Origin of the sequence: Bacteroides sp. OM08-11 (assembly GCF_003438665.1) — a bacterium.
In the GTDB taxonomy this organism is placed as follows: domain Bacteria; phylum Bacteroidota; class Bacteroidia; order Bacteroidales; family Bacteroidaceae; genus Bacteroides; species Bacteroides cutis.
The window spans coordinates 750,159-865,501 of the sequence record NZ_QSTJ01000001.1 but is presented as its reverse complement, the minus strand read 5'-3'; the positions used below and the strand labels follow the sequence as shown (position 1 = coordinate 865,501).

The following is a 115,343-nucleotide window of genomic DNA, read 5'->3' as shown; positions in this document are numbered from 1 at the left end:
GCCTCAGCAGCTTTTTCCCATTTGGTTAAATCATTATTCGAATTATGTAACGGACTGGCAGCATAAAGTAGTGCCCTTGACTTTAATGCCAATGCAGCTCCACGAGTAGCACGTCCGGTGTCACCCCAGAAATCAGCCTGGTTTATCGGAAGCTCCGGAGCTATTTCCGAACACTCTTGTGCTATGAAATCAATGACCTCGGAAAAAGGAGTCTTTTCTACGGAATTTATTTCATCTTCATTGTAAGTGCGGGTTATCAACGGAATATCCCCATAACGCTTAGCTAATTCAAATAAATAAAAAGCTCTCAAGAAACGTATCTCATAGGGAAACTTTTCAGCCTTTCCAATAATTTCATCATAATTGTCATTATACTCGAAACGCTTCAACGCTTCAATATCAAAATTCTCAAGGAAAGAGTTGGCACTACGGATAGCAGTCCAGAAATTCCATCCGTCATCCACTCTTTTCAAGGGACTCCAAACGCCATTAGTAAAATAATAGATATCATTATTCTCCCAGGTATATACTGAATTATCCGTACCCGACTCTATCATGGCATCATCAATCTGTCCCAAGTCCATCGGTAAAAAAGTATATACGTAAGAAACCATCTGGTTCATATTATCATAATAGCTATAAGCTTCTTCTTTTGTCTTACCTGTGGTTTCATCAAATCCCAGGTAATCACACCCGCTGACAGAAAGCAAGGTACAAGCCACTATCATATATTTCTTTATATTCCACATAATTTTTCCTTTTTAGAAATTAATATTCAAACCGACATATACCGTAAACAGATCGGGATATCCCAAAGCGATATCCTCACAATTGAAATAGTCAATCTTGTCAATAGAGAATACATTTTCGGCTCTTGCATAAACTTGGAATTTATCCATCTTCATCTTTTGCGACCACTTCTGAGGCAATGTGTAGTGTACATTCAGCGTACGGAGCTTAAAGAACGAACCGTCGGCTATCCATTGAGTACTTGCCTGATAGTTGTTTTCATTGGATAATGTGGAGAGGCGTGGAAGATTGGCAATATCCTTAGTCTGTTCTGTCCAGCGTACTTTATCCTTCAGATACCAGGTAGCAATGTTCGTATTACCATTACGAAGCGGCCGGTGTACATTGGCAACATTCAACTGTTTGGTAAGTCCACTGATACCATTGAATACCATATCAATTCCGATACCTCTGTACTCGAAGCCCAAGTTCAAACCGTAAACCATTTCGGGAACAGCTGTTGATTTACCAATGGCTACCCGGTCTTCACTATCGATTCTATTGTCACCGTTTTGATCTTTATATTTGATATCACCCGGACGTACTGTAGAGAAAGTCTGCTCCGGACTATCGGTAATATCTTTCTCATCACGGAAATACCCGATAGCTTCCAAACCGAACAATTGTCCTACTTTATGTCCTTTGGTATACAAATAATCGTATGGTTGGTAAGCTTGTCCATTTTCAATGACTTCACTACCATTCCAAGCCCAATTGGCATTTGCGTAATATTTAAAGTCTTTAATCTGATCGTTCCACCCCAGACTCAATTCAATACCCTGACTCTTTACCTCACCTATATTCTGTTGAGGAGCCGTGATACCCAGTATGGAAGAAACCTTATTATTAGAACATAAGATATCCGTACGATGGTCGTAATAATATTCTGCGGTGGCAGTCAAATTGTTCCAGAGACGTACATCTACACCTATATTGTATTTGGTAGCTGTTTCCAGATTTAATTGGCGTATCGGTAACTTCTGTTCTCTTAAACCATTAACATCAGTCATACCATCCCCAAAAGGATACTTTCCACTTCCGGTCCAGAAATGATTACCAAGTCCGTAACTTAAATTATCAATAGCCGATTTACCCCACGAAGCACGCAACTTCAACAAATCTAAATAAGATACATCCTGTAAGAATGCTTCATTAGCCAGGTTCCATCCCGCAGACACAGCCGGATAAAAACGGAACTTATCGCCTTTCAACAGAATACTCGTCCCATAATAATTACCTACAAAATCCACCATGTAACGATTGTTATAATTATAACCTAAAACACCCATTACATTCTGGCGATAATAAGAAGCGTTCCTTTCCAGGCCATCTTCTCCATCCTGACGATATACGACAGCCGCAGCTACCTGATGACTACCAAATGCACGATCATAGTTCAATTTAGCCTCCACGCTATGACGAAGTATCTGGCTACTCAGTTTGGAAGAAGATATTTGCATGGTAGTATTCGTTCCATACGTTTGACTCACCGGTAACCCGTTGTCTGCTAAGTAACTTACCTCATACATATAACTCTTACTACCTATCTCCTCAAATACAGCCGAATTATCATAACCCACAGCCAGTTCTGCACTCAAGCCTTTAAGGAACATGGAAAAATCCTGTGTCAACCGCATATCACCATACAGCAAACGACGGTTTTGTTGAACGTAGCCAACATCGGCAATAGCTGCAATCGGATTCATCTTAAAGATGGTATTACTTCCCCAATTATTATTGATGGTCTTTATTGGGAAAGCAGTGGCCGGGACCTTATATAGATTTTGGAAAATAGCATCTATTCCCGTATTGGGGCGCTTATCTTCAGTAATCACACCGAATAAATCGAACTTTACTTTTGTACTTTCCGTAATGTCCACATCTAAATTCATACGTAAAGACAAATCATATTCACGGATCTGTGAGTTATAACGTTCAGAATAATGCGTATAATTTTCATTCAGCAATCCGAACTCGTTTTTGTAATCAAGCATAGCCAGATAACGCGCACGTTTTCCTCCACCACGTACCACCAGATTAAACTGATTATTTTCGCTCATGTCACGCATACCTTCTTTCACCCAATCCACATTGGGATAGTAAAGAGGATTAGACCCATTTTTGAACATCTCCAGTTGTGTAGATGTGTATTGTAAAGGAAGTCCGTCATAATATAACGCTTCATTCTGCGCCATAGCATACGTATAGGCATCTGCCATCTCCGGTTGATTAATCGGTAAGTTGAAACCGTGACGATAATTCACATCTATATCGAATGAATTATAGGCACCTCGTTTCGTGTTTACCAAAATCACACCATTGGCAGCCCTAGCTCCGTAAAGTGCAGTAGCTGCACCATCTTTCAAAACCTGTACCGATTCTATTTCTTCAAGAATAGAATGATCGAGTGCACGGCGGAAACCATCCACTAAAATAAGTGGAGCAGCACCGTTCAGTCCTCCTTGTCCACGAACACGCATATCAGCATTGGCATGCCATCCTACATTCTGTGACAAATGCAATCCGGAAAGCAAACCGAACAATGAGTTATTCACTTTATACATGGAAGTTGAAGACTTTTCCAGCTGATCAGCATAAATGGTAGATACCGATTGGGTTTGTGTCTCTTCAGTACGTCTCACAAATCCTAAATCTACTACAGCATCTTTCTTTGAGTCCAGAACTATGGTGAGTGACTCTCCGTCTACCCTTACCCGTTTCATTACTACATCGGCATAGTTCAGTTCTATATAGTCTCCCTTTTCCAGATCCAGTGCAAACACACCGTTATTATCAGTCACGCTATTGTTCCTCATTTCACCTACCCGAGATACTTTTACTCCGGGAAGCGGTTTCCCATGGATATCTTTCACTACTCCATTCACCGTTTGTGCCATCATACCCAATGAACAAGTAAGTGCTAATCCTATTGTATATAGAAATTTCTTCATAATCTTTCGTTTATTCATTAATTTTTATTCCCAACCGGGATTCTGAATTAGACCATATTTCTTATTGATTTCTGTTACTGGAAATGGTAACAAATACCAATGATCATACCAGAGATATTTGATATCATTACGGATGCTGATGGCATATTCAAAATTATTTCCAACCTTTCTCGTTTCCAGTATCTCCAAAGGACGTGTTGCCCACTCGGCTCCTTTCCGATAACGTCTCATATCATGATGACGTATATCCTCCTGACCAAATTCACGGGCACGTTCATCCAACAAATAGTTTAACAAAGGCTCTCCCATCGGAACCTCACTCGCCAAGACCTCAGGCAATCCGGCACGTGTATGTACCAAATTCAGATAATCATACGCATCCATACCGAATTCATCATCTGTAGAAGCTTGTCCTAACTGATTCATAACTTCGGCCATACTTAAATAAATTTCAGGCATGCGTACAAGAGGACAAGAATAGGGTTTCTTATCCATTTCATTTTTTTTATCACGAATGAATTTTCGAAATCCATAACCAAACTGGGTCTTACTTCCCACATTGGATCCGGTTCCATATCCTTCACGCCCTCCGATATAGACCTCCGCTTTTCTTCCCTGCCATTTATCTTCATTTACAATCAGGGTCTCATACAAACGAATATCACGAGTCGGTTTACCCGCTTCATCAAAAAATGGATGTGCTCGATGTTCCGGATTATTCCAGTCAAATTTAGAACCATCTTTCCATAAAAACATATCGGCATGACTACTGCGAGGCATCCCATATCCTTGATCATACATACGATAAGCCTTATTACTGGCAGTATAAAATCCCCAACGGAAAGAAGCCATCACTACTTCCCGGTTTCCTTTTGTGAAATAACCGTTCACATAATCTTCGCGCGGATCACCGGTATTCTCTATCCGATAATAATCTCCATTTTGTTTATTCAGCCGTAAAAATTCCCTACCGGCTTCCAATGCAGCCATCCAGCGACTCTCCTGGTAATCTCCATACCAAGCCAAATGATCTGTAGAAGCCTGTCCTTCATAATAAGCTTCTGTATTATTAAACAACGGACTGGCAACAAAAGTCAGTAAACGGAACTTCAACGCTTTAGCAACAGCAGCTGTCATGTGTCCATACTCCGCATCCGTTGTATACCACGGCAAGTCTTTAGCCGCTTCGTCTAACAGTTCCACTGTTCTTGAGACCGTTTCTTCCAGTGTCAAACGAGGGAATAAAAATGTTTCATCAGCTTTATAGGCATGATCAATCCACGGCATACCTCCATAATAACGAATCATATCTGTATAATGATAGGCTATTACTACTTTAGCCTCTGCTTTACGTACCCTCTTTTCTTCATCAGACATATCCGGAACTTTATCTACATTCTCAAGATAGATATAAGCCTTTCTTATTCCAAATGTCGGATCACCTGTCACATTACCGTTAGACAATTGATAGGGGAATTTACTTCCTTTATCCGCAGCTGTAATAGAACCATGATTCCAAGACAAACGTGATGTATATCCTATATCAGAAAAGACATCCAGTATAAGAGCCTCGTAGTGATAACCTTGTGAAGCAGGCAGATAATCGGGCAAAGTCTTATAGAATTGATTCAAAGCCTGATCTGCATATTTCTTTGATGAAAAAACAGTGTCAAGTGATACCTCGTCACTTACTGGTTTCTCCAGAAAATTATTTCCGAATTTCAGGTCCTCACAGCCGACGATCATAGCGGCCAATACTCCCAAAGAGATTATTTTACCTATAGTTTTCATATCTTCAATTTAAATGGTTAAAAGGTTGCATTCACGCCCAAACTGAAAATCTTCATAACGGGATAAGTATTGTTATCACGCGTCAGTTCACCTTCCGGATCGAACACCTTCAGTTTGTCAAAAGTCAAAAGATTATATCCTGTAAACTGTACGGTAAGTTTGGAAGCACCGATAGCTTTCAGAACCTTTTTATTGGCAATATTATACCCAACTGTCAAGTTCTTCAATTTAACATAAGAGGCGTCTTTGATCCATACACGCGATGTGGCTTGGTTATGAGAATTCGTATTATATGTAAAACGTGGATATTCAGCCGTTGCAGCAGTTTCCTCCGTCCAACGTCCATCCACCAGATATTGATAGAACACACCACCTAATGTCTTATTAAACATTGGGTTTCTATAGGTATTAGCCATCATAATGTCACATTCTGCCACTCCCGTCCAGTTCATAGAAAAGAAAACACCTTTATATTCAGCACCAAAATTCAAACCAAATGTATAAGCCGGACGCTTGGGATTTCCGATCTTCTTTTGATCATCATTATCTATCACGTTATCATTGTTCAAATCGGCATATTTCACATCACCGGGATAGACTGTAGCCAACGGTCGTGGCAACCCCTCCTTCAAAGAACCATCTTCATTGAAATCATCTTTATTATAAAAGCCTAATGCTACATATCCGTAACGAGCTCCCACTTCATTTCCCGTACGCCATTGATAAGGTTCATTCGGTTCTACCTCGTCTTGATATACAATCTTATTTTTAGAATAAGAAAGATTAGCATTTATGTAATAAGAGAAATCACGGATCTTATCATTCCATTTCAAATCGATCTCATATCCTTTATTATCCACCTTACCCATATTGACTACTGGCAACAAGCCGCCTCCCATCGCAATCAGGTAAGGAACTGTTTGGCGTTGTATAAGAATATCCTTACGTTTTTCCATGAAATAATCGACAGATAAACGTAAACGGTCTTTGAAGAAGTAAGCATCTATACCATAATTATGTTTTAACGCCGTCTCCCAAGTAACATTTGAATTTCCCAAGCGAATTTCTCTAGCAGCGAGTTCATAGGCTGTATTAGTCAAACCGAATACATAGCCATTTCTATCATAATAATTTGTTTGGCTTTCTACATAAGCGTTATCATTAATAGAATACGCATCCGGTAGATACAAAAAACGGTTACTGGACATATTATCATTTCCAACCAATCCGATAGAAGCACGAATCTTAAGATAAGTCAGATAATCATTTTTAGGGAAGAACTTCTCTTCCGTCAAAATATAACCGATAGAACCTGCCGGAAAAGTTCCGAAACGTTTATCCGGCGCAAAATTCTCGGAACCATTGTGCCCGATATTGAACTCGGCCATATACTTTGACTTATAATCATACGTCAAACGACCAACAAAACCTACATAAGCAGTCGGAACGTCCGAATAGTTCTTCGGATAATATTTCTTACTCTGGTTATACAGGAACAAAGCACCTATACTATGATTGCCAAACTTACGGTTATAGCGGATACTTCCTTCCAGATACCAATCACGCCCACGACTACGGCTACCATCACCGTATGTTTTCATCGAATTCTGCCCGCTTACACGATAAACTACCGTCTTGTCAAAAGCAGGATCATCTTTACTAAGTCCAGAACCGTCAATTTCCGATTTATAGAAAGGAGTATAGGTTTCTACATGGCCATTCACTTGCCTTATATAGGAATAATCAGTATTATAAGATCCCTTGATATCCACAGATAAACCTTTGGTTATAAAATCAAGCTTTTGTACCAAATTCAAGTCAAATGTCATGTTATTGGACAAACGGCGTTGATAACCAGAACCATAATATTTATCAAACACTTGATTAGACATAGCTAAATTAGGATAGCGGGTATCCTGATGTACCACTTTCTTTCCATCTACCAATCCCGGAGAAGAAAAAGGCCATGTAGAAGCAAAATTCTGCCATATATCAGCAACAGGCTGACGGCGGTTCCCCAAAATACCACCCATATTGAATTTCAATGTAGTAGTAGGGGTTAAATTGACATCCAGATTGGCACGATAATTATAACGCGAATAATTATAGTTATTATTATAGTCCAAACCTTTTAGCTGTTTGAACAAACCATTCTGATATAGAAATCCTAAGGATATGAAATAACGGATATCCTTCGTACCTCCCGAAATATTCAAATTATGTTGCGTCTGAACCGCAACTTTGTTAGTCAGCTCCTTATACCAATTAATATTAGGATACATAATCGGATCATCCCCTAAACGAAATCTTTCCAAATCGTATGTATTAAATGCCATTTGGTCTTCCGGCATTCCATCATTACGTTGCCCCTCATTATAACATAAAGCGGTCGTATAGCTGTCTGCAATATCCAGTACACGAGTAGGCACCTGTAAACCTACGGTTGAGTTTATAGATACCTTAGCTTTTCCTTCTTGTCCGCGACGTGTTGTCACCAATACAACACCATTAGCTCCACGCACACCGAATACAGCTGTAGCAGAGGCATCTTTCAGAACATTGATAGACTCTATCTCATTGGGATCCATCTGTGAAAAGCTACGTTCCACCCCATCCACCAAGATAAGTGGAGCTGCGCCTCCTTCTGTCAAAGAGCCCACACCACGCACGAATATCTTCGCATCATCAGCACCCGGTTGTCCACTGACTTGCATGGAAGATACACCCGGTAACTGACCTGCCAATGAGTTGGCAACACTGGCACTCGGTGATTTCAACAAAGCATCCGTACCTACACTTGAAATAGCTCCGGTAAGAGTAGCTTTCTTCTGTACGCCATACGCTACCACCGTCACTTCTTCTAAAGCTTGTACATTTTCCTGCAAACTGACATTAATACTCTTTCGTCCATTGACTTTTATTTCCTGGGTCTGATATCCGATAAATGAAAACTCAAGAACGACGTTTCCATCCGGAATCGCTATCTGATAATGTCCATCTATATCCGTGATGACACCTGTAGTAGTACCTTTTACACGTACCGTAGCTCCAATGACCGATTCTCCATTGGCATCGGTAACCGTTCCTACAACCTGAATACCCTTATTCTGCTGATATTCATAATTGACTAACTCTTTTTCCGACCCGATTCTTGAATTTCCCGGTCGGGCATCTGCATCCAAAGCATAACACATTCCTCCACTCCACAAGAAAGGCTGAATGCACATAGCTGTCAATGCGGCTCTCTGCATGTTCCAATTAAAAAGTTTCTTCATACTAAATCGATTTTGATTAACATCATTTCGTTTCTGAGATCAGCTTCAAGTCTTCATCTTGAAGTTCAACAAAGGTCAGATATTTAAGGCATTTATACATTCTATAACGTCCAGAAATATTTTATTTATATCCAAAAACCCTTGTAATTATGTAGAAAAGGATATCAAATTTGTATTTAGAGGAGTTTTTACCTGCTGATTATCAATGAAAAACAAAAAGTATAACATAACGAAAAAACTGAGCGAAGGAATATGAATGATTGTAAAAAAGAACAAATACCCGGAACCTTTTTGACAGAAATTTGTAGTATTATCATAACCACTTAAACGACATTGTTATGGATGATATGATTTATAGACATGATTCTATTGCCGAAGAAAATATAGACCCCAATGGACGTCCGGCAAAGAATGAATTTGAGGAATGGAGTGAAGATGTTTCCGAACGTACTGACCTTGGGTATAAAGAGAAAAAAGTGAAATCCGTTAAAGAACGGAAGAAACTTATCAAGGAAATGGATGAGATAATCAAGAAAGATTTGGAATAACAAAAATGGAGCGTATCGGAAAATAATCCGATACGCTCCGTTCTTTTATAGAAAAATATCCTTGGAAAATTTTATTTGTAACCAGCCGCTTTCGCAATACGTTTAGGTATTTCCGTATTATCCATCTTACCGACAAATAAGTCAGAACCAGCTCCTACTGCAAATACAGGGACATATCCTGCTGTATGGTTCGGGCTCGTCCAACCCACCATAGCAATCTGGCTCATCACTTTCCTTGCAACGGCAGCCAATGGCTCGGTTTTGGCATAAAGGCTCTCCTCAAATACAACCTTATTCTTTACAAATGAACTTTCGTATTCATCACGAAGCATTTTTTCCTGTTCCCAAGACAATGGCAGAGTTCTCCAGAAACCCATCTTGTCGCCAAGCAATTCTTTCACTTCCTCCCAAGACACTTTATTACCTTTTGCCTTGCGCAAATCTGAAATAGCTTTGGACAACATATCCTGAGACTGTTTCTGATTAGACAAAGCTTTCAAGAACAATTCATATTTGGTAGTACCCAACCCCAAACCACCTGTTTCGTGGTCGGCTGTTACAACAATCAAAGTTTCCTTTGGATGTTTCTTATAGAATTCATAGGCTACCTTCACAGCATTATCCAGATCAATCACTTCTTCAAAAGTCGTGGCAGGATCATTTCCATGACAAGCCCAGTCAATCTTTCCACCTTCTACCATCAAGAAGAAACCTTTCTTGTTTTCTTTCGTCAAGAAAGAAATAGCACTTTCCGTAATCTGAGCCAATGTCAGGTCACCTTCCTTACGGTCGATAGCATATGGCAAACAAGATGGATTGGCACCTTTCTTCTGAATAAGAACCATCTTTTTTGCATCTGCCGCTTTGGCATTGTACTCATCCAGTCCTCTGGCAATAGTATAACCGGCTTCTTCAATAATAGGGAAAATACTCGGAGCCTTCTTTTTATCAGCAGTTGTGGTCGGTTTCAGAAAACCACCGCCTGCATAGAAGTCTAGATTAGCCTTCGGCAAGTCAAGAGCAATCTCATAATACATATTACGACTAGGCTGATGAGCATAGAATGCGGCAGGAGTAGCATGATCTATACTAACACTAGTAGTTACACCTACTTTTTTCCCTGCTTTCTTTGCTTTTTCGGCAACCGTCTGCAAAACATTCTTGTTATCGTCCATACCAATAGCACCATTATACGTCTTCTCACCGGTAGCAAGAGCAGTACCTGCTGCAGAAGAGTCCGTCACTGAATTAGTAGCAGAAAAAGTGGTAGCCATGGTACCTACCGGAAATGCAGTAAACAAGAGTGATTTCACTCCGATACGTCCCTCCTGTTCCGCCAGATACATTTCCGTACCGTTTACCTGATTTACTCCCATTCCATCACCGATGAAATAAAACACGTACTTTGCCTGTTGGGCATAACCCATACCTACAAATAGTACAAAAAACAATGCATAGATTAATCGTCTCATAAGTCTTCTCATTTATTTTAAGTGTAGCAAAGATACATATTTTAGATTACAGAAGTATGAAGATGAACATAAAAAAGGGAATCGCATCACTGCAATTCCCTCTCCTTTCACTAAAATCATTTAAAGATTATTTGTTCAATATAGCCATTGTATCCGATGCAATCATTAACTCTTCATCCGTCGGAATAACGACCACTTTCACTTTAGACTCATCTGCTGAGATAACTGCTTCCTCACCACGAACTTCATTTTTCTTGGCATCAACTTTGACACCCATAAATTCCAACCCTCCACATACTTCAGTACGGCAATTACATTGGTTCTCACCGACACCACCTGTAAATACTATGATATCTACACCACCTAAAGCAGCGGCGTAAGCACCTACATATTTCTTAATACGATAGAAATACATCTTTTCTGCCAAGATAGCCTTTGGATTACCGGCAGCTACAGCTGCCTCCAGTTCGCGCATATCGCTAGATACTCCCGAAACACCGAGTACACCACTCTTCTTGTTCAGAAGATTAGATACACCATTTGCATCCAGGTTTTCCTTTTCCATAATGAACGTCACGGCTCCTGCATCAATATCACCGCTACGAGTACCCATCATCAATCCTTCGAGCGGGGTCAAACCCATACTGGTATCCATACATTTGCCATCCTTGATAGCAGAAACGGAACCACCGTTACCGATGTGGCAAGTAATGATTTTCTTTCCTTCGGGCTGAACACCCAAAAATTCGCATACGCGCTTGGATACATAACGGTGAGAGGTTCCGTGGAAACCGTAACGACGCACTCCATATTTCTCATACAGTTCGTAAGGAACAGCGTACATATATGCATAATCGGGCATAGTCTGATGGAAAGCTGTATCAAAGACACCCACCTGCGGAACATTTGGCAAAATAGCCGCAACAGCATTTACACCCTTTAAATTAGCAGGGTTATGAAGCGGAGCCAAGTCGTTGCAAGCAGTAAATGCATCCAATACTTCTTGAGTCAGTAATACGGATTCGCTGAACTTCTCCCCTCCGTGCACCATACGGTGACCGACGGCGTTGATCTCATCCAAAGACTTGATAGCACCATATTCAGGACTAATCAATGTATTCAGGATAAACTCTACACCTACAGTATGTTCAGGTATATCTTTTTCCAGAATTTTCTTCTCACCGTTAGGTAAAGTCAATTTCAGAAAAGAGCCTTTCAAACCAATTTTTTCAATACCACCCTGAGCGATAACCTCCTTGTGATCCATATCAAACAATTTATACTTGATGGATGAGCTACCGCAGTTCAATACTAAAACTTTCATATTATTCGGATTTAAAGTTATTTGGAGTTTTTAGCTGCAATAGCCTGATTGGCAGTAATTGCAATCATGCGATATACATCTTCGATGGAACAACCGCGAGACAGGTCGTTTACCGGACGGGCAATACCCTGCAAAATCGGACCTACCGCATCTGCATGTCCCAAACGTTGTACCAACTTATAAGAAATATTTCCTACTTCAAGGCTCGGAACAATCAGCACATTGGCATTACCTGCAATGGAGGAACCCGGAGCTTTACTGGCACCTACCTCAGGAACCAAAGCGGCATCAGCCTGCAATTCGCCGTCAATAGCGATATCAGGAGCCATTTCTTTAGCAATCTTCAAAGCTTCTACCACTTTATCAACCACTTCGTGTTTTGCCGAACCTTTGGTAGAGAAGCTGAGCATTGCAACCTTAGGATCCATACCTACAACCGCTTTGGCTGTACGTGCCGTACAAATGGCAATCTGTGCCAACTGACCCGCATCAGGTACCGGAGTTACAGCAACGTCACCCATCACAAGGATACCATTTTTACCATATTCAGGAGCATGAGTCAGCAACAACATCGCACCCGAAACGCAAGTAATGCCCGGAGCAGTCTTGATAATCTGCAAAGCCGGACGAAGCACGTCACCGGTAGTATTACGTGCGCCTGCCAACTGACCGTCAGCATCACCATTCTTGATAATCAAACAACCCAAATAAAGCGGATTAGTCGTTAATTTACGAGCCTCCTCAATAGTCATACCTTTTTTCTTACGCAGTTCGAACAGTAACTGTGCATATTCTTCCTGTTTCGGGTTGTTTTCCGGATCGATAATGGTTGCCTTGGAGATATTACCAAGCCCCCATTCCGTTGCACAAGCGTTGATTTCAGCAGGATTACCTATAAGAATAAGGTCTGCAATACCGTCAGTCAAAATTTGATTGGCTGCTTTCAAAGTACGTTCTTCCGTACCTTCGGGAAGAACAATGCGTTGGCGATTCGCTTTCGCACGCTCAAGAATTTCATTAATTAATCTTTGCATGATATTTTAATTGTGTATAAAAATCGGTAGATCGTGTTATTCACGCGACAAAAGTACACAATTTTGCAATATGTACATTGCAAATTCGATGATATTTATTGGCAAGAACATAGATTATTATAATATTTAACACTGCCGGATAGGGTCAACCAGGATATCCATGAAAGACAAGTATCCTACCCGTAAAGGGCATCTCAATTGCCCCTATTACCGAAATAGCATTAAAAGCCTTCTAATACATCATTAAAAGCCTTTTAATACACCATTGAAAGCCTTTTAATCACATCCCACCATACAGAAGCGCCAACCAGACATTACCCATGAAAGTATCCGGCCATAGTACAGAGTACGTCTGAATATCAGCCTCCGTTACAAAAAGCTATAAGAAATATCCCCATCAACGTAACAAGCAATCTTGAGAATGCCTACCTTTGCGGCGTTTTCAATACATAACATAATTAGGTATTAGTAATATGATTCGCCAATGTGCCATCCTCTTCGGCTGTTTAGCCTTGGGGGAACTGATTGTTTTTCTTACGGGTATCAAGTTCCCTTCGAGTATCATCGGGATGCTGTTACTCACACTTTTTTTGAAATTAGGTTGGATAAAACTGCACTGGGTACAAGGAATGTCCGACTTTCTGGTTGCCAATCTGGGTTTCTTCTTTATCCCACCCGGAGTAGCACTGATGCTTTATTTTGACATTATCGCCGCAGAATTCTGGCCGATCGTCATCGCATCATTAGTCAGTACTGTATTAGTCCTTGTCGTCACCGGCTGGGTTCACCAATTAACACGTAAAATCAAATGAACTTCTTAGAAAACGAATTTTTCCTGCTGGCCATTACATTCGGGATATTCTTTCTGGCAAAGTTATTGCAGAAGAAGACAGGAATTATGTTACTTAATCCCATACTACTCACCATTGCCATACTTATCATTTTCCTGAAAATGGCAAATATCAGTTATGATACTTACAATAAAGGAGGATATCTGATAGAATTTTGGCTGAGACCTGCCGTAGTGGCTCTAGGTGTTCCTCTGTACCTACAATTGGAAACCATCAAAAAACAATTGTTACCCATCTTGTTATCACAATTGGCAGGTTGTATTGTGGGGGTGGTTTCTGTGGTTTTGATAGCCAAGCTGATGGGAGCTTCCGATGAAATTATATATTCACTGGCACCTAAATCCGTAACTACCCCGATAGCCATGGAGGTTACTAAATCTCTGGGAGGTATCCCCTCGTTGACGGCAGCAGTAGTAGTATGTGTCGGACTGCTGGGCGCCATACTCGGAGTAAAAACCTTGAAAATGACCCATATCGGCAGTCCGATGGCACAAGGTCTCTCACTGGGAGCGGCAGCCCATGCGGTAGGTACTTCAACAGCAATGGACATCAGCCGCAAATACGGGGCATTCGCCAGTCTCGGATTGACTCTGAACGGAATTCTTACAGCATTATTAACTCCAACCATTTTAAGATTGTTGGGATTACTCTAACAAAATCGCTCTATTTTTGTTATTTATAAATGTAACAACATAAAAAAGAACCTATGATTCAATTTAAAGATATCGAACTACAAGACAAGGAACTTATTACATCCTATACTTTAAACAGCCCTCGACAAAATTGTGACCTGTCATTCTCCAACTTATGTAGCTGGCGTTTTCTATACAACACGAAGTTTGCCATTCTTGACGGATTTCTGTTACTGAAGTTCTGGGCAAACGAAGAACCGGTGTACATGATGCCTATCGGCAACGGTAATTTAAATAAAGTACTGGAGACATTAATAGAAGATGCACACCGAGAAGAAGAACCTTTCTGCCTGCTTGGAATTTGTGCAGGAATGTGTTCTGAACTGGAGGCCTTCATGCCGGGAAGATTTCAGTTTACAGAAGATCGTGATTATGCGGATTACCTTTATCTGCGCACCGATCTTGCCACGTTGGCCGGCAAGAAGTTTCAGGCTAAACGAAACCACGTCAACAAGTTCAAACGGACTTATAATTATGAGTATACTCCCATTACTCCCGACCGTATTCAGGAGTGTCTGGACCTGGAAGCTGAATGGTGCAAGGCGAATAACTGCGACCAGCACGAGGGTACAGGCAATGAACGTCGTGCACTGATTTATGCCCTCCATCATTTCAATGAACTGGGTCTGACGGGTGGCATTCTCCACGTAGATGGTAAGATTGCAGCATTCACTTTCGGCATGCCTATCAACCAAGACACTTTCGGAGTACATGTGGAAAAAGCGGATACCAATATTGAAGGCGCATATGCAATGATTAACTATGAGTTTGCCAACCATATTCCCGAACAATACGTTTACATTAACCGGGAAGAAGATTTGGGTATCGAGGGATTGCGCAAGGCCAAATTGTCTTACCAGCCTACTATTATTCTTCAAAAATACATGGCCTGTCTGAAAGATGAACCAGTGGAGGCTATTAAATGGTAAAAAAGTCATAGAATAACAAAATGATACGGGAAAAAGTAAAAAATTTGTGGAAGCTATGCTTTAACGATAGTGAGGAATTCATTGACATGTATTTCCGCCTACGTTACAACAATAATGTTAACATCACTATTGAAAGTGGTGATAATGTAATTGCCGCCCTACAAATGTTACCTTATCCCATGACTTTTGGCGGAACGGAAATCCATACGGCTTATGTTTCCGGAGCATGTACACATCCCGATTACCGCAACCGGGGAGTAATGCAGGAATTATTGTCGCAAGCTTTTATCAGAATGTTGCATAATAATGTAGCTATCTCTACATTAATTCCGGCTGAGTCTTGGTTATTCGATTATTATGCCCATAATGGTTATGCAACGGTATTCAATTATAATAAATTCCTTTTCAAAGTACCCCAAATCACTTCTCCTCAAAATACTCCGGTGCTAAAAATAACCGACAAATATAAAAATGAAGTATATGACTATTTTAACCGGAAATTGAGAGAACGTGATTATTGCATCCAGCACACTGAAACAGATTTTCGGGTTATCCTTTCGGATTTACAATTAAGCGGTGGACATGTTTTTACGTTAAACCATGAAGGTTCTATCGTTGCTTTAGCAATCGCCTATCCGGACAATCAAGGAAGGTGGCATATTGGAGAATTACTTTCGGATACTCCTGAAATAAGTTCATGGCTACTACAACGTATCTGTAAGGAAATAAAAATTTCAACACTTGAAGTGCTGACTCCTCCTGTTGCAGAAAAGGAAAATCACCCTTTGGGAATGGCACGTATCATTAATGCCAAAGCTATATTACAACTGTATGCCAGTATACATCCTGAATTAGAGCTCAACATTTTGTTAACAGATGAACAGATAAGCGCCAACAACGGGCATTATTATCTGAGCAATGGCAAATGTATGAATAGTACCAAGCGTCTGCACAGCAGCCACCTGGCACTCACTATCGGTGAACTCACCGAAAAAATATTCATAGCATCACGCCCATATATGAGCCTGATGCTTAACTAATTCTGTTAAAGTCCACTGAAATCGACTCCCTCGAATACCAAAGAAGGTATACGCCATGATGAAGACATACGCGGATCATTACCTACCGCCACTAAAGAAGCCCAAAGGGTAAGCATATTACCGGTAACATTCATTTCATTAACCGGCTGAGTCAATTTTCCGTTTTCAATCAGGAAGCCTTCGATACCGTATGAAAAATCACCGGAGCTACTGTTACAGTTGCCTCCATTGAAACCGGTAACCAAAATACCTTTTTGAACATCCGCCACCAAAGCTTCCAAAGTTTTGCTACCCGGTTTCAATACCAGCAAAGAAGGTGAATTGACAGTAGGTGCTACCCCCATCTTCCTGGAATTATAGGTATCAATGAAATAGGTCTTCAACACACCACTCTCAAATATAGAACGGCGTTCGGTTGCCACACCTTCACTATCAAAATAGCGTGCTCCATTGGCACCAATGGTATGCGGTTCATCCATCAAATTCAAAATATCGGCACCAACTTTTGTGTTCAGTTTATCAAGCAAAAAAGAATTTTTCTGCTGAAGGCTACTCCCATAAAGAGCACTCAACAACGGGCTAAGCATATTTCCCGAATTCATAGGATCAACAACCATGGTATATTTACCGGAAGCAACCTTCTTTTGTCCCAGTTTCTTCAATACACGCTCCAATGCTTTTGTTCCGACACCGGACTTTATCAGTTTATCATAGAACAAAGCCGAATCATACCAATAAGAAGAAGGGCGGGCTTCACCTTCACCTTTCACCGCAATGTCGGCAGAAACCGAAAACCAAGTCGATTTGGACTCACCTTCAAAACCATTACTTGTCAAACGGTAAGCGGCATTCTCACCATCGCTATATGAACTAGCTACCGATATGATACGTTCATCCTTTCCCAAGACTTCCTCGGCAGCCGCACGTGCAATAGCTACTTTATCATCAGGATTTACGGTATAGAATTTATTATCAAACAATTGCAAATCGGGTTTACCTCCTTTATAATATCGGGAGGGATCGGGTAATACTCTGGCATTATCTTCTGCCAGATAACGTGTAGACTCGATACCATTCGCAATGAAAACTTCAAGCTCCTTCTTATCCAGACGATTGGTAGAGTAAGAGCCAAATCTGCCATCTACAAACAGACTTATACTCAATCCGCTTTCGGAGGCTTGCTGTAATTTATCCATCTTAGCGTCGCGCAATTCAAACGAAGCATTTGAATTGGAATACAACACCAACTTTGCAGCCTGGCAACCGTTCTTCAAGGCATAATCCATTGCCCATTGTGCCAGTTTTTTATTATTATCTGTAATCATGTCTTTAATTGAAAATTGAAAATTGATAATTGATAATAAAAAAAGTATTCTCAAGTGTTCATTACCAATTATTCATTAATATTTAACTTTCTCCTCCTACAGTCAACTTGCTGACTAATGCCGACGGCATACCGCAAGTTACCGGACAAGCCTGCCCGTCTTTACCGCAAGTCCATGTACCATTATCAATCTTATCATTGTTCGCCACCATAGTAATATCTGCCAAAGCCTTCGGACCGTTACCAATGATATTGATATCTTTAATAGGCTGTGTCAACTTACCATTTTCAATCAAGTAACCGGATTTTACAAAGAATGTAAAGTCACCGGCTCCAATCTGAACCTGCCCATTGGTGAACTGGTCCACATAAATACCATTCTTCACAGTAGAAATAATATCTTCTTCCTTCATATTTCCAGCTTCCATATAGGTTGCACGCATACGCGGAATAGGCATGTTACGGAATGTATCGCGGCGCCCGTTCCCGGTAGGAGCTACTCCATAGTGTTTTGCACTGATACGATCGTGCAAGTAACTAGTGAGAATACCTTCTTTCACAATATACGTTTTTTGTCCTTCTATCCCTTCATCGTCGAAATTCACTGAACCACGATTGAAAGGAATAGTACCGTCATCCACTACATTGATATGTTCGTTACAGACTTTCTTACCAAGGAGATTACAGAAAATAGAGGTCTTTTTACGGTTGAAGTCAGCCTCAAAAGCGTGACCGATAGCTTCATGCAACAAGATACCCGAACCACCTGCCCCCATTACAACCGGCATTTCACCACCTTTGGGTTTCACGGCCTTAAAAAGGATAGCAGTGTTGTCTACTGCTTCACGGGCTATTACTTCTATAATATCATCCGTCAGGAACTCAAATCCTTTACGATAAGAACGGGAAGCCATACTATTCTCCATCTTGCCATCTTCTTCCATGATACATACCGCTATCAAAGACACCATTGGACGATAGTCATAATAAGTGACACCCTCTGAATTACAAAAAAGAACATGTGAAGTGCTATCCATCAGATAGGCCTGCACTTTTCTTACCCGCTTATCCAAAGCGAATATCTTTTCGTTCATTTTCTCCAGATAAGGGATTTTAGCTTTCACGCTTACGTCCTCCCAAGGTTCAGCAATGGCATAGCGATTTTTCGTGATTTTTTTCTCAGTCAACCCGACAGGTTTGCCTGCCTTGCCGGAGGAAGCGATACGGGCAGCAGTACGCGCCGCGCGCAACATCTCATCCAAGGTAACCCCTTCTACATAAGCATAGCCGCTCTGGTCTCCCGCCAGCACACGTACCCCCATACCAAAATCAATGTTGGCACCGCAATTATTCACTTTGCCATCCATCAGGCTCACATCATTGTTAAAGGTATGTTCAAAATAAAGATCTACATAATCACCCCCTTTTTCCAAAGCAGTAGTCATGACTTTCTTTAAATCAGCTTCCGTAACACCAAAATGATGCATAGCTGCAATGGAAGCAGACTTATTGTCGCTCCCTCCCAAAGTTCCCCGAACTGACGCAGGCATAGCAAACGATGGCATGGCAAGCGTTCCCAATACTGCCAGACCTCCTGCCCGCAAAAAATTCCGTCTATCCATTTTCCTCAAGTATTATAATTTAAATATTCTCAGTTTATACACAGGATAACCTTCGTTTCATCCCCAAAAACAAAGTGTTTAAACTTCTTTCGTTAACAAACTTTCCAGTTCCTCCGCATTCAGCCTCAGATAGAATTGTCCTTTATATGCCACGGAAATAGAGCCTGTTTCTTCAGACACAATAATAGCGTGCGCATCCGACACTTGTGATATCCCCATAGCAGCCCGGTGGCGTAATCCCAGTTCTTTCGGGATATCGAGATTATGAGATACCGGCAAAATACATCCGGCTGCTTTAATCCGTTTCTTGCTGATGACCATTGCTCCATCGTGCAACGGGCTGTTCTTAAAGAAGATATTCTCTATCAACCGTTGGTTTATATCCGCATTAATAACCTCACCCGTACGTACTACATCATCCAAAGGCATATTATGCTCGATAACAATCAATGCGCCTACCTTCTGTTTCCCCATACTGATACATGCCATCACCACTGGCATTATCTCTTCGTGCTCCATTTTCTCTTTCTTGTTTCCCGTAAAGAAACGTACCAAGGCGCTAGCGTGCTGGTGTGAACCCAACGTAAGCAGAAAACGTCGTATCTCGTCCTGAAACAAAATAATCAACGCCAATACTCCCACACTGACTAATTTGTCGAAAATAGATCCCAACAGTTTCATTTCCAAAACCTGGGAAACGACCAGCCAAATCAAAATAAACACAAGGATACCCGTAAATACATTGATGGAACCGGATGCTTTCATCAGCTTATATGTATAATAAAGCAGAAAAGCTACCAACAGAATATCTATAAAGTCTTTTATTCCAAATTCAAAAAACATATATATTAATTTACGATTTGACGATCTATAATTGAGTTCACCTCAGTTTATCACTCTATCACCTTTTCTCTTTCTTTCCTCATCGCCTCTACTATTTTCACTGTTTCCACGGCCTCCTTTACATCATGCACACGGAGAATATCGGCACCTTTCATCAGACAGATAGTATCCAGTACGGTAGTACCGTTCAATGCTTCTTGAGGAGTGGTACCCAACAAACGATAAATCATGGATTTACGGGAGACGCCAACCAATAAAGGCAATTCAAACACACGAAATTCTTCAAGATGGGACAACAATTCATAATTATGCTCTACTGTCTTACCAAAGCCAAAACCGGGATCCAATATGATATCTTTCACTCCTAAATCACGTAATTGCTGCACCTTACGGGCAAAATAAAGAAATACTTCTTTCAACAGATTACCATAATGTGGGTTCTTCTGCATATTTTGTGGCGTACCTTGCATGTGCATCATTATATAAGGCACATTCAACTCTGCAACCGTCCGGAACATGTCTGTATCCATTTCTCCGGCAGCAATATCATTGATGATTGCCACCCCAAACTCTTCGACACACATTCTGGCGACATCAGCTCTGAAAGTATCTACCGAAACAACTGCATCGGGACAAACTCTACGAAGCACAGACAGCCCCATACGTAGCCGCTCCATCTCTTCTTGAGGAGACACATTTTCAGCATTGGGGCGCGAAGAATAAGCACCAACGTCAATAATACCGGCACCTTCTGCAAGTATCTGTTCCGTCCGTCGGGATATTTCGACTTCTGTCTGCATACGACTACTGGCATAAAAAGAATCAGGAGTTATATTAAGAATGCCCATTACACAGGGAACAGACAAGTCCAGTAACAAGCCATTGACATTTATATATTTGGGGTTTAATGTTTCCATGAATAATTCTGGTTTTTCTCATTTGCAAATGTAAACAAAAAAGCTGTCACAGAGATATAAAGTTCCAAAATTAAACTATCTTTGCACGGAATGTACAAAGATAGTTTATGAAAATAAGCAAAAAACATACTCCTACTATTATCCTATATTATATTTTGTGCATTTTATTCACATTATGTAGTATGCAGATCAAAGGACAACAAAAAGATGCAAGTCTAGTCTATAATGTTGACAGTGTACTATATACCTATTATCTTAGCTGTAAAGCTGAAACGACCTCTCCCATTGTACTACAAATGACCGATACCTTGTTTCATATGTCCGGCGAGAAGAAAGACTTACGAATGCAAGCGGTAGCTTTATGTACCAAGTTGGATTACTACTATTTTCAAGGAACTAATAAAGATTCTATATTCCATTACGTAAATATTGTAAAAAAGTTTGCCAGAAAAACAAATCAGCCCAAATATTATTACTTTGCCTGGAGTAAGAGACTTATCAATTATTATATCAAAAACCAACAATATAACATAGCCCTCTATGAAGCCGACCGAATGATGAAAGAGGCAGAACAGGAAAAGTATCCTGCAGGAATAGCTAATGGTTATAACATATTAAGCTCTATCTATCAAGCCAAAGGGTTGTCCAGACTTGCTGCTGAAAATAGAGAAAAAGAAATAGAAATTATCCTGAAATATAATATTGACACCTATAATCTGGGAAACATTTATACAATCTTAGCTTCATATTATTGTGACTTGAGACAATTGGATAAAGCAGAAAACATCTTAAAAAAGGCAGAGAACCATTTATTCAGTAACACACAAGAATTCTCTTTTTATCTGAGATATTTCGATTATTACTTGACGACCCATAATATACCCCAGGCCAAAGAATATCTACAAAAAGCCAAACAGTTAATGAATACTCAAAAAGAAATCTCTAAAATCGGGTATACCTACTATCAAAAAGAGCGGGATTTCTATTTAGAGACACAACAATATACCAAAGCATTGGTTACTCAGGAATATATCATGAAGAAATATCCCACATTAGCAACCAACCCGAAAGAAATTCAAACAATGGCATTCATTCATAACAAAACAGGTAATCTATCACAAGCCATACAATACTATCAAAGGTATATTCAATATATCGATTCACTGAATATAGTCAATGCTGATATCGCAACAGGCGAATTTGCAGCCATGCTAGGAGTAGAGCGCTTGAACGTAGAGAAGAGTGAACTACAACAAGAAATTCAACGACGCGATTTACAGAACAAACAACGTATCATCATTTTCCTGATTATCCTACTTATTCTCAGTAGCATCATTTTCTATCGTGAGCATCTGCTTAATAGTAAATTACGACTCTCGCAAAAGCAACTATCTGCTAAAAACAAAGAATTGCTTGATTCCGAACTTGAATTAATTCATGCTAAAGAACAGGCTGAAAAGGCCAGTATGATGAAAACCGAGTTTATCCAAAATATGAGCCACGAAATACGTACTCCTCTGAATTCTATCGTAGGATTTTCACAAGTACTTAGTGCTATACATAAAACAGATGAAGAAACCCAAGAATATGCCAGTATCATCGAACAGGGAAGTAATAATCTGCTTCAACTGATAGACGATGTACTAGATATCTCAAGCCTTGACAGTGGTACAGAGATTTCCACCACTGAAGTGGTAAACATAGCGGCATTATGCAGGGAATGTATCACTAAAACAACCTCACATATTATTCCGGAAGTCAGTCTATGTTTACAGAATAAACAGGAGGAATTTTATATGCACACCAACACCAAACGCCTGTCTCAAATTCTACTCCACCTGCTGAAAAATGCTGCCAAATTTACTCACAAAGGTAGTATTACTCTTGCTTGGCACACGGATAGTGAACACAAATACATTACTTTTAGTGTTACTGATACAGGCATCGGTATACCTGCTGACAAACAACAGTTTGTGTTTGAGCGTTTCAGTAAAATAGATACCTTTGTACAAGGTACCGGTTTAGGGCTTCCCATCGGTCGAATCTGCGCCGAGAAAATGGGTGGAAGTCTGGTTCTTGATCCGGACTACACCGAAGGTTGCCGTTTCTTGCTTCGTCTACCATTGAAATAATCAATCTTTTTAATTGGAATTAAAAAGATAAATTATCACCGAGAGATACTACCTTATTAATGAATTAAAAACTATATCTTTGTCAAACTTTAAACGAATTGAAAACAATAAAAGATCATGGATATAGCATCTATTTATCAGATATTCCTGAAATGTACCTGTGTCACAACCGATAGCCGTAATTGTCCCGAAGGCTCACTATTTATCGCCCTGAAGGGTGAAACATTCAATGGAAATGTTTTTGCCGCGAAAGCGCTGGAGGCAGGAAGTGTTTATGTTATTGTGGACGAAGCTGAATATGTGCCGACAGGACATACACATTATATATTAGTGGACAATTGCCTACACACCTTGCAACAACTGGCCAATTATCATCGTCGGCAACTTGGGACCCGTATTATAGGTATCACCGGCACCAACGGGAAAACGACTACTAAAGAGTTGATATCCACCGTTCTTTCGCAGACCTACAACGTGCTGTTCACACAAGGGAACCTGAACAATCCAATCGGTGTACCTCTTACTTTACTTCGCCTGAAAGCTGAACATGACCTTGGTGTAGTAGAAATGGGTGCAAGCCATCCCGGAGACATCAAAGAGTTGGTAGAAATAGCCGAACCCGATTATGGTATCATCACCAATGTAGGAAAAGCCCACTTGGAAGGTTTCGGCTCATTCGAAGGTGTCATCAAGACCAAAGGGGAGCTATACGACTTCCTGCGTCAACGGAAGAACTCGATTATATTCATCCACCACGACAATCACTATCTGAGGGAAATGGCACGGGGATTAGACCAGTTACCCTATGGAAACGAAGACGGGCTATACATCAATGGGCACGTCACAGGAAATTCTCCTTATCTGACTTTTGAATGGAAAGCCGGAAAAGAAGGTGAACTTCACGAAATACAGACGCAACTTATCGGTGAATATAACTTTCCCAATGCGCTTGCCGCAGTTACCATCGGACATTTCTTTGAGGTGGAGTCTGCTAAGATTGATAAGGCGCTACGTGAATACACACCGCAAAACAATCGCTCACAATTGAAAAAGACAGCAGACAATACTTTGATCATCGATGCCTACAACGCCAATCCAACCAGCATGATGGCATCCATCATCAACTTCCACAATATGCAGGCCGAACACAAGATGCTGATCTTGGGAGATATGCGCGAACTGGGGAAAGACAGCACAGAAGAACATCAGAAAATAGTAGATTTCTTGACCGAATGTAACTTTGAAGAAGTTATTCTGGTTGGTGAGTTATTTGGAGCTACTCATCATGCTTTTAAAACATACCCCGATGCCCCCGCATTAATAGCAGAGATACAAAGGGAAAAGCCCAACGGGAAGACTATTCTTATCAAAGGATCGAACGGAATAAAGCTCAGTACCGTAGTAGAATATCTATAAGATATCCCGACATATAACTTTTAAGGAAATATCTGTTTGCCATGTTCATAATAAAAAGCTCTTTCTTCCTTGCCCCGGGTATGATTTCTCAACCATAACAAAGCATTATCCGGTACGTTCTCATACATCAGCGAGGAAGAGACAGCTTTTTGCCAGCCAAGTGTCCTCCATCCCCTTTGCCCATCATGATAAAGTAATTCATAAGTATCACCCATACGTACGTAATTATCATCATTTCTCGGAATATATACCAAGCTTGAAATGGTTACCGACTTTCCATAATCAAGTACTACCTCACTACCTTTCCTTATATTCTTATAGAAACTGACCCAATCATCATCATTCACCGCCTTTAGTTTTTCTAACTCTTCACGTAATAATATCGTATCCGTCTCAATCTTTACAGGTTACCATTTATTTTGTACCAAGGTATCTTTATAGGTTCTATTTTTTACCTCCATTATCTTCATACAATCCAAACTTACTTAGATTTGCCTCTTATTCTTATCATAATAGGAGATAGTACTGTATTACAATACACTGTTATTGTTTTTTCAAAATATCCACTTCTTTCCGATTGGTATGAAATGTTTAAAACCAATACTATGAAAACAACAAATTTTATATAAATATTTTTTTGCATTTTATGATATTTTTCAACCTACTTCATCTCCACCTGCAGTACGAACACATTCTAAACATTTTTCTCCTGAAAAAGGATATTTGGGTTTACGTCCTATTACTGCGCCACACTCTAACATACCACCTACGACTGTTGGAGAACCCGAACAAGTTGCATAATAGACATTTGGATCATTTTCATTACTAAACTCTTTATAACATGTTTTAGTAGCCCACTCGACGCAGAGATCCTCATATTCAAGACCAGCCAATGCATCTAAATTCATCAATGACAACTCTGGTAATCTACTAGTTTCACTCATCTTACTATAAGTACTGAACACGATAACTATTACAAAAAACATAATAGTTGCAAAAAATAGTTTTCTTATTTGTAGTATAATTTAATGTTTATATATTTTATAAATATAAAAAATACAATGAAAAATATTTGTATATAAAACGTGAGAAAAACGTGAGAAAATCATGATTATTTTTTTTCATCTTCTATAATAACCAATTGATATCCACCTCTGTTCCTTACAGATATTATTTCCACCGAACAATCCACAAATAATTTCCTCAACTGCGATATGGCTGTCCTGCGACGTTCATTAAGCCCACAAGCCTCCAAAGGCCATGAACAGACCTCCGCTATATCTTTATGGGAAAGAAATCTATCCACAGATTTCATAAAAGCAATTAATAATAAACCATCTTGATGAGTACAGTGTATCTCTTTTCCTTTTAATCCTTTTAATGTTAAGACATGTTTTCGTACTGAGAAATAATAACTTCCGATAGAAAAACCCTCATCAGGCACACCTGCCAACGATGAGAAAATCTTTAAATATACATTTGATAAATTTTCCAATACACCCATAATACAGATTCTTAGGTTTTCAATATCCCAAAGATAGCTGTATTGCTCCCGACAAGGTTGTATTTATATCTCAATATCTATTAGTTTTGTATCAAAGCAGATCCTATGCTTTATTTTTTGCGTTTTTCAGCATCCTTGGCCGCAGGATGCAATAGCCAATCAATGATGCCAGTATAGCCCCCGTACTATTGGCTGCAAAGTCCAGCCAATCACCGCCACGATAGGTGGTACAATATTCTTGCAAAAGTTCAACGATTCCACTGAATATCACCGGACAAAAAAACGCACCGATCCATGCATGCCACAGAGGTACATGATCCCTTTTATGTGCCCGCAAGAATTCCAGCCAAAGCATACCGGAAAGCCCGAAGTACATGCAGATATGCGCCACTTTGTCAAGATTGGGGATCGTATTCAAATCTGTTGTAGGAGGTTTGAAAAATGACAAATAGATCACGGTTAGGATGATGACAAGCGATACGGGATATTTCTTAATATAATATAGCATAACTCAAATTATAATCAAATCGTATACAAATATATAGAGTATTTTCTATATTTGCACGTTTAAGTAAGTATTAATAACGAATTGAAAGAAAAAGCTACGTTTTATGACAAAAAATGACAGAGCCAACTTTGGAAGCAAACTAGGAGTAATTCTTGCATCAGCAGGTTCCGCGGTTGGTTTGGGTAACATCTGGAGATTTCCATTTGAAACAGGTAACCACGGTGGCGCTGCTTTTATCCTGATATACCTTCTCTGCGTACTTATTCTCGGCACTCCCATTATGATAGCCGAGTTTCTCATCGGACGCCGTTCCCGTGCGAACACAGCCGGTGCTTATCAGAAACTTGCCCCCAGTACCCATTGGAAATGGATAGGACGCATGGGTGTACTGGCAGGATTTCTCATATTGGGTTATTACTCCGTAGTGGCAGGTTGGACGCTTGAATTCATAGGAGAAGCTGCCACCAACAGCTTTGCCGGAAAATCGGCAACGGAATTTATCAGTTCCTTCGACAGTTTCGTCAGTAATCCTTGGCGTCCGGTAATCTGGTTGGTTTTATTCTTGCTGGCCACTCATTTTATTATTGTGAAAGGAGTGGAAAAAGGTATTGAGAAATCAGCAAAGATCATGATGCCGGTATTGTTTATCTTGTTGATTGTTCTTGCTATCTGTTCTGTTTCCCTACCAGGGGCAAGTGCAGGTATCGAATTTCTTTTGAAACCGGATTTCAGTAAGGTAGACGGTAATGTATTGTTGGGAGCTATGGGGCAGGCTTTTTTCTCTCTTAGCCTGGGGATGGGGTGTCTTTGCACATACGCGTCTTATTTCAGGACCGATACCAATTTATCCAGAACAGCGTTCAATGTAGCCGGTATTGACACAATGGTAGCTATTTTGGCAGGATTTATCATTTTCCCCGCCGCATTCTCCGTAGGTATCAAGCCCGATGCAGGTCCCAGCCTACTGTTTATTACCTTGCCTAATGTATTTCAACAAGCCTTCGGTGGTTTGCCTTGGCTCGCAATCACTCTTTCGCTGATGTTCTATATTCTATTAGCACTGGCAGCGCTTACCTCAACCATTTCATTACACGAGGTAGTAACAGCTTATCTGCATGAAGAATTCAACTTTACACGAGGAAAGGCAGCTAAATTAGTTACTGCCGGCTGCATATTTTTAGGAGTCTTCTGTTCACTGTCGTTAGGAATAGGAAAAGATTATACGGTTTTCGGAATGAATCTATTCGATCTGTTCGACTTTGTCACGGCCAAAATAATGTTACCGATGGGAGGTTTCTTTATCTGTATTTTCACAGGATGGTATCTGGACAAGAAAATTATCCGGGAAGAGGTGAGCAATAACGGAACACTGAGGGTACCCTTCTATAAACTCCTGATTGTTATATTAAAGTTTGTAGCACCTGTATGTATCGCAATCATCTTTATCAATGAGCTAGGCTTGCTGAAATAAAAAGATAATGAAAAACCCTCTAAAAGATTTCTCATACTTCTCCCGAAGAGAAAAGCAAGGTATTTTAGTACTTATAACAGGTATCATCCTAGTCTTTCTCACCGGATATATTTATACTTTCTTGCGGGAACATACGGCACTTTCCGATGAAGAAACACAGTTACAACTCTCTGCGGTAGAAGAATATGAAAGCTTTATTGCCTCTGTAAAAGAAAAAGATAATAAGCGGGAATATCATCCGTCCCGATATCCTATCAATCCATCCTCAGAAATTGTTTTGAAACCCTTCAACCCCAATACGGCAGACTCTGCCACTTTCCGGAAACTGGGTTTACCCGGATGGATGGTCAGGAACATTTTACGATACCGGAGCAAAGGAGGTAAATTCCGTAAAGCGGAAGATTTCAAAAAGATATATGGTTTAACCAAAGAACAATATGGATATCTCCTACCCTATCTCTATATAGCACCGGAAGATACAACGAGAAAGACGGTACAGTTATATAATGTTTCAATAACAAAAGACAGTACCAAAGTTTTACGCGAAACACCCTACAAATATCCTGCCGGTACTGTTATCAACCTAAATCTCGCTGACACTACCGAGCTGAAAAAGATACCGGGAATAGGTAGTGGTATCGCCCGGTTAATTACTGGTTATCGCCGAAGTTTAGGTGGTTTCTACTGCATTGAACAATTACAAGATATAAATCTAAACTACCATCAATTGGAGAATTGGTTCTATATCCAAGATAAAGACATTCGTCTGATAAATATAAACCATAGTGGGGTGGAACGCTTACGTAATCATCCTTATATCAACTTTTATCAGGCAAAAGCTTTTGTAGAATATCGTAAGAAAAAAGGCACACTCCACAATCTGAAACCGTTTACACTTTACGAGGAGTTTACAAAGGACGATTTAGAAAAAATCAGCCATTACGTCTGCTTTGAGTAGTAGATGACTCATCACACACTGCACCATCCTTCAGATGTATCGTACGATCTGTAATTTGGGCCAAACCTTCATCGTGGGTTACAATAACGAATGTCTGTCCGAAACGGCTACGTAAATCAAAAAAAAGTTGATGAAGTTCTTCTTTATTATGCGAATCCAAACTACCTGAAGGTTCATCAGCCAACACTACCGCAGGATGATTGATAAGTGCACGAGCAACAGCCACACGTTGTTTCTCTCCCCCCGAAAGTTCATTCGGCTTATGTGATGCACGCTCGGCAAGTCCCATAAATTCAAGAATTTCCGTAGCGGCATTTTTTGCCTCTTGTTGACCTTTCCCGGCAATGAAAGCAGGTATCATGATATTCTCCAAAGCTGTAAATTCTGGCAGTAACTGATGGAACTGAAAAACAAAACCGATATGCTGATTACGAAATGCGGAGAGCTCTCTTTCCTTCATCTGGTTAACTGGAGTGCTGTCAATCGTAACCAAACCACTATCCGGCATATCCAAAGTACCCATTATCTGTAATAAAGTAGTCTTACCCGCCCCACTAGGGCCTACAATACTGACAATCTCTCCTTTTTTTACTTCCATATCGATACCTCGCAGTACTTGCAAATTACCGAAACTCTTGGTTATATTCTCTAAGTGTATCACTGGATTATTTACTATTTGATGATTTACAATCTACTATTTAACAGTTTTCCCGAAGTACTATTACTACAATCTTTTAATCACATATTCAGCTAAATAACAACCAAAAACAGCCGGCATATAGCTTACTGTTCCACAAGTGGACTTCTTGTTCAACTCGTCTTCCGTCAGCAAAACTGCATTCGGATCAGCCTGTTCGGTACTGAAAACGACCGGAAGTTTCCGCTTCATCCCCATCTTCTGCAAACGCTTACGGACGGCTTTACTTAGTCCACAATGATAGGTATCCCATATATCAGCAAAACGTACCTGAGTAATATCACTTTTAGCTCCTGCACCCATGCTCGATACTATTTTTAGATGTCGCTTCATAGCTTCAGTTATCAGATAACATTTCGGAGAAAGCGTATCAATCGCATCTACAATAAAATCATACTTCTCGGCATCAAGTAGTTCAGGTATATTTTCATCTTTTAAAAAGATAGATAATACAGTCAGTTCCAATTCCGGATTAATGTCCTTGAAACGCGCTTCCAATATTTCTACTTTCTTCTTACCCACTGTAGAGTGTAGAGCCGGTAACTGACGATTTATATTGGTAGGTTGCACTGTATCGACGTCTACAATAGTCATTCTTCCGACACCTGCACGGCATATCATTTCGGCAGCATAAGCTCCTACTCCTCCCAAACCTACGACCAATACGTGTGCCCGACACAGACGTTCCATCTTTTCACGTCCTAATAGGATCTGTGTCCTTTGTTTCCAATCATCCATTAATTTTTCTTAAACCATTTATAAAACCAATTCCCTACTTTCTCGTAGTGCTGCGATTCGTTACTTCCTCGGGGATTAGAGAAAGAAAGAGTCTCCTGAGGCTCTCCCAATTGGTCGGGATAAAGTACAATCAGACTATTGTTAGAAAAATACTTACTTAACTGAGCTGGCAGTTTTTCAAAAGAACTATCATAAGAAATTGCCCCTCTACGTGCACTGATTACCACTAGCAAATGATCGTAGTTTACCTGACCGGTCAGAATCAGTAAATCACCCCAATCGTCCAGACGAGAAAAGTCAGTCAGAGTCTGTCCATATTTCTTCTTTACTAACGCTTGCAGATAAAAAGTAGTCTCCTCATTCGCAAAAAAATGTACCCGGCAACCCAATATTCCTCCCATCCGGCAGAAATGTTCCACCCATTTCTGGAAACCGGCTTCGTATTCAGCTTTAGGGGGCACAGCAATAATAATACGCCTTAAAGTATTAATCGGGATAAGGAACTTGGCAATCATCACTTCACGGTGTAACCCCTTCAACAGATTTTCGGCGAGCATACCAAAGAATGAATCCACAATATTCACCTTGCGGTGCAAACCGATAATGACATCTGTCACTTCATTTTCTTTTGCGGTATGGATAATACCTGATGCAATATTCAAATCATATCGCGTAATCTGCCGTAAAGAAACATCTGCCGAAGCCGTAATCATGGCAGCTTTTTCCAAATATCTCTTTCCACGTAACTCGGATCCTTCAGAGGTGTTATTATCATTGATTACATTCAGAGCGAGTAAGTTATCTTTCTGTTTAGGATCACGTATCAACAGAGACAAGTTTACCAAATATTCAATAGTCTCCGGATTGGCTACAGGAATTAATATTCTTTCCGCTTCTACCGTACGTTCTTCTTCCAGATGTGCCTCACACATGGCAATTTTACGAGCAGCACGTTCTGTTGTGAACGAACTCACAATACAAGTTACGAGAATAAGTAAGACTGTCCCATTCAATACATCTTCATTCAGCAAGCGTTCTCCACCCGGTAGAATAATATTATAACCCACCAACACAGCCGCCAATGTAGCGGCTGCCTGCGCATTACTCAGACCAAACATCAACTCCCGTTCAATAGCCGCCATCTTATAAATTTTCTGTGTCAACCAAGATGCAATCCATTTTCCAATCAATGCTACCGTTATCATGACAGCCGCCACTTTCAACGCATCACCATGCCCGAATATAACATGAACATCAATCAACATCCCTACGCCAATCAGGAAATAAGGGATAAAAAGCGCATTACCCACAAACTCCAGATGGTTCATCAACGGAGAAACATGAGGAATAAGGCGATTCAATACCAGTCCGGCAAGGAAAGCCCCCAGAATACCTTCCATTCCCACAAACTCCATCAATCCTGCTCCGAGAAAAACCATGGCAAGTACAAAAATGAACTGCATCACATTGTCGTCATATCTTCTGAAAAACCATCGTCCAATACGTGGAAAAGAGTACATGATAAGTGTTCCTAGAAATACCACCTTGATTACCAGCCAAAGCCAGAACAAGCCACCGGATTCGCCCTTGAACAAACCACCAACCACTGCCAATACCAACAAAGTAAGAGTATCAGTAACAGCCGTACCACCCACCGCAATACTTACACTACGATGACGGGACACACCGTAACGGATAACGATTGGATAGGCCACCAATGTATGAGATGCATACATACTTGCTAACAAGATCGACGTAACCAGACTATATTTCAAAATCATCATGTTGGTGACCATCCCTATACCTATCGGAATTATAAAAGCCAGTAAACCTAACATAACAGCTTTTCCCCGATTTTTCTTAAAGTCTCCCATATTCATTTCCAATCCAGCCAGAAACATGATATAATAGAGTCCTACTTTGCCAAACAACTGGAAACTACTATCCCGCACCAATATATTGAAACCATGTTCGCCAATAACTAAACCGGCTAAAATCATTCCGATAATATGCGGAATACGAAGTTTATTCAACAATATGGGAGCAAATAATATGATGAGGAGTACAAGGAGAAATATCCATGTAGGGTCGGTAATAGGAAGTTTTAAACTAAGGTCGAACCAATCCATAATACTGCAAGTTTTAGGTTTTAACTGCAAAATAACGAAAAAGTTTTCACTTTATGCGGTGTCATACAGCTATTTGTTATAAATTTGCAACCAAATCTATCTTTTTAGAGATTAATCTTTTTATAAACTTATTAAAAGCAAAAGAAAAATGAAAGTAGCTATTGTTGGAGCAAGCGGAGCCGTGGGGCAAGAATTCCTGCGAGTGCTCGATGAAAGGAATTTCCCGTTGGATGAATTAGTATTGTTTGGTTCTAAACGCAGTGCCGGAACTAAATATACTTTCCGCGGTAAACAGATCGAGGTAAAACTCTTGCAACACAACGATGACTTTAAAGGGGTTGATATCGCTTTCACTTCCGCAGGCGCAGGTACCTCTAAAGAGTTTGCCGAAACCATTACCAAATACGGAGCTGTAATGATTGACAATTCCAGCGCTTTCCGTATGGATACCGATGTGCCTTTGGTTGTCCCCGAAATGAATGCCGCTGACGCCAAAGATCGTCCGCGTGGCATCGTTGCCAATCCTAACTGTACTACCATCCAAATGGTGGTAGCGCTGAAAGCCATCGAACAGCTTTCGCATATAAAGACTGTACATGTCTCCACCTATCAGGCTGCCAGTGGTGCTGGTGCAGCTGCAATGGACGAATTATACGAACAATATCGTCAAGTATTGGCAGGAGAATCGGTCAAAGTTGAAAAATTTGCTTATCAATTAGCATTCAATCTAATTCCTCAGATTGACGTTTTCACAGAGAATGGATATACCAAAGAAGAAATGAAGATGTTTAACGAAACACGTAAAATTATGCACTCCGACATCAAAGTCAGCGCTACTTGTGTCCGTGTTCCTGCTCTCCGTTCTCACTCCGAAAGTATCTGGGTAGAGACCGAACGTCCTATTTCTTTGGAGGAAGCTCGTGAAGCTTTTGCAAATGGTGAAGGGCTGGTATTAATGGACAATCCTGCTGAAAAAGAATATCCGATGCCTCTATTCCTTGCTGGAAAAGATCCTGTTTATGTGGGCCGTATCCGTAAAGATCTTACCAATGAAAACGGATTGACCTTCTGGATTGTGGGTGACCAAATCAAAAAGGGGGCCGCACTGAACGCCGTACAGATTGCAGAATACCTGATTAAGGAAAATGCACTTGGATAAGTTATGTTAACTAAATAAAAATATGTCCAGACAGAGAATGATAACAAAAATCTGTTTGGACACTTTTTTATTATTTTTTGATCTTCCAACCGCCCAACCCTAATTCCACATTAATTATAAAACATTTGAGGTTCCTCAATATTTCAAAGAGTGAAATTCAATAAGTCCAGGCATCGGAGTTTCTTCTATAATAGTCAATTCTATCCCAAACTCACCGGCAACCTGCCGGAGAATGTTGGCATAACCATATGCCAGCGACCCTACAAACCGGATAGGGTAATTTTTGTAATCATACTGGCAAACATTTCTCGTAAAGAAACTGCGTAAATTACTTGTTATCAAACCATAGACATAATCGTCATCCGTATAATCAGCTAAAAAATAGGAGATAGTAGAAAGGAAACGATTAGGGAAGGGTCTATTATAAACAGATTCCATCACTTCACTAGGGCTGATACGGAATTTCTCAAAGAAATCTGTCATCACATTTTTAGGAGCAAGACCTTTTAAAACATCAGACAAAAATATTTTTCCTAAAACAGAACCACTTCCTTCGTCACCCAAAATATAACCACCGGCTTCAATATTCTTAACAATAAATTCACCATCATAAAAACATGAGCTAGAGCCAGTACCTAAAATACAGGCAATACCAGCCTCGCATTTAAATAAACTACGAGCAGCAGCAAGGAGATCGCTTTCCACCTGGATAGGTGTTTTGAATTGTGCTACTAATGATGCTTCCAATACATTCTTTTTTTCATCAGATGTGCATCCGGTACCATAATAGTAAACTTGTTCTATTTTTTTTCGAAAAAAAATCTCCGGTAAACCTAAACGTACATTTCGACTAATCTCCCTTCGTGTTTGATAAAAAGGATTTATACCTTCAGTGAAAGCGCGCTGAATTAAATGATTGTCTTCAACCAAAGCCCATTCAGTTCTTGTAGAACCACTCTCCGCAATCAATTTCATAGGTGTAGCTAGTTTTAGAATTAGATACAAATATATTGTTTTTTTATTTCCAATCGATCATTCTTTCGAAAGTTTCTCCATTAATAAATATACTTCACCATAATCTCAATATTTTTAAGAATACGATGAATTTTCAGTTTGCCGTAAATTAAAATTGATAATCTCCAAAATGCCTCAATAAGTGTTTCTCTGATATTAAAATAAAATCTATCTTTGTTGCATAGAAATTTCCCTTACATAATACTATCATGAAAAAACTGCTACTATTAATCATCCTGCTATATAGTTCATTACTGTGTCAAGCACAAAAATACCGGGTGATTTTAGGTAATGAACAGACATCTGACTACTTTCCTATCTTGAGAAATAAGAGAATTGCAATCTTCTCCAACCACACAGGAATGATTGGCAATAAGCATCTATTGGACATTCTACTGGAAAATAAATTCAATGTAGTAGCTATTTTTTCACCGGAACACGGATTTCGAGGAAGTGCCGACGCTGGTGAACATGTTTCCAGCTCGGTAGATAAAAGAACTGGAGTACCCATCCTGTCACTCTATGATGGAAAGTTAGGAAAACCAAGTAAAGTCTCTATGCACAAATTTGATATTCTGGTTGTGGATATTCAAGATGTCGGTTTGAGGTTTTATACCTACTATGCATCTATGTGTCGACTGATGGACGCTTGTGCAGAGTACAATCGTAAAATGTTGATACTGGATCGCCCTAACCCAAACGGACATTATGTGGATGGTCCCATATTGGATATGAAGTACAAATCAGGTGTAGGTTGGTTACCTATTCCCATTGTACACGGCATGACATTGGGAGAATTAGCATTGATGGTAAACGGGGAACACTGGTTACCGGGATCACGCGTATGTGACGTAACTGTTATTCCATGTAAAAACTATACGCACCAGACCATGTATAAATTACCCGTCCCACCGTCCCCAAACCTGCCAAACATGAAATCAATCTATTTATATCCGTCAACTTGCTATTTTGAAGCGACTCCAGTAAGTCTGGGTAGAGGTACCCCGCTTCCTTTCCAAATTTACGGACATCCTAATATGACAGGATATAGTTACAGTTTTATCCCTAAAAGTATGCCCGGAGCAAAAAATCCGCCTCTACTCAATAAACTCTGCCACGGTGTAAATCTTAGTAATATGAGTGATGAAGAAATATGGAAACGCGGTGTAGACTTAAGTTACATAATTGATGCTTACCATAATTTGAATATGGGTAACCATTTCTTTAGTTCATTCTTTGAACGACTGATAGGGACTGATTATGTACGTAAGATGATAGAAAATGGGAAAAGCGCCGACGAAATAAAAGCGATGTGGAAAAATGATGTTGAAAAGTTCAAGGTACAACGTAAGCCCTATCTGCTTTACGAAGAATAACCGGAGATACGATTTGAGTATTTACGACTAAAAGATGAATATATGAACCCGTTATCCGTTATCATTACCCTTGTCGCCTACTTCGCAATACTTTTCACTGTATCTTATATTACAGGTCGAAAAGCAGATAATGCAGGTTTCTTTGTTGGTAATCGTAAGTCCTCCTGGTATGTAGTGGCCTTTGCCATGATTGGAGCCAGTATTTCCGGAGTAACCTACGTTTCCGTACCGGGTATGGTGGCGGCAAGTAGTTTCGGTTACCTCCAAATGGTACTTGGATTTGTTGCCGGACAATTGATTATCGCATTTATACTGACACCTTTATTCTACCGGATGAAACTGATATCCATCTACGAATTTCTGGAAAACCGTTTTGGAATGTCTTCATATCGTACGGGAGCTTGGTTCTTTTTTATCTCTAAAATGCTGGGAGCTGCCGTACGCCTGTTTCTTGTCTGCCTGACTTTACAACTATTGGTGTTCCAACCCTTCGGGCTTCCATTCATATTAAACGTAGCTATCACCGTAGTATTGGTATGGCTCTACACTTTCCGTGGTGGAGTTAAATCGCTGATTTGGACAGATTCTTTGAAAACCCTCTGTCTAATAGTGTCCGTAGTACTTTGTATTTATTATATCGCTTCCGGTTTAAATCTTACATTCACTGGCATGGTCAATATAGTTACCGACAGTAAACTATCACGTATCTTTTTCTTCGACGACATCAACAGTAAACAATACTTCTTCAAACAATTCCTGGCAGGTACATTTACCATGATTGCCATGACCGGGCTGGATCAGGATATGATGCAACGTAACTTGAGCTGCAAGAACTTCAGAGATTCACAAAAGAATATGATTACCAGTATCATTTCACAGTTCTTCATAATTCTGTTGTTCTTGATCCTGGGGGCATTACTTTATACATTTGCCAATAGTGAAGGTATTCAGATAGAGAAGAGTGATGAACTTTTTCCCAAAATAGCAACAGGTAACTATTTCCCCACCATCGTCGGAATTCTATTTATCATAGGATTTATATCTTCCGCTTATTCGGCTGCCGGTTCCGCACTGACAGCACTCACTACTTCATTCACAGTAGATATTCTCGGTACAAAAGGAAAAACAGAAGAAATAATCGTAAAGATACGTAAACGGGTACATATAGGTATGGCGATAATAATGGGGATCACTATTTTCATATTCAACTTGTTGAATAATACCAGCGTAATCGATGCCGTATATATTTTGGCAAGTTACACTTATGGCCCTATTCTCGGTTTGTTTGCTTTCGGTATCTTTATGAAGCAACAAGTACGGGATAAGTACATACCATTAGTAGCCATTATCTCCCCCATTCTCTGTTTCATTTTACAAATGAATTCGGAAGTATGGTTCAACGGCTATCAATTTAGTTACGAACTGTTAATATTCAATGCATCGTTTACTTTTATCGGGCTTTGCATATTGATTAAGAAAAATAAAACGAACAATTAGCTTAAAGATATTAATTAGATATGAAAAAAATCAGTTGCTTCATTCCTTATTCAGGAAAAGAACAAGTAGAAAAAACAATAGAAAACTTACAAGTTACGGGACTTGTAAAGGAGATTTATTTAGTAACCACCAACGATAAGCTGGAAACATTACCCGGCTGCCAACGTATCTGGATAGAATATCCTTTTAGCAGTCTTGCAATGGAAGTGATGGCACATGAAACAGAAAGTGAATATACGTTGCTCTATACCAAAGAGACAACACTTGAGATGGGCATGTTTTCCCTAGAACGGATGTTGCATATTGCAGAAGATACAGGCGCAGGAATGATTTATGCTGATCATTACCAAATAACAAACGGTAAACAGGTTCATGCTCCAGTCATTGATTATCAGTTCGGTTCATTGAGAGACGATTTCGACTTTGGCTCCGTACTATTGTTCAACACCGCAAAGCTGAAAGAAGCTGCCGGTCGCATGAAATCAGAGTATGACTTCGCCGGACTCTATGATTTACGGTTAAAACTAAGCCAAAAAGCAGATTTAGTACACATCAACGAATTTCTGTACAGCGAAGTGGAAAACGATACCCGCAAAAGTGGTGAGAAGATATTCGATTACGTCGATCCTAAAAACCGGGATCGTCAAATTGAAATGGAACAGGCCTGCACCGAACACTTAAAAGAGATTAACGGTTACCTGAAACCGGAATTCAAGAAGATAGAGTTCTCTGCTTGTAACTTTGAATACGAGGCATCAGTCATCATCCCTGTCCGTAACCGTATCCGTACTATTCGCGATGCCATCAAATCCGTATTGAGACAAAAAACAGATTTCAAGTTCAATCTGATTATCATAGACAATCACTCAACAGACGGTACCACCGAAGCTATTGACGAATTCGGACATGATGAAAGAGTGATACATATTATTCCCAACCGTAATGATCTCGGTATCGGTGGTTGTTGGAATATGGGAATTGCTCATCCCAAATGCGGGAAATTTGCTATTCAACTGGATAGTGATGATGTTTATGCCAACGAAAATACTTTGTCTATAATGATACATGCTTTCTATGAACAGAATTGTGCTATGGTGATAGGTAGCTATATGATGACCAACTTCCAAATGCAGGAAATTGCTCCAGGTATCATCGATCACAAAGAATGGACTCCTGATAATGGACGCAATAATGCCCTACGTATCAACGGACTGGGTGCACCGCGTGCTTTCTATACCCCAATTCTACGCGAATTGAAAGTACCCAATACCAGTTATGGTGAAGATTATGCCTTGGGACTAAACTTCTCCCGTCAATATCAAATAGGCCGGGTATATGATGTAGTTTATCTTTGCCGCCGTTGGGATGACAATTCGGATGCTTCATTGGATATCACGAAAATGAACGAACACAACTTATACAAAGACCGTATCCGTACCTGGGAACTACAAGCCCGTATTACATTGAACAGGAAGTAGTGACCTCAATTTTATATCGTAAACCGTCAAATTCCAGATAAACACATGAATCAAACGATAGATACTCTCCTGACCAATCAACTCACCGCTTGGGAACTGGCACGTAACAACTACGCTGCCCTTTCGGATATACGGGTGAAAGAATTGAATGTGCACGGTATCCTTTATAAAGTACAGTTCAACCCTGCTCGCATCGTATCTTCAGGAGCTAAAGTAGATACAAAGTCCATCCAAGAACGTAAATGTTTCCTCTGTCCTGCCAACTTGCCACCGATGCAGAAAGGTATTCCGTTCGAGGGACATTATAATATATTGGTAAATCCCTTCCCTATATTCCCCCGTCACCTGACGATACCGGAAATAACACATTTAGATCAGCGCATTGCACCTCGCTTTAGTGATATGCTAGAACTGGCAAAGCAATTGACAGATTATACCATCTTCTACAATGGTCCCCGATGTGGTGCCTCCGCTCCCGACCACGCCCATTTCCAGGCAGGCAATAAAGGATTTATGCCTATTGAACAGGATTGGCGGAAGCAAGTGGCAAGGAAAGTCGTAGATTATGGCAAAGCAACACTTTGGTATTTGAACGATTTCCCCCGCACAACGCTTGTCATTGAATCTCTTGATAAAGAAGACACAATGAAATTATTCAACCTCATCTACCGTTCATTAGATTTAAAAGCCGAAGAAGAACCCATGATGAACATACTTGCCATGTATGAAGTTTTCCGGCAGTCTACGATTCCCGGACAGGAAGGGAAATGGATTGTATTCGTCTTTCCACGTGCTAAACATCGTCCTTCCTGCTATACAGCCAAAGGAGAAGCAAATTTGTTGAGTAGTCCCGCATCTGTAGATCTGGGGGGGGTATTCATCACCCCTATAGAGAAAGATTTTCTAAAAATAACAGCAGAAGATATAGCACAGATATTAAGTGAAGTATGTCTTTCGGCAACAGATTTTCAAAAGGTGAGACAATACATTAAAGAACAAATATAAGTATCTGGCAGCAGATTAGCAACAAACATATATAAAAGATTATGGAAGAGCCTAAAGTACAGGTTGGAATATTATTCGCCTCCCAGATAGAATTCGTTCTACTATCTACATATCACATCAACGGTATAGAAGTCAGTGGCAAACATGTTGTAAAATATGATAAAGGAAGAATTCTTTGGAACGGACACCGATATGATGAACTGTTGTTCGAACCGCAGCACGAATTTACCGATGCTTTCGAATTATGGAATGTCACCATCGGTATCAACTTCCACTGGGAACGTAAAGAGAACCAACGTTTCCAAGGGGCTTTAAAAATTATTGTTGACGATGGCAAACTGACGGGTATCAACATAATTAACATAGAAGACTACTTGATCAGTGTCATTTCCAGTGAAATGAGTGCAACGGCATCATTGGAGTTACTGAAGGCTCATGCCGTGATTTCCCGTAGTTGGTTATTGGCCAATCTGAAGGAACTCACAATGCGTTATCCGCAATTAGCGCCTCACTTCAAAGCCTTCCCACACCATACAATGAAACACAGTGCGACCAACCATCAACTATTAACCGCCAATTGTCAATTAAAATGGTACGACCGTGAGGAGCATACCCGATTTGATGTTTGTGCAGACGACCATTGCCAACGTTATCAAGGTATAACCCGCGCTTCCACCGGAATTGTGAAACAAGCTATTGCCGCCACTCGCGGACAGGTACTGACTTACGAAGGTAAGATTTGTGATGCCCGTTTCTCCAAATGTTGTGGTGGTATTTTTGAGGAATTCCAGTATTGCTGGGAAGACCTGAAATATCCCTATCTTGTGAAGCAAAGAGATTACAGAGTGAAAAATGAAGAATGGAGAATAGGAAATGAAGATTTGAGGATTGACCTGACTCAAGAAACTGAAGCCGAACACTGGATACGTACCTCACCGGAAGCTTTCTGTAACACAACAGACAAAAAAATCTTATCCCAAGTCCTCAATAACTACGACCAAGAAACTACAGATTTCTACCGTTGGAAGGTAGAATATACACAAGATGAACTTTCAACTCTTATTCTGAAACGTTCCGGCATCGATTATGGGCAAATCATTGATCTTATTCCCATAGCTCGTGGTACCTCGGGACGTCTCTGGAAATTGAAGATAGTAGGTACCAAGAAAATTCTTACCATTGGAAAAGAATTGGAAATCCGGCGGACACTCTCCTCATCGCATCTATATAGCTCTGCCTTCGTGATAGACAAAGAAGAAATATCTTCCGAAGGTATCCCCGGACGATTTATCCTTACCGGAGCGGGATGGGGACATGGTGTCGGACTTTGCCAGATAGGTGCAGCAGTAATGGGAGAAAAAGGATTTAAGTACGATACTATTCTTCTACATTATTATACTGGAGCAAGTATTGACAAACTATATGAATAACATAATAGATAGACAACTAATATCATGAACAGTATAAAAGGAAAAAATTACGATATCAAAGGAAAAAGCCCTTGGTGGTGGGTACCTACACTGTACTTTGCAGAAGGAATTCCGTACTTTGTGGTTAACACTATTTCAGTGATGATGTTCACCAGGATGGGAGTAGCCAATGGTGATATGTCATTTTTTACTACATTACTTTACTTTCCATGGTTCTTGAAAGGAATATGGAGTCCCATTGTAGATATAATAAAGACCAAACGTTGGTGGATTCTCACTATGCAAGCTGCAATGACACTCCTCATGATACTACTGACCATCAGCCTGCCCCATCCCACACAAGAGACGATAACCTCAGGTCACACGCCGATAAGTATGTTCACCTTTACACTGATATTATTTATTATCACAGCATTCGCTTCTGCCACACACGACATAGCAGCCGACGGTTTTTACATGTTGGTTCACAGTCCCAGTAGTCAAGCTGCTTTCATAGGCATACGAAGTACATTCTATCGAGTAGCCTCCGTATTCGGGCAAGGTATACTGGTATTCATTGCAGGCATATTGGAAAAAAGTACCGGTGACATTCCTTTCTCCTGGCAAGTGACGTTAGGTTGTGCAGCTGTTGTATTCTGTCTTGTAACCCTCTACCATACTTTTGCCCTGCCACGTTCAAAGGAAGACAAAACACGTACAGCCGATAATGTGCCGGTTGATAATGCCCGTCCAACTCAAGAGTCAAAGATAACAGAACTAGCCAATTCGTTCATTACTTTCGTCAAAAAGCCTGATGTATTGCTTGCCATAACTTTCATGTTGCTATATCGCCTACCCGAAGGTTTCCTTATCAAAATGTGTCAGCCTTTTCTGGTACATTCCATTGAAAGTGGTGGTTTGGGACTGGACACAGATGTAGTTGGTATCGTATATGGTACCATTGGTACCATCGCCTTACTTGCCGGAGGTATTGCAGGAGGAGTTTATGCTTCACGCCGAGGGTTAAAACACTCATTATGGCTCATGGCTACCTGTATGACATTACCCTGTCTCACATTCGTTTATTTAGCCATCGTTCAACCTGAAAATATCACGTTGATAAGTATTGCTGTTTCTATCGAGCAGTTTGGTTATGGTTTCGGGTTTACAGCCTATATGCTTTATATGATGTACTTCTCAGAAGGAGAATTCAAGACCTCGCACTATGCTATCTGTACCGCTTTCATGGCACTGAGCATGATGTTGCCCGGATTTATAGCCGGATATATAGAGGAGGCCATCGGCTATGTCAACTTCTTCTGGATGGTGATGGCTTGCTGCCTGGCAACATTGGCAGTCACTTATCTTATTGATAAAAAGATTGATCCGGAATACGGAAAAGCAACATCTTCACTATCAAAAAACTCATAACCTATAACTCCAATGAATAATTCCAAAATAAACAAACGTATTCTTGCCCTCGACATCCTTCGTGGTATCACCATTGCTGGTATGATCCTGGTGAATAATCCGGGAACATGGTCACACATCTACGCTCCCTTACGCCATGCCGAATGGAACGGTCTGACTCCCACCGACCTGGTTTTTCCTTTTTTTATGTTTATCATGGGAATTTCGACCTATATATCTTTAAAGAAGTATAACTTTGAAATCAGCTACTCCACTATATGGAAAATTCTGAAACGGACTATCCTCATCTTTCTTATAGGTATGGCTATAGGTTGGTTTTCGCAGTTCTGTTATTATTGGGGTTCTGCCCCCGATAATCTCGGTTCCAGTGAAAAACTTTGGAATGCAATCTGGACATTCGACCACATTCGTATCCTTGGTGTCATGCAACGTCTTGGTATCTGCTACGGTGTTACTGCCATCATTGTACTTATCATAAACCATCGATATATCCCTTACCTCATCGCAATCCTGTTGGCAGGTTATTTTATCCTGTTGTTTTGTGGCAACGGCTTCGCCTATAATGAGACTAACATTCTTTTCATAGCGGACCGCGCCATCCTTACTCCCGCACACATGTATAACCCCAATGTTCTTGATCCGGAAGGTGTACTAAGTACAATACCCGCCATTGCCCATGTTCTTTTAGGTTTCTGTGTAGGACGTTTGATGTTGGAAAGCAAGAAAATCAACAAAGATCGTACCGATATGCTCAATTCACATCTGATTAAATTATTCCTGATTGGTACTACCCTTACATTCGCAGGTCTCCTGCTGAGCTATGGTTGCCCAATCAACAAAAAGATATGGTCTCCCACATTTGTACTTACTACTTGTGGACTGGCTTCGAGTTTCCTTGCACTACTTATCTGGATTATCGATGTGAAAGGTTATAAGAAATGGAGTATATTCTTTGAAGCATTCGGCATAAATCCGTTGTTTATGTACGTTTTAGGAAGTATACTCGCCATACTCTTCGGTAGTATCAGTTTCCCGTGGGAAGGTGGTAATATCAGTATACACGGATTTCTATATAAACTAATCCTGATGCCTATATTTGGTGAAACTAGTGGTTCACTGGTATACGCATTACTATTTGTCGGAATTAATTGGTGTATCGGTTACCAACTTTACAAACGGAAGATATATATCAAGTTATAATCATTAAACATTAAACATTAAATATATGATACTCATAGCAGACAGTGGCTCTACAAAAACCGACTGGTGTGTTGTGGAAGATGGACAGCTCCTCCAGCAAATTTTCACGAAAGGTACAAATCCCTTTTTCCAGTCAGAAGAAGAAATCAGCAATGAAATTACAACGGCACTGTTGCCACAGTTACAAAACAATGAACTAGATGCTGTATACTTTTATGGCGCGGGATGCGGTTTCCCAGATAAAATAGACATGATGTACCGCGCCATTACCCGCCACCTCAATGTAAAAGAGGAAGTAGAAGTCAGTACCGACATGTTGGCAGCCGCACGAGGACTCTGCGGACATTCGGCAGGTATTGCCTGCATCATGGGTACAGGATCCAATTCTTGTTACTATAACGGAAAAGAGATTGTAGCCAATGTATCTCCATTAGGATTTATTCTTGGTGACGAGGGTAGTGGTGCCGTATTGGGTAAACTACTGGTAGGCGATATTCTAAAAAACCAGACAAGCCCTGAGATTAAAGAGAAGTTCCTTCAACAGTTCAACTTGACTCCCGCTGATATCATTGATCGCGTGTATCGCAAACCATTTCCTAATCGTTTTCTTGCCAGTCTCTCCCCATTTCTGGCACAAAATCTGCATGAACCATGTATTCACTCGTTGGTGCTGAACAGTTTTAAAGCATTTCTTCAACGTAACGTCATGCAATATGAGAATTACCGGGAATATAAAATACACTTCATCGGTTCCATAGCTTTCTATTATCAAGAGATTTTGGTAGAAGCTACACAGGAAATGAGCATTCGGGTGGGCACTATCCTCAAGAGTCCAATGGAAGGGTTAATTCAGTACCACAGTCATATTTCGCCAGCCATAAACTATTCATCATAAATCTCATCATATCCATGACATTCCTAAAAATCTCAGAGCAACCTTCACTTTACAATGACCTGGAGAAGAAATCAGTCCGTGAAATTCTGGAAGATATCAATACGGAAGATCAGAAAGTAGCACTTGCTGTACAGAAAGCAATTCCTCAAATAGAGAAATTAGTACTTCAAATCATCCCACGCATGAAGCAGGGCGGACGTATCTTCTATATGGGTGCAGGTACCAGTGGACGCCTCGGTGTACTTGACGCTTCTGAAATACCTCCCACGTTCGGAATGCCTTCCACATTAGTTATCGGTCTGATTGCCGGTGGAGACACAGCCCTACGCAACCCGGTAGAAAACGCAGAAGATGACATTCATCGTGGTTGGGAAGAATTAGTGGAACGAAATATCACCAACAAAGATATAGTCATCGGTATTGCTGCTTCCGGTACTACTCCGTATGTTATCGGTGCCATGCGTGAGGCACGTGCACATGGCATCTTGACGGGGTGTATCACCAGTAATCCCGGCTCATCGATGGCTGCAGCGGCTGATATACCTATCGAAATGATTGTAGGTCCGGAATACGTGACTGGAAGCTCCCGCATGAAATCCGGAACTGGTCAGAAGATGATTTTGAATATGATTACAACCTCTGTAATGATACAGCTGGGACGTGTAAAAGGCAACAAAATGGTAAACATGCAACTCAGCAACAAAAAACTGATAGACCGTGGTACCCGTATACTTGTAGAAGAATTAGGTCTTGATTATGAAAAGGCCAAAACGCTACTGACGATGCATGGCTCCGTCAAAAAAGCGGTGGATGCCTACCGGACAAAATAAGGGAAGAAATGCGATTACATTTCTTCCCACAAATTATTTATAACATCAAATATGCAATTATATACCAGCATTCCTTATTGTGCAGGTATTGGAATAACTTTTAAATTCGTTATCCTACTTTTAAATTTCCCGGTCTTCTCCAATGGAAACACCAAAGTGCGGACATACCTCATCGAATCCTTTCCTCCATTAAAAAAAAGTTTCTGAACATTGAGTTCTTCTACTACCTTTCCATTTACCAACAACCGTGTCACACGATTATCTCCACTGATACCAATATTCACCTTCTCGCCCGGTAAGACACGGTAATTAAACGTATTCAGATAACCATCCCTGACAAATCCCAATAATCCTTTCACCGGATCCGAAAGATAAAATACGGCATCAGGCGAACGAAACAATTCAGTTCCTTTAGCTTCATCCGCTCCTTCCACATCAAAAGATACCAGATAATTATAACCAACTTCACGCAAAGGTAATTTGCTATCCGGCAATACAATGCCTTGTTCATAAGTTTGTTTTATACGGCCAGACAGATTGATGCCCGGTGCTTCGCTCAACACATTCCTTTCCTGATTAAATACAGTAAAAGGCAATGTGGTTTTCTTTCCGTCCCACATTTTTACAGCCAATGTCTGTATAGCCGGAAATGCACGATGATGAATATCCTTAACTGATATCCCGTTACCCACATGATCGTTCCATAAAGCAAACATTCCACCAAGGATAGACGGATGGTTCTCCTCAAAAACGACCTTTCCTATATGTGCAGGAGTCCACTCATTATAAAGTTTCTCTATATTCAAATAATCATAATAATAACCTGCTGCAGGTACAATATAAAGCATGCCATCAGGAATACTGATAAGTCTATATCCTTGCTTAATCATTTCTTCCGGATCGGCATAACCGTTATACCATGCATTCATTATCACATTTTCCGACTTTACGGGAGTATCGCCTTTAGCATGTGTCAAAGCTCCCCATACACAAACTTGCTTGCCAAAACTCTCTACATAACGTATATAACGGTCGGTAAAAGCACGAAATTTCTCTACCACATCCTTCTTTGCATTAGAGTACTCATCTGTACCAATGTGTACACGTTTTCCACGGAATACGGGAGAATTACCTTCCAGATATTCACGAAACAGCCCATCCATAAAGGTATAAGTCTCAGGATTCGATAGGTCCAGATGATCCATACCATACTCTTTGCTACCTATCTCCGGACGATAATGGGTAAATGCCAAAGTATGCGCGGGAGCATCTATTTCCGGAATAATCTCCACGAAATTATCTTCGGCCAATATTTGAAGATTGATAAATTCCTTTTTGGTATAATATCCGTCACGAGCAACCAATCCGGGATAAGTATCCGATTCCAATCGAAAAGCGGCATAAGTTTTTGACCAGTCATGTTCAAAGAACTGCTTGAAACCGTTATCATTAAGATGAATTTGGAAAGTATTCATTTTGTAATAAGCCATAATCTTTACATAATCCCGCAAGAAAGCCATAGGGATAAATTTACGCCCGCAATCGAGCATAAAACCACGGACTGCATATTCCGGAAAATCACGGACAGTCCCTTTTGGCAAACAATGTTGGACAGACTGCTCACTTATTTGCAACAAAGTACGGGTAGCCCAGTATACCCCAACGGTTTCGGGAGCAGAGACAGATACACGGTCGGTAACTTTCACCATATAGCCTTCTTTACCTAACTTTTTATCCGCACGAAGGGTAAGTATGAAATCACCGGTTTTTCCTTTTCCGGCAACCACTTCCGGTTTTACTCCAAACATTTCATTATAATCTTCGGCAAAGGCATCAGCTATCCGCTTTAAATCGGGATTTTTAGGTGAATATACAATACGGCTATGAGACGAAGGAGTAAATACCCCCTCCTCTCCTTTCCATTCTTGAAGTTCAGGGATCACAAAAGGTTTCGGATTTACCGCAGCATATGCCTTGGAAATGATACCCAAGAATAGGCATACAATTAATAACAGTCGGTTAATAGATTTCATTGTTAAAAAGGTTTTTTATTTATCAAACGAAGATAATCTTTTTCTAAATATAAAAAGGGCAGCAAATTAAAGAATATTTTCTTTGCCACCCTTTTCTATAAGTACTAAATGACTATTTATTCAACAATACTGTTCAATATAATATCAAATGTCAACGTTGAGTAACCGGGAATTGTTCCGGATGAATTTCCACTGGAGCCATAAGCACTTTGCCATGGAATGTATAACATCCAACGTTCTCCTGTACGCATATACTGCAAAGCCCATGTCCAACCTATAATAACACCGGTTACTGTAAAAGTAGAAGGAGAGTCAAAAACTGTCGGCCATTTCCCCTCTTTCGGCCATTCACCATTTTCCGGCAATGAAAGCACAGGGATATTTCGATCAAAGGAACCATAACCATCAAAATTACCATCAAATTCATCACCCGTTATCAATGTTCCGTAATAATAAGCACTCACAGTAGAGTGATATCCTGAAAAATTAGGACGTTCCCCGTCTTTGTTCTCAACAAGTTTTTTACAATATATGTATTGGGAAGGATAACTACTGCTACTAACCGGAATAGCATACAGCTTACCAATCTTCATGTCATTAGCCGCATCTACCGTAGGCGCTAAAATATTATCACCCGTTTCTGCTTTTATAGAGTCTATAAAAGCCTCGTTACGTGGTTGCCAGTTATCATACTTTCCTGTTTCTTCCACTTCTTCACAGGCAACAAATGCACCTGCAACAAACAGCAGGAACGGCAAAAATAAAAGGAATGGTCTCTTCATCTTCATTAATTACAAATTACAAATTATGAATTACGGAACTACAATTTACGAATTACAAACACTAAGCGGCATTCTTTACACAGCCCCGTAATTTGTAATTCGCAATTCATAATTCTTATTGCAGCGTTTTCAACAAGGAGGTAATGTTGACACGATCTGCAATGATATTATTCAATTCGGAGATAGCCACACGTTCTTGCTTCATGGTATCACGATTGCGCAACGTCACGCAGTTATCTTCCAAAGTTTGATGATCCACAGTCACGCAGTACGGAGTACCGATAGCATCCTGACGACGATAGCGTTTACCAATACTATCTTTCTCATCATACTGACAGTGAAAATGGAATTTCAGATCATCAATGATTTCACGTGCCTTTTCAGGCAGACCGTCTTTCTTTACCAATGGCATAACAGCCAGTTTCACTGGAGCCAAGGCTGCAGGTAATCTCAAGACAACACGCGTTTCACCATTTTCCAGCTGTTCTTCGCAATAAGAAGCAGACATGATACTAAGGAACATACGGTCTACACCGATAGAAGTCTCGATGACATACGGAGTATAACTTTCGTTAGTTTCCGGATCAAAGTACTTAATGTTCTTACCGGAGAACTTCTCATGTTGAGACAAGTCGAAATTCGTACGACTATGGATACCTTCCACTTCCTTAAATCCGAAAGGCATCAGAAACTCAATATCAGTAGCGGCATTTGCATAATGAGCCAACTTGTCATGATCGTGATAACGATAATGATCATCACCGAATCCCAAAGCTTTATGCCACTTCAAGCGGATTTCTTTCCACTTCTTGAACCAATCAAGTTCTGTTCCCGGTTTTACGAAAAACTGCATTTCCATCTGTTCAAACTCACGCATACGGAAAATGAACTGACGAGCCACAATTTCATTACGGAAAGCCTTACCAATTTGCGCAATACCGAAAGGGATTTTCATACGCCCTGTCTTCTGCACATTCAGATAATTCACAAATATGCCCTGGGCTGTCTCCGGACGAAGATAAACCTTCATAGAGCCATCTGATGTAGAACCCATTTCAGTAGAAAACATCAGGTTGAACTGACGAACTTCCGTCCAGTTCTTTGTACCACTGATAGGACAAACAATCTCTTCATCCAGAATAATCTGGCGAAGTTCGTCAAGATCATTATCATTCAACGCTTTTGCAAAACGTTCGTGCAGTGCATCACGCTTGGCCTGATGTTCTAATACACGACCATTCGTGCTACGGAACTGCGCTTCATCGAAAGCATCTCCAAAACGCTTGGCAGCTTTAGCAACTTCCTTGTTTATTTTATCATCATACTTAGCGAGCTGGTCTTCAATCAACACATCGGCACGATAACGTTTTTTGGAATCACGATTATCAATCAATGGATCATTGAACGCATCCACGTGTCCGCTTGCTTTCCATATTGTGGGATGCATAAAGATAGCTGAATCAATGCCTACTATATTTTCGTGTAGCAGCACCATACTTTGCCACCAGTATTGTTTGATATTGTTTTTCAGTTCCACACCCATCTGGCCGTAATCATATACGGCTCCCAAACCATCATAGATATCGCTGGAAGGGAACACAAATCCATATTCCTTACAGTGTGAAACGAGTTTCTTAAAAACGTCTTCTTGTGCCATTTCTTGTTATATCTAAATTAATTTTATTTCAATTCGCATGTAAAAAGCGCCACAAAGATAGGGATTTATCTTATATATAAGGCAATGGGGGTATTAATTTATCTTATTTGCATAATTAACATGCAATGGCCGGCAATTGTACCCAACGTATTAAACAAGTGGTTATTAACAATGCAAATCAACAGCCAACCTGTTAATCCGCATGATTATAAAGAACAGTTTTGTTGCCACTCCATTGGCACGATCTTGCCACTCAATTGGCAAAGCCGTGCCAATGAAATGGCAAAGTTGTGCCAATTAAGTGGCACTAATGTAAAAGTTATAACGGGGTACTTATCTCATTCAATATTTTGCCAATCATCACATCTTTTGAGAAGAAAACAGCTTAACTCGCTATATACCTTGTTTTTTAAAGCGATTTGCTGATTTTCCCGATAAATTTTGTATTTTTGCCTGCAACTGTAAAACCAACAGTTATCATTGAATAGACAATTCCCAAAGAAATATGAGCGAAGATTTTGAAGCACCGAAAGAAGACTTGGACAAAGAACTCCCGGAAGGGAATGAAGGACATTCGGATTATAAACCTGCGGATACGAACGACGTGAGTATAAAGCATCAATTGAGCGGAATGTACCAGAATTGGTTTCTGGATTACGCTTCTTACGTTATTCTGGAACGTGCTGTACCTCACATCATGGATGGGCTGAAGCCTGTGCAAAGGCGTATTTTACACTCCATGAGGCGTTTGGAAGACGGGCGTTACAACAAGGTGGCCAACATCGTAGGACATACGATGCAGTTTCACCCGCACGGAGACGCTTCTATCGGTGATGCTTTGGTTCAGCTCGGTCAAAAAGATTTGCTCATCGACTGTCAGGGAAACTGGGGAAATATCCTGACAGGAGACAGCGCAGCCGCCCCCCGTTACATAGAAGCACGGCTTTCCAAGTTTGCACTCGATGTGGTGTTCAATCCAAAGACCACAGAATGGAAACTCTCATACGACGGACGAAATAAAGAACCGGTGACACTCCCCGTAAAGTTTCCGCTATTGCTGGTACAAGGAGTAGAAGGTATCGCCGTAGGTCTTTCATCCAAGATATTGCCACATAATTTCAATGAACTTTGTGATGCCTCCATCAAATATCTACACAAAGAAGGGTTCACGCTTTATCCCGACTTTCAGACAGGAGGCAACATCGACGTTTCGAAATACAATGATGGTGAACGTGGTGGTGCCGTACGCGTGCGTGCCAAGATAGAGAAGGTAGACAATAAGACCATCGCCATCAAGGAAATTCCCTACGGCAAAACGGTGGCCAATGTCTGCGACTCTATTGTAAAGGCAAGCGAAAAAGGGAAAATCAAAATTAAAAAGGTAGAAGACCTGACATCAGGCAACGTAGAGATCCTGGTACACCTTGCCCCAGGCGTTTCTTCGGATAAAACGATTGATGCCCTATATGCTTTTACCGATTGCGAAGTGAGTATCTCACCCAACTGTTGTGTTATTGATGACCAGAAGCCTCACTTCCTCACCATCAGTGACGTATTGAAGAAATCAGTAGATAATACGTTGGTATTGTTGCGACAGGAACTGGAAATCCATAAGAATGAAATTCTGGAGAACCTGCACTTCGCTTCATTGGAAAAAATATTCATCGAAGAGCGTATCTACAAAGATAAGGAATTTGAACAAGCTAAAAACATGGATGCTGCTTGTGAACATATTGATGAACGCCTGACCCCTTATTATCCGACATTGATCCGCGAAGTAACCAAGGAAGATATCCTTAAACTGATGGAAATCAAGATGGCCCGTATCCTCCGGTTCAACTCCGACAAAGCGGAAGAACTGATAGCCCGCATGAAAGCAGACATTGAGGAGATAGACCGTCATCTGGCAAACATCGTGGAATATACTGTAGACTGGTTCAGGATGCTGAAAGACAAATATGGCAAAAATTTCCCGCGCCGCACGGAATTGCGTAACTTCGATACCATTGACACCGCAAAGGTGGTGGAAGCCAACGAAAAACTATACATCAACCGTGAAGAAGGCTTCATCGGAACAGGTTTAAAGAAAGACGAGTTTTTGGCAAACTGCTCCGACCTGGATGATATCATCATTTTCTTCCGTGACGGACGATACATCATTACTCCGGTGGCAGATAAAAAGTTTGTCGGTAAGAATATACTGTATGCCGCCGTATTCAAGAAAAATGACAAGCGTACTATCTATAATGTGGTTTATCGCGACGGTAAAGAAGGTACGCACTATATCAAGCGTTTTGCCGTGACTTCCGTGGTACGTGACCGTGAATACGACGTGACTCAAGGTACACCCGATTCACGTATCATGTATTTCACAGCCAATCCGAATGGAGAAGCGGAAATCATTAAAGTCACTCTAAAACCGAACCCACGTGTACGCCGCATTATCTTTGAAGAAGACTTCAGCAATATCGGTATCAAGGGTCGCCAAGCTATGGGTAACATCCTGACCAAATTACCGGTACACAAAATAGCATTGAAACAACGCGGCGGCTCAACCCTGGGTGGACGTAAGGTTTGGTTCGACCGCGATGTCCTGCGGCTCAATTATGATGGACGCGGTGAATACCTTGGTGAATTCCAGAGTGAAGACAGTATCCTCGTAGTGCTGAACAGTGGTGAATTCTACACAACGAATTTCGATCTCAACAATCACTACGAAGACAGTATCCGTGTTTTGGAAAAGTATGATGTCAACAAGATATGGACAGCCGTACTTTATGATGCCGACCAACAAAATTACCCGTACATCAAGCGTTTCTGCTTTGAAGCAAGCAATCGTAAACAAAATTACTTGGGCGAAAACAAAGACAACCGGCTTATTTTACTGACGGACGAATACTATCCACGTTTGGAAGTTATTTTTGGCGGTCATGATAATTTCCGTGAACCGATGGTGATAGAAGCCGATGAATTTATCGCCGTGAAAGGGTTCAAAGCAAAAGGGAAACGACTGACTACCTTTACCATTGAAACCATCAATGAACTGGAACCTTTACGTCAACCCGAAACCTTACAAAATGAAGAGCAAGAAGAGGAAGATGAACCAGAAATACTCGACCCCGACCACGGAAAAAGTGAAGGTGACATTCTGGATGAATTGACAGGACAAATGAAGTTGTTCTCAAATGATGACAGCAAGCATGAAACTACTTAAATCAGTAATACTAACAAGTTGCCTGTTCCTATGTTTCGGGAGAGTGCAGGCACAACTCCCGGTAGAAACGGAAGGTTTGGAACAAAGCCGTCTCGTAACTCGTGCCACCATGTACGGTGTAGGTTTTACGAATGTATTCGACACCTATCTGTCTCCACAGGAGTACAAGGGTATCGACTTCCGTTTCTCTCGCGAGAGCATGCGGATGACAAAATGGGCAAACGGCAAATTATCTTTGCAAAGTTTTTTCCAGGCTGATTTAGGTTATACGCATAATAAAGTGGACAATAACAATACTTTCTCCGCATTGGCAAACTGGAATTATGGCTTACACTACAATTTTCCCATAACAAGTAATTTCAAGTTGCTCGCCGGAGGGCTGGCTGACTTGAACGGAGGCTTCGTGTACAATCTACGTAACACCAATAATCCTGCATCGGCAAGGGCATATATCAATCTCGATGCATCGGGTATGGCTATTTGGGAGTTAAAGATAAAGAATTATCCGCTGACACTCCGTTATCAGATAAACCTGCCTTTGATGGGCGTAATGTTCTCACCTCACTACGGACAGTCTTACTATGAAATATTCTCATTGGGTAACAGCAGTGGTGTGGTAAAGTTTACTTCACTGCACAACCAGCCTTCACTGCGACAGATGCTGACAGCGGACTTTCCCGTGGGACGTGCCAAGATACGACTGGGTTATATCTGGGATACACAACAATCTAAGGTAAATGATATAAAGACGCATACATATTCACATGTATTTATGGTGGGATTTGTGAAGGATTTGTATTTGCTGCGAAATAAGAGAAAGAAATGATAAGGTGATAAATGCAGAATGATAAGGTGATGGGATCTTTAAAAAAAATAATATTTCTAATTGTCGCACTTCCTCTATGGAGCGGCTGTATCCGCGAGGATGATGTCATTAATACGCCGCAAGGAAATTTTGAAGCCTTGTGGAAAATTATCGATGAGCAGTATTGCTTTCTGGAATACAAACAGATTGACTGGAATGCCATACACACTAAATACAATAAACTCATCACTAACAATATGACGAGTGAAGGGTTATTTGAAGTCTTGGGACAAATGCTGAACGAACTACAAGACGGGCATGTAAACCTCGCCTCATCACACAACGTTTCCTATTATGACGCATGGTATCAAGATTACCCCCGTAATTTTCGAGAAGACATCGTAGAAGATTATTATCTGGGAAAAGCCAGCACTGATTATCGTACTGCCGCCGGTATTAAGTACAAGATATTCGAAGATAATATCGGTTATATGCGTTATGAAAGTTTCTCATCACCTATCGGCAATGGAAATCTGGACGAGATACTTTCTTATCTTGCCGTATGCAACGGACTTATCATTGACGTGCGCAGTAATGGAGGTGGAAACGTCACTAACTCTACCCGCATCGCCGCCCGTTTCACCAACGAAAAAGTGTTGACCGGATACATTAGTCATAAGACAGGAAAAGGGCACAATGACTTCTCCGAACCTTATCCTATCTATTTAGAGCCTAATGACGGAGTACGCTGGCAAAAGAAAGTTGTAGTATTGACAAACCGCCGTTCTTACAGCGCAACGAATGATTTTGTAAACCAAATGCGTTATCTACCCAACGTCACTATTATGGGAGATAAAACAGGCGGTGGTTCCGGCATGCCTTTCACATCGGAGCTGCCCAACGGATGGACCGTTCGTTTTTCTGCCAGTCCGCACTTCAGTGTAGACATGGAACAGATAGAATGGGGAATAGAACCGGATATCAAAGTCGATATGCTGGAAACAGATGAAGCTAACAATATAGATACTATTTTGGAAAAAGCCCGTGCTTTTCTTAGCGGAAAATGGACACCTAAAGGGAATAAATAACTTTCTTCCCTCTTTTGCTTGTTAAATCGGGAAAACTTCTTATCTTTGCATCGCTTAATGAGAATTACTTCTGCGGATGTGGCGTAATTGGCAGCCGCGCCAGACTTAGGATCTGGTGCCGTGAGGCGTGTAGGTTCGAGTCCTATCATCCGCACAGATTTTATAGAACAATTATTTAGACAAACAACTGAAAAGGCCTCGGGAATGTGATATTTCCGAGGCTTTTATTTTGTATGTGTTAAAAACGGAAGATATGGAAACGAATGAAATCTTTTTTGCATTTAAATTGTTTCAGTGAAAATAATAAAGTTAGTTATCCACTAAAAATTTATGCAATGAAGAAAAAACCTAGACTTCCTATGAAGAGAGCCTCATGGCTGAAAAATCTATTTCTGATAGCATGTATGCTCCTCGTCACAATGCCTGCATTTTCACAGAACAAAACGGTAACCGGTACGGTGACCGACGCAACAGGCGAACCACTAATCGGTGCATCTGTTCTACAGCAGGGAACTAATAACGGTGTGATCACCGATATTGATGGTAAATACTCCATCCAAGTACCACCGGAAACTACGTTGGAATTCTCATACGTGGGTATGGTGAAGCAGACCATCAAAGTAGGCAACCAAAACATCATCAATGTAAAAATGCAAGATGATTCACAAATGCTTGCCGAAACGGTAGTCATCGGTTATGGTAGCGCCAAAAAGCGTGACCTTACCGGTTCTATCACGAATATAAAAGGGGATGAAATTGCCAATAAACCGGTAGTCAATCCCGTATCAGCGCTACAAGGGAAAATTGCCGGTGTACAAGTAATTAATTCCGGTAAGGCAGGTGCCGATCCGGAAATACGTGTACGTGGTACCAACTCCATCAACGGATATAAACCGCTGTATGTGGTAGATGGACTGTTCAATGACAACATCAATTTCCTAAATCCACAGGATATAGAGTCCATGGAAATCCTGAAAGATCCTTCATCTCTCGCTATCTTCGGTGTGCGCGGCGCCAACGGGGTCATCATCATTACCACTAAAAAAGCGAAGGAAGGACAGACACGTGTCAACATCAACGGTTCGTTCGGTTTTAAAGCCGTGACAAACAAAATTGCATTAACAGATGCTACCGGTTTCAAGGAACTATATAACGAACAGTTGAGAAATGAAGGTAGTCCAGAGTTCGATTTTACAGACTGGACGGGCAACACCAACTGGCAAGACGAAATCTTTCAAACGGGATTTATCACCAATAACAATATCAGCGTCACAGGGGCCTCTGCCAAGCACAGTTTCTATCTTGGTGCCGGATATGCCTACGAACAAGGGAATATCAAACACGAGAAATACAGTAAAGTTACGTTAAACGTCAGTAATGATTATAAGTTGACAGATAACTTCAAGGTAGGTTTTCAGTTCAACGGTGCACGCATGTTGCCCGCCGACACCAAAAGTGTGGCAACAGCTTTGCGCGCCGCTCCTGTAGCTCCTGTTTTCAACCAAGAATATGGTCTATATACTACACTGCCTAATTTCCAGAAGGCACAAATGAACAATCCGATGGTGGATGTTGATAAGAAAGCCAACACTACCCGTGCGGAAAACTACCGGGCATCCGGAAATGTATATGCCCAATGGGACTTTCTAAAGCACTTTCAGGCTAAAGTGATGTATTCCATGGACTATGCTTCCAACAGTAAACGTACTTACACTCCTATTATCCAGGTATTCGATAGTAGTGTAGAAGGCAATATCGTGACTTTGGGTGACGGAAAGACCGGAGTAACTCAAGCTAAAGAGACAGAGACAAAAGTGCAAAGTGACTACCTGCTGACCTACCAGAATACATGGGGCGACCATAGCCTGACCGCTACGGCAGGTTTCACTACCTATTATAATAAACTTGAAAATCTGAACGCTGCCCGTACACAAGGAGTCGGACTGGTTATTCCCAATAATCCCGACAAATGGTATGTAAGTATCGGTGATGCAGCAACATCCACTAACGGGAGTACCCAATGGGAACGCAGCACTGTATCTATCTTAGGACGTGTACTCTATAATTATAAAGGTAGATACCTATTGAATGCATCGTATCGTCGTGACGGTTCTTCGGCTTTCTCTTATACCGGAAATCAATGGCAGAATTTCTATTCCGTCGGTGCCGGTTGGCTGATGACAGAAGAAGAATTTATGAAGGATATTACCTGGCTGGATATGTTGAAGCTGAAAGGTTCCTGGGGTACACTCGGTAACCAGAACCTGGACAAAGCTTACCCTGCCGAACCCTTGTTGACTAATGCTTACTCTGCCGTATTTGGCAAACCTTCGGCTATTTATCCGGGTTATCAACTTTCTTATCTACCCAACCCACATCTGAGATGGGAAAAAGTGGAAGCATGGGAAGTAGGAGCAGAAGCAAACTTTCTGCGTAACCGCTTACACTTTGAAGGAGTTTACTACAAGAAAACCACCAAAGACCTATTGGCTGAAGTACCAGGTATCTCAGGTACAGTACCAGGTATCGGTAATCTTGGTTCTATTGAAAACAAGGGCGTGGAACTCGCTGTAAGTTGGCGTGACCAAATAGGTGATTGGGGATACAATGTAGGAGCCAACCTTACCACCATCAAAAATAAGGTCTTGAGCCTTGTTCAGGAAGGTTATTCCATCATTGCCGGAGACAAGAGTCAAAGTTATACGATGGCGGGATATCCTATCGGCTATTTCTATGGTTACAAAGTAGAGGGTGTCTATCAGACACAGGAAGAAATCAACAATTCTCCCAAGAATACATTGGCCACCGTTACACCAGGCGACTTGAAGTTCAAGGATGTAGATGGAAACGGCGAGATTACTCCTGCTGACCGTACCCTGATTGGTGACCCGACACCGGACGTGACATACGGTATCACTCTGGGAGTCACATACAAAAACTGGGAACTGGGTCTCGACATGATGGGACAAGCCGGCAACCAGATATTCCGTACTTGGGACAACTATAACTGGAGCCAGTTCAATTTTATGAAACAACGTCTGGAGCGTTGGCACGGACCGGGTACAAGCAATACCCAACCGTTGCTGAATACCAAACATACCATCAATAATTTGAACTCCGAATATTACATCGAAGATGGCAGTTTCTTCCGGATCCGTAATGTACAGTTGGCCTATAATTTCGATAAAACTTTGATTTCCAAAATCGGTATGCAGGCACTGAAACTCTACGTGAACATCCAAAACTTAAAAACCTGGAAACATAATACCGGATATACTCCTGAATTGGGGGGTACGGCTATTGCATTCGGCGTAGATGACGGTAGCTATCCGATGCCGGCAATTTATACATTCGGTTTCAATCTGACATTCTAACCGATGTAATACCGGAACAAGACTTCCTTATGGAATAACAGCACTTTATTGAACTTATAACAAGAAGATTATGAAATTAAGAAATAAAATTTTAACTCTGACAGCAGGTATACTGACAACCTTTGCCATGACATCCTGTAATGACTTCCTGGACCGTGACCCATTGGGACAGTTCACCGAAGATGATGCTCCCAACGCTCTTGTAGGCGGAAAGATGTACAATGTGTACTACTTGATGCGCAGTTACAACATTACCGCCGGCATTCCCGCATTTATGATACACATGGTACGTAGTGAAGATTCCGAAAAAGGAAGTGACGCCGGTGACGGTGCCGACCAGGCAGCAATGTGGGATGACTTTGAATACACTGCATCCAATGGCACACTGACCGCCTACTGGGGACAGAATTATAAGATCATTTACCAATGTAATGACATATTAAACGATCTGGAGAATAGCGCCAACAAAGATGACCTAGAAAATATACGTACTAAAGGAGAAGCTCTGTTCTTCCGCGCATATTGCTATTTCAACCTCGTACGTGCATGGGGTGAAGTACCCTTAGTGACTTTTAAGATAAACGAGGCCTCCGAAGCCAACATTGCCAAAACAACGGCAGATAAAATTTACGAACAGATCGACAAAGACTTGACCGAAGCGGAAAAATGCTTACCACTGGAATGGTCTACAGAGTATACAGGACGCATCACATACGGAGCAGCACGTGCTTTGCATGCCCGCACTTACATGATGCGGAATGATTGGGATAATATGTACAATGCCTCTACCGATGTCATAAAAACGGGTAAATACAACCTGAATACACCAATAGATAAGGTATTTACCGTTGAAGGGGAAAATTGCGGAGAAAGTATTTTTGAACTACAATGCGAGTCGACCGAAGCACTCAAGAACAGTGATGTTATCGGTAGCCAGTTCTGCCAGGTACAAGGAGTACGTGGTGCCGGAGAATGGAACTTAGGTTGGGGTTGGCACATGGGTACAGCACTTTTAGGAAAAGCCTTTGAACCGGGTGATCCCCGTAAAGATGCCACTTTACTCTATTTTCGTAAGAATATCAGTGACCCCATCACACCAGAGAACACGAACAAGCCTTACGGCGAATCTCCTGTTTCCACTGCTATGGGTGCTTACTTCAATAAAAAAGCATATACAGAACCCGAACTACGCCAGAAGTACACCAAAGAAGGTTTCTGGGTAAATATCCGTATCATCCGCTATCCCGATGTATTACTGATGGCCGCTGAAGCCGCCAATGAAAAGGGTATCTCCGGTGAAGCTATCGACTATCTGGAACAAGTACGTGCACATGCCCGCGGATCAAATAATGACATATTACCGAAGGTTACTTCTACCGATCAGAATGTATTACGCGAAGCCATCCGTCATGAACGCCGGGTAGAGCTTGCTCTGGAACCTGACCGTTTCTATGATCTGGTGCGCTGGGGTATTGCTAAAGAAGTACTCCAGGCGGCCGGAAAGAACTATCAGGATAAGAATGCATTGTTACCGTTACCTCAGGAAGAAATCGATAAGTCCAATGGAGTATTGGTACAAAACCCGAATTACTAAATGGGAACTATATTAAAACGTAAATTATTATTTGATAAAAATACATAATATGAAGAAGATTTTCAAAAGGACAAGCCTTCTCATGGCAGCAACCTTTATGGGTATCGCCACCATGCAGGCACAGAAATCTCCGCAAGACATGGATCGTTTCATCGATGCACTGATGAAGAAGATGACTGTAAAGGAAAAAATAGGTCAGCTAAATCTACCCGTAACAGGAGAAATCACCACCGGACAAGCTAAAAGCAGTGATGTTGCCAAGAAGATTGAGCAGGGACTTGTCGGAGGACTTTTCAACTTGAAAGGAGTATCAAAGATACGTGACGTACAGAAACTGGCAGTAGAAAATTCCCGCCTGGGCATTCCACTACTCTTTGGTATGGACGTGATACATGGTTACGAGACCATTTTCCCCATTCCTCTCGGCCTGTCTTGTACATGGGATATGGCCGCCATCGAAAAATCGGCACGTATCGCTGCCATTGAAGCAAGCGCCGACGGCATTTCATGGACATTCAGTCCGATGGTAGACATCAGCCGCGATCCTCGTTGGGGACGTGTCAGTGAAGGTAGTGGTGAGGATCCATTCCTTGGAGGAGCCATAGCCAAAGCAATGGTATACGGATATCAGGGTACCAACCTGTCCGATCAGATGAAGCGCAACGATGAAATCATGGCATGTGTAAAACATTTTGCACTCTATGGAGCCGGTGAAGCAGGTCGCGATTATAACACTGTGGACATGAGCCGTAACCGTATGTTCAATGAATATATGTATCCCTACGAAGCTGCTATTGAAGCAGGTGTGGGCAGTGTGATGGCTTCTTTCAATGAGATAGACGGCGTACCTGCTACCGCCAACAAATGGTTGATGACAGATGTATTGCGCAAGCAATGGGGATTTAAAGGCTTTGTCGTAACAGATTTTACCGGTATTTCCGAAATGATTGAACATGGTATCGGAGACCTCCAAACCGTTTCCGCCCGTGCCCTCAACGCCGGGATCGATATGGATATGGTAAGCGAAGGTTTCGCCGGTACCCTGAAAAAATCCATCACTCAAGGTAAAGTCAGCATGAAGACATTAGATGCCGCTTGCCGCCGTATTCTGGAAGCAAAATACAAATTGGGGCTGTTCGACAATCCATATAAATATTGTGACCAGAACCGTCCGGCACGCGATATCTTCACAAAAGAACATCGCGATGCAGCGCGTAAAATTGCCTCGGAAAGTTTCGTTTTATTGAAGAACAGCAGCCTACCGAAACAGCCGGGTTCTCCTGCCACTCCAGTACTTCCTTTGGAAAAGAAAGGAACAGTCGCCGTTATCGGCCCGCTCGGTAATACCCGCAGCAATATGCCGGGCACATGGAGTGTGGCTGCACGTCTCAATGATTATCCTTCCCTATACGAGGGGTTAAAAGAGATGATGGCAGGTAAAGTGAACATTACATACGCCAAAGGCAGTAATCTGATTAGTGATGCTGCCTATGAGGAACGCGCCACCCTATTCGGCCGTTCGCTAAATCGTGACAACCGTACAGATAAGGAAATGCTGGAGGAAGCGTTGAAAGTAGCAGCCGGAGCGGACGTCATTATAGCCGCATTGGGAGAGTCTTCCGAAATGAGCGGTGAAAGTTCCAGCCGTACCGAACTGGCTATTCCCGATGTACAGCGTACTCTGTTGGAAACGTTACTGAAGACCGGCAAACCGGTAGTGTTGACACTCTTCACAGGTCGCCCACTGACTCTGACTTGGGAGCAGAAGAATGTACCTGCCATTCTGAATGTGTGGTTCGGAGGAAGCGAAGCTGCTTACGCAATCGGCGATGTACTGTTCGGTGACGTAAATCCGAGCGGTAAGTTGACGATGACCTTTCCGAAAAATGTAGGGCAGATACCTTTGTTTTATAATCACAAAAATACAGGACGCCCGTTGAAAGAAGGGAAGTGGTTTGAGAAATTCCGCAGTAATTATCTGGATGTGGACAACGCCCCATTGTATCCTTTCGGATATGGTTTGTCGTATACAACTTTCCAATACAGTGACATCGCACTAAGTACCCCGACAATGGATCAGAACGGTTCCATCACTGCCGTAGTCACTGTTACCAACACAGGGAAACGTGACGGAGCGGAAGTAGTACAGCTTTATATCCATGACCTTGTGGGAAGTATTACCCGCCCGGTACGCGAACTGAAAGGTTTCGAAAAAATATTTCTCCGTGCCGGTGAAAGCAAGACAGTTTCCTTCAAAATTACTCCAGAGCTGTTACGTTTCTATGACTACGATTTAAATCATGTAGCCGAATCGGGAGAATTTGACATTTTTATCGGTGGCAGTAGTCAGGCCAAGAAGACAGCGCGGTTGACACTGAAGTAAATACTCTGTGTTGTATACCCTATGAGAATGATTTGTAAGGCAAATCATACTCATGGTATAAGTAAGCCAATCTTCTTGAGCAACATCCATCTCTACGGTACGTAGCCATTCAACGTATCGTGATGTTTCATTTAACTTATACCCACATTATATGAAAGAATTAAAATTATATATTCCGTTCCTCTTTTTGCTACTCCTTGCCGGGGCTTGCAAGCAAAAGAAAACCGGTATAGAGAGCTCAAAGTATACACTAGACGATGATGCCTTGATGGACACCGTTCAACGCCGTACCTTCAATTACTTTTGGGAAGGCGCCGAGCCTAATAGTGGATTGGCACGGGAACGTATCCATATGGATGGCGATTATCCTGAGAACGATCAAAATGTTATAACCTCCGGCGGTAGCGGTTTCGGCATTATGGCAATACTTGCCGGTATAGACCGCGGTTATGTAACTCGTGAAGAAGGGTTGGAACGTATGGAACGTATTATCTCCTTCCTTGAAACAGCCGACCGTTTTCATGGAGCTTATCCCCATTGGTGGTATGGTGATACCGGCAAAGTGAAACCTTTCGGAAAGATGGATAATGGTGGCGACCTGGTAGAAACAGCTTTCATTATGCAGGCGTTGCTTGCCGTCCATCAATATTACGCCAACGGCAGTGAACGAGAGAAGGCTCTTAGCACACGTATTGACAAGTTGTGGCGTGAAGTAGATTGGAACTTCTATCGTCAAGGAAACCAGAATGTACTCTATTGGCATTGGAGTCCTGAGTATGGATGGGAAATGAATTTCCCCGTACATGGTTACAACGAATGTCTCATTATGTACATACTTGCTGCCGCATCACCTACTCATAGCGTTCCTGCCTCCGTCTATCATGACGGATGGGCTCAAAATGGTGCCATCGTAGATCCTCATAAGGTGGAAGACATTGAATTACATCTGCGCTATCAAGGCACAAAGGCAGGTCCGCTGTTTTGGGCACAGTATTCTTTTCTCGGTCTCAACCCCACCGGATTGAAGGATGAGTACTGCCCCAGTTACTTCGAAGAGATGCGTAACTTGACACTTGTAAACCGTGCATACTGCATACGAAATCCCAAACACTACAAAGGTTTCGGTGCTGACTGTTGGGGGCTAACCGCCAGCTATTCAGTAAACGGATATGCCGCGCATGCTCCCAACGAGCGTGACGATCAAGGTGTCATTTCACCTACCGCCGCTTTATCATCCATTGTCTACACACCGGAATATTCACTACAAGTGATGCGCCATCTCTATGAAATGGGAGATAAAGTGTTCGGTCCATACGGTTTTTACGATGCTTTCAGTGAAACGGATAATTGGTATCCACAACGTTACCTCGCCATTGATCAGGGACCGATTGCTGTAATGATTGAAAATTATCGTACCGGACTTCTCTGGAATCTTTTTATGAGCCATCCGGATGTACAAAAAGGACTGGAAAAGCTGGGATTTACAAAAAAGGATAAAACTTAAGGTTTTATTTAGAACTAAAGGTTCTATGCACCATGGAGGGCATAGAACCTTTAGTTCTAAATAAAGTATTAACCGGAGTTATTGCGGGGTACTTCCGCCTCCTTCTCCACTGCCGCCTTTTACATCATCATTATTGATGGAACGCGCCGCTTTTTTCACACTTGCTTTCAACTCACCAATGCGATAACTGATACTCATCCCGAAAGAACGGTTAGGATAACGGCTCTTACTGGTAGAATAAAAGTTCTGACCGAAAGTCGTATTATCGAAGTTGATATACTTAGAGAACAGGTTCGAAGCATAAGCACTCACTGTTAAACGGTCTTTGAGGAAAGAACGATTTACACTCAGGCTATAATAATAGTAACCACTACCCTTTCCTTGCAGAGAAATATAAGGTGTACTTCCACCGGCATTCAAGCTAGCCCGCAGTTTCCACGGGAAAGTATGCTGAACACCGCCATACATAGAGCCCTGCCAGCCATAGTTGTGCAAATTCTGTGATGGACTTTTAATATCCGAATAACTACCACGGCCATTAACATAAATACGTGTCTTGGGTGATGCATTCCAGTTGAGATATAAACTCAAGTTAGTATTACGGCTCTTACCTATATTTTCATATGTACTGTAAAGAGCGCCTTCGGGAGCAAAATGCATATTGTCGGCACCGAAATACTCACCATTTTCACCTATCAGGTGGCTCACACGCTCTATTCCATTATTATTGAAGGAATGACGCAATGCTACATTAACGTTAAACTTAGCTGTAAAACTACTATAACTCAAATTGAATGCATGACTCTTCTCACTCTCCAGTTCCGAGTTACCTTGAGTGATGAACATCGGATTTCTGTCATCAAAATAAGGATTCAGATACCAGATACCCGGCCGATAAATACGCATATCGTATCCTCCACGTAATGTTTGCGTTTTGCCCAATTTAATCCCCATGGATACGGAAGGTACCACATCGTTATAATCTACTTTGAAGTCTTCTCCCGCACCAACGATATAACGTACATCTTGCGCCGTGTGTTCAAAACGTACTCCTGGCTTGAAAGTGAAATCCTTGTAGCGTAACGTATAGCCCAGATAAGCAGCCAGAATATCATTCAGATGCTTGTAATTACTGCTACGGTCTTTATTGTATTCATAATTACCATTTCCATCACTACTCTTGTCTTCCTCAAAATTATTCTCACTAATATTATTACGAATAATATACTTCATACCAGTCTCTATAGTATGCAATTTGCCTATAGGCGTCGTGTAATCAACCTGGAAAGTATGCTCCGTAGTATTGGTCTTACCGAAAGTATGCGAGTTATAGAGTAAGAAAGCTTCAGGTACCTGATAGCGGTCTAAATACCGATTGAAGTTATCGCTCTCCTGAGGTTGAGTATTGATCTTGTAGGACAAGGTAAGCATACGATCCTTATTTTTCTTTGATACACGCTGGTAATCAATATTTCCACGGATAGAATACCACGAACCATCGCCCGTAGTCGAGGTACGATAGCTATATGCCTTTTTATCTCGTGCCTCATTCCACATTTCAGTGTTTCCTTCCGAATCATTGTCGTTTCCACCACCATACATACCTATGGACATGGTGATAAGTCGCAGGGTGTCTATCTCGTAACTGGCTTCCACATTACCGTGCTGAAATTGTCCGCTATAATCCGATGAACTAGTAGATTCCAGATATTTTTGGTCGGTAGAGGTATAATCCTCACGATAACTGTCCGAATAACTGGTAGGTTGATTATTGTAACTATAATTGTAGTTTCCCGTCAACGTAAGTTTACCTTGTTTGATGGTAGCATAGGCACCGCCTCCCAATCCCATATTACTGGCACGGGCACTGAATGTAGCGGTATATCCTTCAAATCCGCTACCAACAGTCACAATATTAAGAATACCTCCCACACCCTCGGCATCATACTTCGCTCCCGGTGAAGTGATAACCTCTATATATTTAATGGTATTAGCAGGCATACTCTTAAGTACTTCCTTCGGATTGTTACTCATCATATTGTTAGGTTTCCCATTGACATGTATCTTAAAACTACTACTACCGTTCACCTGAATATTGTCTTCACCATCCACCGTTACCAACGGAACTTTACGAAGCATCTCTATGACGGTGTTTGTTTTGGAGTCGGGATCATCTTCTATATTATATTCAATCTTATCCACATCTACTTTTACCAAGGGTTTTTGGGCTACTACTTCAACTTGTCCCAGTTCGTTGGATGCATCCGTAATATACAAAGTACCGAAATCCACCAACTGACCTCCTGTTTTTACAGAAAAATTCTTCACGATATTATTCCGCCCTACAGAAGATATTGTCATCACAAAATCACCAGTTCCCGGTACCTTTTCCTGAAATTTACCTTTCATATCCGTTACCAACATCTTGACAGCCCGCGCCGGAGCATGTTTTTTAGCAATCTTGATAGTGGCGTAAGGCTCGCTTTCCTGAGTGAGCGAATCAAGCAAAACACCTTTCACTTGAAAGGTGGAGTTTGCCGTGTTTTGTGCTACTGCCAGGCCAGATAAAATTAACATGCCCAGCAACAAAATCCATTTAATTCTCATTGTGTTTTCTCATTTTAATGACTATTCCTGTTTATTGTTCTTGTATTAGACGATTGATATGTCTATTTTGTTACAATAATTCGACAAAAGTATCGTATTTTATAAGGATTACGAGAATTTCGGAGTTAAAAAAGCAAAAGAGTACCTTTTTATAAGAAATAAAAGAAAAGTAACAGAAAAATATTCATCGCTATCACACAACCAAATCCACGTAATATCCATCTACGCAAAGGACTCTGGCTACCTGAAAAAAAGAATGCATAGCACATGTTTACAACAATATTACTAACGATTGCCTGCATGCTGCAAGCGGTTATTACGGAAACAGCCACATTATTTGTACCTTGCAGTAAGTTCAAAATAAAGGGCGTGATATCACTGATACCGGAAACGAAAGACAACAACGTCAATCCTCCCCTACCGGCATATATTAATGTATAATGTGTGGCAATCGTAAATACAACAAATAAAACGGCAAAAATCAGGGCTACTTTAAATTCCAACGGATTACTACCGTCTTCATCCTCTTCCGCTGCTCCTGCCGTAGTAGGTCGTCTCCACTTAGAATGCAGAAACCAAGCTATTCCGGCAGTTACCGCAGACATAATAAGTAAATAGGGATAAATAGAAAGCAAAGTATCTACACTAAAAATACCTATCAAAATCAAAAAGCGAAGAAACATCATACTGACTGCCATCAACATGGCAGCAACATATTCAGGAGCCTCCTGAGCAGATACTTTTCGACTTTTGCGTGCCAACACGGATATAGTAGCTGTACTACTATATAGACCACCAACAATGCCCGAAACCAAAATACCGGATTCACGAAACACATATCTTTTTAATAAATAAGACAAATAAGAAATGCCTGAAACAACAACAGTCGCCAACCAAATACTATAAGGAGTTAAGTGAATACCCGGTATCAAATCCTTATTGGGCAACATCGGAAGTATGATACCACTAATAGCAAGAAACTTGGCAAGCGTAATCATTTCATCATTCTTCATTCGCTGCGCCAACTCGGTAAACGTATGTTTCAGTTCTGTAAAAAGCAAAACAGTGACAATTACCATAACATAAAACCAAGATGGCTGTGTTGCCACGATGGGAGCAATACAATATGTAATGAGAGCGATAACGATTGTTGTAACCCCGAATACATGAAATTGAGACTGCTTGACATAATAATTCAGTGCCAACAATAAACCTAGAATGGCTCCTCCTCCCATAAAAAGACGATAGTCCACGGGATCAAGAATATAGAGAAGATATCCTAAAATACCAATAAAAGTAAATGTACGATCCGTTCCGAAAAGAGTGGTTTCCCCTTCACGTTTCAGACTGATTCGCCGCAATGAGAGGCCAATCAGTAAAGAAAATATAGTCACCAAAATAAATGTGACGAGTTCTTCCGGTAAGTATTCGTATATCTTTTCCATATCTTCTGATTCATGAAGACAAATATAACAAATATTGTTCATTATGTAGGAATATTTAATCTTTTTATCAGATTTTATCGATACAAGTGACCATTGTACAATTGTTTATGTATTTTTGCATCCCAAATTTTTAAAACAAACAAAAAAATGAAAAAGATTATTGTAAGTTTATTAATGTGCATGGTTGTTGTAGCCGCTAATGCACAAAATGCCGTAGAAGGAAACAAATTTACAGACAACTGGTCTATAGGATTTAATGTTGGTGGAACTACTCCACTCGCTCACAGAACATTCTTTAAAAACATGTGTGCAGGTATGGGTATCGGCCTGAACAAACAACTTACTCCGATAGTAGGTTTAGGCTTGGAAATGACAGGGTATATCAATACGAACGATGTTATAGGTACTAATAAAAGCGCCTACTCTAAAACTGCATTCGATGCTTTGAATTTTAGTTTGTTAAACACATTGAATATCAGCAATATGTTCTGTGGTTATAACGGTGAGCCGAGACTATTTGAAGTTGAAACGGTAGCAGGTATCGGTTGGATGCACTACTGTGCAGGTTATGGTAATTCAATGTCCAGTAAATTCGGTCTTAACTTCAATTTCAATTTGGGTGAATCAAAGGCATGGACTGTTGCGTTCAAACCGGCTTTGGTTTACGACATGAATGAAAAAGGTACCAAGAACGTTATGTTCAATGCCAACAATGGCGCATGGGAATTTATGGCAGGTTTGAAATACCACTTCAAGAGCAGTAATGGTAAACATTATTTCACAACTGTAAAACCATATAATCAGTCTGAAATCGACGCTCTGAACAATCAAATCAATAACTTGCGTCAAGAAGCTGATAAGAATGAAGCAGCATTGAAGAATGCATTGAATGATGCCAATCAAAAAGCTGCCAGCTTGGAACAAGCTTTAAATGACTGTAAAAACCAAGCTCCGAAAGTAATTACTGAAACAAATACCATCAACAAGAAAACATTGGAATCAGTAGTTACTTTCCGTCAAGGTGGTACTGCAGTAGAATCTTCTCAGACTCCTAACGTTGAACGTATCGCTACTTACCTGAAGCACCACAACAAAGCTACCGTATCTATCAAGGGTTATGCTTCTCCAGAAGGTAACGCTGATGTAAATGCTCGTATTGCAAAACAACGTGCAGAATCTGTCAAAAACATGCTTATCAACAGATATAAAATCGCCGCCAACCGTATCACTGCAGAAGGTCAAGGTGTAGGTAACATGTTTGAAGAACCAGATTGGAACCGCGTCAGCATCTGTACAATCAACGAAGATTAATAACTAAAATAGAAATATTCACAATTAACAAAAAGGCCGGAACATAAAATATGTTCCGGCCTTTTTGTTAACCTCTTACAGCCAACTTTTATAAGGGTGTAACATTAGTTGCGAATTGTAGTAACGAATATCCCCCGTTACTTCCTGCCCTATGAAACCGGGCTTTTCAAAAGCCTCATCTTCTGAAGCGAGCTCTACCTCAGCGACAACAAGTCCCTCGTTCTCTCCATAGAACTCATCTATCTCAAAAACATGTTTACCGCTACGCACCAGATAACGTGTTTTATCAATCACTCCCGGCTCACATATCTTCATCAATTCTTCCGCCTCATTGAGAGGAATTTCCCTTTCCCATTCATAGCGGCTGGTACCCGAAGCATTGGATGCTCCCTTAATAGTCAGATATCCCTTTCCGTCACGGATACGTATCCGTACAGTCCTCCCCCGTGCACTACAGATATAACCCTGCACAATACGACTTTGGGAATAAACTTGTGATTTATATTCTCCTTTTATTAGAAACTTCCTCTCTATTTCCTGAGACATAAAATGTTTTTATTTGCCTAAGAAGGAATATCCTATTAACATAGCAAATACTAATATCAAAGCAGCAATTCCAATAATCAATAAAACTTTCTTTGCTTGTTGCTCCTCTTTACGGCTGTGCATTACTTTCTTTTTACTCTTTCCCATGGTATTTTTATAGTTTAAAGTTCAACGACAAACAAAGTAAAAGGAAATTCAGGAAGTTTCCAAGTATTTCGAAAAGAAAAAATCCCCGGAAGAAAAACAGGTATCTCCCGAGGATATATTTATAAGATGATTATTTATTCGCCATTTCCGGCAAACTCCATCAGATAAGCTTTGACAAAGCCATCAATCTTCCCGTCCATTACTCCATTCACATCCGAAGTCTGGAAATTGGTACGATGATCTTTCACACGACGGTCATCAAATACGTAGCTACGTATCTGTGAACCCCATTCGATTTTCTTTTTACCAGCTTCTATCTTCGCCTGCTCTGCCATACGGTGCTGGAGTTCTTTATCATATAAGATAGAACGCAACTGGCGCATTGCATTTTCTCGATTTTTAGGCTGGTCACGCGTCTCGGTATTTTCAATCAGAATTTCCTCCTCTTCACCGGTATAAGGGTCTTTGAACTGATAGCGCAAACGAACACCGGACTCAACCTTATTAACGTTCTGTCCACCGGCTCCACTGGAACGAAAAGTATCCCATGAGATATTGGCTACGTTGATGTTTACTTCAATCGTATCATCCACCAGCGGAGTCACGAAAACAGAAGCAAAAGAAGTCATGCGTTTACCCTGTGCATTATAAGGAGACACACGTACCAAACGATGCACACCGTTTTCACCTTTCAAATAACCATAAGCATAATCTCCGGCAATCTCAATGGTACAAGTCTTTATACCGGCTTCATCACCTTCTTGCAAGTTGGAAATGGTTGCTTTGTATCCGTGAGTTTCGGCATAGCGCACATACATCCGCATCAACATGCTTGCCCAGTCCTGGCTTTCTGTACCACCGGCACCGGAATTGATCTTCAACACACAATCCATCTGATCAGCTTCTTCACGAAGCATATTCTTAAGTTCTAGAGCCTCTACAGCAGTAGATGCTTTTGCATAAGCCTCGTCCACCTCTTCTTCCGTCACCAATTCATCCTTATAGAAATCAAACGCAAGTTGCAGTTCATCCGCCATGGTCTTGACTTCATTGTAACCGGAAATCCATTGCTGCAAACCTTTCACCTTCTTCATTTGGGCTTCAGCACTCTTCTGGTCATCCCAAAAGCCGGGTGCCTGAGTACGCAACTGCTCTTCTTCGACTTGAATTTTCTTTCCTTCGATGTCCAGATAGCGATTCAACGCTTCGGTACGCTCCTTGATATCTTTCAGTTGTTCAATGGTAATCATATACTTTCTTCAAATTCTATCTTTTGGAGCGCAAAGGTATGAAAAAAACACATAATTCCGCTGCAATCAGCTGAATAAGTCATACCACGAAAAACTATTCTCTCTGAATTATTCAAAAAAAAGCGTCCCAAAATAATCCGGACAATGAAACATGGGACGTTCCAAACCAATGGAACTCCACGAAAGATAATGAGGGGTTTGCAATTTATCGCCACACTTATAAAAGTTTCCTCTCATCGTTTTTCCATCCAGTGTATCCAATGAATGCAAAAAGAAAGTCGAAATAGGTATTACCAGCGCCAGTTCCCAATCACATTCCCCGGCGCGTTCTTCAAAAGATCTATTCCCCAACGAACTCCAGCGTTTCACCGCATTCAATATCTGCTTACTTGCCAACGGACGGTTATTTAAAGGACCACCCTGAATTAACAACTTGCCGATACAGTTACATTCTAAATTATAATAACAACTATCCGACATTGGCGATACAAAGAATTCCACGCAAGCATCTTCCCATACCTGACCGTTATCTCCGGTAGCCATAGCCCGTACACTCTCTTCTTTCACTTTATAATGAAGTAATATACATTTACCGGTATGGGCAATACGGAAACTGACTTCCGGTTTATATGGAAAATCTTTCCAATTGACCACATCAATAGGATGAAATTCTATATTGTTTTTATCCAGTAAGGAAGGAACCATATCGGCTTCGGGAGTAGCGGAACACCTTATCTTTTTTATACATAATTGCTTTGACTCCTGCCTTGCCTTCGTAACATCCCATCCAGACAATACGTCCCCATAGAAATAGAAAGTAACATCAAAGGCAGTTCCACTATTATTATCCACTACCTGATAATGCCTGGTCGCATCGTAATAATCATTCAATCTATATTCACCCAACGCCAACGGGACAAGCCCTTCTTCTCCTGCCGTCCCAGCTATAATCTGCTGCATACGTCGTTCCACCCGTTTCATGACACCCTCATGTTTAAAAGGATCAGCATCGGCTACAGCCGGATGAGAGACCTTTATCAATCTGCCATTGGTAGTACGTACAGCTTTCACACTATCCGTATAAGTCTTGAACTGTTTCCTTATTTCAGGGGAACGTAAACCGTTTATTGTAAAAACGGAAATACCCTGCGCTCCATTGTCCAAAGCAGCATCCATACACTCAAACATTTCCGGTCCATCGGTTGCCATCATCCCGCAGTACAAGATCGTACGTTTATTCTTATCTCGTACATTCTCAACCGTACAGTCTGAAATGAAACTGACATCTTCGGTATAGAATGTATGATAAACCATCGGGAATACAATATCCAGATCCCATTTACCCCAATCCTGGCGTACCATACGCGAAGCCATTTTCGGAGTCGGAAACGGTGAGGCAGCCATCATTTTTCCATAAGAATGTACTACTCCAGCAATCATATTGGCAACTTCAGTAATCTGATCACAACGGAACTGACGCCAATTCATATCGAGTGAAGGATCTTTTTGTTCGCGAGGGTCATAGCCATATTGCTCCTTGAATTTTTCAAGCATGGCAGGATGATAACCATAGTCCCATGCTGCATATTCACGATCCTGAACAATATCATAATGAGGCCACAAAGTAGTAGGAAGTACCACATCGACAAAGCGATGATAGTCTATAGCAATCCCATTCAATCCTTCCACCTCACAATAGGATTTTATTTTATCTTTGATAAACTCCCGTACTTCAGGCAATGCAGGGCAAAGAAATTTATAATAATCTACGTAAGCTGTAGTGTCGGCCAAACTTTTTCCATTCCGGTTCACACTAAACCATTCAGGATGTTCTTTCAATATCCGGTCACGGTCGTGTTCCAAATTCATAGTCCACAACCATGCATACACTTCAATGCCATGTTTATGAGCAATAGGTATCGCTACTCGGTAATCATCGGGCGTAGGTGCATTCAGCAAAACACCTTCCATGCCCAGTTCATTCATCACTCCGCAAATAGAATCGAAATTCATGCCGGGACGATAGTCCAGCCATGTCCAGAACATTGGATATACCTTTATAGTTTCATTCGCTTGCTGCCGGCACGAACATACACCTACTGATAAAAATAACAGTAAAAACAGTGGTAAAAGAAATTTCTTCATCGCATTTATATTTTAAGTTTGAAGTGTCAGGTTAAATAACAGTGTTTCCTTTATATAAAACAGGTTATAAGTCTCAATCCCTAAAGAAGAAGATAATTTTTTTGTTAATAAATTCAAATTCCACTTGACAGATTCTTTCATTCTTTCTATTCCTCAATAGCTGAAAAAAAGAAAAGACAATAATCGGGTATAAAAAAGCACGAACCTCCCGGCCCGTGCTTCCCCTATTGTTAACTTTAATATTAAATGCAGGAAAATTTCCTTCACTTAATTTCTTTCAAACCCTTGAGTTCCTCTTTCGTGGTTTCTTTCAGGCTAATAGCTACCCCGCCACTACGGGCCAGCTTTTGTTTCAAAATACTCTTATTGGTTACTATCACCTTACGGATACGATAACTTTGTGGGTTAGTATCCCAGTCGGCATCTTTACCATCCTCATAGATAGTGGCGATGTATCTCTTTCCAGCAGGGAGATAATCGAAAGGAATAACCGCTGTACGGGCATTTTCATCGGTGATTGCTCCTATAAACCATTCATCACGGTCTTTGGCCTTGCGGGCAACTGTAATATAGTCTCCCGGTTCAGCTTCAAGATAACGGCTATCCGCCCAATCTACCGGAACTTCTTTGATAAATTGGAAAGCGTCCATAAAACGACGATAGTTGGAAGGTAGGTCTGCAGCCATTTGCAACGGGCTTGGCATGGTCAGATACAAAGCCAGCTGTTTTGCCAATGTAGTATGCACGCGTTCATTTTTCTTTCCGTCACCATAATAGCTTAAACGAGTTTCAAAGATACCCGGCGTATAATCCATCGGTCCACCTTTCAAGCGGGTAAAGGGAAGAATGGTAGTATGGTCGGGATCATTCCCTCCCATTGATTCAAACTCCCCGCCACGGGCAGACTCTTGAGCAAGCCAATTGGGATAAGTGCGGCACAAACCGGTAGGACGTACCGCTTCATGGCTATCTATCATAATCTTATATTCCGCCGCACGCTTTGCCACATGGATATAATGATTATTCATCCATTGTGAAGAATGATATTCACTTCGTGGAATGATATAGCCCACATACCCGGTCTTCACCGAATTATAGCCGTTGTCCACCATGTATTGGAAGGCACCTTCCAACTGCCGTTCATAGTCGGCCGCATTGGCAGAAGTTTCATGGTGCATCATGATACGTACACCTTTAGCAGAAGCATAACGCTGTAATTCTTTAATGTCAAAATCGGGATAAGGTTTAGTAAACAAGAACTGGCGATCTTTACGATACGAAGCCCAGTCTTCCCAACCCTCATTCCAGCCTTCCACAAGAACGGCATCAATGTCATTTTCCGCAGCAAAATCGATATATTCCTTTACATGGGCGGTATTGGCTGCATGGCGGCCGTTGGGAGTCAACGCAGTATAATCTGTAACACCGGGTTTGGCTTTATAATAATCACTATATGCCCATGTTCTGCCCTGACCGGTAAACATTTCCCACCACACACCGACAAATTTCTGGGGTTTGATCCAGGAAGTATCTTCAAACCGGCACGGCTCGTTCAGGTTCAAAATCAATTGGGAAGCGAGAATATCCCTGGCATCATCGCTGACAATAACCGTTCTCCAAGGAGTGTGACACGGTAATTGCAGATATCCCTTCCGACCCAATTTATCGGGAGTAAGATGGGCGCTGAGACGGAAAGCCTTATCATCTACGTTCAGCAACATACCAGAATAATCCACCAAAGCAGCCTCATGTATATTGATATAAAGTCCGTCAACCGTTTTCATCATAAGTGGAGTCTGCACCGTAAACGAAGTTGCCCGTGACTCATATCCTTTTTTCCGAAGATTTTTTTCCATTCCTTCCCTTATCTCCGACAATGGAGCTGTGGTATAGGCAAACTCATTCGTATCATAATCTCCCGGAATACAGAAAGTTTTATGGTTACCCGTCAGGTTAAACTCTGTACATTCTTCCTTCACCGTCAGATAGTTCATACTTTCCTGTTCGGGAAGTTCATAACGAAAACCCAATCCGTCGTTGAACAAGCGGAATCGAAGCAGTACGGTGTGATTTTTATTTTCTCTCTGTACCAGAGTAACAGCCATCTCGTTGTACTGATTGCGTATACGGCTGTATTCTCCCCAAACCGGTACCCAGGTTTCGTCAAAAGAAATATTCTTTGTATCCACTTGTGAAAAACCATCCGCCAAGGAAGCTTCCTCCATTTCCAGTCCCAAACGGCTTGAAGCAATGACTTTCTTACCTTTATACTCAAGCTGATAGACAGGTACACCTTTATCCAGCTGGAAGTGTAACTGCAAATTTCCATCCGGTGAAGTCAATGGTTGGGCAAACATTTGCGGTACGAGCCATAGCAACAGGCCTAAAATCGTTATTCTTATCATGGTTTGTTCAATTTTAATGATTTATTTCGAGAATCTTATATTCATAAGGCACCAAAGTCAGTGTATCTGTCAGTTCTACCGATTCATTCGTATATATATTTCTGGCAGAACTTCCCTTGTATGCTTCCGGCAATGAAACAGTCTGATTACTATTCCGTACATTTACCAATACGAGAAAACACTCTTCATCCAATTCTTTCTCAAATACCAATACGTTACAATCCGGATAAGTCTTCAGGTTACCTTTACGAATAGCAGGATATTCATTATAAAGCCGAACCAATGTTTTGAACTCTTCCCTCAAAGCAGGTTCCGCTTTCCAGTCTACTGGACAATAATGAAAAAAATCTATCCGTTCAGGATAACCCACTTCCTGTGAACCATAAATCAAAGCACCGCCATGCAAATACGTAGACAGAACAAATGCAGCCATCGCACCACGTTCATTGCCAAACTCTTTTATGGGAGACCTCTTAGCCATCTCATCATGATTGGTAGTAAAACGGAGCTTTATCTTTCCGGCAGAAAGCGAGTCGTATTCCGCACGGTCTATATCAAACAATGTAGAAGCACAAGTATCTTTTCGGAATACATCACGAGTTCCTTCTAAAAAATCCCACGCGTAGTTCATATCAAAACCGGCAGTAAAATGGTCTTTCCTCTTTCCTTCGGCCAACATCAGTAAAGAATGCCCCGGAATGGCACGAAGCGAGTCTAGGGCCTGTTTCCAGAAATCATACGGAACAAAATCGGCCGCATCGCAACGAAAGCCATCTATTCCTACACTATCTACCCAAAACTTCATGGCATCAATCATGGCAAGACGCATCTCTTGATTGTCGAAATTCAGATCGGCAACATCTTTCCAACCCGTATTGGCAGGAGAAACCACTTTTCCTTCATCATCCTGTGTATACCAGTCTTTATGTTCCATCCAGGCGTTATCCCAAGAAGTATGGTTAGCTACCCAGTCAATGATAACGCTCATCCCCTTATCATGACATTGACCGATCAGATGCCTGAAATCCTCCATTGTGCCAAATTCCGGATTTACAGATTTGTAATCCTTCACGCAATAAGGTGAATTGACAGATTTTTCTTTTCCTACTTCATTAATAGGCATAAACCATACCACATTCACTCCCAACCTACGAATGGAATCTAAATACTCCCCTATTACCTTGAAAGATGCGGCGGGTGCAAAGACGCGAGGATTCACCTGATACATCACTACATCTTCAGGAGCAGGTACTCCATCTACTATATTCCTGAATGGTTGTTTAGTACCACCACATGCATAGAACAATAGTAACAACCCTATTGAAAACAGTATATCCTTTATTCTCATAGCGTTTATTCTTTTTCCCAAATATAATATTGATAAGCTTCCAAAGTCAAAGTTGCGGGAAGCGTTATTTCTTCATTATTCAGCAAATTCTTCATACGTTCACCTGCGCGCTCTATCGGCGTCTTTATTGTCAAAAGCTCATCAGCGGTATTTACGACCACAAACAATCCCTTTTCTCCATTCGCCCGGTAAAAAGAAGCTACCTTCCCTGTTCCGTACGTTTTCAAATTTCCTTCCCGCAAAGAAGCGGAAGATTGATAGATTTTCATCAGTTGCTTATATTCACTCAGATAAGCGGGATTGGAGTCCCAATCCATCAGCCTGTAGTCGAAAAAGGAAAGCGATTGAGGATAGGCTATTTCTTGTGAACTATAGATAAGCGGTGTTCCTCCCATCATGCTCGCAATGACAAAAGCAGCCATTGCACCGCGTTCACTTTTATACACCTGTAACGGTGACTTCTCGGACGCCAAATCGTGATTAGTAGAATAACGTAGCCGTTGTTTTCCTTCGGGTACTCCCTGATATTCCTGCTCATGCACTTCATACAATGTTGTCAGGGTGGCTTTTCCGGCAAATACATCCTGTAATTTCGAAATGAAGTTCCATCCGTAAACCAAGTCAAATCCATCAGTAAACAACGTTGCCGTACCTCCTTCTGCAAGCATCAGCAAGTCATCGCCTTTTATCACCTTCAATTCATCAATAGCCTGTTTCCAAAAATCATCAGGCACTCCCTCGGCATAGTCACAACGATACCCATCGGCATCTACAGTTTCTATCCAATACTTCATGGCTTCCAGCATAGCTTCACGCATCTCCTGATTATTATAATTCAAATCAGCCACATCTGCCCAACCCATACCTTCAGGGGAGATTATGTTGCCTCCTGCATCTTGTGTGTACCATGATTTATTCTGTATCCAGGCATTATCCCAGGAGGTGTGATTGGCTACCCAGTCCAGAATGACACGCATACCTTTTTCATGCGCTTGCGTAACCAAAGATTTCAAATCGTCTACCGTTCCATAGTCGGCATTCAGCTTTTTATAATCTTTCACGCAGTAGGGTGAACCGACGGCATCTTTTACTCCTTGTTCATAGACAGGCATCAGCCATAACACATTTACTCCCAACGACTTAATTTCATCCAATCGCGCAGAAATGGCATTCAAAGCATTAGTCCGTGCAAAAATTTTCGGATTGGCCTCATAAACCACCACCTCATTACCGATTTTGCCGGGCGACGGCACCGGCTCTCCATTTCCTCCCCCTGAGTCATCGCTGCACCCCGCAAAGAGGTGCAGTAACAACATCGGAAGTATCAATAATAAATAATACCTAAATTTCATTTTCTTCATTCTTTTAATTGCCAGAAGGAGTTTCTACCTCAGTACATGCATCAGCAGTAATTTCCAAGTAATAATCACGATCCAGTGTAACCGGAAAATCCGGAAGTTGCCTTCCTCCTCCATTATTATTGAAAATCAGAGTGAGAGAGGTATTTGTAAGTTCAGCAGCCATCTCAAAACAGGTATATATAACACCTCCTATTTCTTTAGTACCCGTCACCTGCATACCCGGCCAGGCTGAAGTTACAGGAGTGTCATTAGCGTATCCGTAAAGAGATAATGCATCCCAGCCGGTATTATTTATTACATAAAGAGTATGCGTTTCCTTTAATTCCGGTTCTTCACCTCCGGGATTTTCCGGATCAATCTCCGTTCCTTTACTGTCTGTTATACTGAAATAGTAGTGACGGTCTAAAGTTACTGCTGCCAAATCAAACTGCTTACCACCATTATTATTGTTACAAATCAGATTATAAGTTAATCCTTCATTAGCTTTTCCGGTATCGAAATACTGATAAGTAATTCCTTTGATAGTAACCGTTCCTGTTGCGACAATTCCCGGCCAAGCGCCAAACAGTTCGGGTAAATCATTTCCCCAGGCATAAAGCGTAAGTGCATCCCAACCGGAGTTATCTTCAATGAAGATGGCGTATCCGTCATGAGTGATGGTCTGACTCGGATCTATCTCCTCATAACCAGTATTTGTAATTCTCAGATAATAATCACGATCTAACGTTACAACTGCTGCATCAAACTGTTCACCACCATTGTTATTATTGAAAATAAGATTATAGGTCAATCCTTTATTGGCATCTCCCGTATCGAAATATTTATAAGTAACACCATCCTTTACTTCTGTTCCAGTAGGTTGTATTCCCGGCCAAGCACCAAACAGTTCGGGCAGGTCATTTCCCCAGGCATAAAGTGCCACAGCATCCCAACCTGAGTTATCTTCAACATAAATGACATAACCATCATGTGTCACTTCATCCGGTTCTTCTTCAAAATAAGCCGCCCAGCGTGAAACCGTTACATTGGTACGCGTCCCCACACCTACATTCAAGGTATGAGATACATCCTCATTCTTCACTGTACGTTCCATCCCTTGCTTTTCGGAGACAAAATAAAATCCGTCAGCCAATGTCTTGCCATTCTTAAATGTAGAAGGTGCCAGATAAATTCCCCACTTCACATCACTATTTGCAGCTTTTTCCAGACACCATTCCAATTGACCAATGGCCTCTTCTCCTCCATTGAAGTCACCCACAATATAAATTTTATCATCTGTAGCCGTTCCTTGCGGCATAATCACCTCCAGCAAGATAGCGTTATCCTTCAACTCAAATTGGGGTAATTCATGATCAAACACAATCTCGTCTTTATCATCGCAACTGCCCAAGAACGCCAGTAACGGCATTAACAGCAGTAAGTAGAATATATTCTTCTTCATGGATATTCTGATTTAATGTTATTGATAATTAGGATTTTGTATCAGTCCCGGATTCACCAACAAGGCTGATGACGGAAGCGGATACCATTCATATTTACGGTCACGTTGGGCAGGAAGTACCTTGCCGTCTTCTGTAGCTCTGCCAAAGAACCACCATTGACCTTGAGTGAATTTATCGAAACGACGTAAATCCGTACGACGGCGACGTCCTTCAGACAGGAATTCCAGCCCCCACTGATTCAGCATCCAGTCCATGTCGAAAGCTGTAAAACCACGTCCCGGTTCATCCTTTACTTTAGCCCAATCCGACGCAGAAAAATAACGTTGACGTACACTGTTCACCAGTTCCTTAGCTGCATTGGCATCACCAGCACGCATCTTACACTCAGCCAACATGTATACCACCTCGGACAAACGGAACTCAACTTCGTCTATATCCTGAAAATCAATACCTACCGACTCGGGATAAACCGGATATTTCATCAATCGTACACCCGAAGTCGTTTCGCCCCACCGTGGTGACATTACAGTTTCCAAATTACGTCCTTTATTCATAAATGTACCTACCTGGTCTACATAGACTATAGGCTGCCCGTCACGGTCGGCATCCGCTTTGATAGACTCTCCCTTGCCAAAATTAGCCTTAAGAGCTCCTTTCAAGAACATACCTCTATAATTACCGGCAGCCTCATCATATACGTAGTTCTGCTTACGGATATCTCTATCATCATAGCGCTCATAAACAGCACCCAACTTATCATTATAAGGGGCATCCAGGAAACATACCGGATTATCTGTCCCACCGTATGAATTGACATTTCCGGAGTTATCAAACGAAGGAGTCAAGCAAACACAGTTCCATGGACTCTGTGTATAGGTACCATTAAAGTATTCCCATATATTGTAAGGCAAGAAAGGCATATCACGCATCCAACCTCCATTCAACTGTCCCACCTCAAACGCAAAAGCCATTACAACCTCCGGACAGTTGATATTATTGATGGAATAGATATCACGATAATCTTTCGCTACAGAGTAAGTACCGTACTTATTGTCCAAAATATCCTGGCAAAGCGTTGCACATTCGCTGTAATGGTCTTCCTTGATAAATACTTCGGCATTCAGCAATAAACGTGCTTTAATCATACGGTTCACCGCCTGATTCATACGGTTCACATTATTCGTAGTAAGGTCGTTGACACACTCATCCAACTCCGTTACAATAAAGTTATAGATTTTCTTACAGCTCGTATCAAAATCCGCATCTGCCGTAGGAGGTATATCCGTACCTACCGAAATATTCAGCGGAAGTGCACCTCCCCAGATTTCGAAAATATTATAATAAGCCCATGCGCGAAGGGTACGTACCTCACCGATATAAGTTTTCATCTTCTCCGGGGTCATCTTCAATGAAGCAGGTTCCAATGATTCCAAATCGGCAAGTAACGTATTACAAAGACCGATAGTGGTCCATGCCGTCTCCCAGGTGGAACGGATAATTTTTGAATCAGGAGTCCATGTATGAGTAGAGAGTACAAACTTCTCCGCTTCATCATATCCCCACAAGCCACCGTTCCATGAACGCCAGGCAACCTGGTCGGCTGAAAATTCCTGGAGATACCAGAAATATTCAATGTAGCTCATCGCTCCGGTCTGATAGATAGAGGCAACAGCACCTTTCACACTTTTCTCATCTTGATAATAAATCTTAGAATCCACTCTGTCAAACACTTCTTCATCAAGGTCGAAGCAGGACGACAAAGAAAAACTCAGGATGGCCAGCAACAGCCAATTATATTTTATGTATTTCATATTTTCGTTCTATTGAATGATTCGACTAATTATTTAAACCGCAAGGTCAGTCCCAAACTCAACTGAGTAGCTGTAGGATAGGCGCTATTTGTATCTACACCCGGCGTCAGTCCGTTGACAGATACAATAGAAGGATCATTACCGGAATATCCGGTGAGTGTAAAGAGGTTCTTGGCAGAAACAAATACACGCATACTTTCCAGTATCTTATTGGGTTTCGGAGTAAAGTTATAACCCAATGTCACATTTTCCAGTTTAAAGTAATCACCTTTTTCAAGGAAGAAAGAAGATATGACACCACCACCGGTAACAATATCCTTATCTTTGAGATAAGCGTCACGAAGTACATTATCCGTACCGCAGCCTTGTAATCCCATACCATACTTACGCATATTGAATATTTCAAATCCGAAAGCTCCACGGAAGAATATGTTCAAGTCGAAATTCTTGTAACGCAATGTATTACTCCAGGAAAGGTAAGAGGTCGGAGTTCCGTTACCGATATAACGTTTATATTTGGCATCGGCTTCCGAAACCGGCACTTTCTCTCCTTCATCGGTATAAATCAGCATTTTGCCATCTTCTACACCTGCATACTCGTAACCATAGAACTGACCGACTTTGCCACCTTCCTGAATGCGGAAGAAATACTCACTGGTACCTACCCCCGGTTTTTGATACAGTTCTACGTATGATGCTTGGTACATGGTGTTGGAAAGTACTTTCAACTTGGTTGTCCCGTATGAGTAGTTGATGCCGGAAGTCCATTCCACTTTTGTTCCCTTAAAAATATCACCGTCCACAGAAAGTTCGATACCCCGGTTCTGTGTAGTACCTACATTCACAAGAATGTTAGAATATACAAACGGTGGTTGAGGAGCCGTGTAATTATAGAGAAGGTCTTTAGACTGACGGTCGAACCAGTCAATAGAACCTCTCAAGCGGTTCCAGAATACGAAGTCGATACCGACATTGGTACTGATACTCTTTTCCCAACCCAGTTCAGGGTTGGCATTTACAGAAGGGGCATAACCTTTTACCCATTCACCGTCCATGAAATAACTGCCTTTAGTACTATACGTAGCCAATGACAAATAAGAGTCGAAATCTGAACGTCCGGTCACACCGTATGAGATACGGGGTTTCAAACTCTTCACAACATCCGATGCACCTTTCATGAAGCCCATGTTCGCCATTTCCCAGGCAAGGGACACCGAGGGAAAAGCACCCCACTTATGATCCTTTCCGAACTTGGTGGAACCTTCATAACGGATAGATGCCGATGCCATCAACAAGTTCTTCCAGTTATAGTTGATACGTCCAAAAGTACCTATCAGCTTGGCAACGGACTGTCCTGTAGCCATACCGGCTTTTCCGGCATTGAGGTAGCTACCGCTACCGATGTCATGCCACTTAATGTTATCGTAAGCAAAATCACTATTGGAAGCCTGTAAGCGTTCCCAACGGGAATTTTCATAGGTATAACCCGCCACTGCTTTGATACTATGATCGTCCAATGTTAGCGCATAGTTTGCCAACCATTCCAAACGTTGCGTGTACCATTTCTGATACGTCACTTCCGCACGGCCTTTATACCCATTCCAATAAGACTCTCCCGAGGTGGAAGGTGTGAAGTATTGTTGCTTCAAATCATTGTAGTGCAAAGAATAACTGATAGAAGTATTCAGCATATGTTTCTCCGAGCGGAGAATATTCAGTTTAGCTTCTGCCGTTCCCAGTACATACATGCGCTGGCCGTTATTATCGATGTCTTTCAACTCAGCCACCGGATTACGGGCTCCTGTGGGAGAAGAGGGCTGGTAGTAATTGCCATTATCATCATACAGCGGCATCGTGGGGTTCATGGAGAGTGCGGTATCAAACATACCATCATTCCCCCAGGTTTCATTTACCCGGCGTGCATTCAAAGAGCCGTTCAGTTGCAGGCGGTTGTCTATCACACGCTGTTCAATCACGAAACGGCCTCCATATTCCTCACGGTCGCTCTTCAGGTCGATACCGGTCGCTTTTTTATAATTGAAAGAAGCACCGTAATAACCATTTTTCGTACTGCCGTCTATGGATACGTACTGGTTGTTGTCGTAAGAAAAGTCTCTCAACAACAAATCATACCAATCGGTAGACGCACCGTAATCGGTACCACGACGTGAACGGCGGAACTCATCCGGTGAAAGGATATCCGGTCCGGACTTGGCGATATTCACTCCGAACCAACTATCGTATGTGACCTTTGCCGTACCCAGCTCACCCGCACCTTTCTTGGTAGTAATCAAAATCACACCGTTGGCGCCACGTGTACCATAAATCGCAGCAGAACCGGCATCTTTCAACACAGTCATCGATTCGATGTCTTGTGAAGAAAGGTTACGGATATCTCCTCCTGCTACCCCATCAATCACAATCAGCGGATCATTGGAAGCCGTGATAGACGTTGCACCACGAATTTGGAGAGAAGAACCAGAGTTAGGATTCGCCGAGGCCGTATTGACCACATTCAAACCGGCTACCTTACCGGTCAACATTTCCATAGGATTATTCATGGCTCCCTGCTGGAATTTACTTTTATCTACCTGAACGATAGAACTGGAGAGCTCTTTCTTACTCAACGAACCATAACCCACTACTACAACTTCATCCAAAGTCTGGAGGTCTTCTGCCAATACGACATTGATTTCACGCTGCCCTTTACAGGCTATCTCCTGATTTTTATACCCTATAAAAGAGAAGACAAGTACAGACGACGAACTGACGTCTGAAACCGAATAGTTTCCGTCAACATCAGTAATAGATCCGTTAGAAGTTCCCTTTACCATTACATTGGCACCGATAATTGGTTCACCGGACATGTCTCTTACAGTGCCTTTCACCGTAAACTGCTGTGCCGAAGCTGCCATTGTAACAAGTAATCCGGCGAGGATGAGAAAATGCCGGAAAAGACATTGCTTTGTTCTTTTTACATTCATAATACTTCGATTTTACATTAACAATAAGTTCCGCTTCCGTTCTATCCGGAAGGTGGTGATGCAAATATCAACAGTTATGAATATATTTTAAACGCAGACTAAAAGAAATCTAAAAATAGCATAAAAGATACCCCTTGAATATCAATAAGATAAACTATAGTAAAGGGGATAAAAAACTAAATCGGGAATAAGAAAATCAAGCCTTGAAAGAACCTATTTTCATCACTCTTTCTTCAAAATCATCCCGATAAAGAGATTTATTTTTAAGTTTGGAACGATAGGTATAAATAGTAGTAATGGAATAACGCAGGAAACTGGCTATTTTTGCACTATCCGTAATACCCAGGCGAATTAAAGCGAAAATACGCAGTTCCGTAGTCAGCCGCTCACCCTGTTTGGGTACAATGGACTCCCCTTCCGGTAACAAACGATTGAAACATTCCACAAAATCCGGAAAGATATTCAAGAAAGAGTTATCAAAATTACGATAGAACTCAGCAAGCTCTTCGTCGATGAATTGGGACGATTTCAACGTTTTATACAATTCTTCCACTTTACCGGAAGCGGCTTTTTTGTTCAACATCCGCCTGTAAGTTTCCAATTTATCAATGTAAGCGGAACAAAGCCCAAGAAACCGGCCGATATATTCTTCCTTGATACAATTTGTTTCCCGTAACGCATCATTCATCAGTCTCTGCCGATGGTTGGCATCCAGCAAATCAGCATTCAGCTTTTGCAACTCATTATTTGCGCAAACCAGTTCGGAACGGGCTTTAGCCAATTTCTTCATCTGACGGATAATATAACCAATGGTCAGGATAAGAAACAGAGACAATATACTGATTACCCATAAGAACACCTGTAGTTTTTTACGCTGCATCTCTTTCTCCAACTGATAGGAATGATCTATCACCGGCAACATTTTAGAAGCCTGCACATTACGCAAACGAGCATTATACAAGCTGGCATCCGCCATGCTTTTCTTCATATAATTATTAGCCCGTTCTATATCGCCCACACCATAAAGCAGTTCAGCCAATGCCCGAAGGGAGTTATTTTCTTTTACTACCCCTTTTATATCGGCAATGGCACTCTTGGCCAAATACAGTTTCTGCATGTCCGCCCGGTCGTCGTATTGATAAACAAAAGCCAGAATAGAAGTAATGATAGCGTATTCCCTGGTATCGGGAGCCACTTTGGAGAGAAAGTTCTCTAATAATTCTTCCGCCTCTTTCTGCCGGTTCTGATCGACCAAAGAAGGACCTTTCGTTATCACATACGGGTAAGTGTCTTGAGGAACCAAACGGAGAACAGAGTCACGATAAGCATTCATCTTTTTGAGATATTCAGGCCTGTATTCATCATCTTCAGCATACTCCGCATGATAAAGATAAATATTCTCAAAAGACATGTAATAGTCAATCAGCAACTTATCCGAAAGTTCCCTTTTATCGATACTTTCCAATAGCCTGACGCCCTCAGCATACAATCCGGAAGTGGCTAGAATATGCGCCTTGTTCAACTTCGACTCATTCAGCCAGTCCTGACGTCCCAGACGGGTAGCTATCTCTATGTTCCGGTTGATATAATGACGTGCGGAATCACAAATATAAACTTCATATTCATTATAAAGGCGGAGATTGGCATGATACAACTCTTCAAGAGAAAGTCTCTGATTTAAGACATCTTCTCTCAACAGAGCAATACGCTGCCGCTTTATTTCTTCATACTGGTTACCCCGCTCAACCAGTCCATCAAGTACTTTCAGTAGCGAATCGAGAGAGGTTTGCGCATGAAGTGAAATACCCAAAATCAGACAGAGGAAAAACGCAATTATTTTCTTTAGGGCAAAACTTTTAAAACACATCCTGAACTTATCGAAAAATCCACTCTCTTTTGTATATACACAGAGAAAAAATTCTTCGACAAGCTCAGGATGCCAGATAATAGCATTAATATGTATTTCCTTTGTCATAATCTTCCGACATGTAGTCAGAGTACAAAGTTAAATTATTCTTCGTACATTGTATCAATCAGCTCCTTATAATTTTTGGATACAACAGTTCTTTTCAGTTTCAGTGTATTCGTCAACTCGCCACGTTCCATACTGAAAGGTTCGGGCAACAAAGTAAAACGCTTGATCTGCTCATAGTGTGCAAACTGCTGCTGCAAGGTATCGATGCGTGCACGGAACAAAGACTGAATTTTAGGATGTTGCAACAATTCAGCCATATCCTTATATTCAATACCCTTTTCCTTGGCATAATCTTTCACAAAACCATAAACAGGAACTATCAGAGCCGAAACGAACTTACGCTGGTCTGCAATAACAGCGATCTGGTCAATGTAACGGTCAATCGCCAATTTGGTTTCCAATGCTTGCGGACAAATATACTTACCATTAGATGTCTTGAACAAATCTTTAATACGCTCTGTCAGATACAAATTATCACCTTTCATATAACCCGCATCTCCCGTATGGAACCAGCCCTCTTTATCAATGGCAGCAGCAGTCGCTTCCGCTTTTTTGTAATATCCGGTGGTTATTGTCTTACCGCGAAGCAGGATCTCATTATCCTCACCGATTTTCACTTCAATATCCGGCATAACCTTGCCTACCGAACCAATCTCATAACCTTCGTTAGGGAAACAGGAAACAGTTGCAGTGGATTCGGTCAAACCATAACCCACCACCATATTGATACCTACGGAATGTACAAATTCACAGATTTCATCGGATACTGCAGCACCGGCAGTGGGAAAAAAGTTCCCGTTTTCAATACCAATGGTCTTCTTCAACAAGGCATAAATGGTCTTCTCATAAAACTTATATTTCAGATGCAATAACATCGGCGGAGTCTTCCCCTGACGCAAATAGTCAATGTTATGAGCTTTACCCACCTTGATAGCATCCAGCATCAAAGCCTTTTTCATACCGGTTTCCTGAGAAATCTTCTCCTGAACACCCGCATACACTTTTTCCCAGAAACGGGGTACGCTACACATCAATGTCGGACGAATTTCCTTGATAGTAGTCTGGATATCCGCAGGACGGAGATTGATACAAATTTGCGTTCCACGATGGATACACAGATAGCACCATGCCTTCTCAAAGACATGTGTCAACGGAAGGAAGTTCATGGACACGTCCTTATCTGTCATGAATGGCAGACGGATATCATGGATACGAATGGCTTCTCTATAATTGAAGTGATGCAGCATCACTCCCTTCGGTTCTCCGGTAGTGCCGGAGGTATAAAGTATATTGGCAAGGTCATCGTCCGAAGCACGTGCCATACGTTCTTCCACGACATCGTTATACGGCAAATCCTTACCCATTGCCAGAAATTCATCAAAATAAATGGAAGTCTTGTCACGAGGGTCACGAACCACCGAACGATCAAAGATGATAAGCTTCTGCAAAGATTGGCAGAAACCGAACACACTGAAAGCAGCATCGTACTGAAATTGTTCGCCTACAAAAAGGAAACGTATCTGGGCATCATTAATGATATATTGTGCCTGCGCCGGTGAACTGGTGGCATACAGCGGTATAGTCACCAGACGGTTGGCAAATGCTCCGAAATCAGTAAACAAACATTCAGGTTTATTCTGTGAGAAAATACCGATATTTCTTTGTTCTTCAACACCCAACGCTACTAACGCATTGGCCACTTGCCGCACTGTCCGCGAAAATTCATTCCAAGTGATGGGTATCCATTGTGAAATTTCATAGTCCCGGTATTTTAGGGCTATTTTGTCTCCATACTTCTCTGCCTGGCGATGCACCAGAACAGACAAATGATGATAAGTCATATTTTTAATGAGTTGGTAAATACGGTACAAAGGTATTAGTTTTATTTGAAACTATCTGTCTTTTTCAGGATTTATCCGTAAGTTTGCACACTATTAATCAAATATACAACCTGAAGATGACAACCGAACTATCTACTTTAGTTTCTGAGGCGACGGGAGTGCTCCAATCTCTGATTGCCACCCCTTCCCTAAGCCGTGATGAAGAAAAAGCAGCGGACTTTCTACAAAATTATATTGAAATGCAAGGTATGGTTACGGGAAGAAAAGGCAATAACGTATGGTGTCTTAGTCCAATGTTTGATTTAGATAAACCGACTTTGTTACTAAACTCCCACATCGACACCGTGAAACCCGTAAACGGTTGGCGGAAAGACCCGTTTACCCCGACTTTGGAGAGCAACGGGAAACTGTATGGGCTGGGAAGCAACGATGCCGGAGCAAGTGTTGTCAGCTTGTTGCAGGTTTTTCTGCAACTATGCCGTACAACGCAGGCTTATAACCTGATATACCTTGCCTCTTGCGAAGAAGAGGTTTCAGGCAAAGACGGTATAGAGTCAGTCCTGCCGGAATTGCCTCCTATCCGGTTTGCCATTGTAGGCGAACCCACGGAAATGCAACCGGCCATTGCCGAAAAAGGTCTGATGGTACTGGATGTCACCGCCACCGGACGTTCGGGACACGCTGCGCGAAACGAAGGAGACAATGCTATATACAAGGTTTTAAACGACATCGCTTGGTTCCGGGACTACCGTTTCTCCAAAGAATCGTCCTTACTGGGGCCGGTCAAGATGAGTGTGACGATGGTAAATGCCGGTACACAACACAACGTGATACCCGACCGCTGCACTTTTGTAGTAGATATCCGCAGTAATGAGTATTACAGTAACCGGGAACTTTTCGATGAAATACAACGGAACATCTGTTGTGAAGCCAAAGCCCGCTCTTTCCGTCTCAGTTCTTCGCACGTATCCCCCGAGCATCCATTGGTCAAGAAGGCCATCGCCTTGGGACGCGTCCCCTTCGGTTCGCCAACCCTGTCCGACCAAGCATTAATGTCTTTCCCATCTATGAAGATGGGTCCCGGAAAGAGCAGCCGTTCCCATACAGCAGATGAATTTATCTTCATAAAGGAGATTGAAGAAGCCATCGGGCTTTATCTGGAATTGTTGGACGGAGCTGAAATATAAAAGTAATTATCAGGTTATTATATAAATAATGTAATATCGGCGGTTTATTGTCATAAGCCGCCTTTGCTTTTTGGAAAGTAACGATCTCCTCTAATGGGAACGACGGTTTCCTCCTAATGGGAACGGCAGTTTCCTCCTAATGGGAACGACAGTTTCCCCTAATAGGAACGACGGTTTCCCCTAATAGGAACGACAGTTTCCCCTAATGGGAACGACGGTTTCCCCTAATGGGAACGACAGTTTCCTCTTAACGGGAATAGCAGTTTCATACCGGCCCCTTAGTTTCAATATAGCGAACAAATAGCTTCGCACAGTTGAAACTGACAAGTACAATAACACAAATAATAATCAAAGTTATGCATTGTATTAATCAGTCAATGTGTCTATCCACATCAGCATAAGGCAATATTAGAACTAATCTACAAAATAATATTTTTTGATCCGATGAATATATGATTCCGTCACTTTTTTCTCATCAATTTGAGGAACATACATGTTGTTTATTCTCATGTTTGTTTCTATAATAAAAAAATAGGGACGTTCTATATCCGGTATTAACTCATTCAATTCTGTACCAACATTAAATATGGAAAATTTTATTCCTGCCACTTTCTTAAACTGTTTCATGTATATATGATTGTCATAATTAGTCAATAAGACTATATTATCAATCCCTATCGAATCTACATAAGAATTCAAAATATCCAATTGCTTATTTACACAAGTATTGCAATTTAATTCTGAATAACGCAATATAAGTTTATCGGAGCCAATAATCTGTGACAATAATCTTTTATTTCCGTCTGTATCAAAGACTTCCAACAGAGGTGACAACCGCTTACCATTATTTTCCAGCTCATAAGACCTTATTTCTCTTTCTATTTTATAGCCACTTGTTTTCACAGAATCCCTTTCATACAACTGTAAAATGCGATTACGTATAATATGACCGGTTTCACTTTGCCTATAAATGTAGACATTAAAACCAACAAGAAGTACAACAATAATCAGAGCCAACAAATAATTAACTTTCATTTCTACTTTATTTTACATCTTATAATAACCGGATTGTCATCTTCTTTCATTGCGTCAATTAATTTTATCCAGTTTTTTCTCTTGTTTTCATCGCTAAACGTGGCATTATCCAATGTTTTTCTCCACACCTTCAGAAAGTCAGCAGACAACCAAGATATAAAATAATTATCTTCCATCAAATAAACATGCGGGATGGTCAATCCACCTTCTTTTCTAAATCCCAGATATTTACCTACTTTGTACTCTCTCGTATTCTTATCAATCAACATATATCTGAATTCCTTACCGTCAACATAAGTACCCAACATCCACTTATCTGAATGTTGAAGATGGATAGGACCTCTCACACATCCATTTGAAAAGGCATAATCCATCAGCTGACTTCCACCATTTTTTTCGATAATATCCTGAGGAATATTTCTTTTTGAAAAAGTCAATGTGTAAGCCGGTTGTATAATATCCTTGTTTATCTCATAGATCGTATCATTTAGTGGGAAAAAAGCAAAAGAATGTTGACCTACCCTGCAACTTTGTTGCTCCACACCCCATGTTCTCTGCGATATGGCCATTTCTTCAGGAAAAGGTAAGGCGAACTCTATTCGGGACTTTTTCATATCCAGCCGATAAATATTGTAACAACCATATTTAGAAGAAAAATAATTAGATATCAAATAAAGAACATTCTGATACGCCACAACAAAATGGTGATTAGGAACATAATGTATATCATCAGCAAAACACTTATCTTTTATCCGATATACCAAATATTTGTCTTTATAATAATCTTGAATAAGAACCGTATCTCCGGCAACAATAAAATTGCGAAACACAGCATACTCTCCGGGACCATTTCCATTTCGTCCTATGCATTTAATAAAATTACCAGATTTATCAAACATGTACAATTTACGAGCCACATCAGGGTCAGAAACAAAAATGAACTGATCTGCAAACGAAATTTTTCCGATTTTTCCTATCAAGCAATTATCATTGGTCTCCAATTTAATAATTTCAATAGAATCGACTAGAATATCTGATATGTCTAAATCAAAACCTACTTGGTCGGGATCGATAATAATATCAGACACTTCATTCTGAACCAGATTTATTTTAGAATCAGCACATCCAACACACGTAATAAACGCAAGTAATAGTAATAATCCATTCACCATATCTAAAAATACTTAAAAAGGCATATATACTCTTTTGCTAATTCAATATTTCTGTACAGCTCCAACTATTACATGGTCCGTAGGCCCCATCACAAATTCCTTCTTTTCCAGGAACTGTTATAGTTACAACTTGATTCAACCCATCAATATAAACTTTTTTGGTATAACTGCAATCATGCGGCATTGCAACTTTCCAATCATCCTCATCTGTATTTTCATCATTAGCCAGACACTCGGTAGTAGATAAAACTAAATTCTTTAACTCACTTTGAGCCTCAACATTCAATGATACACCGATTGCCGTTGATACAACGATCATTGACATAAACCCAGCAAATAACAGTTTTCTCATAATATTAAAATTAGGCAACATTTATTCTTTCAACTTATATCTGAATATAATTGGATTATCTTCCTCCTTTGAGGAGTCAATGACATCCTGAATCTTTTGCTTATCGGACAAATTGAGGAATTTGGACTTATAAAAGTATGTCCTCCACAGTTTAAGAGACGAAATAGTTTCCTTAAAAATAAAATAACCATCCTGTACAAAAAATTCACCAAGCATTATTTTATTATCCAGTTTCTTAATACGGAGAAGCTCACCTGACATGCTATTCAACGCATCTTTATCCATTAAGAAATATCTAAATCCATTACCCAATGTGTAAATTCCCAACATATACTTTTCCGATTGCTGAAGATGAACAAGCCCGACTATTTTCCCTTCTTTCTTTATGGAATGATAGTCGTTCCCTCCGGTATTTCTCAAAAAAGAAATGACACATTGGGGTCTGATTCCAGATTGGTCAATTTCATAGATCGTATCGTTAAAAAAATAATGGGCAAAGGCTTTTGATTCATTGATATAGTCACATGGATGATTTAGCGCCACGCTTGATTGTTCTACCGTTTTCGACCTCACAAATGGTAAATAAGCACTTGTTTTTCCTGTTTCCAGATTAAACTCAAAACAATTATAATCTCCCAATGGAGATTTAAAATAACTTGAAACAAAATAAAGGTTATCATTTAATGTTACAGCTCCACTATGATGGGTTTTATAGTGTATATCATTCATAAACCGCCTTTTCACTATATCATAAACAAGATACTTATTCTGATAATAGTCTTGTATAAGCAAAGAGTCACCTTTCACAAGAAATTCTCCGATTACGCTATATTCACCGGGACCTGCCCCTCTGTTGCCAATGGTACAAATGAACTTTCCATACCTGTCGAACATGTATAGCCGTTGGGCTGTATACAAATCTGACACAAATATATACTTATCAGTAAATCGGATGTTATCTATCTGCCCTATCAAACAATCGTCTGTTGTCTCCAACTTAATTACCTCCACTGTATCTCCAAGTATTCCGGAAATATCCAGTTCGTTCATGCAACTGTCAGGATCTAAATTAAAAACGGGCACAGCAGATTGCTGTTTACCCTGTTGGCAACCAACGCTACAAAATATGATGCATAAAATAATATACCATTTTTTCATCATAACCATTTTAATTACAACTTTTCTATGCATGACCAAGAATTACACGGACCGGCATCACCATCACAAATACCGACTCTACCCTCAACAGATTTTTCTATTATGGAATTAGTATTCTCATCATAATATCTTTTAGTGAAATAACAAACATAAGCAGTTGCCTTTTTCATTTCATCTCCTTCAATCTCTTCATTAGCCAAACCTTCTAAGTGATTCAAAGTTAAATTTAAGACATCTTTATTTTCTTGATTGTTTTTCACTATATTTACGACTGTAAACAAACACAATATCACAATTCCACTAAACACATACTTGATTTTCATAACATTATTTTTTTAATTGATTTTAAAATTAAAAAAAACACACATATATACATAAAAACAAGCACAACTATTAACAATTTATCACATATAAGATGCGCGTTTTACATTTAAAAACAAATATTATTATGATATTTCACATATCTCTCGCTACAAACAAATTAAAATCTTAATATGACAGTTTTGATTATTTATTCAACCAAGGTTCCGGATTTAGTTTTTCTTTTTCCTTGCGCAATTGGAAGTGAAGCACAGTGCGCCCGGCATCGGCTCCGTCAGAAAATACCTGACCGATATTCTGCTTGGTAGTCACCACATCTCCTTGTTTCACAGAAGCAGAAGCCAGATTGCAATATACGGAAATATAGGCACCGTGGCGGATGAGGATATTAAACAGACCGTTCAGTTTAAAGACAGCGGCCACTTTTCCATCAAAGATGGCACGAGCCTGCGCTCCGGGCTTACCCTGGATATCAATCCCTTTATTATCTAACTTGACGTTGCGAAGCCCCTCTACCGAATACTGTCCGTAGTGACTGGTAATAATATAAGGGCCACTGATAGGCATGGGAAGTTTACCACGGTTATTAACAAAGTTACCCGACAATTCGCGATCGGCCTTACTCATAGTATAAACATCCAAAGGAGTAGCTTTAGTCTTTGAAGTAGTTTCAGGGGCTGATTGTCTGTTTTTCGCTCCTTCCTTTTTACGTGCCGCCGCTTCACGACGTGCTTCTTCTTGGGCACGTTTACGGGCTTTTTCTATTTCTTCGGCTATCAGGCGGTCAATACGATTATTAAGTTGGGTAGCCTCACGGCGTTTCTTCGCCAGTTCGTTTTGTATGCCGCGCTGTTTTTTCTGAAGGTCGGCAAGCAAGGCACGCTTTTCTTTTTCCTGAGCTTCAAGCTTCGCCTTTTCAGCTTCACGCTCTTTCAATAAACCTTCTTTAGCGGCTTTAACTTGACGCAACTCGGTCTTTTTACGGTTTACCTGCTCTTGTTTTTTCAGCACTTCTTCACCTTGCAAACGCTGATAAGTGGCATATTCACGTACATAACGCAACCGACGATAGGTTTGCGTCAAGCTCTCTGCCGAGAAAATAAACATCAGTTTTTCTTCGATGGAACGGTTCTTATAAAGATACTGAACGGAGGATTCATATTTTTTCTTCTTATCCTTCAATTCACGTTGCAAACGTCCCAACTGACGTTCCAAAGAACCCAATTCACGATCAATAGACTCCATATCACTATTAATGGTAAGGATGTAACGTTTACGTTCCTCGATTTGACCGGTCAACGCAGCAAGTCCGTTCAACTGGCTGCCTACTGTTTTCTTTGTAGTTTTCAGAAGTGTTTCCGACTCGGCAATCTGCTTTTGCAGGACACCACGTTTGTTTTCCAGTTCCTTTATCAGTTTATTGGACTGTGCCAGGAGTGAAAAGACAAGACAGAAACAACAAATTAAAACACAAAGCAAACGTCTCATAAGCTCATCAGCATTTCCAAGATTTCACCTAGCTCTACCCGGGTGTATTTAGAAGCCACTTGTGTAGGAGCCAGGGAGAATTTATTTTCAGAGAAATCAGATAATTCTATTTTACCTTTTTCAAGAGAAGGAATACCCAGTTCCTTACCGCTCAAAGTTTTCTTTCCATTAGGCTTGGCTGCATCGAAAAGCATCTTCTCCAAATGGGCAAAGTCCGCTTTCTTGGGCAAGACATCTTTCAGTTCTTTCCGGGCGGCTTGCACATAACGTTTACCCATACGGTCTATCAGTAATATTGTTTCTGGCGTTACCTCCAGACGGGCAACTTCCGTACGGATAATCGGCAGCTGGAAAGAGAGTTGCATAAGTTCACCGCTTATCAGTTTCATTGTCCCATTCACGGTAAAGACAGCATCTTTCGTGGGAACGGTCAGCTTCACTTTGGAAGAAAGATAACGGGTTCCCGGCAACACAGAAGTCTCCGCTTTACGGGTAGTCTTACAACCAGCGAAACACACCGCCAACAACAGGAAAAGAACCGCTGCATAAATATTATTTTGTCTCATTATCTTAATCATTAAAACATGAATAGATTAACCGTGATTAATCACCCATTATAAATTTCTTTTTCTGTATTTTCTGTCTAATTGTTTTGGATTTGCTGCCCATTTCAAGAGCTTGTTTCCAATATTTCAAGGCGCCGTCTACATCGCCTGTCATATAATAGATATCACCGCAATGTTCCACTATGACATCACTTTTTGCTCCGTCATTCTTCATTGCATCATCTATATAAAGGCGGGCCTCGGCATAATTACCTTTTTCAAAGAGTATCCAGGCGTATGTGTCCAGATAAGTAGAGTTATTGGGTTCGGCCTTTACCGTTCTATAACTCATTTCCTCGGCTTTATCCAAGTCACGGCGTTCTACCGAAAGATAATAGGCATAATTATTCAGCGCTCCGATATTCGACGAATTATAAACCAATGCGGAGTCGTAGGCTGCGTATGCTTCCTTGTTTAAGTTTCTGGTATGATAGGCATCACCCAGAATAGAGTAAAAATCCGATACTACCTCTTTCTTACTATTATCTGTTACGTGCGTCAATGCCTTTTGACAAACAGTAATGACATCATCCGTCCGTTCCGCTTGATTATAAGCGATAGCCAGATAAAAATAGAATTCCAGCATATCAGGATTAGCTTCAATTCCTGACTCACACAAACTGGTCACATCGGCATAATCTTCCTTACGTATCGCTTCACCAAGTAGCATCATCCGAGCGGCAGTATTGGTTGGTTCAATCTCCAACACTTGGCGTAAAACGGGTAATGATTCTTTATTCATCCCTTTGGAAAGGAGATATTGGGCATACAACATCGGCAGTTGCGCATCGTCAGGTTCTTGCTCCAGAATACGATTGAAAAGATTAATCACCAAAGTACTGTCTTTACTTTCCTGTTCATTCTGAACGATGAATTGGCGCATTACATTCAATTTAGTATCCGAAGCTACTTTTTTGTTTAGCAATAAGGTATCCAACTGTTGCTGATAGAGTTCCTTTTGACCGGTAGCATCATAATAAGAAGCTAGTGAGTACATAGCCATAGCATTATCAGGTTCTGCATCCAGCACCTTCCGATAGAGATTATAAGCTTCCTCTTTCTTTCCATTTTGCAGATAAACATCACCCAAAACAACCTGATAACGGGTATCCATGGGGTACTCGGCAACCAGACTTTCAATCTCATTGAAAGCGTTCTTGTTATCTTTCATCTGCAAATAGATACGGAATTTCTCCATACTGATCTGCTCGTTCTTACCCATCTTCTCTTCCAAACGGTTCAGAGTGCCAATCACTTTATCATATTCCTCTTCCTGATTATAGATTTCCAGCAAGGCATATAGCGGGTCTAACTTACCAGAAAAGCGTGTAGTCATACCCTCCAATAGTCTTTTAGCCTTTTCCGTCTCATTCTGTTGCTGATAAAGATTGGCTAATCCCTGACTGTACCAATAGTTATCGGGATCGTTCTCCACCGCTTTTTCAAGAGCAGCTTGTCCCTGCGGTACCTGTTTCAGGTATATGTAATACTGCGCCAACTCATATAAAGCCGACGAAGCGTTCGGATTGATGGCTAAACAATGCTGAAGTAAATCAAAAGCAGCGGCATAATCTTTCTGAATTTTTAACCGGGCGGCTTCCAAAAAGAAATAATCATATTTGCGTTGCTGCTCAGGAGTAAGCTCCACAGTCATACCTGCCGGTTGTACCTTTGCTCCCCGACGGGAAGTTCCGCAAGAAGCCAACAGGGCACAAGCCAGTAAGCATACGATAGTTAAAATTCTATTTCTCATTTAAAACTTTATTATACACCAGTGTGTCCGAACCCACCGATACCGCGTTCTGTTTCATCCAATACTTCAACTTCCAGCAAAGTAGGCTGTTCATGGCGAGCTATTACCATCTGTGCAATACGTTCTCCATCTTCAATCACAAAGGTTTCTGAAGAAAGATTTATCAGAATGATACAGATCTCACCCCGGTAATCTGCATCAATTGTTCCCGGCGAGTTAAGAACGGTAATTCCTTTCTTAATAGCTAATCCGCTACGTGGACGGACTTGCGCTTCATAGCCTGCAGGTAACGCAATGTATAACCCCGTAGGAACCAGACAACGCTGCATCGGTTGCAGGGAAATGGGTTCGGAAAGATTAGCACGGAGATCCATACCTGCGGACAACTCGGTGGCATACGCAGGTAACGGGTGTTTTGACTTATTGATAATCTGAATATTCATGATGATAATTATAAGTTACAAAAAACTGCCAAGTCAGTGTTTCCAACAAGAGTTCTTCTATTTAAAGGGCGAAAATACTGAATTTGAAGCAAAATAATGATACATTTGCAGTTAAATAATAAGAAACGATAAGTATCAATGCCAAAGCTGTAATTTTCAGCCTGTAACTTGTAATCAATAATTTGTAATTAACGCAATGGATTGGACCACCCTAATTTCCGCCAAACGGTTCGGCTTGGAAGAGTTTCATGAAGAACGTCGCGAGAACCGTTCTGAGTTTCAGCGCGATTATGATCGTCTTGTTTTTTCTGCTCCTTTCAGAAGGTTACAGAATAAGACACAGGTATTTCCTTTGCCCGGTAGTATTTTCGTACATAATCGATTGACACATAGCCTGGAAGTGTCGTGTGTAGGTCGTTCGTTAGGTAATGACGTAGCCAAAGCTATTCTTGCTCGGAAACCGGAACTTCAAAATTCTTACCTGCCTGAAATAGGGTCTATCGTATCTGCCGCCTGCCTGGCTCACGATTTGGGAAATCCACCTTTTGGACACTCAGGCGAACGTGCCATCTCAACTTTCTTCTCTGAAGGGAGAGGCATGGCATTGAAAAAAGATCTGACTATGGAGCAATGGGAGGATCTGACACACTTTGAAGGAAACGCCAATGCTTTCCGTCTACTCACCCATCAGTTTGAAGGACGGAGAAAAGGAGGTTTCGTTTTAACCTATTCTACCTTGGCAAGTATCGTAAAATACCCCTTTTCATCGAGCCTTGCGGGTAAAAAGTCCAAGTTCGGCTTCTTTACGACAGAAGAAGATAGTTTCCGACGCATAGCCGAAGAGTTGGGTATGAAGAAATTGAATGATTTTCCTTTGGAATATGCCCGACACCCATTAGTTTATCTGGTAGAAGCAGCGGATGACATCTGTTACCAGATGATGGATATTGAGGACGCACATAAGCTGAAGATATTAACCACGCGTGAAACGCAAGATTTACTTCTTTCCTATTTCCCCGAAGAACGGAAGTTACATATGCTGAAGACGTTGGAGATAGTCAGTGATGTTAACGAACAAATCGGATATCTGCGTTCTTGTGTCATCGGATTACTAATCCGGGAGTGTACTCAAGCCTTCTTGAACAATGAAATAGAAATATTAGAAGGAAAATTCAAAGGAAGCCTTATTAAACACATTTCCAGTTTACCCGCTTCTGCTTACAATCACTGCGCAGATATTTCTTTGGAGAAAATTTACCGCTCACGTGACGTATTGGACATTGAGTTAGCAGGTTTCCGCATCATCAGTACATTACTCGATCTGATGATTGAAGCTGTGCGTTCTCCGGAAAGAGCTTATTCGCAACTGCTCATCAACCGTGTGTCGGGACAGTATAATATAAAAGCGCCTGTACTCTACGAAAGAATACAAGCTGTATTGGATTATATTTCCGGTATGACGGATGTCTTTGCGCTCGACCTCTACAGGAAAATCAACGGAAACAGCCTTCCGGCTGTTTAACTTATCTGCCCGTTTAATTATCTACTGGGATAGAAAATTTTATTTGCACCGGAGGTAAGTTTACAAGCTTCCGGTTCACTTTCTATAAAGGATTGGATATGACGGACACGTTTATCTGCCAGTATCTCGTCCACCGCAATCAGTATACCTGTTTCTTCTACATCACCAAAACCATAGTTAATGGCAGTTCCAAACATACGCATAGTGGGACTAAGACTCATATAAGCATTCACCAAAGGAGGAATATTATAACCCAACTTACGTATCTCGCAATTCAATATCTTATAGTCTTCCTTGAAGGTATCTTTACAGAACAAAGCTGCTAAATCAGACTCTTTCGCTTCCATTTTCAACGGTTTCATCGGAACAATCAGATTATCCTTATCTCCAAAATGTTTCTTCAAGAAATAAAGAATCATGTCACGTCCCTGACGATGATAACTCGGATACATAGTTACTTTACCAAAGAAGTATTTCACGTTGGGCATAACCACAGTCAACGCCCCTAAACCATCCCATAAATTATCCAACGCAAATAACCCTTTACTACCGGCACGGGTAGATTGGTATTCCAAAGTAACGAATGAACGACCTAACTCAATTGTAGTGGGAAGATACTCTTTCAAGAACCTCTCCGAGAAATTGAACATGTGAGCCGTAGCCAGGATAGGTGCACCATGCTCATCAAAGCGAACGTCCGTACCCAAAATATAGCGATACCCACCTAAAATTTCTTCCGCCTCCGGGTTCCATACAATCAACTGCTTGTAAGGATTATCCATGATATCATATTCATCAATATCCATCGACATTCCCGTTCCACCACCTGCAGCACGAAATGCGATTTCACGCAGACGTCCAATCTCTTTCATAATGTTCGGAGAGTCCTGAGCCGTAATAATGTATATCTGATTATTACTTTTATTCGTCATACGCAAGCGTTTGTCTTCAGTCAACTCGGCTTTCAACAGTTCTTTGCTAATCGGTGCAATTATATCTTCCATATTACTTAAATTGAGAATCAAGAAATGAAAATGGAGAGATATTCCCCTTTTTCAGTTCTCCAGTCCTTTAATTTCTAATTTTCAACCTATAATTTATATACAATGTCTTTTACATATTGCGCCCATTGCGCAGGTGTTTTCGACTTATCGAAAGTTTGCCACGGAATAGGTTTACCAATAGTAATGGTAAATGTTTTATGACGGTTTTTCAACATTTCATCTGCCAAATACAGCATGGCAATATTAAATTTTATACCTAATACCTTGCAGAGATTTGCCAGATTATAAAAAAAGTTGGAATTACGACCTTCAAAATGAATGGGCACTACATCACGATGTACTTCAACACTCTTTACAATGAACGCTTTCTTCCAATCCAGATCACGGATCACCCCGTTTTGGCGGCGGGAACACAATCCGGCGGGAAACATTATCAATTGATCATCGGATGCAAACCCCGCCTCAACCATCTTCGGAAAATCTTTTGCTTGTTTACCTGTTTTATTTATAGGGATGCAAAGCGGCGCTAATCCGTGCAGGTTCATCAACAGGTCGTTTACCATATATTTCACCTTCCCATTATAAAAGGACCCCAACACATAACCTAAAGCCACCCCATCTTGTCCTCCCAACGGGTGATTGGATACAAATGTGTAAAGCCCCCCTTTAGGCAAATTTTCTTCACCTTTCACTATCAATTTGGCATCTAGAAACTCCAAACAAGCTTTTAGGAAATCTACCCCTACCTTATCTTTCGACTCCATTAAAAAAACGTTCAACTCATCCTGATGGACAATACGTTTCAAATAGGATACGACAAATTTAGGGATATACTTTACATGCTTCGGAGCTTTTTCCCGAAGTACTTTATCAATGTCAATCAAAAATAAAGAGTCGTCAGCCATTCTTCTTACGATGAAATGATTGCGCAAAATTAACGCATCTTTTTAATTAAATGCAAATAATTGATAGAAAACTACACCCAATTTCTACCAAAAAGCACCTAAAATCTGTCAATTGATAGTTTTCCCCCCAAAGATTGGTTAAAATCCGTCTACCATAGAGAAAGAAGTTTCGTAAACTTGCAATGCCGAAAGGTTAAACGAACAAGTAACCAAAAAACAAAGCACATTATGAATAGTATTACATTTAAAAAAGATTTGCTCGGAGTACAAGACGATTTATTACGTTTTGCATATAAACTGACTTCCGATCGTGAAGAAGCAAATGACCTGTTACAGGAAACCTCCCTAAAAGCTTTGGATAATGAAGATAAATATATGCCAGACACCAATTTCAAAGGTTGGATCTATACAATTATGCGTAACATCTTTATAAATAATTACCGTAAAGTAGTACGGGACCAAACATTTGTAGACCAAACTGACAATTTATATCACTTGAATTCTCCACGGGAAACCGCATATGATAACACAGAAAGTGCATACGACCTAAAAGAGATGCACCGCATCGTCAATGCATTGCCACGCGAATATAAGGTACCGTTCTCCATGCATGTTTCCGGTTTCAAATATCGCGAAATAGCAGAAAGATTGGGACTTCCATTGGGAACCGTAAAGAGTCGCATATTCTTTACTCGTCAAAAGCTACAACAGGATTTGAAGGATTTTGTTTAATCAAAGAAATATTCAGCTATTTCCAAAAATATAGTGCAGATTTTAGTTGTATCAAAAAGAGAAAGAGGTTGTTTCGTGATGAAACAACCTCTTTTATTCTATCCTCAAAGAAATCATTTCTCCACAAGAATACCTACTTCACCAATAGAAGTACAAGGCTGCCCGGTAATTTCAGCAAGCGGTTCAAGTTTGAAATAACGCGCACGATAACTCTTACCAAAACGTACAAAATAAGGAAATGGATTGTGCATAATATTACTGAACTCTCCGGCAACATTACATTGGCTCCACGATTTCCCGTCTATACTTACATAAAACGCATATTTATAGATAGTACCCGACAGATCGTCACCCGTAACAGGCGAATAACTGAACCCTGCAATTTCTATCACCTGTCCCATATCAACCGTCAACGGTTGTAGCGAGGAGGTACGCCAAGCCGTACTTCTATCACCATCAATGGCCAAACGAGCGTTTACATCCCCTTCTACGATATGCCAGTCTTTAGTAGATATATCACTCAACCGCACTGATGTACTCCCATCAACCAGAGGTTCGGCATAAAACAAACCCACCTTCATGATATTTGCTTTTCCACGGGCAGAACGAATGGTGATACGTATCTTATCGACCTTCGTATCAGAAAAACGAATAAGTCGTTTATATCCCACAGTAGTTCCTTCGGCCATGTAACGCCATGAGCCATTGGAATAAGCCTCCACAAGGAAATTTTCTACACGTTGCCCCTTAGCAATATCTTCCTGAATGAGAAGGGTATTTACCAAAGCCCCCCTCTGAACCTCATACGTATGAATATCACCGGAGTACGCTTGCCAATAAAAATTACCTTTCCAAAGGAAATTTGTACCAAAAGTCTTTTTTAAATAAATCGAGAACTCTTTGAGACGTTTTACGTCATGTTCATTTATGAGTCCTCGTCTATCCGGTGGAATGTTAAGCAACAATACTGAATTGTAACCCACGGACTTGAAATAAATATCAGCCAGATGCGCCAAAGACTTCACCTGTTTATCCTGTTCGGCATGATAAAACCACCCCGGACGAATGGAAACATCTACTTCGGAAGGATACCAAAACAATTCCCGAGCACGTGCCACCACATCTCGTCCACCCAAATCTTTGGTTGTTCCAAGGACGCCTAGTTCTTGCCTCAACTGCGCACTACGGGGGTAAGAGCCCGGTGCCAGTACCGTAGCACTCCATTCCGTTTCACGTCCGATACCTTTCTCGTTACCTACCCAGCGTACATCATCTCCCATAATGGCGGTAACAGCTTTCGGTTGTAGACGGCGAATGGTTTTCAAAATAGTATCCCAGTCATAGACTTGCTTTTTACCATTAGGTCCTTCACCATTAGCACCGTCAAACCAAACCTCGTGTACTTCGCCATAGTTGGTCAACAATTCCGTAAGTTGTTCTATAAAGAACCTGTTATAGGCAGGAATATCCCCATAACAAGTAGCATTACGATCCCATGGGGAGAGATAAACACCAAATTTAAGGCCGTATTTATCACAAGCATTACGAAGTTCACGCACAACGTCACCTTTTCCGTCACGCCAAGAACTGGATGCTACCGAATGACGGGTGGTCTTCGTGGGCCACAAACAGAAGCCATCGTGATGTTTCGCCGTAATGATAGCCATCTTGAAACCTCCCTCTTTGAGGGAACGCACCCATTGGTCACAATCCAATTCTACAGGATTAAAAATATCAGGATTCTCCGTACCATCTCCCCACTCCCGTCCTGTGAAAGTATTGATACCAAAGTGTAGAAAAGCGGTCAACTCCATCTGTTGCCACTCTAACTGTTGCGGAGTAGGTACCAAACGGGAAGCCATATCCAATTTTTGTTCTATCGTAGCTCCGGCGGGAAAAACGATATTCTTCTCATAAAAAGTTTCCTGTGCTTGTAAGGCTACAGAGATTATAAAGGCACAATATGCCACTAACAACATTCGTTTCATACGCAAATTCAGATTTAATATCTAATAGAATCATTATACTGTTCTTGCAATACCGCAAGATTAACTTTCAAATCCTCCACCACTTTAGCCATATCGGGACACCCATAGATATTGCGCATCTCAGAAGAATCACTCTTCAAGTCGTAAAGTTCCCATTCATCGATATCATCATAAAAATGAATCAATTTATAACGCTCAGTACGTATCCCGTAGTGTCTCTTCACCATGTGCTCGGCAGGATATTCATAATAATGATAATACAATGCCTTACGCCAGTCGGCCGGTTTCTCCCCCCTCAATAAAGGAACGAGAGAAACGCCATGAATATCTTTGGGAACTTGCACACCTGCAAGTTCCAGGAAAGTCGGTGCATAATCTATATTTTGAACCATTTCATCAATATCCCCTTTATGGTTAAAATCCTTTGGCAAATGCATAATCAAAGGGGTACGCATGGATTCTTCATACATAAAACGTTTGTCAAACCAACCATGCTCGCCCATATAAAACCCCTGATCAGATGTATACACCACCAGCGTATTGTCCAGTAAATCCTCTTTTTTCAGATAATCGAGTACCCGACCTACATTGTCATCCAAAGATTTCACGGTTTTCATGTAATCTCTCATGTAGCGCTGATACTTCCAATTAGCAAGTTCTTTACCTTTAAGATTTTGTTTATAGAAGTCTTCTATTATAGGACCGTAAAATTTATCCCAGGCAGCCCGCTGACCTTCATCCATACGCCCAAGATAGTGTTCATAAAGAGCCTTTAACCGGGTTTGTTTATCAGGACGCAACATCTTCAAATCGTAAATCATATCCATATCTTTCACGATACTCATCTCTTGGGAAGCTGCAGCAGGACGTCCTGCATAATCATCAAAGAAATTATTAGGAAGCGGAAAGGTCTTATCTTCGTAGAGTGCCAGGTTACAGGTATCCGCCAACCAATTGCGATGGATAGCTTTATGATGGATCAAAAGACAAAATGGTTTATTCTTATCCCGCTTATTCTTCATCCAATCTATGGCATCATCCGTTATGATATTCGTCACATAGCCATGTTTCCGTATTTTACCATTGTTCTGAGTAATGAAGTCGGGATTGTAATAATCTCCCTGACCGGGTAGGATTTGCCAATAATCAAAACCGGAAGGCATACTTTCTAAATGCCATTTACCTACAAGCGCAGTTTCATAACCTGCCCGTTGCAAGAGTTTCGGGAAAGTCTGCTGAGAAGAATCGAACACACAAGTCGAGTTATCATAGAACTTATTAGCACAACTGTGTTTACCCGTAATCATACAAGCACGACTCGGCCCGCTCAAGGAATTGGCAACAAAACTATTGGTAAAGCGTACACCATCGGCTGCTATCCTATCTAAATTAGGAGTTTCCATATAGCGATGGTCATAGCAACTCATCATTTGCGCCGTATGATCGTCCGTCATTATATACACAATGTTATACTGTTTCTGTTCTCCACTTTTTTTCTGGGAAACACAAGAATTCATTGAAGCAACGAAAGTGGCACCGGTCAAAGAGTAAAAGATTTTAGATTGTAATGGGTTCATCATAATAGATGTATTAGTTAGAAGAAAAATGAAACAGGTAGTGTTACCTGAAAGTCATTACTATTTTTATGTTCTCGTTTGATAATTACTACCATTTGTTTTACGATATCCGGATGTAAAGCTGCGACATCATGGTCTTCATGAATATCGGTTACAAGATTGTACAAATGAGGAGTACCTTTTTTGACCACCATTTTCCAGTCACCCATACGCACACCTATCTGATCAGTCTCATGGAACTCCCAGTAAAGAAATTCGTGCATCTGTTGCCCATCCTTGCCCAATAATGTAGGAGCAAAGGAGATACCGTCAAAACAATCATCCGCAAGTTTCGTATTGATATACTTTTGGGGAAATGCCTTGTCTCCCACCAGTTCACAGAAAGTCGGCATGATATCATAGAAAGCAAGTTGATGCTGATTTACCGAACCGGCAGGAACATGACCCGGCCAACGTACAATAAAAGGAACTCGGATTCCTCCTTCATAACATTGCCGTTTCAAACCGCGTAACTTACCATCTCTTCCGAAGAAAGCAGGATCGGCTCCTCCCTCTTCATGAGGGCCATTATCACTACTGAATATGACAATCGTATTTTCATCGAGCCCCTTCTCTTTCAGCTTCTCCAAAACCTCACCCACATAGTAATCCAAACGGGTAATCATACCAGCAAACTCGGCATGCGTATGATCTACTGCATTATAACGGGAACCCTCCTGACCTCCCCAAGTTTTATCCACAAAGAATTTCTTTTTATAACCTTTCAAAATGGAATCATTGGGTTGCACCAATTCAGCATGAGGCAATGTATATGTGAAGAGACCATAGAAAGGTTGACCTCCGTCCTGTTTATCAAGCCACTCAAGTGCTTTCCGGTGTATAAGATCGGCTGAATACTGTGAACGCTTCTTGTAATCGTCTCCAAACATCGGATAGTTGATATTATCCTCCATCACAATACGAACAACTCCCGTGTCGCCCTCCAGTTTACTGTACTTATTCAAGAAGTTAGGATAATATAAATGCGCCTGAAACTGGCATATAAAACCATAATATTCATCTATTCCTCTTTTATCGGGCGTAGAACAGGAGCCCTCATAACCACCTGCCCACTTTCCAAACATACCAGTCGTATAACCATTCTTTTTCATTACTTCAGGAATAATTATATGACCTGCATCATAGGGTTCCTGTCCTACCACAGAGAAATCCTTATTGACACCATACTGCATCATTGGAACTCCTCGCCAGTATTCTTTATTTCCTCTTACATGTGTATGTCCTGTATGCTGCCCGGTCATCAATGAAGCTCTTGACGGCGCACTCACCGGACTGCCTGCGTATGCCTGCGTAAATCTCATGCCCTCTTGTGCCATACGATCTATATTCGGGGTATGAATATACTTCTGCCCGTAACAACCTAGATCTCCATATCCCATGTCGTCACACAGAATAAAAATAATATTAGGCTTAAGAGGTTTATTTATTGCGTTACCATATAAAGAAACAGCTAGTAGCCCTGTTCCTAAAGCAAATGTTATGTTTTTCATACGATTAAAAGGCTAGCAAGATTATTAGTGTTATTATCTGCCGCTAAATTACAAATTTATACGGTTTCTCTTATAAACAAGAGCAATATATATTAATTATCAAAAGAGAAAATATAGCTTAAATACGAGTTAAATGAAAAAATAAACCTATAGCAATTCCCCACCAACAAAGCATTTCAGCACATTGTTCATTTTCAACGGAATAAGTAATTAACAAGATGTTGAAAACTTCTACATAAAGTTTTAACTAAAAGATGTGGGGAATTGTGGGGAAATGTGTATTTTTACCGTCGCTTATTATAATAAGGTGATAAATGATACGTTTTTTAGGCAATATTGAAGCTAAGACAGATACAAAGGGACGCGTATTTATCCCTGCCGGCTTCCGGAAGCAACTACAAGCTGTTTCCGAAGAAAGACTTGTATTGCGCAAAGACGTATTTCAGAACTGTCTGGTTCTCTATCCGGAAAGTGTCTGGTTCGCAACACAAAACCAACTTCGGCAGCGGCTAAATAAGTGGAATGCCAAACACCAACAAATCTTCCGACAATTTGTAAGTGACGCGGAAATCATGGTTCCCGACGGGAACGGACGCATCCTCTTACCCAAACGTTATTTACAAATGGCAGGTATACAGAACGATGTACGCTTTATCGGTATGGACAACACTATTGAAATTTGGGCAAAAGAGTATACAGAGCGCCCTTTCATGGCATCGGAAGAATTCAGTGAAGCTTTACAGGATATATTGGGAGATTTAGATTACGAAAATAGTAAAGAGGAGGAAAAAAGTGATAAACTAAAATGATAAAGTGATTTTAGAAAAATAAAGATGAAGGAAGAACTGACATACCATATTCCGGTACTACTATTACCAAGTGTGAACGGAATGAATATCCGTCCCGACGGAACGTACGTAGACGTCACGTTCGGAGGGGCAGGCCATTCCCGCGAAATTTTGTCGAGACTGGGTAATGGAGGTAGATTACTGGGATTTGACCAAGATGAAGATGCGGAGCGAAATATTGTAAACGATCCACACTTTACCTTTGTACGCAGTAATTTTCGTTATCTGCACAACTTCCTACGTTATCACAATATTAGTAAAGTGGATGCTATACTTGCCGATCTAGGGGTGTCTTCCCATCACTTTGACGACAGCGAACGGGGATTTTCTTTCCGTTTTGATGGCGCATTGGATATGCGTATGAATAAACGTGCTGGTATCACCGCCGCCGATGTGGTAAACACATACGATGAAGAACGGTTGGCAAATCTGTTTTACTTGTACGGAGAATTGAAAAATAGCCGAAAATTGGCTACAGTCATCGCAAAAGCCCGTTCTATACAGAAGATAACCACTATCGGTGAATTTCTGGAAATTATCAAACCCCTATTCGGCCGTGAACGGGAAAAGAAGGAGTTTGCCAAGGTATTCCAAGCACTCCGTATAGAAGTCAACCAGGAAATGGAAGCATTGAAAGAGATGCTTTATGCAGCAACTGAAACGTTGAAGCCAGGTGGACGATTGGTAGTTATTACCTATCATTCACTGGAAGACCGGATGGTGAAGAATATCATGAAAACGGGTAACGTAGAAGGTAAAACTGAAAAGGACTTTTTCGGAAATATACAAACACCTTTCCGGTTGATAAACAACAAGGTGATTGTGCCGGATGAAGCAGAGATAGAACGCAATCCTCGTTCTAGGAGTGCTAAACTGAGAATTGCGGAAAAAATAGAAGAATAAGAAACGACAGAGTGGTAATGCTATAAAGTAATAAGTGATGGGTGAAACAAACAATAAACAGGAAGAAAAGAAAACCGAAAAGGTGAAAAAGCATGCTTCGCTGAAAAACATCATTGGAGGTGACATTCTGGCTACGGACTTTTTCCGTCGTCAGACCAAACTGCTTGTACTCATTATGGTACTTATCCTTTTCTACATTCATAACCGTTACGCTGCTCAGCAACAGATGATAGAGATAGACAAACTCAAGAAAGAACTTATTGATATCAAATATGATGCACTGACACGTAGCTCGGAACTAATGGAACGAAGCCGGCAATCGCGTATTGAAGAGTATATCGCAACTAAAGAGAGCGACTTACAAACCTCAACCAATCCACCATACTTACTGAAATAATAGAGAGTTAAAAAAGTGGATAATTGAGAATTAAAACAATTTAAATTGTAAATCTTTAAACCGCAAATAGAATTGGCTGTAAATAAGAAAAATATAATGACCCGTTATTTCTTTGTCGTCCTTATCATGGGACTGGCGGGAATAGCTATTATCGTAAAAGGTACCGTTATCATGTTTGCCGAGCGACAATACTGGCAAGACGTGGCCGATCGTTTTGTGAAAGAGAATGTTACCGTTAAGCCCAATCGTGGAAATATTCTTTCAGCCGATGGCAAGCTGATGGCAAGTTCATTGCCTGAATATCGCATATATATGGACTTCAAAGCCGGTGGCGAGCAAAAAGACACCATGCTCATAAACCATCTTGGAGAGATATGCGAAGGCCTCCACAAAATATTTCCAGATAAAAGTGCTGCCGAATTTAAAAGCCATCTGTTGAAGGGACGTAAGAAAGGAAGCCGCAACTACCTGATTTATCCCAAGCGTATCTCTTATATTCAATATAAAGAGGCTAAACGGTTACCGGTATTCAACTTAAACAAATACAAGGGCGGATTTCACGAACAAGCATACAACCAACGTAAGAAGCCCTTTGGCTCATTAGCAGCCCGTACTTTAGGCGACCTCTATGCCGACACTGCACAAGGTGCAAAAAATGGTATTGAATTAGCATTTGATACCCTATTGAAAGGTCGTGACGGTATTACTCACCGCCAAAAAGTGATGAACAAATACCTGAATATTGTCGATATCCCCCCTGTAGACGGTTGCGATATTATTTCCACAATTGATGTAGACATGCAAGACATTTGTGAAAAAGCCCTTGTCGACAAATTAAAAGAAATCAATGCTAATGTAGGGGTAGCCGTACTTATGGAGGTACAGACCGGAGAGGTAAAAGCTATTGTCAATATGATGAAAGCCGGAGACGGTAATTATTACGAGATGCGTAACAATGCCATCAGTGACATGTTGGAACCGGGTTCTACATTCAAAACCGCTTCTATCATGGTAGCGTTGGAGGACGGTAAAATCACTCCCGATACGGAAGTAGATACCGGCAACGGTATTATGAACATGTATGGCAGTAAAATGAAAGATCATAACTGGTATAGAGGTGGATACGGAAAAATCAATGTGACACGCATTTTGGAGGTATCTTCCAATATCGGCGTTTCCTATCTCATTGATAAATATTATAAGGATAATCCGCAAAAATATGTAGATGGATTGAAACGTATGAGTATCGACCAACCTCTCCACTTGCAAATCGCCGGTGAGGGTAAGCCTAATATTCGTGGTCCCAAAGAACGTTATTTTGCCAAAACTACTTTACCGTGGATGAGTATCGGTTACGAAACACAAGTTCCACCACTGAACATTCTTACTTTTTACAATGCCATTGCCAATAACGGTACCATGATACGCCCAAAATTTGTAAAAGCTGCCGTAAAAGATGGCGAGATAATAAAAGAGTTTCCTACGGAAATTATCAATACAAAGATATGTTCTGACCGTACTTTGACACAAATCCGTGAGATACTGCACAAAGTGGTTTCCGAAGGACTTGCAAAACCGGCCGGAAGCAAGCAGTTTGCAGTGGCAGGCAAGACAGGAACGGCACAAATTTCGCAAGGGGTCTCCGGTTACAAATCCGGACGGGTGAATTATCTTGTTAGTTTCTGCGGATATTTCCCGGCAGAAGCACCCAAATATAGTTGTATAGTTTCCATACAGAAGCCAGGACTTCCCGCATCCGGTGGTCTGATGGCAGGTAGTGTATTTGGGAAAATAGCCGAAAGAGTTTATGCTAAAAACTTGCGGTTTGACATCCGTAGTGCTATAGATAGTACTACCAATGTGATACCTACTGTAAAATCAGGAAACCTTAACGAAGCATTGTATGCGCTGAACTCGTTGAACATTCCCACTCAACACCAACTCAACAAAGAAAAAGGAAAAGAGTTATGGGGACATGTGCAAGCTACCCCATCAGTGATAATATTACAAAACCAAGGAAAAGACTCGAGTACGGTACCCAGTGTGATAGGTATGGGCGCAAAGGATGCCGTCTATTTACTGGAAAGTAAAGGATTGAAAGTAAGACTGAATGGGGTAGGACGAGTCAAGAGCCAGTCGATAGCAGGCGGAAGCCGGATTATAAAAGGCCAAACCATACTATTGACAATGCACAATTAAGAATGAATAATTATCATGTAATATTATATATAATAAATAAGGTATAAAGAAATTAAGTAATTAACGGATAATTGTCAATTATCAATTAATAAAAGGTATGAAATTAAGCGAATTACTAAAGACGATACAACCGGTACAAATCATCGGAAGTACGGATATAGAGATAACTAGAGTGAACATCGACTCTCGTCTGATAGAAGCCGGACACCTGTTTATGGCTATGCGCGGCACTCAAACCGATGGACACGCCTATATCCCCGCAGCCATAGAGAAAGGCGCTGTTGCCGTACTTTGTGAAGATGTACCGGAAAAGCCTAAAGACAGTATCACCTATATCCAAGTAAAAGACAGCGAAGATTCGGTAGGCAAAATAGCAACTCTCTTCTATGGCGACCCTACTTCTAAAATGGAATTGGTAGGTGTAACCGGAACAAACGGTAAAACTACCATCGCTACCTTATTATATAATACGTTCCGTTACTTTGGATATAAAGTAGGACTGATTTCTACCGTATGTAATTACATCGACGACCAGCCTATACCTACGGAACATACCACTCCCGATCCTGTCACACTGAACCGCCTATTAGGAGAGATGGCCGATTCCGGCTGCAAATATGCATTTATGGAAGTAAGTTCCCACTCCATCGCTCAGAAACGTATCAGCGGATTGAAATTTACCGGGGGGATCTTTACCAATCTGACACGTGACCATTTAGATTATCATAAAACTGTTGAGAATTATCTCAAAGCTAAAAAGAAGTTCTTCGACGATATGCCTAAGAACGCATTCAGCCTGACAAATTTGGATGATAAAAACGGATTGGTAATGACGCAGAACACACGCTCCAAAGTCTATACCTATTCGTTGAGAAGTCTCAGCGACTTCAAAGGAAAGGTATTAGAATCTCATTTTGAAGGTATGTTGCTCGACTTCAATAACCACGAGCTGGCTGTAAACTTCATCGGCAAGTTCAATGCCAGTAACCTGCTGGCAGTATTCGGAGCTGCCGTATTGCTGGGTAAGAAAGAGGAAGACGTGCTTATCGCCCTCAGCACCTTGCACCCCGTAACCGGAAGATTTGATGCCGTACGTTCTCCCAAAGGTTTCACCGCCATTGTAGATTACGCCCATACCCCGGATGCACTTGTCAATGTATTGAATGCCATCCATGGAGTATTGGAAGGCAAAGGAAAAGTAATCACTGTAGTCGGTGCCGGGGGTAACCGTGATAAAGGCAAGCGCCCCATTATGGCCAAAGAAGCTGCCAAAGCCAGTGACCGCGTCATTATTACTTCCGATAATCCGCGCTTTGAAGAACCTCAAGATATCATCAACGATATGCTTACCGGACTGGATAAAGACGATATGCAAAAGACACTCAGTATTGTCGACCGGAGGGAAGCCATCAAAACAGCCTGTATGCTGGCACAGCCAGGTGATGTTATTCTCGTTGCCGGAAAGGGACACGAGAACTATCAGGAGATTAAAGGGGTGAAACATCACTTCGATGATAAAGAGGAATTAAAAGCGATAATGTTTTAAAGTGATAAGGCGACATAAAACTACCATCACTCTAAAAGTAAATTGAAAAATTATGTTATATTATTTATTTCAATGGTTAGATAAATACGATTTCCCCGGAGCTGGTATGTTCGGTTATACATCCTTCCGGGCATTGATGGCAATCATTCTGGCATTACTCATATCGAGTATCTGGGGTGATAAGTTCATTAACCTGTTGAAACGGAAACAAATCACTGAAACGCAGCGTGATGCCAGTATCGATCCGTTCGGAGTAAATAAAGTAGGCGTCCCGAGTATGGGTGGGGTTATCATCATCTTCGCCATCCTCATCCCATGCTTGTTACTGGGTAAGTTGAGCAATATCTACATGATACTGATGTTAATTACCACCGTTTGGTTAGGTTCTTTGGGTTTTGCCGATGATTATATCAAGATATTCAAGAAAGATAAGGAAGGTCTGCACGGTAAGTTCAAGATTATCGGCCAGGTAGGTTTGGGACTGATTGTAGGTTTAACACTCTATCTGAGCCCGCAGGTTGTTATCCGCGAAAACATAGAGATACAGCAACCTAACGGACAAATAGAAGTGGTACATGCCGCCAAAGAAATCAAAGCTACACAAACCACCATCCCGTTCTTCAAAAGCAATAACTTCGATTATTCCGACCTCGTAGGTTTTATGGGCGAACATGCCCAAACCGCAGGATGGGTACTGTTCGTCATCATCACCATCTTCGTGGTCACTGCCGTATCCAATGGTGCCAACCTGAACGACGGCATGGATGGCATGGCGGCAGGAAACTCTGCCATCATCGGATTAACTTTGGGAATATTGGCATACGTATCCAGTCATATTGAATACGCAGGTTATCTGAATATCATGTATATTCCCGGCTCTGAAGAACTGGTAATCTTTATCTGTGCCTTCATCGGTGCCCTTATCGGTTTTTTGTGGTACAACGCCTATCCGGCGCAGGTATTCATGGGTGATACAGGTAGCCTGACCATCGGCGGCATCATTGCCGTATACGCCATCATTATTCACAAAGAACTGTTGATACCTATTCTTTGTGGAATATTCCTGGTAGAAAACCTATCAGTTATTCTGCAACGGGTCTACTACAAAGCAGGCAAACGAAAAGGAGTAAAACAACGTCTTTTCAAGCGAACACCGATACACGATCATTTCCGTACCAGTATGAACCTGATCGAGCCAGGATGCAAAGTTGTATTTACCAAACCTACACAGTTGTTCCATGAATCGAAAATTACCGTCCGCTTCTGGATTGTAACGATTGTACTGGCAGCAATAACGATTATAACATTGAAAATCAGATAAGGTGATAGAGTGATAGAATTATAGGGGCGATAGTGC

General features: G+C 41.1%; 86 protein-coding genes, 1 tRNA gene and 2 pseudogenes (1 of these 89 only partly in view). 37 read left to right on the top strand and 52 right to left on the bottom strand.

Features of this window, described 5'->3' with window-relative positions:
* The 4 genes in view from DXC10_RS03305 to DXC10_RS03290 are tightly spaced (at most 24 nt apart) and all read right to left on the bottom strand, a layout consistent with a single transcriptional unit that may run on beyond the window.
* On the bottom strand, window positions 1-749 hold the beginning of the coding sequence (locus DXC10_RS03305) for a RagB/SusD family nutrient uptake outer membrane protein (protein ID WP_101542300.1). The gene continues 934 nt to the left of window position 1, outside the view; only the first 749 of its 1,683 coding nucleotides appear in the window; it begins with the start codon at window positions 747-749; its stop codon lies off the left edge, out of view.
* A gap of 12 nt (window positions 750-761) precedes the next feature.
* Window positions 762-3,740 (bottom strand): SusC/RagA family TonB-linked outer membrane protein, encoded by a 2,979-nt coding sequence (locus DXC10_RS03300; protein WP_101542299.1) that lies wholly within the window; start codon window positions 3,738-3,740, stop codon window positions 762-764.
* A gap of 24 nt (window positions 3,741-3,764) precedes the next feature.
* Window positions 3,765-5,531 (bottom strand): RagB/SusD family nutrient uptake outer membrane protein, encoded by a 1,767-nt coding sequence (locus DXC10_RS03295; protein WP_101542298.1) that lies wholly within the window; start codon window positions 5,529-5,531, stop codon window positions 3,765-3,767.
* Window positions 5,532-5,548: 17 nt separating this feature from the next.
* A complete protein-coding gene (locus DXC10_RS03290) occupies window positions 5,549-8,806 on the bottom strand; it encodes a TonB-dependent receptor (RefSeq protein ID WP_233519858.1) in 3,258 nt (1,085 codons plus the stop codon).
* Window positions 8,807-9,144: 338 nt separating this feature from the next.
* Between DXC10_RS03290 and DXC10_RS03285 the strand changes: the two genes are divergently transcribed.
* On the top strand, window positions 9,145-9,354 hold the full coding sequence (locus DXC10_RS03285) for a hypothetical protein (RefSeq protein ID WP_101542297.1): 210 nt from the start codon (window positions 9,145-9,147) through the stop codon (window positions 9,352-9,354).
* Window positions 9,355-9,425: 71 nt separating this feature from the next.
* Here DXC10_RS03285 and DXC10_RS03280 read toward each other — a convergent pair whose 3' ends face one another.
* The 3 genes from DXC10_RS03280 to pta form a co-directional block, all read right to left on the bottom strand.
* Window positions 9,426-10,826: an alkaline phosphatase gene (locus DXC10_RS03280; protein WP_101542296.1), complete on the bottom strand. Its 1,401-nt coding sequence runs from the start codon at window positions 10,824-10,826 to the stop codon at window positions 9,426-9,428.
* Between the two features lie 127 nt (window positions 10,827-10,953).
* Window positions 10,954-12,150, bottom strand: coding sequence for an acetate kinase (locus DXC10_RS03275; protein WP_101542295.1), 1,197 nt, complete (start codon window positions 12,148-12,150; stop codon window positions 10,954-10,956).
* Window positions 12,151-12,167: 17 nt separating this feature from the next.
* Entirely contained in the window at window positions 12,168-13,184 is a 1,017-nt protein-coding gene (gene pta / locus DXC10_RS03270; protein WP_101542294.1) for a phosphate acetyltransferase, read from the bottom strand.
* Window positions 13,185-13,657: 473 nt separating this feature from the next.
* Between pta and DXC10_RS03265 the strand changes: the two genes are divergently transcribed.
* Genes DXC10_RS03265 through DXC10_RS03250 form a run of 4 tightly spaced genes read left to right on the top strand, consistent with a single transcriptional unit; the run spans window position 13,658 to window position 16,696 of the window.
* Window positions 13,658-13,996, top strand: coding sequence for a CidA/LrgA family protein (locus tag DXC10_RS03265; RefSeq protein ID WP_101542293.1), 339 nt, complete (start codon window positions 13,658-13,660; stop codon window positions 13,994-13,996).
* Window positions 13,993-14,688 carry an LrgB family protein gene (locus DXC10_RS03260; RefSeq protein ID WP_101542292.1) on the top strand — a complete coding sequence of 232 codons (696 nt, stop codon included), beginning with the start codon at window positions 13,993-13,995 and terminating at the stop codon, window positions 14,686-14,688. Before DXC10_RS03265 ends, DXC10_RS03260 begins: the two co-directional genes overlap by 4 nt.
* Window positions 14,689-14,741: 53 nt before the next feature.
* The gene (locus DXC10_RS03255; protein ID WP_101542291.1) at window positions 14,742-15,656 is read left to right on the top strand and encodes a DUF2156 domain-containing protein; all 915 of its coding nucleotides are present in this window, start codon (window positions 14,742-14,744) and stop codon (window positions 15,654-15,656) included.
* 20 nt (window positions 15,657-15,676) lie between these two features.
* Window positions 15,677-16,696, top strand: coding sequence for a GNAT family N-acetyltransferase (locus DXC10_RS03250; protein WP_101542290.1), 1,020 nt, complete (start codon window positions 15,677-15,679; stop codon window positions 16,694-16,696).
* Window positions 16,697-16,701: 5 nt separating this feature from the next.
* Here the strand turns inward: DXC10_RS03250 and DXC10_RS03245 are convergent, their stop codons facing one another.
* The 4 genes from DXC10_RS03245 to folP form a co-directional block, all read right to left on the bottom strand.
* Entirely contained in the window at window positions 16,702-18,021 is a 1,320-nt protein-coding gene (locus DXC10_RS03245) for a TldD/PmbA family protein (RefSeq protein WP_101542289.1), read from the bottom strand.
* A gap of 82 nt (window positions 18,022-18,103) precedes the next feature.
* A complete protein-coding gene (locus DXC10_RS03240) occupies window positions 18,104-19,642 on the bottom strand; it encodes a TldD/PmbA family protein (protein ID WP_117737320.1) in 1,539 nt (512 codons plus the stop codon).
* A 78-nt stretch (window positions 19,643-19,720) separates the two neighbouring features.
* A complete protein-coding gene (gene cdaA / locus DXC10_RS03235) occupies window positions 19,721-20,485 on the bottom strand; it encodes a diadenylate cyclase CdaA (protein ID WP_101542287.1) in 765 nt (254 codons plus the stop codon).
* A 50-nt stretch (window positions 20,486-20,535) separates the two neighbouring features.
* Complete coding sequence (gene folP, locus DXC10_RS03230; RefSeq protein ID WP_117737319.1) at window positions 20,536-21,402, bottom strand: dihydropteroate synthase; 867 nt, start codon at window positions 21,400-21,402, stop codon at window positions 20,536-20,538.
* 182 nt (window positions 21,403-21,584) lie between these two features.
* On the opposite strand from folP, the gene DXC10_RS03225 reads away from it, so the two are divergent.
* Both DXC10_RS03225 and murF read left to right on the top strand, forming a co-directional pair.
* A complete protein-coding gene (locus tag DXC10_RS03225; protein WP_233519857.1) occupies window positions 21,585-23,534 on the top strand; it encodes a HAMP domain-containing sensor histidine kinase in 1,950 nt (649 codons plus the stop codon).
* Between the two features lie 117 nt (window positions 23,535-23,651).
* Window positions 23,652-24,950: a UDP-N-acetylmuramoyl-tripeptide--D-alanyl-D-alanine ligase gene (gene murF / locus DXC10_RS03220; protein WP_117737318.1), complete on the top strand. Its 1,299-nt coding sequence runs from the start codon at window positions 23,652-23,654 to the stop codon at window positions 24,948-24,950.
* A gap of 20 nt (window positions 24,951-24,970) precedes the next feature.
* Here the strand turns inward: murF and DXC10_RS03215 are convergent, their stop codons facing one another.
* The 5 genes from DXC10_RS03215 to DXC10_RS03195 all read right to left on the bottom strand — a co-directional run bounded on the left by DXC10_RS03215 (window position 24,971) and on the right by DXC10_RS03195 (window position 26,962).
* Window positions 24,971-25,297 (bottom strand): hypothetical protein, encoded by a 327-nt coding sequence (locus DXC10_RS03215; RefSeq protein WP_117737317.1) that lies wholly within the window; start codon window positions 25,295-25,297, stop codon window positions 24,971-24,973.
* A 134-nt stretch (window positions 25,298-25,431) separates the two neighbouring features.
* Entirely contained in the window at window positions 25,432-25,593 is a 162-nt protein-coding gene (locus DXC10_RS16680) for a DUF1573 domain-containing protein (RefSeq protein ID WP_101542282.1), read from the bottom strand.
* A 13-nt stretch (window positions 25,594-25,606) separates the two neighbouring features.
* The gene (locus DXC10_RS03205; protein WP_101542281.1) at window positions 25,607-25,894 is read right to left on the bottom strand and encodes a hypothetical protein; all 288 of its coding nucleotides are present in this window, start codon (window positions 25,892-25,894) and stop codon (window positions 25,607-25,609) included.
* Window positions 25,895-26,061: 167 nt separating this feature from the next.
* On the bottom strand, window positions 26,062-26,454 hold the full coding sequence (locus DXC10_RS03200; protein WP_117737315.1) for a helix-turn-helix domain-containing protein: 393 nt from the start codon (window positions 26,452-26,454) through the stop codon (window positions 26,062-26,064).
* A 103-nt stretch (window positions 26,455-26,557) separates the two neighbouring features.
* A complete protein-coding gene (locus tag DXC10_RS03195; protein ID WP_117737314.1) occupies window positions 26,558-26,962 on the bottom strand; it encodes a hypothetical protein in 405 nt (134 codons plus the stop codon).
* A 103-nt stretch (window positions 26,963-27,065) separates the two neighbouring features.
* Between DXC10_RS03195 and DXC10_RS03190 the strand changes: the two genes are divergently transcribed.
* Both DXC10_RS03190 and DXC10_RS03185 read left to right on the top strand, forming a co-directional pair.
* On the top strand, window positions 27,066-28,433 hold the full coding sequence (locus tag DXC10_RS03190; RefSeq protein ID WP_117737313.1) for a sodium-dependent transporter: 1,368 nt from the start codon (window positions 27,066-27,068) through the stop codon (window positions 28,431-28,433).
* Between the two features lie 7 nt (window positions 28,434-28,440).
* Entirely contained in the window at window positions 28,441-29,391 is a 951-nt protein-coding gene (locus DXC10_RS03185; protein ID WP_101542277.1) for a helix-hairpin-helix domain-containing protein, read from the top strand.
* Here DXC10_RS03185 and DXC10_RS03180 read toward each other — a convergent pair.
* From DXC10_RS03180 to DXC10_RS03170, 3 genes are all read right to left on the bottom strand, one after another.
* Entirely contained in the window at window positions 29,366-30,052 is a 687-nt protein-coding gene (locus tag DXC10_RS03180; protein ID WP_117737312.1) for an ABC transporter ATP-binding protein, read from the bottom strand. The genes DXC10_RS03185 and DXC10_RS03180 overlap by 26 nt on opposite strands.
* A gap of 63 nt (window positions 30,053-30,115) precedes the next feature.
* Entirely contained in the window at window positions 30,116-30,826 is a 711-nt protein-coding gene (locus tag DXC10_RS03175; protein ID WP_101542275.1) for a ThiF family adenylyltransferase, read from the bottom strand.
* Window positions 30,826-32,955 carry a cation:proton antiporter gene (locus DXC10_RS03170; protein ID WP_117737311.1) on the bottom strand — a complete coding sequence of 710 codons (2,130 nt, stop codon included), beginning with the start codon at window positions 32,953-32,955 and terminating at the stop codon, window positions 30,826-30,828. Before DXC10_RS03170 ends, DXC10_RS03175 begins: the two co-directional genes overlap by 1 nt.
* A gap of 148 nt (window positions 32,956-33,103) precedes the next feature.
* On the opposite strand from DXC10_RS03170, the gene DXC10_RS03165 reads away from it, so the two are divergent.
* Entirely contained in the window at window positions 33,104-34,114 is a 1,011-nt protein-coding gene (locus DXC10_RS03165) for an aspartate-semialdehyde dehydrogenase (RefSeq protein ID WP_101542273.1), read from the top strand.
* A 110-nt stretch (window positions 34,115-34,224) separates the two neighbouring features.
* Here DXC10_RS03165 and DXC10_RS03160 read toward each other — a convergent pair.
* Window positions 34,225-35,089: pseudogene (locus DXC10_RS03160) on the bottom strand (hypothetical protein).
* A gap of 248 nt (window positions 35,090-35,337) precedes the next feature.
* On the opposite strand from DXC10_RS03160, the gene DXC10_RS03155 reads away from it, so the two are divergent.
* The 9 genes from DXC10_RS03155 to murQ are packed head-to-tail and all read left to right on the top strand — an operon-like array spanning window position 35,338 to window position 46,249.
* Window positions 35,338-36,504 (top strand): exo-beta-N-acetylmuramidase NamZ domain-containing protein, encoded by a 1,167-nt coding sequence (locus DXC10_RS03155; RefSeq protein ID WP_101542271.1) that lies wholly within the window; start codon window positions 35,338-35,340, stop codon window positions 36,502-36,504.
* A gap of 42 nt (window positions 36,505-36,546) precedes the next feature.
* On the top strand, window positions 36,547-38,001 hold the full coding sequence (locus DXC10_RS03150; protein WP_101542270.1) for a sodium:solute symporter: 1,455 nt from the start codon (window positions 36,547-36,549) through the stop codon (window positions 37,999-38,001).
* Window positions 38,002-38,021: 20 nt separating this feature from the next.
* A complete protein-coding gene (locus DXC10_RS03145) occupies window positions 38,022-39,479 on the top strand; it encodes a glycosyltransferase (protein WP_117737309.1) in 1,458 nt (485 codons plus the stop codon).
* Window positions 39,480-39,524: 45 nt separating this feature from the next.
* Entirely contained in the window at window positions 39,525-40,484 is a 960-nt protein-coding gene (locus DXC10_RS03140; RefSeq protein ID WP_101542268.1) for a DUF4922 domain-containing protein, read from the top strand.
* Between the two features lie 41 nt (window positions 40,485-40,525).
* Window positions 40,526-41,914, top strand: a complete 1,389-nt coding sequence (locus DXC10_RS03135) for a SpoIID/LytB domain-containing protein (RefSeq protein WP_101542267.1) — start codon at window positions 40,526-40,528, stop codon at window positions 41,912-41,914.
* 24 nt (window positions 41,915-41,938) lie between these two features.
* Window positions 41,939-43,324: an MFS transporter gene (locus DXC10_RS03130; protein WP_117737308.1), complete on the top strand. Its 1,386-nt coding sequence runs from the start codon at window positions 41,939-41,941 to the stop codon at window positions 43,322-43,324.
* A 12-nt stretch (window positions 43,325-43,336) separates the two neighbouring features.
* Window positions 43,337-44,524 (top strand): acyltransferase family protein, encoded by a 1,188-nt coding sequence (locus tag DXC10_RS03125; protein WP_117737307.1) that lies wholly within the window; start codon window positions 43,337-43,339, stop codon window positions 44,522-44,524.
* A 25-nt stretch (window positions 44,525-44,549) separates the two neighbouring features.
* Window positions 44,550-45,419, top strand: coding sequence for a BadF/BadG/BcrA/BcrD ATPase family protein (locus DXC10_RS03120; RefSeq protein WP_101542264.1), 870 nt, complete (start codon window positions 44,550-44,552; stop codon window positions 45,417-45,419).
* 14 nt (window positions 45,420-45,433) lie between these two features.
* A complete protein-coding gene (murQ, locus tag DXC10_RS03115) occupies window positions 45,434-46,249 on the top strand; it encodes an N-acetylmuramic acid 6-phosphate etherase (protein WP_117737306.1) in 816 nt (271 codons plus the stop codon).
* A gap of 74 nt (window positions 46,250-46,323) precedes the next feature.
* On the opposite strand, the gene DXC10_RS03110 is transcribed toward murQ, so the two are convergent.
* The 3 genes from DXC10_RS03110 to DXC10_RS03100 all read right to left on the bottom strand — a co-directional run bounded on the left by DXC10_RS03110 (window position 46,324) and on the right by DXC10_RS03100 (window position 50,721).
* On the bottom strand, window positions 46,324-48,282 hold the full coding sequence (locus DXC10_RS03110) for a family 20 glycosylhydrolase (protein WP_101542262.1): 1,959 nt from the start codon (window positions 48,280-48,282) through the stop codon (window positions 46,324-46,326).
* A gap of 116 nt (window positions 48,283-48,398) precedes the next feature.
* Window positions 48,399-49,064: an FKBP-type peptidyl-prolyl cis-trans isomerase gene (locus DXC10_RS03105; protein WP_101542450.1), complete on the bottom strand. Its 666-nt coding sequence runs from the start codon at window positions 49,062-49,064 to the stop codon at window positions 48,399-48,401.
* 115 nt (window positions 49,065-49,179) lie between these two features.
* Complete coding sequence (locus DXC10_RS03100; protein WP_101542261.1) at window positions 49,180-50,721, bottom strand: glycine--tRNA ligase; 1,542 nt, start codon at window positions 50,719-50,721, stop codon at window positions 49,180-49,182.
* Window positions 50,722-51,226: 505 nt separating this feature from the next.
* Here DXC10_RS03100 and DXC10_RS03095 point away from each other — a divergent pair.
* The 8 genes from DXC10_RS03095 (at window position 51,227) to DXC10_RS03060 (ending at window position 64,683) form a co-directional block, all read left to right on the top strand.
* Window positions 51,227-53,935, top strand: coding sequence for a DNA gyrase/topoisomerase IV subunit A (locus tag DXC10_RS03095; RefSeq protein ID WP_101542260.1), 2,709 nt, complete (start codon window positions 51,227-51,229; stop codon window positions 53,933-53,935).
* On the top strand, window positions 53,922-54,761 hold the full coding sequence (locus DXC10_RS03090; protein ID WP_101542259.1) for a DUF3316 domain-containing protein: 840 nt from the start codon (window positions 53,922-53,924) through the stop codon (window positions 54,759-54,761). Before DXC10_RS03095 ends, DXC10_RS03090 begins: the two co-directional genes overlap by 14 nt.
* A gap of 11 nt (window positions 54,762-54,772) precedes the next feature.
* On the top strand, window positions 54,773-55,828 hold the full coding sequence (locus DXC10_RS03085; RefSeq protein ID WP_101542258.1) for a S41 family peptidase: 1,056 nt from the start codon (window positions 54,773-54,775) through the stop codon (window positions 55,826-55,828).
* Window positions 55,829-55,900: 72 nt separating this feature from the next.
* Window positions 55,901-55,982: transfer RNA gene (locus tag DXC10_RS03080), tRNA-Leu, on the top strand.
* Window positions 55,983-56,163: 181 nt separating this feature from the next.
* On the top strand, window positions 56,164-59,202 hold the full coding sequence (locus tag DXC10_RS03075; protein WP_101542449.1) for a TonB-dependent receptor: 3,039 nt from the start codon (window positions 56,164-56,166) through the stop codon (window positions 59,200-59,202).
* A 70-nt stretch (window positions 59,203-59,272) separates the two neighbouring features.
* Window positions 59,273-60,796 (top strand): RagB/SusD family nutrient uptake outer membrane protein, encoded by a 1,524-nt coding sequence (locus tag DXC10_RS03070; RefSeq protein ID WP_117737305.1) that lies wholly within the window; start codon window positions 59,273-59,275, stop codon window positions 60,794-60,796.
* Window positions 60,797-60,845: 49 nt separating this feature from the next.
* Complete coding sequence (gene bglX / locus DXC10_RS03065) at window positions 60,846-63,179, top strand: beta-glucosidase BglX (RefSeq protein ID WP_117737304.1); 2,334 nt, start codon at window positions 60,846-60,848, stop codon at window positions 63,177-63,179.
* Between the two features lie 151 nt (window positions 63,180-63,330).
* Complete coding sequence (locus tag DXC10_RS03060) at window positions 63,331-64,683, top strand: glucoamylase family protein (RefSeq protein ID WP_117737303.1); 1,353 nt, start codon at window positions 63,331-63,333, stop codon at window positions 64,681-64,683.
* A 78-nt stretch (window positions 64,684-64,761) separates the two neighbouring features.
* Here the strand turns inward: DXC10_RS03060 and DXC10_RS03055 are convergent, their stop codons facing one another.
* Together DXC10_RS03055 and DXC10_RS03050 are read right to left on the bottom strand one after the other, a co-directional pair.
* Complete coding sequence (locus DXC10_RS03055; RefSeq protein ID WP_101542254.1) at window positions 64,762-67,290, bottom strand: outer membrane beta-barrel family protein; 2,529 nt, start codon at window positions 67,288-67,290, stop codon at window positions 64,762-64,764.
* Window positions 67,291-67,439: 149 nt separating this feature from the next.
* Window positions 67,440-68,735 carry a DUF4010 domain-containing protein gene (locus DXC10_RS03050; RefSeq protein WP_101542253.1) on the bottom strand — a complete coding sequence of 432 codons (1,296 nt, stop codon included), beginning with the start codon at window positions 68,733-68,735 and terminating at the stop codon, window positions 67,440-67,442.
* A 147-nt stretch (window positions 68,736-68,882) separates the two neighbouring features.
* On the opposite strand from DXC10_RS03050, the gene DXC10_RS03045 reads away from it, so the two are divergent.
* The gene (locus DXC10_RS03045; RefSeq protein WP_117737302.1) at window positions 68,883-70,046 is read left to right on the top strand and encodes an OmpA family protein; all 1,164 of its coding nucleotides are present in this window, start codon (window positions 68,883-68,885) and stop codon (window positions 70,044-70,046) included.
* Window positions 70,047-70,121: 75 nt separating this feature from the next.
* On the opposite strand, the gene DXC10_RS03040 is transcribed toward DXC10_RS03045, so the two are convergent.
* From DXC10_RS03040 to DXC10_RS02990, 13 genes and pseudogenes are all read right to left on the bottom strand, one after another.
* Window positions 70,122-70,592, bottom strand: coding sequence for a CYTH domain-containing protein (locus DXC10_RS03040; RefSeq protein WP_101542251.1), 471 nt, complete (start codon window positions 70,590-70,592; stop codon window positions 70,122-70,124).
* A 9-nt stretch (window positions 70,593-70,601) separates the two neighbouring features.
* Entirely contained in the window at window positions 70,602-70,739 is a 138-nt protein-coding gene (locus DXC10_RS16390) for a hypothetical protein (RefSeq protein ID WP_180949167.1), read from the bottom strand.
* 134 nt (window positions 70,740-70,873) lie between these two features.
* On the bottom strand, window positions 70,874-71,989 hold the full coding sequence (gene prfB, locus DXC10_RS03035) for a peptide chain release factor 2 (protein ID WP_101542250.1): 1,116 nt from the start codon (window positions 71,987-71,989) through the stop codon (window positions 70,874-70,876).
* 108 nt (window positions 71,990-72,097) lie between these two features.
* On the bottom strand, window positions 72,098-72,694 hold the full coding sequence (locus tag DXC10_RS16385) for a carbohydrate-binding family 9-like protein (protein ID WP_180949176.1): 597 nt from the start codon (window positions 72,692-72,694) through the stop codon (window positions 72,098-72,100).
* A 63-nt stretch (window positions 72,695-72,757) separates the two neighbouring features.
* A pseudogene (locus tag DXC10_RS03030) lies at window positions 72,758-74,134 on the bottom strand (family 10 glycosylhydrolase); the annotation flags it as partial.
* A gap of 263 nt (window positions 74,135-74,397) precedes the next feature.
* Complete coding sequence (locus DXC10_RS03025; protein WP_101542248.1) at window positions 74,398-76,539, bottom strand: glycoside hydrolase family 97 protein; 2,142 nt, start codon at window positions 76,537-76,539, stop codon at window positions 74,398-74,400.
* A gap of 13 nt (window positions 76,540-76,552) precedes the next feature.
* A complete protein-coding gene (locus DXC10_RS03020; RefSeq protein ID WP_233519856.1) occupies window positions 76,553-77,887 on the bottom strand; it encodes an alpha-amylase family glycosyl hydrolase in 1,335 nt (444 codons plus the stop codon).
* Window positions 77,888-77,892: 5 nt separating this feature from the next.
* A complete protein-coding gene (locus tag DXC10_RS03015) occupies window positions 77,893-79,248 on the bottom strand; it encodes an alpha-amylase family glycosyl hydrolase (RefSeq protein ID WP_233519855.1) in 1,356 nt (451 codons plus the stop codon).
* A 4-nt stretch (window positions 79,249-79,252) separates the two neighbouring features.
* Window positions 79,253-80,689 (bottom strand): starch-binding protein, encoded by a 1,437-nt coding sequence (locus DXC10_RS03010; protein WP_101542247.1) that lies wholly within the window; start codon window positions 80,687-80,689, stop codon window positions 79,253-79,255.
* An 18-nt stretch (window positions 80,690-80,707) separates the two neighbouring features.
* Window positions 80,708-82,501: a RagB/SusD family nutrient uptake outer membrane protein gene (locus DXC10_RS03005; RefSeq protein WP_101542246.1), complete on the bottom strand. Its 1,794-nt coding sequence runs from the start codon at window positions 82,499-82,501 to the stop codon at window positions 80,708-80,710.
* A gap of 29 nt (window positions 82,502-82,530) precedes the next feature.
* Entirely contained in the window at window positions 82,531-85,485 is a 2,955-nt protein-coding gene (locus DXC10_RS03000) for a SusC/RagA family TonB-linked outer membrane protein (protein WP_117737300.1), read from the bottom strand.
* 196 nt (window positions 85,486-85,681) lie between these two features.
* Window positions 85,682-87,352, bottom strand: coding sequence for a DUF6377 domain-containing protein (locus tag DXC10_RS02995; protein WP_219618395.1), 1,671 nt, complete (start codon window positions 87,350-87,352; stop codon window positions 85,682-85,684).
* Between the two features lie 143 nt (window positions 87,353-87,495).
* Window positions 87,496-89,301: a long-chain fatty acid--CoA ligase gene (locus tag DXC10_RS02990; protein ID WP_101542244.1), complete on the bottom strand. Its 1,806-nt coding sequence runs from the start codon at window positions 89,299-89,301 to the stop codon at window positions 87,496-87,498.
* Between the two features lie 116 nt (window positions 89,302-89,417).
* Between DXC10_RS02990 and DXC10_RS02985 the strand changes: the two genes are divergently transcribed.
* A complete protein-coding gene (locus tag DXC10_RS02985) occupies window positions 89,418-90,488 on the top strand; it encodes a M20 family metallo-hydrolase (protein ID WP_117737299.1) in 1,071 nt (356 codons plus the stop codon).
* Between the two features lie 414 nt (window positions 90,489-90,902).
* On the opposite strand, the gene DXC10_RS02980 is transcribed toward DXC10_RS02985, so the two are convergent.
* From DXC10_RS02980 to dut, 9 genes are all read right to left on the bottom strand, one after another.
* The gene (locus tag DXC10_RS02980; RefSeq protein WP_117737298.1) at window positions 90,903-91,523 is read right to left on the bottom strand and encodes a hypothetical protein; all 621 of its coding nucleotides are present in this window, start codon (window positions 91,521-91,523) and stop codon (window positions 90,903-90,905) included.
* A 2-nt stretch (window positions 91,524-91,525) separates the two neighbouring features.
* Window positions 91,526-92,695: a 6-bladed beta-propeller gene (locus DXC10_RS02975; RefSeq protein ID WP_101542240.1), complete on the bottom strand. Its 1,170-nt coding sequence runs from the start codon at window positions 92,693-92,695 to the stop codon at window positions 91,526-91,528.
* A 37-nt stretch (window positions 92,696-92,732) separates the two neighbouring features.
* Window positions 92,733-93,047, bottom strand: a complete 315-nt coding sequence (locus DXC10_RS02970) for a hypothetical protein (RefSeq protein WP_145998965.1) — start codon at window positions 93,045-93,047, stop codon at window positions 92,733-92,735.
* A gap of 21 nt (window positions 93,048-93,068) precedes the next feature.
* The gene (locus DXC10_RS02965; protein ID WP_233519854.1) at window positions 93,069-94,208 is read right to left on the bottom strand and encodes a 6-bladed beta-propeller; all 1,140 of its coding nucleotides are present in this window, start codon (window positions 94,206-94,208) and stop codon (window positions 93,069-93,071) included.
* Window positions 94,209-94,219: 11 nt separating this feature from the next.
* Complete coding sequence (locus DXC10_RS02960) at window positions 94,220-94,528, bottom strand: hypothetical protein (protein WP_101542238.1); 309 nt, start codon at window positions 94,526-94,528, stop codon at window positions 94,220-94,222.
* A gap of 184 nt (window positions 94,529-94,712) precedes the next feature.
* A complete protein-coding gene (locus tag DXC10_RS02955) occupies window positions 94,713-96,014 on the bottom strand; it encodes a murein hydrolase activator EnvC (protein ID WP_101542237.1) in 1,302 nt (433 codons plus the stop codon).
* Window positions 96,011-96,580: a DUF4292 domain-containing protein gene (locus tag DXC10_RS02950; protein ID WP_101542444.1), complete on the bottom strand. Its 570-nt coding sequence runs from the start codon at window positions 96,578-96,580 to the stop codon at window positions 96,011-96,013. Before DXC10_RS02950 ends, DXC10_RS02955 begins: the two co-directional genes overlap by 4 nt.
* Window positions 96,581-96,617: 37 nt before the next feature.
* Window positions 96,618-98,372 carry a lipopolysaccharide assembly protein LapB gene (locus tag DXC10_RS02945; RefSeq protein WP_117737297.1) on the bottom strand — a complete coding sequence of 585 codons (1,755 nt, stop codon included), beginning with the start codon at window positions 98,370-98,372 and terminating at the stop codon, window positions 96,618-96,620.
* 11 nt (window positions 98,373-98,383) lie between these two features.
* Entirely contained in the window at window positions 98,384-98,815 is a 432-nt protein-coding gene (gene dut, locus DXC10_RS02940) for a dUTP diphosphatase (protein WP_117737296.1), read from the bottom strand.
* A gap of 196 nt (window positions 98,816-99,011) precedes the next feature.
* Here dut and DXC10_RS02935 point away from each other — a divergent pair, with 196 nt between their 5' ends.
* Entirely contained in the window at window positions 99,012-100,337 is a 1,326-nt protein-coding gene (locus DXC10_RS02935; RefSeq protein ID WP_101542234.1) for a deoxyguanosinetriphosphate triphosphohydrolase, read from the top strand.
* A gap of 17 nt (window positions 100,338-100,354) precedes the next feature.
* Here the strand turns inward: DXC10_RS02935 and DXC10_RS02930 are convergent, their stop codons facing one another.
* Together DXC10_RS02930 and DXC10_RS02925 are read right to left on the bottom strand one after the other, a co-directional pair.
* Entirely contained in the window at window positions 100,355-101,341 is a 987-nt protein-coding gene (locus tag DXC10_RS02930) for a GNAT family N-acetyltransferase (protein WP_101542233.1), read from the bottom strand.
* Window positions 101,342-101,427: 86 nt separating this feature from the next.
* Window positions 101,428-102,246, bottom strand: a complete 819-nt coding sequence (locus tag DXC10_RS02925) for a 1-acyl-sn-glycerol-3-phosphate acyltransferase (protein ID WP_101542232.1) — start codon at window positions 102,244-102,246, stop codon at window positions 101,428-101,430.
* A 228-nt stretch (window positions 102,247-102,474) separates the two neighbouring features.
* On the opposite strand from DXC10_RS02925, the gene DXC10_RS02920 reads away from it, so the two are divergent.
* Entirely contained in the window at window positions 102,475-102,978 is a 504-nt protein-coding gene (locus DXC10_RS02920) for an RNA polymerase sigma factor (RefSeq protein ID WP_101542231.1), read from the top strand.
* Between the two features lie 113 nt (window positions 102,979-103,091).
* Here the strand turns inward: DXC10_RS02920 and DXC10_RS02915 are convergent, their stop codons facing one another.
* The 3 genes from DXC10_RS02915 to DXC10_RS02905 are packed head-to-tail and all read right to left on the bottom strand — an operon-like array spanning window position 103,092 to window position 108,093.
* Window positions 103,092-104,966 carry an alpha-L-fucosidase gene (locus DXC10_RS02915; RefSeq protein ID WP_117737295.1) on the bottom strand — a complete coding sequence of 625 codons (1,875 nt, stop codon included), beginning with the start codon at window positions 104,964-104,966 and terminating at the stop codon, window positions 103,092-103,094.
* 14 nt (window positions 104,967-104,980) lie between these two features.
* Entirely contained in the window at window positions 104,981-106,543 is a 1,563-nt protein-coding gene (locus DXC10_RS02910; protein WP_187120664.1) for a sulfatase, read from the bottom strand.
* A 17-nt stretch (window positions 106,544-106,560) separates the two neighbouring features.
* Window positions 106,561-108,093, bottom strand: a complete 1,533-nt coding sequence (locus DXC10_RS02905; RefSeq protein ID WP_117737293.1) for an arylsulfatase — start codon at window positions 108,091-108,093, stop codon at window positions 106,561-106,563.
* Window positions 108,094-108,407: 314 nt separating this feature from the next.
* On the opposite strand from DXC10_RS02905, the gene mraZ reads away from it, so the two are divergent.
* The 6 genes from mraZ to mraY all read left to right on the top strand — a co-directional run bounded on the left by mraZ (window position 108,408) and on the right by mraY (window position 115,307).
* Complete coding sequence (gene mraZ / locus DXC10_RS02900; protein ID WP_101542227.1) at window positions 108,408-108,902, top strand: division/cell wall cluster transcriptional repressor MraZ; 495 nt, start codon at window positions 108,408-108,410, stop codon at window positions 108,900-108,902.
* A gap of 24 nt (window positions 108,903-108,926) precedes the next feature.
* Window positions 108,927-109,844: a 16S rRNA (cytosine(1402)-N(4))-methyltransferase RsmH gene (gene rsmH / locus DXC10_RS02895; RefSeq protein ID WP_101542226.1), complete on the top strand. Its 918-nt coding sequence runs from the start codon at window positions 108,927-108,929 to the stop codon at window positions 109,842-109,844.
* 37 nt (window positions 109,845-109,881) lie between these two features.
* Complete coding sequence (locus DXC10_RS02890; protein WP_101542225.1) at window positions 109,882-110,241, top strand: FtsL-like putative cell division protein; 360 nt, start codon at window positions 109,882-109,884, stop codon at window positions 110,239-110,241.
* Between the two features lie 96 nt (window positions 110,242-110,337).
* Window positions 110,338-112,440, top strand: a complete 2,103-nt coding sequence (locus DXC10_RS02885; RefSeq protein ID WP_101542443.1) for a penicillin-binding protein — start codon at window positions 110,338-110,340, stop codon at window positions 112,438-112,440.
* Between the two features lie 97 nt (window positions 112,441-112,537).
* Window positions 112,538-113,986 (top strand): UDP-N-acetylmuramoyl-L-alanyl-D-glutamate--2,6-diaminopimelate ligase, encoded by a 1,449-nt coding sequence (locus DXC10_RS02880; protein ID WP_101542224.1) that lies wholly within the window; start codon window positions 112,538-112,540, stop codon window positions 113,984-113,986.
* Between the two features lie 52 nt (window positions 113,987-114,038).
* A complete protein-coding gene (gene mraY / locus DXC10_RS02875) occupies window positions 114,039-115,307 on the top strand; it encodes a phospho-N-acetylmuramoyl-pentapeptide-transferase (protein WP_101542223.1) in 1,269 nt (422 codons plus the stop codon).
* The last annotated feature ends 36 nt before the right edge of the window (window positions 115,308-115,343 follow it).

Excerpts from the sequence above, each read along its gene's own strand:
- DXC10_RS02965 (WP_233519854.1), bottom strand. The coding sequence starts at position 94,208 with ATGATGAAAAAATGGTATATTATTTTATGCATCATATTTTGTAGCGTT.
- DXC10_RS03060 (WP_117737303.1), top strand. The coding sequence starts at position 63,331 with ATGAAAGAATTAAAATTATATATTCCGTTCCTCTTTTTGCTACTCCTT.
- DXC10_RS16680 (WP_101542282.1), bottom strand. The coding sequence starts at position 25,593 with ATGCAAAAAAATATTTATATAAAATTTGTTGTTTTCATAGTATTGGTT.
- DXC10_RS16390 (WP_180949167.1), bottom strand. The coding sequence starts at position 70,739 with ATGGGAAAGAGTAAAAAGAAAGTAATGCACAGCCGTAAAGAGGAGCAA.
- DXC10_RS03170 (WP_117737311.1), bottom strand. The coding sequence starts at position 32,955 with ATGGATTGGTTCGACCTTAGTTTAAAACTTCCTATTACCGACCCTACA.
- DXC10_RS03155 (WP_101542271.1), top strand. The coding sequence starts at position 35,338 with ATGAAAAAACTGCTACTATTAATCATCCTGCTATATAGTTCATTACTG.
- DXC10_RS02930 (WP_101542233.1), bottom strand. The coding sequence starts at position 101,341 with ATGGAAGATATAATTGCACCGATTAGCAAAGAACTGTTGAAAGCCGAG.
- DXC10_RS03150 (WP_101542270.1), top strand. The coding sequence starts at position 36,547 with ATGAACCCGTTATCCGTTATCATTACCCTTGTCGCCTACTTCGCAATA.
- murQ (WP_117737306.1), top strand. The coding sequence starts at position 45,434 with ATGACATTCCTAAAAATCTCAGAGCAACCTTCACTTTACAATGACCTG.
- DXC10_RS03025 (WP_101542248.1), bottom strand. The coding sequence starts at position 76,539 with ATGATAAGAATAACGATTTTAGGCCTGTTGCTATGGCTCGTACCGCAA.
- DXC10_RS03175 (WP_101542275.1), bottom strand. The coding sequence starts at position 30,826 with ATGGATGATTGGAAACAAAGGACACAGATCCTATTAGGACGTGAAAAG.
- DXC10_RS02880 (WP_101542224.1), top strand. The coding sequence starts at position 112,538 with ATGAAATTAAGCGAATTACTAAAGACGATACAACCGGTACAAATCATC.
- DXC10_RS03285 (WP_101542297.1), top strand. The coding sequence starts at position 9,145 with ATGGATGATATGATTTATAGACATGATTCTATTGCCGAAGAAAATATA.
- pta (WP_101542294.1), bottom strand. The coding sequence starts at position 13,184 with ATGCAAAGATTAATTAATGAAATTCTTGAGCGTGCGAAAGCGAATCGC.
- prfB (WP_101542250.1), bottom strand. The coding sequence starts at position 71,989 with ATGATTACCATTGAACAACTGAAAGATATCAAGGAGCGTACCGAAGCG.
- DXC10_RS03105 (WP_101542450.1), bottom strand. The coding sequence starts at position 49,064 with ATGAAGAGACCATTCCTTTTATTTTTGCCGTTCCTGCTGTTTGTTGCA.
- DXC10_RS02935 (WP_101542234.1), top strand. The coding sequence starts at position 99,012 with ATGGATTGGACCACCCTAATTTCCGCCAAACGGTTCGGCTTGGAAGAG.
- DXC10_RS03095 (WP_101542260.1), top strand. The coding sequence starts at position 51,227 with ATGAGCGAAGATTTTGAAGCACCGAAAGAAGACTTGGACAAAGAACTC.
- DXC10_RS02990 (WP_101542244.1), bottom strand. The coding sequence starts at position 89,301 with ATGACTTATCATCATTTGTCTGTTCTGGTGCATCGCCAGGCAGAGAAG.
- cdaA (WP_101542287.1), bottom strand. The coding sequence starts at position 20,485 with ATGTTTTTTGAATTTGGAATAAAAGACTTTATAGATATTCTGTTGGTA.
- DXC10_RS03260 (WP_101542292.1), top strand. The coding sequence starts at position 13,993 with ATGAACTTCTTAGAAAACGAATTTTTCCTGCTGGCCATTACATTCGGG.
- DXC10_RS03165 (WP_101542273.1), top strand. The coding sequence starts at position 33,104 with ATGAAAGTAGCTATTGTTGGAGCAAGCGGAGCCGTGGGGCAAGAATTC.
- DXC10_RS03250 (WP_101542290.1), top strand. The coding sequence starts at position 15,677 with ATGATACGGGAAAAAGTAAAAAATTTGTGGAAGCTATGCTTTAACGAT.
- DXC10_RS03130 (WP_117737308.1), top strand. The coding sequence starts at position 41,939 with ATGAACAGTATAAAAGGAAAAAATTACGATATCAAAGGAAAAAGCCCT.
- DXC10_RS02910 (WP_187120664.1), bottom strand. The coding sequence starts at position 106,543 with ATGAACCCATTACAATCTAAAATCTTTTACTCTTTGACCGGTGCCACT.
- folP (WP_117737319.1), bottom strand. The coding sequence starts at position 21,402 with ATGGAAACATTAAACCCCAAATATATAAATGTCAATGGCTTGTTACTG.
- DXC10_RS03240 (WP_117737320.1), bottom strand. The coding sequence starts at position 19,642 with ATGGATAGACGGAATTTTTTGCGGGCAGGAGGTCTGGCAGTATTGGGA.
- murF (WP_117737318.1), top strand. The coding sequence starts at position 23,652 with ATGGATATAGCATCTATTTATCAGATATTCCTGAAATGTACCTGTGTC.
- DXC10_RS03145 (WP_117737309.1), top strand. The coding sequence starts at position 38,022 with ATGAAAAAAATCAGTTGCTTCATTCCTTATTCAGGAAAAGAACAAGTA.
- bglX (WP_117737304.1), top strand. The coding sequence starts at position 60,846 with ATGAAGAAGATTTTCAAAAGGACAAGCCTTCTCATGGCAGCAACCTTT.
- DXC10_RS03000 (WP_117737300.1), bottom strand. The coding sequence starts at position 85,485 with ATGAATGTAAAAAGAACAAAGCAATGTCTTTTCCGGCATTTTCTCATC.
- DXC10_RS03015 (WP_233519855.1), bottom strand. The coding sequence starts at position 79,248 with ATGAAGAAAATGAAATTTAGGTATTATTTATTATTGATACTTCCGATG.
- DXC10_RS03185 (WP_101542277.1), top strand. The coding sequence starts at position 28,441 with ATGAAAAACCCTCTAAAAGATTTCTCATACTTCTCCCGAAGAGAAAAG.
- DXC10_RS03200 (WP_117737315.1), bottom strand. The coding sequence starts at position 26,454 with ATGGGTGTATTGGAAAATTTATCAAATGTATATTTAAAGATTTTCTCA.
- DXC10_RS02920 (WP_101542231.1), top strand. The coding sequence starts at position 102,475 with ATGAATAGTATTACATTTAAAAAAGATTTGCTCGGAGTACAAGACGAT.
- DXC10_RS02925 (WP_101542232.1), bottom strand. The coding sequence starts at position 102,246 with ATGGCTGACGACTCTTTATTTTTGATTGACATTGATAAAGTACTTCGG.
- DXC10_RS02915 (WP_117737295.1), bottom strand. The coding sequence starts at position 104,966 with ATGAAACGAATGTTGTTAGTGGCATATTGTGCCTTTATAATCTCTGTA.
- DXC10_RS03040 (WP_101542251.1), bottom strand. The coding sequence starts at position 70,592 with ATGTCTCAGGAAATAGAGAGGAAGTTTCTAATAAAAGGAGAATATAAA.
- DXC10_RS16385 (WP_180949176.1), bottom strand. The coding sequence starts at position 72,694 with ATGGTTCCTTCCTTACTGGATAAAAACAATATAGAATTTCATCCTATT.
- DXC10_RS02955 (WP_101542237.1), bottom strand. The coding sequence starts at position 96,014 with ATGAGACGTTTGCTTTGTGTTTTAATTTGTTGTTTCTGTCTTGTCTTT.
- DXC10_RS03190 (WP_117737313.1), top strand. The coding sequence starts at position 27,066 with ATGACAAAAAATGACAGAGCCAACTTTGGAAGCAAACTAGGAGTAATT.
- DXC10_RS02960 (WP_101542238.1), bottom strand. The coding sequence starts at position 94,528 with ATGAAAATCAAGTATGTGTTTAGTGGAATTGTGATATTGTGTTTGTTT.
- DXC10_RS03050 (WP_101542253.1), bottom strand. The coding sequence starts at position 68,735 with ATGGAAAAGATATACGAATACTTACCGGAAGAACTCGTCACATTTATT.
- DXC10_RS02950 (WP_101542444.1), bottom strand. The coding sequence starts at position 96,580 with ATGAGACAAAATAATATTTATGCAGCGGTTCTTTTCCTGTTGTTGGCG.
- rsmH (WP_101542226.1), top strand. The coding sequence starts at position 108,927 with ATGAAGGAAGAACTGACATACCATATTCCGGTACTACTATTACCAAGT.
- DXC10_RS03300 (WP_101542299.1), bottom strand. The coding sequence starts at position 3,740 with ATGAAGAAATTTCTATATACAATAGGATTAGCACTTACTTGTTCATTG.
- DXC10_RS03055 (WP_101542254.1), bottom strand. The coding sequence starts at position 67,290 with ATGAGAATTAAATGGATTTTGTTGCTGGGCATGTTAATTTTATCTGGC.
- DXC10_RS03255 (WP_101542291.1), top strand. The coding sequence starts at position 14,742 with ATGATTCAATTTAAAGATATCGAACTACAAGACAAGGAACTTATTACA.
- DXC10_RS03265 (WP_101542293.1), top strand. The coding sequence starts at position 13,658 with ATGATTCGCCAATGTGCCATCCTCTTCGGCTGTTTAGCCTTGGGGGAA.
- DXC10_RS02905 (WP_117737293.1), bottom strand. The coding sequence starts at position 108,093 with ATGAAAAACATAACATTTGCTTTAGGAACAGGGCTACTAGCTGTTTCT.
- DXC10_RS02945 (WP_117737297.1), bottom strand. The coding sequence starts at position 98,372 with ATGAGAAATAGAATTTTAACTATCGTATGCTTACTGGCTTGTGCCCTG.
- DXC10_RS03075 (WP_101542449.1), top strand. The coding sequence starts at position 56,164 with ATGAAGAAAAAACCTAGACTTCCTATGAAGAGAGCCTCATGGCTGAAA.
- DXC10_RS03135 (WP_101542267.1), top strand. The coding sequence starts at position 40,526 with ATGGAAGAGCCTAAAGTACAGGTTGGAATATTATTCGCCTCCCAGATA.
- DXC10_RS03280 (WP_101542296.1), bottom strand. The coding sequence starts at position 10,826 with ATGAGACGATTAATCTATGCATTGTTTTTTGTACTATTTGTAGGTATG.
- DXC10_RS03020 (WP_233519856.1), bottom strand. The coding sequence starts at position 77,887 with ATGAGAATAAAGGATATACTGTTTTCAATAGGGTTGTTACTATTGTTC.
- DXC10_RS03010 (WP_101542247.1), bottom strand. The coding sequence starts at position 80,689 with ATGAAGAAGAATATATTCTACTTACTGCTGTTAATGCCGTTACTGGCG.
- DXC10_RS03290 (WP_233519858.1), bottom strand. The coding sequence starts at position 8,806 with ATGAAGAAACTTTTTAATTGGAACATGCAGAGAGCCGCATTGACAGCT.
- DXC10_RS03045 (WP_117737302.1), top strand. The coding sequence starts at position 68,883 with ATGAAAAAGATTATTGTAAGTTTATTAATGTGCATGGTTGTTGTAGCC.
- DXC10_RS03100 (WP_101542261.1), bottom strand. The coding sequence starts at position 50,721 with ATGGCACAAGAAGACGTTTTTAAGAAACTCGTTTCACACTGTAAGGAA.
- DXC10_RS03140 (WP_101542268.1), top strand. The coding sequence starts at position 39,525 with ATGAATCAAACGATAGATACTCTCCTGACCAATCAACTCACCGCTTGG.
- DXC10_RS03245 (WP_101542289.1), bottom strand. The coding sequence starts at position 18,021 with ATGATTACAGATAATAATAAAAAACTGGCACAATGGGCAATGGATTAT.
- mraY (WP_101542223.1), top strand. The coding sequence starts at position 114,039 with ATGTTATATTATTTATTTCAATGGTTAGATAAATACGATTTCCCCGGA.
- DXC10_RS03120 (WP_101542264.1), top strand. The coding sequence starts at position 44,550 with ATGATACTCATAGCAGACAGTGGCTCTACAAAAACCGACTGGTGTGTT.
- DXC10_RS02975 (WP_101542240.1), bottom strand. The coding sequence starts at position 92,695 with ATGGTGAATGGATTATTACTATTACTTGCGTTTATTACGTGTGTTGGA.
- DXC10_RS03085 (WP_101542258.1), top strand. The coding sequence starts at position 54,773 with ATGCAGAATGATAAGGTGATGGGATCTTTAAAAAAAATAATATTTCTA.
- DXC10_RS03295 (WP_101542298.1), bottom strand. The coding sequence starts at position 5,531 with ATGAAAACTATAGGTAAAATAATCTCTTTGGGAGTATTGGCCGCTATG.
- dut (WP_117737296.1), bottom strand. The coding sequence starts at position 98,815 with ATGAATATTCAGATTATCAATAAGTCAAAACACCCGTTACCTGCGTAT.
- DXC10_RS02885 (WP_101542443.1), top strand. The coding sequence starts at position 110,338 with ATGACCCGTTATTTCTTTGTCGTCCTTATCATGGGACTGGCGGGAATA.
- DXC10_RS03005 (WP_101542246.1), bottom strand. The coding sequence starts at position 82,501 with ATGAAATACATAAAATATAATTGGCTGTTGCTGGCCATCCTGAGTTTT.
- DXC10_RS03125 (WP_117737307.1), top strand. The coding sequence starts at position 43,337 with ATGAATAATTCCAAAATAAACAAACGTATTCTTGCCCTCGACATCCTT.
- DXC10_RS02995 (WP_219618395.1), bottom strand. The coding sequence starts at position 87,352 with ATGTGTTTTAAAAGTTTTGCCCTAAAGAAAATAATTGCGTTTTTCCTC.
- DXC10_RS03090 (WP_101542259.1), top strand. The coding sequence starts at position 53,922 with ATGAAACTACTTAAATCAGTAATACTAACAAGTTGCCTGTTCCTATGT.
- DXC10_RS03225 (WP_233519857.1), top strand. The coding sequence starts at position 21,585 with ATGCAGATCAAAGGACAACAAAAAGATGCAAGTCTAGTCTATAATGTT.
- DXC10_RS03195 (WP_117737314.1), bottom strand. The coding sequence starts at position 26,962 with ATGCTATATTATATTAAGAAATATCCCGTATCGCTTGTCATCATCCTA.
- DXC10_RS02980 (WP_117737298.1), bottom strand. The coding sequence starts at position 91,523 with ATGAAAGTTAATTATTTGTTGGCTCTGATTATTGTTGTACTTCTTGTT.
- mraZ (WP_101542227.1), top strand. The coding sequence starts at position 108,408 with ATGATACGTTTTTTAGGCAATATTGAAGCTAAGACAGATACAAAGGGA.
- DXC10_RS03205 (WP_101542281.1), bottom strand. The coding sequence starts at position 25,894 with ATGAGTGAAACTAGTAGATTACCAGAGTTGTCATTGATGAATTTAGAT.
- DXC10_RS03275 (WP_101542295.1), bottom strand. The coding sequence starts at position 12,150 with ATGAAAGTTTTAGTATTGAACTGCGGTAGCTCATCCATCAAGTATAAA.
- DXC10_RS02970 (WP_145998965.1), bottom strand. The coding sequence starts at position 93,047 with ATGAGAAAACTGTTATTTGCTGGGTTTATGTCAATGATCGTTGTATCA.
- DXC10_RS03110 (WP_101542262.1), bottom strand. The coding sequence starts at position 48,282 with ATGAAATCTATTAACCGACTGTTATTAATTGTATGCCTATTCTTGGGT.
- DXC10_RS02890 (WP_101542225.1), top strand. The coding sequence starts at position 109,882 with ATGGGTGAAACAAACAATAAACAGGAAGAAAAGAAAACCGAAAAGGTG.
- DXC10_RS02985 (WP_117737299.1), top strand. The coding sequence starts at position 89,418 with ATGACAACCGAACTATCTACTTTAGTTTCTGAGGCGACGGGAGTGCTC.
- DXC10_RS03070 (WP_117737305.1), top strand. The coding sequence starts at position 59,273 with ATGAAATTAAGAAATAAAATTTTAACTCTGACAGCAGGTATACTGACA.